The sequence below is a fragment of the Tabrizicola thermarum genome, assembly GCF_003574395.1.
Lineage (GTDB): Bacteria > Pseudomonadota > Alphaproteobacteria > Rhodobacterales > Rhodobacteraceae > Tabrizicola > Tabrizicola thermarum.
The window spans coordinates 1-110,196 of sequence record NZ_KZ984537.1 but is presented as its reverse complement, the minus strand read 5'-3'; the positions used below and the strand labels follow the sequence as shown (position 1 = coordinate 110,196).

108 protein-coding genes, 1 other RNA gene and 4 pseudogenes are annotated in these 110,196 nt (G+C 67.4%); 61 read left to right on the top strand and 52 right to left on the bottom strand.

The features are described 5' to 3' along the window. Positions 1 to 3 precede the first annotated feature (3 nt). Positions 4 to 1,245: an MFS transporter gene (locus D5084_RS02580; protein WP_128513946.1), complete on the top strand. Its 1,242-nt coding sequence runs from the start codon at positions 4 to 6 to the stop codon at positions 1,243 to 1,245. Between the two features lie 9 nt (positions 1,246 to 1,254). On the opposite strand, the gene D5084_RS02575 is transcribed toward D5084_RS02580, so the two are convergent. Further along, entirely contained in the window at positions 1,255 to 2,301 is a 1,047-nt protein-coding gene (locus D5084_RS02575; RefSeq protein ID WP_128513945.1) for a DUF4424 family protein, read from the bottom strand. 165 nt (positions 2,302 to 2,466) lie between these two features. On the opposite strand from D5084_RS02575, the gene D5084_RS02570 reads away from it, so the two are divergent. From D5084_RS02570 to D5084_RS02520, 11 genes are all read left to right on the top strand, one after another. Continuing rightward, a complete protein-coding gene (locus D5084_RS02570) occupies positions 2,467 to 3,636 on the top strand; it encodes an MFS transporter (protein WP_128513944.1) in 1,170 nt (389 codons plus the stop codon). A 90-nt stretch (positions 3,637 to 3,726) separates the two neighbouring features. After that, entirely contained in the window at positions 3,727 to 4,749 is a 1,023-nt protein-coding gene (locus D5084_RS02565) for an aspartate-semialdehyde dehydrogenase (RefSeq protein WP_128513943.1), read from the top strand. A gap of 253 nt (positions 4,750 to 5,002) precedes the next feature. Continuing rightward, positions 5,003 to 5,404: a MerR family transcriptional regulator gene (locus tag D5084_RS02560; RefSeq protein WP_128513942.1), complete on the top strand. Its 402-nt coding sequence runs from the start codon at positions 5,003 to 5,005 to the stop codon at positions 5,402 to 5,404. A 62-nt stretch (positions 5,405 to 5,466) separates the two neighbouring features. Continuing rightward, positions 5,467 to 7,242, top strand: coding sequence for an acyl-CoA dehydrogenase C-terminal domain-containing protein (locus D5084_RS02555; RefSeq protein ID WP_128513941.1), 1,776 nt, complete (start codon positions 5,467 to 5,469; stop codon positions 7,240 to 7,242). Positions 7,243 to 7,302: 60 nt separating this feature from the next. Next, a complete protein-coding gene (locus D5084_RS02550) occupies positions 7,303 to 7,926 on the top strand; it encodes a glutathione S-transferase family protein (RefSeq protein WP_128513940.1) in 624 nt (207 codons plus the stop codon). 9 nt (positions 7,927 to 7,935) lie between these two features. Continuing rightward, positions 7,936 to 9,147, top strand: a complete 1,212-nt coding sequence (locus D5084_RS02545; RefSeq protein ID WP_128513939.1) for an acetyl-CoA C-acetyltransferase — start codon at positions 7,936 to 7,938, stop codon at positions 9,145 to 9,147. Positions 9,148 to 9,303: 156 nt separating this feature from the next. Beyond that, positions 9,304 to 9,732, top strand: coding sequence for a hypothetical protein (locus tag D5084_RS02540; RefSeq protein WP_128513938.1), 429 nt, complete (start codon positions 9,304 to 9,306; stop codon positions 9,730 to 9,732). A 48-nt stretch (positions 9,733 to 9,780) separates the two neighbouring features. Next, entirely contained in the window at positions 9,781 to 10,251 is a 471-nt protein-coding gene (locus tag D5084_RS02535; protein WP_128513937.1) for a cupin domain-containing protein, read from the top strand. Then, a complete protein-coding gene (locus tag D5084_RS02530) occupies positions 10,248 to 10,709 on the top strand; it encodes a hypothetical protein (protein ID WP_128513936.1) in 462 nt (153 codons plus the stop codon). Before D5084_RS02535 ends, D5084_RS02530 begins: the two co-directional genes overlap by 4 nt. Beyond that, positions 10,706 to 11,674 carry a cupin domain-containing protein gene (locus tag D5084_RS02525; RefSeq protein WP_238382500.1) on the top strand — a complete coding sequence of 323 codons (969 nt, stop codon included), beginning with the start codon at positions 10,706 to 10,708 and terminating at the stop codon, positions 11,672 to 11,674. The genes D5084_RS02530 and D5084_RS02525 overlap by 4 nt, the downstream gene beginning before the upstream one ends. Next, positions 11,671 to 13,860: a 3-hydroxyacyl-CoA dehydrogenase NAD-binding domain-containing protein gene (locus D5084_RS02520; protein ID WP_128513935.1), complete on the top strand. Its 2,190-nt coding sequence runs from the start codon at positions 11,671 to 11,673 to the stop codon at positions 13,858 to 13,860. Before D5084_RS02525 ends, D5084_RS02520 begins: the two co-directional genes overlap by 4 nt. Before the next feature lie 33 nt (positions 13,861 to 13,893). Here the strand turns inward: D5084_RS02520 and D5084_RS02515 are convergent, their stop codons facing one another. The 3 genes from D5084_RS02515 to dapA all read right to left on the bottom strand — a co-directional run bounded on the left by D5084_RS02515 (position 13,894) and on the right by dapA (position 16,825). After that, a complete protein-coding gene (locus tag D5084_RS02515; protein WP_274378859.1) occupies positions 13,894 to 14,745 on the bottom strand; it encodes a DMT family transporter in 852 nt (283 codons plus the stop codon). Between the two features lie 70 nt (positions 14,746 to 14,815). Next, entirely contained in the window at positions 14,816 to 15,844 is a 1,029-nt protein-coding gene (locus tag D5084_RS02510) for a trans-3-hydroxy-L-proline dehydratase (protein WP_128513934.1), read from the bottom strand. 108 nt (positions 15,845 to 15,952) lie between these two features. Continuing rightward, entirely contained in the window at positions 15,953 to 16,825 is an 873-nt protein-coding gene (dapA, locus tag D5084_RS02505; protein ID WP_128513933.1) for a 4-hydroxy-tetrahydrodipicolinate synthase, read from the bottom strand. Positions 16,826 to 16,959: 134 nt separating this feature from the next. Between dapA and D5084_RS02500 the strand changes: the two genes are divergently transcribed. Beyond that, positions 16,960 to 18,894 carry a lytic transglycosylase domain-containing protein gene (locus tag D5084_RS02500; protein ID WP_128513932.1) on the top strand — a complete coding sequence of 645 codons (1,935 nt, stop codon included), beginning with the start codon at positions 16,960 to 16,962 and terminating at the stop codon, positions 18,892 to 18,894. Between the two features lie 6 nt (positions 18,895 to 18,900). Here D5084_RS02500 and D5084_RS02495 read toward each other — a convergent pair whose 3' ends face one another. Beyond that, complete coding sequence (locus D5084_RS02495) at positions 18,901 to 19,341, bottom strand: ion channel (protein ID WP_128513931.1); 441 nt, start codon at positions 19,339 to 19,341, stop codon at positions 18,901 to 18,903. A 49-nt stretch (positions 19,342 to 19,390) separates the two neighbouring features. On the opposite strand from D5084_RS02495, the gene smpB reads away from it, so the two are divergent. The 6 genes from smpB (at position 19,391) to D5084_RS02465 (ending at position 25,185) form a co-directional block, all read left to right on the top strand. Further along, positions 19,391 to 19,870, top strand: coding sequence for an SsrA-binding protein SmpB (smpB, locus tag D5084_RS02490; protein ID WP_128513930.1), 480 nt, complete (start codon positions 19,391 to 19,393; stop codon positions 19,868 to 19,870). A gap of 133 nt (positions 19,871 to 20,003) precedes the next feature. After that, positions 20,004 to 20,285 (top strand): hypothetical protein, encoded by a 282-nt coding sequence (locus D5084_RS02485; protein WP_128513929.1) that lies wholly within the window; start codon positions 20,004 to 20,006, stop codon positions 20,283 to 20,285. Between the two features lie 90 nt (positions 20,286 to 20,375). After that, entirely contained in the window at positions 20,376 to 21,239 is an 864-nt protein-coding gene (gene sseA, locus D5084_RS02480; RefSeq protein ID WP_128513928.1) for a 3-mercaptopyruvate sulfurtransferase, read from the top strand. Positions 21,240 to 21,302: 63 nt separating this feature from the next. After that, positions 21,303 to 22,478, top strand: coding sequence for an amino acid aminotransferase (locus tag D5084_RS02475; protein WP_128513927.1), 1,176 nt, complete (start codon positions 21,303 to 21,305; stop codon positions 22,476 to 22,478). 234 nt (positions 22,479 to 22,712) lie between these two features. Then, entirely contained in the window at positions 22,713 to 23,789 is a 1,077-nt protein-coding gene (locus D5084_RS02470) for a Hint domain-containing protein (protein WP_128513926.1), read from the top strand. 76 nt (positions 23,790 to 23,865) lie between these two features. Then, positions 23,866 to 25,185, top strand: a complete 1,320-nt coding sequence (locus tag D5084_RS02465; protein WP_128513925.1) for an acetyl-CoA hydrolase/transferase family protein — start codon at positions 23,866 to 23,868, stop codon at positions 25,183 to 25,185. Between the two features lie 613 nt (positions 25,186 to 25,798). Here D5084_RS02465 and D5084_RS02460 read toward each other — a convergent pair. Genes D5084_RS02460 through D5084_RS02450 form a run of 3 tightly spaced genes read right to left on the bottom strand, consistent with a single transcriptional unit; the run spans position 25,799 to position 28,024 of the window. After that, the gene (locus tag D5084_RS02460; protein WP_162302358.1) at positions 25,799 to 26,284 is read right to left on the bottom strand and encodes a CAP domain-containing protein; all 486 of its coding nucleotides are present in this window, start codon (positions 26,282 to 26,284) and stop codon (positions 25,799 to 25,801) included. Continuing rightward, a complete protein-coding gene (gene fghA / locus D5084_RS02455) occupies positions 26,262 to 27,092 on the bottom strand; it encodes an S-formylglutathione hydrolase (protein WP_128513923.1) in 831 nt (276 codons plus the stop codon). Before fghA ends, D5084_RS02460 begins: the two co-directional genes overlap by 23 nt. Then, complete coding sequence (locus D5084_RS02450; RefSeq protein ID WP_128513922.1) at positions 27,089 to 28,024, bottom strand: AEC family transporter; 936 nt, start codon at positions 28,022 to 28,024, stop codon at positions 27,089 to 27,091. Before D5084_RS02450 ends, fghA begins: the two co-directional genes overlap by 4 nt. A gap of 391 nt (positions 28,025 to 28,415) precedes the next feature. Between D5084_RS02450 and D5084_RS18515 the strand changes: the two genes are divergently transcribed. Genes D5084_RS18515 through D5084_RS02435 form a run of 3 tightly spaced genes read left to right on the top strand, consistent with a single transcriptional unit; the run spans position 28,416 to position 31,981 of the window. Then, positions 28,416 to 30,038 (top strand): serine/threonine protein kinase, encoded by a 1,623-nt coding sequence (locus D5084_RS18515; protein ID WP_238382499.1) that lies wholly within the window; start codon positions 28,416 to 28,418, stop codon positions 30,036 to 30,038. Positions 30,039 to 30,075: 37 nt separating this feature from the next. Next, positions 30,076 to 30,924 (top strand): FHA domain-containing protein, encoded by an 849-nt coding sequence (locus D5084_RS02440; protein WP_128513921.1) that lies wholly within the window; start codon positions 30,076 to 30,078, stop codon positions 30,922 to 30,924. Further along, entirely contained in the window at positions 30,905 to 31,981 is a 1,077-nt protein-coding gene (locus D5084_RS02435) for a PP2C family protein-serine/threonine phosphatase (protein WP_238382498.1), read from the top strand. The genes D5084_RS02440 and D5084_RS02435 overlap by 20 nt, the downstream gene beginning before the upstream one ends. Positions 31,982 to 32,037: 56 nt before the next feature. Here the strand turns inward: D5084_RS02435 and D5084_RS02430 are convergent, their stop codons facing one another. Continuing rightward, the gene (locus D5084_RS02430; RefSeq protein WP_128513920.1) at positions 32,038 to 32,733 is read right to left on the bottom strand and encodes a nitroreductase family protein; all 696 of its coding nucleotides are present in this window, start codon (positions 32,731 to 32,733) and stop codon (positions 32,038 to 32,040) included. Further along, positions 32,733 to 33,734 carry an iron exporter MbfA gene (gene mbfA / locus D5084_RS02425; protein ID WP_238382497.1) on the bottom strand — a complete coding sequence of 334 codons (1,002 nt, stop codon included), beginning with the start codon at positions 33,732 to 33,734 and terminating at the stop codon, positions 32,733 to 32,735. Before mbfA ends, D5084_RS02430 begins: the two co-directional genes overlap by 1 nt. Positions 33,735 to 33,864: 130 nt before the next feature. Between mbfA and D5084_RS18230 the strand changes: the two genes are divergently transcribed. Together D5084_RS18230 and D5084_RS02420 are read left to right on the top strand one after the other, a co-directional pair. Further along, positions 33,865 to 34,038 (top strand): hypothetical protein, encoded by a 174-nt coding sequence (locus D5084_RS18230; RefSeq protein ID WP_155523088.1) that lies wholly within the window; start codon positions 33,865 to 33,867, stop codon positions 34,036 to 34,038. A gap of 59 nt (positions 34,039 to 34,097) precedes the next feature. Continuing rightward, entirely contained in the window at positions 34,098 to 34,724 is a 627-nt protein-coding gene (locus tag D5084_RS02420; protein WP_128513918.1) for a TetR/AcrR family transcriptional regulator, read from the top strand. A 55-nt stretch (positions 34,725 to 34,779) separates the two neighbouring features. On the opposite strand, the gene D5084_RS02415 is transcribed toward D5084_RS02420, so the two are convergent. Beyond that, a complete protein-coding gene (locus D5084_RS02415) occupies positions 34,780 to 36,018 on the bottom strand; it encodes a bifunctional folylpolyglutamate synthase/dihydrofolate synthase (protein ID WP_435532655.1) in 1,239 nt (412 codons plus the stop codon). 29 nt (positions 36,019 to 36,047) lie between these two features. After that, entirely contained in the window at positions 36,048 to 36,968 is a 921-nt protein-coding gene (gene accD, locus D5084_RS02410) for an acetyl-CoA carboxylase, carboxyltransferase subunit beta (RefSeq protein WP_128513916.1), read from the bottom strand. Between the two features lie 140 nt (positions 36,969 to 37,108). Here accD and D5084_RS02405 point away from each other — a divergent pair, with 140 nt between their 5' ends. Together D5084_RS02405 and D5084_RS02400 are read left to right on the top strand one after the other, a co-directional pair. Then, positions 37,109 to 37,900 carry a cytochrome b/b6 domain-containing protein gene (locus tag D5084_RS02405; RefSeq protein ID WP_128513915.1) on the top strand — a complete coding sequence of 264 codons (792 nt, stop codon included), beginning with the start codon at positions 37,109 to 37,111 and terminating at the stop codon, positions 37,898 to 37,900. Continuing rightward, positions 37,893 to 38,657, top strand: a complete 765-nt coding sequence (locus tag D5084_RS02400; RefSeq protein WP_128513914.1) for a molybdopterin-dependent oxidoreductase — start codon at positions 37,893 to 37,895, stop codon at positions 38,655 to 38,657. The genes D5084_RS02405 and D5084_RS02400 overlap by 8 nt, the downstream gene beginning before the upstream one ends. A gap of 54 nt (positions 38,658 to 38,711) precedes the next feature. On the opposite strand, the gene map is transcribed toward D5084_RS02400, so the two are convergent. Then, positions 38,712 to 39,521 carry a type I methionyl aminopeptidase gene (gene map, locus D5084_RS02395; RefSeq protein WP_128513913.1) on the bottom strand — a complete coding sequence of 270 codons (810 nt, stop codon included), beginning with the start codon at positions 39,519 to 39,521 and terminating at the stop codon, positions 38,712 to 38,714. Between the two features lie 115 nt (positions 39,522 to 39,636). Here map and D5084_RS02390 point away from each other — a divergent pair, with 115 nt between their 5' ends. The 3 genes from D5084_RS02390 to D5084_RS02380 are packed head-to-tail and all read left to right on the top strand — an operon-like array spanning position 39,637 to position 42,039. After that, positions 39,637 to 40,356 carry a competence/damage-inducible protein A gene (locus tag D5084_RS02390; RefSeq protein WP_128513912.1) on the top strand — a complete coding sequence of 240 codons (720 nt, stop codon included), beginning with the start codon at positions 39,637 to 39,639 and terminating at the stop codon, positions 40,354 to 40,356. 11 nt (positions 40,357 to 40,367) lie between these two features. Then, the gene (locus D5084_RS02385; protein WP_435532654.1) at positions 40,368 to 41,063 is read left to right on the top strand and encodes a GNAT family N-acetyltransferase; all 696 of its coding nucleotides are present in this window, start codon (positions 40,368 to 40,370) and stop codon (positions 41,061 to 41,063) included. 19 nt (positions 41,064 to 41,082) lie between these two features. Then, positions 41,083 to 42,039, top strand: coding sequence for an OmpA family protein (locus D5084_RS02380; protein ID WP_128513910.1), 957 nt, complete (start codon positions 41,083 to 41,085; stop codon positions 42,037 to 42,039). Between the two features lie 54 nt (positions 42,040 to 42,093). On the opposite strand, the gene D5084_RS02375 is transcribed toward D5084_RS02380, so the two are convergent. Next, a complete protein-coding gene (locus D5084_RS02375; protein WP_128513909.1) occupies positions 42,094 to 42,999 on the bottom strand; it encodes a LysR family transcriptional regulator in 906 nt (301 codons plus the stop codon). A gap of 368 nt (positions 43,000 to 43,367) precedes the next feature. Here D5084_RS02375 and D5084_RS02370 point away from each other — a divergent pair, with 368 nt between their 5' ends. Continuing rightward, positions 43,368 to 43,628: an EF-hand domain-containing protein gene (locus tag D5084_RS02370; RefSeq protein ID WP_128513908.1), complete on the top strand. Its 261-nt coding sequence runs from the start codon at positions 43,368 to 43,370 to the stop codon at positions 43,626 to 43,628. A gap of 76 nt (positions 43,629 to 43,704) precedes the next feature. On the opposite strand, the gene D5084_RS02365 is transcribed toward D5084_RS02370, so the two are convergent. Together D5084_RS02365 and D5084_RS02360 are read right to left on the bottom strand one after the other, a co-directional pair. Continuing rightward, positions 43,705 to 45,729: an NADPH-dependent 2,4-dienoyl-CoA reductase gene (locus D5084_RS02365; RefSeq protein ID WP_128513907.1), complete on the bottom strand. Its 2,025-nt coding sequence runs from the start codon at positions 45,727 to 45,729 to the stop codon at positions 43,705 to 43,707. Positions 45,730 to 45,833: 104 nt separating this feature from the next. Next, positions 45,834 to 47,207 carry a M24 family metallopeptidase gene (locus tag D5084_RS02360; RefSeq protein WP_128513906.1) on the bottom strand — a complete coding sequence of 458 codons (1,374 nt, stop codon included), beginning with the start codon at positions 47,205 to 47,207 and terminating at the stop codon, positions 45,834 to 45,836. A 149-nt stretch (positions 47,208 to 47,356) separates the two neighbouring features. On the opposite strand from D5084_RS02360, the gene ffs reads away from it, so the two are divergent. Then, positions 47,357 to 47,453: signal recognition particle sRNA small type (gene ffs / locus D5084_RS02355), an RNA gene on the top strand. A 350-nt stretch (positions 47,454 to 47,803) separates the two neighbouring features. On the opposite strand, the gene D5084_RS02350 is transcribed toward ffs, so the two are convergent. From D5084_RS02350 to D5084_RS02340, 3 genes are read right to left on the bottom strand one after another with little or no spacing between them, the layout of a single operon-like run. Then, positions 47,804 to 48,973: an ABC transporter permease gene (locus D5084_RS02350; protein WP_128513905.1), complete on the bottom strand. Its 1,170-nt coding sequence runs from the start codon at positions 48,971 to 48,973 to the stop codon at positions 47,804 to 47,806. Then, positions 48,970 to 50,121, bottom strand: a complete 1,152-nt coding sequence (locus D5084_RS02345; RefSeq protein WP_128513904.1) for an ABC transporter permease — start codon at positions 50,119 to 50,121, stop codon at positions 48,970 to 48,972. Before D5084_RS02345 ends, D5084_RS02350 begins: the two co-directional genes overlap by 4 nt. Before the next feature lie 4 nt (positions 50,122 to 50,125). Beyond that, entirely contained in the window at positions 50,126 to 51,100 is a 975-nt protein-coding gene (locus tag D5084_RS02340; RefSeq protein ID WP_202910023.1) for an HlyD family secretion protein, read from the bottom strand. 564 nt (positions 51,101 to 51,664) lie between these two features. On the opposite strand from D5084_RS02340, the gene D5084_RS02335 reads away from it, so the two are divergent. After that, positions 51,665 to 52,222: a DinB family protein gene (locus D5084_RS02335; protein WP_128513902.1), complete on the top strand. Its 558-nt coding sequence runs from the start codon at positions 51,665 to 51,667 to the stop codon at positions 52,220 to 52,222. On the opposite strand, the gene D5084_RS02330 is transcribed toward D5084_RS02335, so the two are convergent. Next, positions 52,219 to 53,085 carry an alpha/beta hydrolase family protein gene (locus tag D5084_RS02330; RefSeq protein WP_128513901.1) on the bottom strand — a complete coding sequence of 289 codons (867 nt, stop codon included), beginning with the start codon at positions 53,083 to 53,085 and terminating at the stop codon, positions 52,219 to 52,221. The genes D5084_RS02335 and D5084_RS02330 overlap by 4 nt on opposite strands. 99 nt (positions 53,086 to 53,184) lie before the next feature. Here D5084_RS02330 and D5084_RS02325 point away from each other — a divergent pair, with 99 nt between their 5' ends. The 5 genes from D5084_RS02325 (at position 53,185) to recR (ending at position 57,042) form a co-directional block, all read left to right on the top strand. Next, complete coding sequence (locus D5084_RS02325; RefSeq protein WP_128513900.1) at positions 53,185 to 53,745, top strand: TetR/AcrR family transcriptional regulator; 561 nt, start codon at positions 53,185 to 53,187, stop codon at positions 53,743 to 53,745. Positions 53,746 to 53,810: 65 nt separating this feature from the next. Continuing rightward, positions 53,811 to 55,565: a DNA polymerase III subunit gamma/tau gene (locus tag D5084_RS02320; RefSeq protein ID WP_128513899.1), complete on the top strand. Its 1,755-nt coding sequence runs from the start codon at positions 53,811 to 53,813 to the stop codon at positions 55,563 to 55,565. Beyond that, positions 55,562 to 56,026: a GNAT family N-acetyltransferase gene (locus tag D5084_RS02315; RefSeq protein ID WP_128513898.1), complete on the top strand. Its 465-nt coding sequence runs from the start codon at positions 55,562 to 55,564 to the stop codon at positions 56,024 to 56,026. Before D5084_RS02320 ends, D5084_RS02315 begins: the two co-directional genes overlap by 4 nt. A 54-nt stretch (positions 56,027 to 56,080) precedes the next feature. Next, complete coding sequence (locus tag D5084_RS02310) at positions 56,081 to 56,434, top strand: YbaB/EbfC family nucleoid-associated protein (protein WP_128513897.1); 354 nt, start codon at positions 56,081 to 56,083, stop codon at positions 56,432 to 56,434. Then, positions 56,434 to 57,042, top strand: coding sequence for a recombination mediator RecR (gene recR, locus D5084_RS02305; RefSeq protein WP_128513896.1), 609 nt, complete (start codon positions 56,434 to 56,436; stop codon positions 57,040 to 57,042). The genes D5084_RS02310 and recR overlap by 1 nt, the downstream gene beginning before the upstream one ends. A 24-nt stretch (positions 57,043 to 57,066) precedes the next feature. Here the strand turns inward: recR and D5084_RS02300 are convergent, their stop codons facing one another. The 3 genes from D5084_RS02300 to D5084_RS02290 are packed head-to-tail and all read right to left on the bottom strand — an operon-like array spanning position 57,067 to position 59,479. Then, entirely contained in the window at positions 57,067 to 57,723 is a 657-nt protein-coding gene (locus tag D5084_RS02300; protein ID WP_128513895.1) for an HAD family hydrolase, read from the bottom strand. Next, the gene (rsmD, locus tag D5084_RS02295) at positions 57,720 to 58,280 is read right to left on the bottom strand and encodes a 16S rRNA (guanine(966)-N(2))-methyltransferase RsmD (protein WP_128513894.1); all 561 of its coding nucleotides are present in this window, start codon (positions 58,278 to 58,280) and stop codon (positions 57,720 to 57,722) included. Before rsmD ends, D5084_RS02300 begins: the two co-directional genes overlap by 4 nt. Continuing rightward, entirely contained in the window at positions 58,277 to 59,479 is a 1,203-nt protein-coding gene (locus tag D5084_RS02290) for an NAD(P)/FAD-dependent oxidoreductase (RefSeq protein WP_128513893.1), read from the bottom strand. The genes rsmD and D5084_RS02290 overlap by 4 nt, the downstream gene beginning before the upstream one ends. 87 nt (positions 59,480 to 59,566) lie before the next feature. Between D5084_RS02290 and D5084_RS02285 the strand changes: the two genes are divergently transcribed. Further along, positions 59,567 to 60,052: a peroxiredoxin gene (locus tag D5084_RS02285; RefSeq protein ID WP_128513892.1), complete on the top strand. Its 486-nt coding sequence runs from the start codon at positions 59,567 to 59,569 to the stop codon at positions 60,050 to 60,052. 79 nt (positions 60,053 to 60,131) lie between these two features. Here the strand turns inward: D5084_RS02285 and D5084_RS02280 are convergent, their stop codons facing one another. From D5084_RS02280 to D5084_RS02265, 4 genes are all read right to left on the bottom strand, one after another. Further along, complete coding sequence (locus D5084_RS02280; RefSeq protein ID WP_128513891.1) at positions 60,132 to 60,482, bottom strand: hypothetical protein; 351 nt, start codon at positions 60,480 to 60,482, stop codon at positions 60,132 to 60,134. 10 nt (positions 60,483 to 60,492) lie between these two features. Continuing rightward, positions 60,493 to 61,266 carry a DUF6478 family protein gene (locus D5084_RS02275; RefSeq protein WP_128513890.1) on the bottom strand — a complete coding sequence of 258 codons (774 nt, stop codon included), beginning with the start codon at positions 61,264 to 61,266 and terminating at the stop codon, positions 60,493 to 60,495. Between the two features lie 6 nt (positions 61,267 to 61,272). Beyond that, the gene (ilvD, locus tag D5084_RS02270; RefSeq protein ID WP_128513889.1) at positions 61,273 to 63,006 is read right to left on the bottom strand and encodes a dihydroxy-acid dehydratase; all 1,734 of its coding nucleotides are present in this window, start codon (positions 63,004 to 63,006) and stop codon (positions 61,273 to 61,275) included. Positions 63,007 to 63,091: 85 nt separating this feature from the next. Further along, positions 63,092 to 64,171 (bottom strand): zinc-ribbon domain-containing protein, encoded by a 1,080-nt coding sequence (locus D5084_RS02265; protein ID WP_128513888.1) that lies wholly within the window; start codon positions 64,169 to 64,171, stop codon positions 63,092 to 63,094. A gap of 176 nt (positions 64,172 to 64,347) precedes the next feature. Here D5084_RS02265 and D5084_RS02260 point away from each other — a divergent pair, with 176 nt between their 5' ends. The 3 genes from D5084_RS02260 to D5084_RS02250 are packed head-to-tail and all read left to right on the top strand — an operon-like array spanning position 64,348 to position 66,634. Further along, positions 64,348 to 65,019, top strand: coding sequence for a cell division ATP-binding protein FtsE (locus tag D5084_RS02260; RefSeq protein ID WP_128513887.1), 672 nt, complete (start codon positions 64,348 to 64,350; stop codon positions 65,017 to 65,019). Further along, positions 65,016 to 65,912, top strand: a complete 897-nt coding sequence (locus D5084_RS02255; RefSeq protein WP_128513886.1) for a cell division protein FtsX — start codon at positions 65,016 to 65,018, stop codon at positions 65,910 to 65,912. The genes D5084_RS02260 and D5084_RS02255 overlap by 4 nt, the downstream gene beginning before the upstream one ends. Next, positions 65,909 to 66,634: a lysophospholipid acyltransferase family protein gene (locus D5084_RS02250; protein ID WP_128513885.1), complete on the top strand. Its 726-nt coding sequence runs from the start codon at positions 65,909 to 65,911 to the stop codon at positions 66,632 to 66,634. The genes D5084_RS02255 and D5084_RS02250 overlap by 4 nt, the downstream gene beginning before the upstream one ends. Positions 66,635 to 66,875: 241 nt before the next feature. Here D5084_RS02250 and D5084_RS02245 read toward each other — a convergent pair whose 3' ends face one another. From D5084_RS02245 to D5084_RS02225, 5 genes are all read right to left on the bottom strand, one after another. Next, positions 66,876 to 67,367: a hypothetical protein gene (locus D5084_RS02245; RefSeq protein ID WP_128513884.1), complete on the bottom strand. Its 492-nt coding sequence runs from the start codon at positions 67,365 to 67,367 to the stop codon at positions 66,876 to 66,878. Further along, positions 67,364 to 68,323, bottom strand: coding sequence for an acetyl-CoA carboxylase carboxyltransferase subunit alpha (locus tag D5084_RS02240; protein ID WP_128513883.1), 960 nt, complete (start codon positions 68,321 to 68,323; stop codon positions 67,364 to 67,366). Before D5084_RS02240 ends, D5084_RS02245 begins: the two co-directional genes overlap by 4 nt. Positions 68,324 to 68,418: 95 nt before the next feature. Next, entirely contained in the window at positions 68,419 to 69,186 is a 768-nt protein-coding gene (locus tag D5084_RS02235; protein ID WP_128513882.1) for an FCD domain-containing protein, read from the bottom strand. Between the two features lie 106 nt (positions 69,187 to 69,292). Continuing rightward, positions 69,293 to 69,949 (bottom strand): YiaD family glycine zipper/OmpA-like lipoprotein, encoded by a 657-nt coding sequence (locus D5084_RS02230; protein ID WP_128513881.1) that lies wholly within the window; start codon positions 69,947 to 69,949, stop codon positions 69,293 to 69,295. A gap of 119 nt (positions 69,950 to 70,068) precedes the next feature. Further along, a complete protein-coding gene (locus D5084_RS02225) occupies positions 70,069 to 70,899 on the bottom strand; it encodes a methylated-DNA--[protein]-cysteine S-methyltransferase (protein WP_128513880.1) in 831 nt (276 codons plus the stop codon). 99 nt (positions 70,900 to 70,998) lie between these two features. Between D5084_RS02225 and nth the strand changes: the two genes are divergently transcribed. The 4 genes from nth to selD all read left to right on the top strand — a co-directional run bounded on the left by nth (position 70,999) and on the right by selD (position 78,363). Continuing rightward, on the top strand, positions 70,999 to 71,643 hold the full coding sequence (gene nth, locus D5084_RS02220) for an endonuclease III (RefSeq protein ID WP_128513879.1): 645 nt from the start codon (positions 70,999 to 71,001) through the stop codon (positions 71,641 to 71,643). Further along, the gene (locus D5084_RS02215) at positions 71,640 to 72,623 is read left to right on the top strand and encodes an adenosine kinase (RefSeq protein WP_128513878.1); all 984 of its coding nucleotides are present in this window, start codon (positions 71,640 to 71,642) and stop codon (positions 72,621 to 72,623) included. The genes nth and D5084_RS02215 overlap by 4 nt, the downstream gene beginning before the upstream one ends. 200 nt (positions 72,624 to 72,823) lie before the next feature. Next, positions 72,824 to 75,664 carry an error-prone DNA polymerase gene (locus D5084_RS02210; RefSeq protein WP_128513877.1) on the top strand — a complete coding sequence of 947 codons (2,841 nt, stop codon included), beginning with the start codon at positions 72,824 to 72,826 and terminating at the stop codon, positions 75,662 to 75,664. A gap of 518 nt (positions 75,665 to 76,182) precedes the next feature. Beyond that, entirely contained in the window at positions 76,183 to 78,363 is a 2,181-nt protein-coding gene (gene selD, locus D5084_RS02205) for a selenide, water dikinase SelD (protein ID WP_128513876.1), read from the top strand. On the opposite strand, the gene mnmH is transcribed toward selD, so the two are convergent. Continuing rightward, the gene (gene mnmH / locus D5084_RS02200) at positions 78,353 to 79,405 is read right to left on the bottom strand and encodes a tRNA 2-selenouridine(34) synthase MnmH (RefSeq protein WP_128513994.1); all 1,053 of its coding nucleotides are present in this window, start codon (positions 79,403 to 79,405) and stop codon (positions 78,353 to 78,355) included. The two genes, selD and mnmH, sit on opposite strands and share 11 nt — an antisense overlap. Before the next feature lie 88 nt (positions 79,406 to 79,493). On the opposite strand from mnmH, the gene D5084_RS02195 reads away from it, so the two are divergent. Next, positions 79,494 to 80,111: a DUF1287 domain-containing protein gene (locus tag D5084_RS02195; RefSeq protein ID WP_202910022.1), complete on the top strand. Its 618-nt coding sequence runs from the start codon at positions 79,494 to 79,496 to the stop codon at positions 80,109 to 80,111. An 86-nt stretch (positions 80,112 to 80,197) separates the two neighbouring features. Here D5084_RS02195 and D5084_RS02190 read toward each other — a convergent pair whose 3' ends face one another. Both D5084_RS02190 and argE read right to left on the bottom strand, forming a co-directional pair. Next, positions 80,198 to 80,608: a fasciclin domain-containing protein gene (locus D5084_RS02190; protein WP_128513875.1), complete on the bottom strand. Its 411-nt coding sequence runs from the start codon at positions 80,606 to 80,608 to the stop codon at positions 80,198 to 80,200. A 239-nt stretch (positions 80,609 to 80,847) separates the two neighbouring features. Further along, positions 80,848 to 81,996: an acetylornithine deacetylase gene (gene argE / locus D5084_RS02185; RefSeq protein ID WP_128513874.1), complete on the bottom strand. Its 1,149-nt coding sequence runs from the start codon at positions 81,994 to 81,996 to the stop codon at positions 80,848 to 80,850. A 108-nt stretch (positions 81,997 to 82,104) separates the two neighbouring features. On the opposite strand from argE, the gene D5084_RS02180 reads away from it, so the two are divergent. Next, on the top strand, positions 82,105 to 82,806 hold the full coding sequence (locus D5084_RS02180; RefSeq protein WP_128513873.1) for a hypothetical protein: 702 nt from the start codon (positions 82,105 to 82,107) through the stop codon (positions 82,804 to 82,806). Between the two features lie 105 nt (positions 82,807 to 82,911). Then, a complete protein-coding gene (locus D5084_RS02175; protein WP_128513872.1) occupies positions 82,912 to 83,736 on the top strand; it encodes a hypothetical protein in 825 nt (274 codons plus the stop codon). Between the two features lie 65 nt (positions 83,737 to 83,801). Here the strand turns inward: D5084_RS02175 and rbsK are convergent, their stop codons facing one another. Genes rbsK through D5084_RS02160 form a run of 3 tightly spaced genes read right to left on the bottom strand, consistent with a single transcriptional unit; the run spans position 83,802 to position 86,233 of the window. Further along, the gene (gene rbsK / locus D5084_RS02170; protein WP_128513871.1) at positions 83,802 to 84,719 is read right to left on the bottom strand and encodes a ribokinase; all 918 of its coding nucleotides are present in this window, start codon (positions 84,717 to 84,719) and stop codon (positions 83,802 to 83,804) included. 1 nt (position 84,720) lies between these two features. Next, positions 84,721 to 85,173: an RbsD/FucU family protein gene (locus D5084_RS02165; RefSeq protein WP_128513870.1), complete on the bottom strand. Its 453-nt coding sequence runs from the start codon at positions 85,171 to 85,173 to the stop codon at positions 84,721 to 84,723. 10 nt (positions 85,174 to 85,183) lie between these two features. Continuing rightward, positions 85,184 to 86,233, bottom strand: a complete 1,050-nt coding sequence (locus D5084_RS02160) for an ABC transporter ATP-binding protein (RefSeq protein WP_128513869.1) — start codon at positions 86,231 to 86,233, stop codon at positions 85,184 to 85,186. A gap of 288 nt (positions 86,234 to 86,521) precedes the next feature. Between D5084_RS02160 and D5084_RS02155 the strand changes: the two genes are divergently transcribed. The 4 genes from D5084_RS02155 (at position 86,522) to D5084_RS02140 (ending at position 90,846) form a co-directional block, all read left to right on the top strand. After that, positions 86,522 to 88,147, top strand: a complete 1,626-nt coding sequence (locus D5084_RS02155; RefSeq protein WP_128513868.1) for an extracellular solute-binding protein — start codon at positions 86,522 to 86,524, stop codon at positions 88,145 to 88,147. Between the two features lie 73 nt (positions 88,148 to 88,220). Next, on the top strand, positions 88,221 to 89,324 hold the full coding sequence (locus tag D5084_RS02150) for a carbohydrate ABC transporter permease (RefSeq protein WP_238382496.1): 1,104 nt from the start codon (positions 88,221 to 88,223) through the stop codon (positions 89,322 to 89,324). A 7-nt stretch (positions 89,325 to 89,331) separates the two neighbouring features. After that, positions 89,332 to 90,297, top strand: a complete 966-nt coding sequence (locus D5084_RS02145) for a carbohydrate ABC transporter permease (RefSeq protein WP_128513867.1) — start codon at positions 89,332 to 89,334, stop codon at positions 90,295 to 90,297. Between the two features lie 93 nt (positions 90,298 to 90,390). Further along, the gene (locus D5084_RS02140; protein ID WP_128513866.1) at positions 90,391 to 90,846 is read left to right on the top strand and encodes an RbsD/FucU family protein; all 456 of its coding nucleotides are present in this window, start codon (positions 90,391 to 90,393) and stop codon (positions 90,844 to 90,846) included. 85 nt (positions 90,847 to 90,931) lie between these two features. On the opposite strand, the gene D5084_RS02135 is transcribed toward D5084_RS02140, so the two are convergent. From D5084_RS02135 to D5084_RS02120, 4 genes are read right to left on the bottom strand one after another with little or no spacing between them, the layout of a single operon-like run. Beyond that, a complete protein-coding gene (locus tag D5084_RS02135) occupies positions 90,932 to 91,669 on the bottom strand; it encodes a creatininase family protein (protein WP_128513865.1) in 738 nt (245 codons plus the stop codon). After that, positions 91,666 to 93,141 (bottom strand): FGGY-family carbohydrate kinase, encoded by a 1,476-nt coding sequence (locus D5084_RS18825; protein ID WP_128513864.1) that lies wholly within the window; start codon positions 93,139 to 93,141, stop codon positions 91,666 to 91,668. The genes D5084_RS02135 and D5084_RS18825 overlap by 4 nt, the downstream gene beginning before the upstream one ends. Continuing rightward, positions 93,138 to 94,226: a M42 family metallopeptidase gene (locus D5084_RS02125; RefSeq protein WP_128513863.1), complete on the bottom strand. Its 1,089-nt coding sequence runs from the start codon at positions 94,224 to 94,226 to the stop codon at positions 93,138 to 93,140. The genes D5084_RS18825 and D5084_RS02125 overlap by 4 nt, the downstream gene beginning before the upstream one ends. Then, on the bottom strand, positions 94,223 to 95,035 hold the full coding sequence (locus tag D5084_RS02120; RefSeq protein WP_128513862.1) for a BtpA/SgcQ family protein: 813 nt from the start codon (positions 95,033 to 95,035) through the stop codon (positions 94,223 to 94,225). The genes D5084_RS02125 and D5084_RS02120 overlap by 4 nt, the downstream gene beginning before the upstream one ends. A 66-nt stretch (positions 95,036 to 95,101) precedes the next feature. Here D5084_RS02120 and D5084_RS02115 point away from each other — a divergent pair, with 66 nt between their 5' ends. Next, the gene (locus D5084_RS02115; protein ID WP_128513861.1) at positions 95,102 to 96,148 is read left to right on the top strand and encodes an aldo/keto reductase; all 1,047 of its coding nucleotides are present in this window, start codon (positions 95,102 to 95,104) and stop codon (positions 96,146 to 96,148) included. Positions 96,149 to 96,199: 51 nt separating this feature from the next. On the opposite strand, the gene D5084_RS02110 is transcribed toward D5084_RS02115, so the two are convergent. Continuing rightward, a complete protein-coding gene (locus D5084_RS02110; RefSeq protein WP_128513860.1) occupies positions 96,200 to 97,162 on the bottom strand; it encodes a sugar phosphate isomerase/epimerase family protein in 963 nt (320 codons plus the stop codon). Beyond that, positions 97,159 to 97,890 carry a GntR family transcriptional regulator gene (locus D5084_RS02105; protein WP_128513859.1) on the bottom strand — a complete coding sequence of 244 codons (732 nt, stop codon included), beginning with the start codon at positions 97,888 to 97,890 and terminating at the stop codon, positions 97,159 to 97,161. Before D5084_RS02105 ends, D5084_RS02110 begins: the two co-directional genes overlap by 4 nt. Before the next feature lie 63 nt (positions 97,891 to 97,953). Here D5084_RS02105 and D5084_RS02100 point away from each other — a divergent pair, with 63 nt between their 5' ends. Further along, entirely contained in the window at positions 97,954 to 99,465 is a 1,512-nt protein-coding gene (locus D5084_RS02100; protein ID WP_128513858.1) for a UxaA family hydrolase, read from the top strand. Between the two features lie 3 nt (positions 99,466 to 99,468). On the opposite strand, the gene D5084_RS02095 is transcribed toward D5084_RS02100, so the two are convergent. After that, positions 99,469 to 100,311, bottom strand: coding sequence for an amidohydrolase family protein (locus D5084_RS02095; RefSeq protein WP_128513857.1), 843 nt, complete (start codon positions 100,309 to 100,311; stop codon positions 99,469 to 99,471). Positions 100,312 to 100,384: 73 nt separating this feature from the next. Beyond that, a complete protein-coding gene (locus D5084_RS02090) occupies positions 100,385 to 101,281 on the bottom strand; it encodes a PfkB family carbohydrate kinase (protein ID WP_128513856.1) in 897 nt (298 codons plus the stop codon). Between the two features lie 396 nt (positions 101,282 to 101,677). Between D5084_RS02090 and D5084_RS02085 the strand changes: the two genes are divergently transcribed. Together D5084_RS02085 and D5084_RS02080 are read left to right on the top strand one after the other, a co-directional pair. Beyond that, on the top strand, positions 101,678 to 102,589 hold the full coding sequence (locus D5084_RS02085) for a DegT/DnrJ/EryC1/StrS family aminotransferase (RefSeq protein WP_128513855.1): 912 nt from the start codon (positions 101,678 to 101,680) through the stop codon (positions 102,587 to 102,589). Beyond that, positions 102,586 to 103,638 carry a glycosyltransferase 61 family protein gene (locus tag D5084_RS02080; protein WP_128513854.1) on the top strand — a complete coding sequence of 351 codons (1,053 nt, stop codon included), beginning with the start codon at positions 102,586 to 102,588 and terminating at the stop codon, positions 103,636 to 103,638. The genes D5084_RS02085 and D5084_RS02080 overlap by 4 nt, the downstream gene beginning before the upstream one ends. Before the next feature lie 184 nt (positions 103,639 to 103,822). Here the strand turns inward: D5084_RS02080 and D5084_RS02075 are convergent, their stop codons facing one another. Further along, on the bottom strand, positions 103,823 to 104,074 hold the full coding sequence (locus D5084_RS02075) for a hypothetical protein (RefSeq protein ID WP_128513853.1): 252 nt from the start codon (positions 104,072 to 104,074) through the stop codon (positions 103,823 to 103,825). 459 nt (positions 104,075 to 104,533) lie between these two features. Between D5084_RS02075 and D5084_RS02065 the strand changes: the two are divergent. The 4 genes and pseudogenes from D5084_RS02065 to gph all read left to right on the top strand — a co-directional run. Next, positions 104,534 to 104,804, top strand: a pseudogene (locus D5084_RS02065) (erythrose-4-phosphate dehydrogenase); the annotation flags it as partial. Between the two features lie 75 nt (positions 104,805 to 104,879). Further along, positions 104,880 to 105,548 carry an HAD-IA family hydrolase gene (locus D5084_RS02060; RefSeq protein WP_128513851.1) on the top strand — a complete coding sequence of 223 codons (669 nt, stop codon included), beginning with the start codon at positions 104,880 to 104,882 and terminating at the stop codon, positions 105,546 to 105,548. A 3-nt stretch (positions 105,549 to 105,551) separates the two neighbouring features. Continuing rightward, complete coding sequence (locus D5084_RS02055) at positions 105,552 to 106,106, top strand: thioredoxin family protein (protein ID WP_128513850.1); 555 nt, start codon at positions 105,552 to 105,554, stop codon at positions 106,104 to 106,106. After that, a complete protein-coding gene (gene gph, locus D5084_RS02050; RefSeq protein WP_128513849.1) occupies positions 106,106 to 106,750 on the top strand; it encodes a phosphoglycolate phosphatase in 645 nt (214 codons plus the stop codon). Before D5084_RS02055 ends, gph begins: the two co-directional genes overlap by 1 nt. A gap of 226 nt (positions 106,751 to 106,976) precedes the next feature. On the opposite strand, the pseudogene D5084_RS02045 reads toward gph, so the two are convergent. Further along, positions 106,977 to 107,270 (bottom strand): annotated as a pseudogene (locus D5084_RS02045) (DUF6441 family protein); the annotation flags it as partial. A gap of 5 nt (positions 107,271 to 107,275) precedes the next feature. Further along, positions 107,276 to 107,446: pseudogene (locus tag D5084_RS18820) on the bottom strand (head-tail joining protein); the annotation flags it as partial. A gap of 44 nt (positions 107,447 to 107,490) precedes the next feature. Between D5084_RS18820 and D5084_RS02040 the strand changes: the two are divergent. Next, complete coding sequence (locus D5084_RS02040) at positions 107,491 to 107,703, top strand: DUF3489 domain-containing protein (protein WP_128513848.1); 213 nt, start codon at positions 107,491 to 107,493, stop codon at positions 107,701 to 107,703. A 51-nt stretch (positions 107,704 to 107,754) separates the two neighbouring features. On the opposite strand, the gene D5084_RS02035 is transcribed toward D5084_RS02040, so the two are convergent. From D5084_RS02035 to istA, 3 genes and pseudogenes are all read right to left on the bottom strand, one after another. Continuing rightward, a complete protein-coding gene (locus D5084_RS02035; protein ID WP_202910021.1) occupies positions 107,755 to 108,237 on the bottom strand; it encodes a tyrosine-type recombinase/integrase in 483 nt (160 codons plus the stop codon). Between the two features lie 146 nt (positions 108,238 to 108,383). Then, on the bottom strand, positions 108,384 to 109,094 hold the full coding sequence (gene istB / locus D5084_RS02030; protein ID WP_354001210.1) for an IS21-like element helper ATPase IstB: 711 nt from the start codon (positions 109,092 to 109,094) through the stop codon (positions 108,384 to 108,386). Positions 109,095 to 109,096: 2 nt separating this feature from the next. Continuing rightward, a pseudogene (gene istA / locus D5084_RS02025) lies at positions 109,097 to 110,196 on the bottom strand (IS21 family transposase); the annotation flags it as partial.

Sequence of the window (110,196 nt, the reverse complement as noted above, 5' to 3'; positions counted from 1 at the left end):
AGGATGCAGTCAGCAAAAGCCCCCCTCGTCACTCCCGTCCTGATTGCCGGTTGCCTGGTCCTGATGATCTCATTCGCGATCCGGGCCAGTTTCGGGGTGTTCCAGATCCCGATCGCGACCGAGTTCGGCTGGCTGCGGGCGGATTTCTCTCTGGCCATCGCGATCCAGAACCTGGCCTGGGGTATCGGCCAGCCGCTGTTCGGGGCGATGGCGGAACGGTTCGGCGACCGGCGGGCGATCGTCACCGGGGCGATCCTGTATTCGGCGGGGCTGGTGCTCTCGGCCCATGCGGTGACGCCGGGACAGCATCAGTTTCTGGCGATCCTGGTCGGCTTCGGCATCGCCGGAACCGGGTTCGGGGTTATCCTGGCCATCGTCGGGCGCGCGGCAAGCGCCGAGAACCGGTCGATGGCGCTGGGGATCGCGACGGCGGCGGGATCGGCGGGGCAGGTCTTCGGCGCTCCGACGGCGGAGTGGCTGTTGCAGAGCTACAGCTGGCAGACGGTGTTCCTGATCTTCGCCATGGTGATCCTGACGACGCTGGCCGCGCTGCCGTTCCTGCGCAGCCCGCAGATGGCCACGAAGCAGGAGCTGGAGGAAAGCCTGGGCACCGTGCTGATCCGGGCCTTCAAGGACCCGTCCTACACGCTGATCTTCCTGGGCTTCTTTTCCTGCGGCTATCAGCTGGCCTTCATCACCGCGCATTTCCCGGCCTTCGTGACCGAGCTGTGCTCGCCCATCGACGCGGGGTCCATGCTGTCGAACATCGGCGTCACCACGACCTCGGCGCTGGGGGCGGTGTCGATTGCGGTGATTGGCCTCTTCAACATCGCGGGGACCTTGACGGCGGGGTGGCTGGGCAAGCGGTACACGAAGAAATACCTGTTGTTCGGGATCTATGTGGGCCGGACCATCGCGGCGGCGCTGTTCATCCTGCTGCCGATCACGCCGGTCAGCGTGCTGGTCTTCTCGGCGGTGATGGGGTCGCTGTGGCTGGCCACGGTTCCGCTGACCAGCGGCCTGGTCGCGCATATCTATGGCATCCGCTACATGGGCACGCTATACGGCGTGGTCTTCCTGAGCCACCAGATCGGAGGGTTCCTGGGGGTCTGGCTGGGTGGTCGGATGTATGACCTGAACGGCGATTACACGTTGGTCTGGTGGATCGGCGTGGGCGTGGGCGCGTTCAGCGCGCTGGTCCACCTGCCGATCCGGGAACGGCAGATGGTGGCGCAGGCGGCGTGACCGTCGGCCTTAATTCGGGTTCATCGGCTGGACGATCAGCACCTCGAGATCGCGGTCGGGGGTGTAGTCCTTCTTCTCGATGACAAAGGTGGTGGGGTCGGTCTTCCTGACCCCTTCGGCGCAGAGCGAGATCACGTTCCTCGGGTCGCCCTTGTCGAGCGTCAGGGTGAAGCGGCCGATGGGGCCGGCCCAGCTGTTCGCGGTCCGCAGGACGTAAGAGATGTTCCAAGCCGTGCCGTAATGGCCGAACTCGTCGCCTTCAGGGTTCTTCAGCGCCTTCGCCAGAGCTTTCGAAGTGCCCGGGTCGATGCAGTACTGGTTGACCAGATCGGTCTGGTACTCCTCGGGCGGATCGGACCAGTAGAACAGCCCCCCGGGCGGGCGGTTGGTATAGCTGTGACTGACCGACAGGGTCTTCCCGGCCGGGAAGGTCTGCGTCCAGTGGTAGCGGGTGACGATCGCCCAGGTCCCCCAGACATCGGGCGGGACATCCTGCGCGGGATCGCCGTCGTAATATTCGGCCAGACCAAGCGCCTCGACTTCCTTGCGCTTCTCCTCGGGCAACGACAGCAGCACCTTGCGCACCGCCATGTAATCCAGCGTCAGCGGGATGCCCAGCCGCTCCAGATCGGCGGTCACGTCGCGTCCGGGGTTGTCGTATTGCCTGGATGGCGGGTTCTCTTCGTCGAAGCCCTCCTCGACCACGGCGATGCGGTCGATCTCCACGCTGACGGGCTTGCCGTCCACCGTAGCGGTGAAACCGACGAGATCCTCCTGCGTCAGATCCTCGGGCAGGTTCATCATCGCCTCGTAGCCGGACCAGACGCCCACCGGCGGCAGCGGGAAGATGACCTCGCCGGTCACGTCCCGGTCGGTCAGGTTGCGAAAGACATAGTCGACGGCGACCCTGTCGATCGAGATGAACAGCCGCTCTTCCTCCATCGCGACGGCGTCGGTCTGGTCGAAGGTCAGGCCGGTGGCGGAGAGGCCGCCGAACCCGTCGTTGGCAAGGGCGGGCGCGGCAAGGAAAAGCAGGGGGACAAGGGTCAGGCGCATCGAAACCTCCGGGACGAATGACGGTATCTGACGCGCGAGACCGCGCTACCGCAAGGGGGCGGAGAGGGAGTCTGCGCAAACTTCCGACCGGGTTCTGCGCAGAAATCGGCCTTGCACCCGCCCGTGGCGCTTGCGACAAGGCGTCGGTTCCCGAAAGGCTCCGCCATGCGCGTCGGCATTGCCGCCCTGATCCTTGCCTATGTCCTGAGCCAGTTCTACCGCGCTTTCCTCGCGGTGCTGACGCCCGTGCTGAAAGCCGACCTGGGCCTGACGGCGGCCGACCTCGCCTCGGCCTCGGGCTGGTGGTTTCTGGCCTTTGCCGCGATGCAGGTCCCCATCGGGTCAAGCCTCGACCGGATCGGACCGCGGCTGACCTCGGGCGTCCTGCTGGCCGTCGGGGCCGGCGGAGCGCTTCTGTTCGCGCAGGCGACCGGGGCGTTCCAGATCAAGCTGGCGATGGCGCTGATCGGCATCGGCTGCGCGCCGGTGCTGATGGCCAGCTACTTCATCTTCGCCCGCCAGTTTTCGCCTGCGGTCTTCGGCACGTTGGCCGGGATCACCATCGGCGTGGGCTCGCTGGGCAACGTGGCCTCCTCGCTGCCCCTGTCGGCGGCAGTCGAGGCCTTCGGCTGGCGCGAGACGGTGCTGGGGCTGGCGGCGATCACCGGGGCGGTGGCTCTGGCGATCCTGATCCTCGTGCGCGATCCCGAACGGCTGGAGACGGCGCGGGATGGCTCGCTTCTGGACCTGTTGCGCATCCCGGCGATCTGGCCGATCCTGGCGATGATGGTGGTCTGCTACACCCCGATCGCCGGGCTGCGCGGGTTGTGGGTGGGACCGTATTTCGCGGATGTGCATGGGGCGGACCCGCTGGAGATCGGGCGGGTCGGTCTCTGGATCGGGCTGGCGATGGTGGCGGGCAACTTCGCCTACGGCCCGCTGGACCGCTGGCTTGGCACCCGGAAATGGGTGATCTTCGGCGGCAATGCGGTGACGCTGGCCTGTCTTGCGGGTCTTTGGTGGTTCGCCGCCGCAGCGCCCTGGGTGGCGACGGCGCTTCTGGTGGCGGCCGGGTTCTTCGGGGCGAGTTTTCCGATGGTCATCGCCCATGGCCGGGCGTTCTTCCCACCGCATCTCATGGGACGGGGCGTGACGCTGCTGAACCTTTTCGGCATTGCGCCCATCGGCATCGCCCAGATCCTGACCGGCCGCATCCACGCCGCGACCGCGCCCGTGCCACCCGCCGCGCCGTATCAGGCGGTGTTCCTGTTCTTTGCGATCACCACCGCCGTGGGTCTGGCCGTCTACCTGCTGTCACAGGACCGGACCGACTGAGGCCGACCCCGTCGAATCCGCTTCCCCCCGCGCGACCCATAGGCTAACAGCCACGCGTCCCACCTTCGGGACGGTCAGAGGAGAACCCCGATGGGCTACAAGGTCGTCGTCGCGGGTGCCACGGGCAACGTGGGCCGCGAAATGCTGAACATCCTCGCCGAGCGCGAGTTCCCGGTCGATGAGATCGCCGCGCTGGCGTCGCGCAAATCTCTGGGCACCGAAGTCAGCTTTGGCGACAAGACCCTGAAGACCAGGGACCTGGACACGTTCGACTTCACCGGCTGGGACATCGCGCTTTTCGCCGTGGGATCCGAGGCGACCAAGGTCTATGCGCCCAAGGCTGCGGCTGCGGGCTGCGTGGTGATCGACAACTCGTCGCTCTATCGCTACGACCCGGACATTCCGCTGATCGTGCCGGAAGTGAACGCCGACGCCATCCACGGCTACAAGAACCGGAACATCATCGCCAACCCCAACTGTTCCACCGCGCAGATGGTGGTGGCGCTGAAGCCGCTGCACGATCGCGCAAAGATCAAGCGCGTCGTGGTGGCGACCTATCAGTCCGTTTCCGGTGCCGGGAAGGAAGGGATGGACGAGCTGTGGAACCAGACCAAATCGATCTACAATCCGGTCGACGAGGTTCCGGCAAAGAAGTTCCAAAAGCAGATCGCCTTCAACGTGATCCCGCAGATCGACGTCTTCCTGGACTCGGGCGAGACCAAGGAAGAATGGAAGATGGTGGCCGAGACGAAGAAGATCCTCGATCCGAAGATCAAGGTCACCGCGACCTGCGTGCGGGTGCCGGTCTTCGTCGGCCATTCCGAGGCGATCAACATCGAGTTCGAGGAGTTCCTCGACTGGCAAGAGGCGCAGGACATCCTGCGCGAGGCGCCAGGCGTGATGCTGATCGACAAGCGCGAGCCCGGTGGCTACATCACGCCGATCGAATGCGTGGGCGAATATGCGACCTACGTCAGCCGGGTGCGGCAGGATTCGACCATCGACAACGGGCTGAGCCTGTGGTGCGTGTCCGACAACCTGCGCAAGGGCGCGGCGCTGAACGCGGTGCAGATCGCCGAACTGCTGGGATCGAAGGTCCTGAAGAAGGGCTGAGGGTTTCCCCACATGGCCTTGAAAGGGTCTCGGTCCAGGGCCGGGGCCCTTTTTCATTCTTCATTCGGCCTTCTCGGTCCGCCACCGAAGTTCCTGCGCTCTCAATCACAAGGTTGACCGCAGAGCGCTGACTTCACGTCATGTGCCGCTCTGACGTGACGTCACAGTGACGTTAACGTCAACTGCTCTGGTATTCATCGGTTCGGGTTTGCATCTGCCCCCGCAGCAATGCTTCCCAATGACGAGTGTGACCATGACGACCCAAGTTCCAAGTGACGTGATGACGATCCGGCAGACGTGCGAGGCCTACGGCGTGACCCCGCGCACGCTGCGGTTCTACGAGGCCAAGGAATTGCTGACCCCGATCCGCATCGGGACACGGCGGCTGTTCACCCGGCGCGACCGGGCTCGACTGGCGCTGATCCTGCGTGGCAAGCGGTTCGGTTTCAGCCTGGAGGACATCCGGCAGACGCTGGACCTCTACGACCGCGACAGCGGCAACACGGCGCAGAACCGGCGCGCCTGCGAGATCGCCCGCGAACGGCTGCGGGTGATGGAGGCCCAGCGCGCCGAGCTGGACGTGGCAATTGCCGAGCTGAAGGCCGAACTGGCCAAGGCCGAGGCGAAGGGGCTTGCGTCACCGCAGGCCGCCTGACGCGACACCGATCGACCCGCGCCCCCCGCGGCGCGGCACATGACAGGGAAGAGGAGAGAAGAATGCCCAGCTACACCGCACCCGTGAAGGACATGCAGTTCCTGCTGCACGACGTTCTGAAGGTCTCCGAAGCCGATATTCCCGGCTACGCCGATCTGGACAGAAGCTTCACCGAGGCTGTGTTCGACGAGGCCGCGAAAGTGGCCCAGGACATTCTGACGCCTCTGAACGTTGTGGGCGATGTCGAGGGCTGCGCGCTGGAGAACGGCATCGTCCGCACCCCCAAGGGTTTCAAGGAGGCGTTCAAGACGCTGCGCGAGGGCGGCTGGATGTCGCTGGACGCGGCCCCCGAATACGGCGGGCAGGGCCTGCCTTACCTCATGCACACGGCGGTGAACGAGACGTTTGTCTCGGCCAACATGGCCTTCAACATGTATCAGGGCCTGACCCATGGCGCCTATTCGGCGATCCTGGTCCACGGGACCGAGGAACAGAAGGCGAAATGGCTGCCGAAGCTTGTGACCTGCGAATGGACCGGCACGATGAACCTGACCGAGCCGCATTGCGGGACCGACCTTGGCCTGTTGCGCACCAGGGCCGAGCCGCAGGCGGACGGGTCCTACAAGATCACCGGGCAGAAGATCTTCATCTCGGCCGGGGATCACGACATGGCCGAGAACATCGTTCATCTGGTGCTGGCCAAGGCCCCGGGCGGCGGCGAGGGGACGAAGGGGATCAGCCTTTTCATCGTGCCGAAGTTTCTGGTGAACGAGGATGGCTCGCTGGGCGACCGGAACGCGGTGTCCGTGGGCAAGGTCGAGCACAAGATGGGCATCCACGGCAACGCGACCTGCGTGATGAACTACGACGGGGCGACGGGGTATTTGCTGGGTGAACTCCACAAGGGCATGCGCGCCATGTTCACGATGATGAACGAGGCGCGGCTGGGCGTGGCGCTGCAAGGCTATGCGGTGGCCGAGGCCGCCTATCAGAACGCGCTGGCCTATGCGAAGGACCGGCTGCAAGGCCGCGACGTGACGGGGGCGAAGAACCCGAACGGCCCGGCCGACCCTTTGATCGTGCATCCCGACATCCGCCGCAACCTGATGGAGCAGAAGAGCTTCATCGAGGGCGCCCGCGCGCTGACCTACTGGGGCGCGACGCTGATAGACCGCTATACCCGCACGGGCGACGCCGCGGTCGAAGGGCTGGTCAGCCTGATGATCCCGGTGCTGAAGGGGTTCCAGACCGACAAGGGCTTCGAGATGGCAGTGCAGGCCCAGCAGGTCTTTGGCGGGCATGGCTATATCGAGGAATGGGGCATGTCGCAGTTCGCCCGCGACGCCCGGATCGCCATGATCTACGAAGGCGCCAACGGCATCCAGGCGCTGGATCTGGTGGGCCGGAAGCTCGCGCAGGACGGCGGCAAGCATGTGATGGCCTTCTTTGAAATGGTGAAGGCCGAGTGCAAGGCGCATGAGGGCGACGAGCGGATGAAGGGCTTCGTGGAGGCCTTGAAGACCGCGTCGAAGCAGTTGCAGCAGGCGGGCATGTTCTTCATGCAGAACGGCATGAAGAACCCCAATGCGGCGCTGGCCGGGTCCTATGACTTCATGCACATGATGGGCCATGTCTGCCTGGGCCTGATGTGGACCCGGATGGCCAAGGCCGCGTACGACGCGCTGGACGCAGGGGCCGCCGACCGCGACTTCTACGAGGCGAAGATCGCCACCGGCCGCTTTTACATGGCCCGCCAGCTGCCCGCCTGTTCCATGCATCTTTCCCGCATCGAAAGCGGGGCCGATCCGGTGATGGCGCTGGCCGCCGAGGCGTTCTAGGCTTTTGCCCGAAGGGTGGGCCGCCAAGGCCCGCCCGACCTGTCACGGGAGAGACCGGCGATGAAGCTCTATTCCTTCGGCGAAAGCGGCAACGCCTACAAATGCGCCCTCGCGCTGGAGATGGCCGACCTTGAGTGGGAGCCGATCTTCGTCGACTTCTTCAAGGGTGAAGCGCGCAGCCCGGAGTTCAAGGCGATCAACGAGATGGGCGAGGTCCCGGTGCTGATCGACGGCGACCTGACGCTGACCCAGTCGGGGGTGATCCTTGACTACATCTCCTCCAAGACCGGCAAGCTGGGCGGGCGGTCTGCCGCCGAACGGCGCGAGGTGCTGCGCTGGCTGTTCTGGGACAACCACAAGCTTTCGACCCAGATCGGCACCACGCGCTTCCTGATGAACTTCCTGCCTCCCGAAAAGCGACCCGAGGCGGTGATCCCCTTCCTGCAAGGCCGCCTCAAGGCCGCCTATACGGTGCTGAACGACCACCTTGACAACCGCACCTGGATCGCCGGAGACGCCGTCACCATCGCCGACCTGTCGGCCTGCGGCTACCTCTATTACCCCGAGCCCTTCGGCTTTGACCGCAAGGACTGGCCGCACATCGACCGCTGGCTGGACCGCATCAGTGCGCTGCCCGGCTGGAAACACCCCTACGACCTGCTGACGCGGGCCTTCCCCGCATAGGAGACCACCATGACCGATGCCTTCATCTACGACGCCGTCCGCAGCCCCCGCGGCAAGGGCCGCCCCGACGGCAGCTTGCACGAACTGACCTCGGTCGCGCTGTCGGCCAAGGTGCTGAACGCAGTGAAGGAGCGGAACGGGCTGGAAGGCCACGCCGTCGAGGACGTGATCTGGGGCAACGTCACCCAGGTCGGCGAACAGGGCGGCTGCCTCGCACGGTCGGCGGTGCTGGCCTCGGATCTGGACGAGCGCATCCCGGGCCTGGCGATCAACCGCTTCTGCGCCAGCGGGATGGAGGCGGTGAACCTGGCGGCGAACCAGGTGAAGGGCGGGGCGGGTCATGCCTATATCGCCGGCGGGGTCGAGATGATGGGGCGCGTCCCCATGGGCTCGGACGGGGCGGCGATTGCCGTCGATCCGACGCTGGCCATGAAGACCTACTTTGTCCCTCAGGGCATCAGCGCCGACATCATCGCCACCGAATTCGGCTTTACCCGCGACCAGGCCGACGCCCTGGCGGTGGAATCGCAGCGCCGCGCGGCGCGGGCGTGGGAGGAAGGACGGTTCGCGAAATCCGTCCTGACGATCAAGGATCAGAACGGGCTGACCATCCTGGACCGCGACGAATACATGCGCCCCGGCACCGACATGCAGGCGCTTGGCGCGCTGAAACCGGCCTTCAAGGAGATGGGCGAGGTGATGCCCGGCTTCGACAAGGTCGCGATCATGAAGTATCCGCACCTCGAGAAGATCAACCACATCCACCACGCGGGCAACTCCAGCGGCATCGTGGACGGGGCGGCGGCCGTCCTGATCGGCAGCGCCGAGTTCGGCCGCGCGCATGGGCTGAAGCCGCGCGCCCGCATCCGCGCCACGGCGAAGGTCGGCACCGATCCCACGATCATGCTGACCGGCCCGGTTCCGGCGACGCAGAAGATCCTGAAGGACTCCGGCCTGCAGATCGGCGATATCGACCTGTTCGAGGTGAACGAGGCCTTCGCATCCGTGGTTTTGCGCTTTCAGCAGGCCTTCGACGTCGATCCGGCACTGGTCAACGTCAACGGTGGCTCGATCGCCATGGGGCACCCGCTGGGGGCGACCGGGGCCATCATCATCGGCACCCTCCTGGATGAGCTGGAGCGGCAGGACAAGGCGATTGGCCTTGCCACCTTGTGCATCGCAAGCGGAATGGGCGCAGCCACGATCATCGAGAGAGTCTGAGCGCCATGGGCGAAAGGGGTTACGGTGCCGGAATGCAGATAATGCGATGCTGCGTTGATGTCGCTTTCGGCCCGTCGCCTGTCGCCAACCTACGCCGCGGCAGAGGTGATTCTCCCATGATGAGTGCTTCTTCGCATTTTCCAGAAGGGACCTTCGATGGAGTATTCGGAACTGACCGCTCAGCTGCGCTCTCGCGGAGAGCTGCTGCTGAGCGGGCAGATCGAGGAACTGGTTGCCTCGTACATCTATCCCTTGCCGATCTACCTGCAATCACGGTGCATGGTGCTGAACACGCCGTTCGACGCCTATCTGGTCTTCGACTTTCTGCGAACCGCGCTGCTGGAGCGGGGCGTGGTGTCGCTGCGCCCGCAGGTGAACGCAGTCGAACTGCCGCGCGGCGGTCGTTTCCGGGTCTGGATCGACTGGCACGAACTGGCCTATCCGGTCGAAGAGACCCGCAAATCCTCGGTGATCTACTATTGCCGCCAGACCAGTCTCGGCCCGCGGGCCGAGATGGTAGACTACACGCTGATGTCGATGCCGGAACTCGATCAGCAGTTCGCGGCGCTTGCCATGTCCGCCTGACGCCGGGACGTCCCCGGCGGGGCGCAGCCCAACCGGACGGAGGACCCGATGCCCGTGATTGATCCTGCCAAAGTGCCGGTGAAAACCGGTTCGATCTATCCCGAACCCTACGCCAGCATGATGAAGGGCCGGTCATCGCTCCGGCTGGGCGATGCCGGGGGGCTGACCCAGTTCGGGGTGAACCTGGTAACCCTGGAACCCGGGGCGCTGTCGTCCTTGCGGCACTGGCACCTGAACGAAGACGAGTTCGTGATGGTGACCGAGGGCGAATGCACCCTGGTCCAGGACGCGGGCGAAACCGTGATGCGGCCGGGCGATTGTGCGGCCTTTCCGGCCGGGTCCACCGACGGGCACCATTTCATCAACCGCAGCGACAAGGTCGCGCGGTTCCTGGTTGTGGGCACCAAGGCCCCGCGCGAGGTGGCGACCTATTCGGATGTGGACCTGCGGGTCGAGATCGAGGGCGGAAAGGCCCGGTTCACCTACAAGGACGGCAGCGACTGGACGGGGCCGCGATGAACCCGCTGACGATCTACCAGACTGCCTTGAATGTGGTGTCTGACGCCGTTCTGACGGGCGATTTCGACCGCTATGCCGCGATGATCGACCTGCCCTATCTGGTGCACACCGCAACGGCCGATCTCCTGGTGTCGACCCGCGCCGAATTGCGTCCGACCTTCGACGCGCTGTCGCAGGGCCTGAAGGCGCGAGGGGTGACGCATTACGAACGGGTCGCACGGGCAGCCGATTATGTCTCCCGCGACCGGATCGAGGGCTGGCACCATACCCATATGCTGATCGACGGCGCACCGATTGCCTATCCGCACAGCTCCAGCCACACTCTGGTCCGTCGCGGAGAAGACTGGCTGTTTTCCGAGGCGCAGTATCCCGCCGTGACAGCGGGGCACTGGCCGATGACGGACGCGGATCTCTTTGGCCATGTCGAACGCGGGCTTCCGCTGCGGGTCGCGCAATGATTGTCGACCCCGCCCTTGCACCGATCAGCGGCGAACACGGTCTGCGCAGCCTGCGCCTGTCGGTCGCGGGCCGGTTGACCCAGTTCGGGGCCTATCTTGAGACGCTTGCTCCCGGGGTCTGGTCCAGCCAGCGGCACTGGCATTCGGCCGAGGACGAATTCCTCTATCTCCTTTCCGGGACGGCAACCCTGCACGACGACCACGGGATGCGCGACCTTTTCCCCGGCGATTCCTGCGCCTGGCGGCATGGCGATCCGAACGGCCATCACCTGACGAACCGGGGCGACGTGCCCGCGGTCTGGCTGATCGTCGGGTCGCGGTGCAAGGGCGACATCTGCACCTATCCCGACGACGGCCGCCGACAGATCAACGAAGCGACCACATGGCGGATCGAGGCGGCGGATGGCGCGGTCCTGAAATCCGGCGACCTGCCTGCCGAGCTGCTCAACCTTCCCAAGCCCTGGGGAACCGCCTTTGCCGGCTCCCCGCGTCCCAACGTCCTGCGCGCCAGCGAGAGCGCCTGGGCCACCGACAACCCGACCCACCCGATCACCGGCCCGGGCCCCGGCCCCTATGGCTATTGCCTGCTCTCTGACCCAGGCGGTCTGACCCAGTTCGGCGCGTTCCTGGAAGAGCTTCCCCCTGGCTCAAGCTCCGGTCACCGTCATTGGCACGAGGCCGAGGATGAGATGGTCTACATGCTGGAAGGCCAGGCCGTTCTGGTCGAGGATCGCGAGACCTCCATCGGCCCCGGCGATACGCTGTGCTGGCCTGCAAACCTTCCCATCGGCCACCGGATCGACAACCGCTCGGACAGCCGAGTGCGGTATCTGGTGATTGGCACGCGGCTGCAGCGCGATGTTGTCCACTACACAGACCACGATCTTGTCACCCACAAGGACGGCGCTACCAGGCGCTACCTGCGGCGTGACGGCACTGAATATCCTGTCAGGAGAGCACCATGACCGACTTCACCATGACCACAGACGCCGAGGGCGTCGCCACGATCACCTGGGATGTCAAATCCAAGTCGATGAACGTGATGTCGACCGAGGCTTTCGGTCTTCTGTCCGACCTGATCGACAAGGCTCTGGCCGATGCAGGCATCAAGGGGATCATCCTCACCAGCGGAAAGAAGGATTTTGCCGGGGGGATGGACCTGAACGTCATCGCCCGGATGCGGGCCGGGGGCGCGCAGGCGATCTTTGACGGCGTGATGCAGATGCACCAGGTCCTGCGCAAGATCGAACGCGCGGGGATGGACCCGAAGACATTGAAAGGCGGCAAGCCCATCGTCGCGGCTCTGCCCGGCACGGCGCTGGGGATCGGGCTGGAACTGCCGCTCGCCTGCCACCGCATCATCGCGGCTGACAACCCCAAGGCAAAGATCGGCCTGCCCGAGATCATGGTCGGCATCTTCCCCGGCGCGGGCGGCACCACCCGGCTGTCGCGCAAGCTGGGCGCGATGATGGCGGCCCCCTTCCTGCTGGAGGGCAAGCTCGTCTCGCCGAAAGAGGCCAAGGGCGCGGGTCTGATCGACGAGGTCGTGGCGCCCGAGGACCTGCTGGCGCGGGCAAAGGAATGGGTGCTCTCGGCCACGGATGCCGACCTTGTGAAACCCTGGGACGCCAAGGGCTACAAGATGCCCGGCGGCGCGCCCTATCACCCGGCGGGGTTCCAGACCTTTGTCGGAGCTTCTGCCATGGTCCACGCCAAGACGATGGGCGTCTATCCGGCGGCCAAGGCCTTGTTGGCGGCGGTCTATGAGGGTGCGCTGGTGCCCTTCGACACCGCCCTGAAGATCGAAGCGCGGCATTTCACATCCGTGCTGATGAACCCCTCCTCCTCGGCGATGATCCGCAGCCTGTTCATCAACAAGGAGGCGCTGGAGAAGGGCGCGAACCGGCCGAAGGTCGCGGATCAGTCCGTGAAGAAGCTGGGCGTGATCGGGGCGGGCATGATGGGCGCAGGGATCGCCTATGTCAGTGCCAATGCCGGGATCGAGGTCGTCCTGATCGACGCCACGCAAGAGGCGGCGGATCGGGGCCGCGCGCATTCCGAGGGGCTGCTGGACAAGGGCATGAAGCGCGGCAAGGTTACAGCAGAGAAGAAGGCCGAAGTGCTGGGCCGGATCACCGCCACCACCGATTACGCCGCGCTGGCAGGTGCCGATCTGGTCGTGGAAGCGGTCTTCGAGGACCCGAAGGTCAAGGCCGAGGTGACAGCGAAGGTCGAGGCCGCGGTGGGACCGGAGTGCATCTACGCCACCAACACCTCGACCCTGCCGATCACCGGCCTTGCGAAGGCCAGCGCGCGCCCGGAACAGTTCATCGGCATCCACTTCTTTAGCCCGGTGGACAAGATGAACCTGGTCGAGATCATCCGCGGCAAGGCGACCGGCGAGCGCGCCGTAGCCAAGGCGCTGGATTTCGTCCGCCAGATCCGCAAGACCCCCATCGTCGTCAACGACGCGCGGTTCTTCTACGCCAACCGCTGCATCATCCCCTACATCAACGAAGGCATCCGCATGGTGGCCGAAGGTGTGGAACCGGCGCTGATCGAGAATGCGGCAAAGCTGGTGGGGATGCCGCTGGGCCCGCTGCAACTGGTGGACGAGACCTCGATCGACCTTGGCGTGAAGATCGCCAAGGCGACCAAGGCCGCGATGGGCAAGGACTACCCGGACGAGGCGGTGGACCATGTGCTGTTCTGGATGGCCGACCAGGGCCGGCTGGGCAGGAAGGCCAATGCCGGGTTCTACGCCTATTCCGACAAGGGCGAGCGGCTGGGTCTGTGGGAGGGCCTTGCGCGCAAGTATCCGCTGGACAAGATGCAGCCCTCGCTGGCGGACGTGCAGCATCGGCTTCTGTTCGCCCAGGTGCTGGAGGCGGTGCGGGCGCTGGAGGACGGCGTCCTGACCGACATCCGTGAGGGCGATGTGGGCGCGATCCTCGGCTGGGGCTTTGCGCCCTGGTCGGGCGGACCGTTCTCGTGGCTGGACATGATCGGAGCGGGGCGGGCCGTAGAGATCTGCCGCGGCCTGACCGCCCAGTTCGGGCCGCGCTTCCACGCTCCGGCGCTGCTGCGCGAGATGGCCGAGACGGGTCAGACCTTCTACGGCCGCTTCGGCGGCGAAAGAGCCGCAGCCTAGGGACGTCGGGCAGGGTGGGCGATATCGCCCACCCTACTTTCGCGTCAGCGCAAAGAGACCCGAGCCCACGACAAGCCCGGCACCGATCCAGGTGGCAAGGTCGGGCCGTTCGCCGAACAGAACCATCGCCAGCACCATCGCGAAGACCAGCCGCGTATAGCGGAACGGCGTGACGGCCCCCACCTCTCCTGTCCGCATGGCATAGGTCAGCGCGTGGTAGCCCGACATGCCGAACACCGTGCCCCCCGTCAGACAGGCCCAGGCGGCACCCGAGGGCAACCGCGCCCCCCCGTTGATGACCAGCAGGATCGCCCCTGCCACCGCCAGCATCGCGAAGCCCAGCGCGCCGAGCTGCCGGTTCGACAGCCCCTTGGGTGCAGCCCGGGTCGCGAGGTCCCGGCCCGCAAAGCCCAGAAGACCCACGACGGCCAGCAACGACAGCGCCGAGAAATCCGACCCTGGTCGCAGGATCACAAGCACGCCCAAGAAGCCCGCCAGCACGGCCAGCCAGCGGCCCAGGCTGACTCTTTCGCCAAAGACCAGCGCGGCCCCGGCGACGACGACAAGGGGCGTCGCCTGTAGAATGGCCGAGGTCGTGGACAGCGCCGTCAGGGTGATCGCGAGGCCATAGAACAGCCGCCCGGTGATCTCGAACCCGCAGCGGATCAGCATGGGTCGCGACAGGAAGGCAGGGGGCAGCGGGGTCTCGCCCTGCCGGACGGCCATTGCGGCAAAGACGAGCATCCCGCTCAGCCCGATGGTCATCAGGACCTGACCCAGCGGCAAGGTCTGTGCGGCGGCTTTCACGAAGACATCCTCGACTGCAAAGCCTGCCATCGACGCTGTCATGTAAAGCGCGCCGCGCTGGTTTTGGGTCAAGGCCAAGCTGCCCTCCCCAGGCCCTTCGGGCACGCGTCGGCTGGCTTCAAGGACGGACCGAAGGGGCAGACGAACATCATCGCGCACCCCAGGTGTCGGACAGCCGATAGCCCTCGGGCCAGGGATCGGCGGGGTCCAGCATGTGCTGATGAGTCCCGGTGATCCAGGCGCGGCCCGAGATTTCGGGCAGGATCGCAGCAAGATCGCCCACCTTTGCGGCCCCGACGATCCGCCCTTCGAACTGGCCGCCGATCAGAGAGCGCGCCCGCAGCACCTCACCCGGTGCCATCTGCCCCCGTGCCGCCAGGATCGCCAGCCGGGCGGAAACCGCCGTCCCGGTGGGCGAGCGGTCGATCTTGCCGGGGCGGATCGAGACGGCGTGCTGCGTCTCCCATCCATCCGCGACGCGGACCAGCGGACCGGCGAAAAGACAGAAGGAGAAATGCCGCCAATCCGGGTTTTCAGGATGGTGGAAGCCGAGCTGCTCATCGGCGGCCCTCGTGATCTGCACGCCCAGCTTGGCCATCGCATGGGCCTCCTCGGGCGCGTGGCGGAATCCCAGCCCCCGGGCGTCCACCACGACGAAACTGTCGGCCCCATAGGCCGTGTCCACCGTCAGGCGGCCCACCCCCGGCACGTCCAGCGGCACGCCCAGCCGGTCGACAAAGGACGGCAGGTTTCGGACGTGGATGCGCTGCGCCTTGCCGTCGCGGCAATCGGCGCGGACAGTGACAAGGCCGCCGGGGGCCTCCAGCGTGATCTCGGTCACGGGTTCGGTCATGGGCAGGATCCCGCTGTCCAGCAGCACGGTCGCCACGCAAATCGAGTTGGACCCCGACATCGGCGGGTTGTCCTCGGGCTCCATGATGATGAAACCCATCTGCGCGCGGGGGTTCTTGGGCGGGACCAGCAGGTTCACATGCCGGAACACTCCGCCGCGCGGTTCGTTCAGGACGAAGTTCCGCAGGGTCTGGTCGCGCCAGAGCGACTCGCGCATTTCCCACAGCGTCGCGCCGGGCGGAGGGGCGACGCCACCGACGATCACGTCACCGACCTCGCCCTCGGCATGGGCAGAGATGACATGGATGCTCCTGGTGCTGCGCATGGGCGGACCTTGCTCGGGCTGCGCGGAAATGACAAGCGCCCCGCCGGTCGGACGGGGCGCAAATCTTTTCGAAAAGATTTGCAAATTCCTTCGAAGGAATTTGGCGCCTCAGATCAGCCCGGCGTGCTTCATCGCGGCCTTGATCCGGGCCTTGGTGCCGTCGGTCAGGCCTACCAATGGCAGGCGGACCTCTTCCGAACAGAGACCGAGCAGCGACAGGCCATACTTCGCCCCCACAAGACCGGGCTCGATGAAGATCGCCTCGTGCAGCGGCATCAGCTTGTCCTGATACTCCAGCGCCTTGGCGTAATCGCCGCGCAGGGTCGCCTCCTGAAACTCCGCGCACAGACGCGGGGCGACGTTGGCGGTGACGCTGATGCAGCCCACCCCGCCATGCGCGTTGAAGCCCAGCGCGGTCGCATCCTCGCCCGAAAGCTGGATGAAATCCGCCCCGCAGGCGGCACGCTGCTGGCTCACGCGTTCGATCTTGCCTGTGGCGTCCTTGACGCCGATGATCCGGGGCAGTTTCGCAAGCTGACCCATCGTTTCGGGCGTCATGTCGATCACCGACCGGCCGGGAATGTTGTAGATGATGATCGGCAGCTGGCAGCAATCGTGCAGCGCGGTGTAATGCGCGATCAGGCCGGCCTGCGTCGGCTTGTTGTAATAGGGTGTCACCACCAGAGCCGCATCCGCCCCGACCTTCTCGGCATGGCGGATCAGGCTGATGCCTTCCACGGTGTTGTTCGACCCGGCGCCCGCGATCACCGGGACGCGGCCTGCGACGGCCGCCACGACCTCTTCGATCACCCTCTGGTGTTCCGCGTGGCTCAGCGTCGGGCTTTCGCCCGTCGTCCCCACCGGCACGATCCCGTGGCTGCCCTCGGCGATGTGCCAGTCCACGAGTTTCTTCAGCGTCACCAGATCCAGCTCGCCGTTCTTGAACGGCGTCACCAGGGCAGGAAGGGACCCTCTGATCATGACGCTTCTCCTCTCATGGGCGGGATTGCCCGAAATCGGGTTCCTCTTAGCGGCTGGCAGACCCAAAGCCAAGTCTTGCGCGCTGACGCAAGTGTGGGTTGTCCACCGGCGCCGCGTCAGGCAGATTCGGCGGCATGAGCAGCAGAACAATGATCCGGGCGCTGGTCCTGGCCCTTGGCCTCCAGACGCTTCCGGCGACAGCAGATACGACAGAGGCGATGCGGACGGCCTTGCAGCTGGCCGCTGGCAAGGATTGGAACGGCGCGCTGGCCGTGGCACCCTCGGGCGTCGGACGGGACGTGATCGACTGGCAGCGTCTGCGGGCAGGAGACGGGCGGCTGGGAGAGTACGAGGATTTCCTCGCCCGTCGCCCGGACTGGCCGGGCCTGCCGCTCTTGCGCGAAAAGGGCGAAGAGGCCGTCGCGCGCTCGACCGATCCGGCCCGCATCATCGCCTGGTTCGAGGCCGGTCTGCCCGTGACCGGGCGCGGTGCCATCGCCTATGTCCGCGCGCTTCAGGCACAGGGCCGGGCGGCAGAGGCCGAGACCGAGGCGATGCGGGCCTGGTCCAGGCTTGCCTTCTCGCCCGAGCAGGAAGCCGAGATGATCGGCCTTGCGCCCGAAGCGGTGGGTTTCGTCCATGAACTGCGCCTGGACACTCTCCTGTGGGAGGGCCGGACGAAAGAGGCGACGCGGATGCTGTCGCGCGTGCCCGAGGATCTTCAGGCCCTGGCCCGCGCGCGGATCGCGCTGCAAGAACAGGGCAAGGGTGTCACCGGCCTGATCGAGGCGGTGCCGAAAAAACGCGCGGGCGATCCGGGCCTGGCCTATGACCGGTTCATCTGGCGAATGAAGAAGGATCTGTACGACGAGGCGACCGAGCTGATCCTCGAGCGTTCGAAATCCGCTGAAAGCCTCGGCCGCCCGCAGGCCTGGGCCGAACGCCGGGCGCTTCTGGCGCGCTGGCTGATGCGGCAGGGCCGCGCGAAAGAGGCGTACCGGGTCGCCGCGAACCACCATTTGCCAACCGACAGCGGTGCCTCGGCCTATGCCGATCTGGAGTTTCTGGCGGGCTTCATTGCGCTGCGGCGGCTGAACGATCCGGCGACAGCCGAAAGGCATTTCCAGCATCTCCTCGCCGGGGTTTCGACGCCGATCAGCGTGGCGCGGGCGCACTACTGGATCGGCCGCGCAGAAGAGGCGGCGGGGCGGGACGGCAGCGCCAGCTACCGGGCGGCGGCAAGGCATCAGACGGCCTTCTACGGGCTTCTGGCTGCCGAACGGCTGGGGCTGTCGCTGGACGCAAGCCTTCTCGCCCGGCCTGCCACCCCGGACTGGCGCAGCGCCGGGTTCGCCCGGTCCTCCGTTCTGGCCGCGGCCGAGCTTCTGCGCAAGGCCGGCGACCGCAGCCTGGCCAGGCGCTTCCTTCTGCACCTTGGCGAAAGCCAGGACGCGACGGGACTTGCCCAGATGGCCGACATGGCGCTGGCCTGGGGCGACCCGAACATGGCACTCCTGATCGCAAAGCAGGCCGCCGAACGCGGGCTGATCCTGCCGCATGCCTATTACCCGGTCCCCGAATTCGTGCCGGACGAGTTGAAGATCAGCCGCGCGCTGGCCCTGTCCATCGCCCGGCGGGAAAGCGAATTCGACCCCACCGCCCGGTCCTCGGCCGATGCGCGCGGGCTGATGCAGGTCCTGCCGGGGACCGCGAAGCACATGGCCGAAAAGCTCGGCAAGACGTTCGACGCAGGCAAGCTGACCTCGGACCCGGCCTACAACGTGACGATGGGCTCGGCCTATCTGGCCGAAATGGCGGCCGAGTTCGGCCCCTCGATCGCGCTGATCGCCTCGGGCTACAATGCCGGGCCGGGCCGCCCGCGCCGCTGGATCACCGAATTCGGCGACCCGAGGCGTCCCGACGTGGATGTCGTGGACTGGGTCGAGACGATCCCCTTCGCCGAAACGCGGACCTATGTGATGCGGGTGGCCGAAGGCGTGGTGATCTACCGCGCCAAGCTGAAGGGCGCGGCCGGGCCGGTTCGGATCACCAGCGAGTTGAAAGGGTAAGGCGGATCAGTCCTTGTGCCGCGCCTCAAGCTGCGTCAACCGGACCTGGCGCAGCGCCTCGACCAGAAGCGCGGTCAGCAGGCCAAAGCTGAGAAACCCGTTCACCGCAGCCATGGCCGCAAGAATGCGCCAGTCCTCCGGCGGCACCACATCGCCGAGGCCCAGCGTGGTAAATGCGACCAGCGCGAAATAGGTGGCCTCCTCCAGGCTGGCGAAGGCCCCCAGCGTGAACATCGCAAAGGCCCAGATCCAGACACCCGCCGTCACCACCACCAGCACCCATAGACCGACCGCGACCAGCATCGCCAACAGCTTCAGTCGCTGCGGCGGCCGCAGCAGCCAGGGATGGACCCGGCGGAACCCGACTTCCAGGATCAGGGCCGCGCTGGCCATGACCAGGATGTTGAGGATCAGCAGAACCGACCCCAAGGCAATCTGTCCGAACATGTCGCCCCTTCTGGACTAAGCCTGCGCCAAGGCTTATCTCACCGCGATCATGGTGGCAAAGTCCGATCCGAACTCCAAGCTGATCGCCGAGAACCGGCGCGCGCGTTTCGATTACCATATCGAAAGCGACCTCGAGGCCGGCATCGTGCTTTTGGGCTCCGAGGTGAAAAGCCTGCGCCAGGGCGGCGCGAACATCGCGGAAAGCTATGCCTCGGTCGAGGGCGGCGAGCTGTGGCTGATCAACAGCTACATCGCCCCCTATCTTCAGGCCAGGACCTTCGGGCACGAGGAACGGCGGCGGCGCAAGCTTCTGGTTTCGAAGAAGGAACTGTCGCGGCTTTGGTCTGCGGTGGGGCGTGAGGGCATGACCATCGTGCCGATGAAGATGTATTTCAACGACCGCGGCATCGTGAAACTGAAACTGGGGATCGCCAAGGGCAAGAAGCTGGCCGACAAGCGCGAGACCAGCGCCAGGCGCGACTGGGAACGCGACAAGGCCCGGCTGCTGAAACAGAACAGCCGCGGCTGAACTTGCACTTTTACGACATTTCTTGCCCGACCTGCGTCAGTCTGTCAGACTTTCCCATGCCGGACAGCAAGTCCGGGGGATAGGCCGGGCAAACCCGGTCACGGGAACCGGCGGAAAGTGGGAGTTACGGGTAATGGAACTTGTCATCCAGATCATCGCGGGTCTGATCGGCGGCAACGCAGCCGGCGCGGGGGCGAAGAACCTCAGCCTCGGCACGGCGGGCAACTCGGTCGTGGGCGGTGTCGGCGGCCTTCTCGGCGGTCTTCTGACCAACATGATGGCCGGCGGCGGCGCGGGGATTGACCTGTCGAACCTCGACATCGGCGCGCTGGCCCAGGCCATCGGCGGCGGCGGTATCGGCGGCGCGATCCTCACCGTGATCGCAGGAATGGTGAAGAAGGCTCTGGTCAAGTAACAGCCAAAGGCGCGGGGGCGCTCTGTCCCCGCGCCGCTTGCAAGGGTCCCGCAGCGATGCATATATCCGGGTCAACCCCGGGAGGCCCAAATGACCCCATCGCCGCAGGATGACCCCAGGACGCTGGTCTCGACCGACTGGCTGGCCAGACACCTGCGCGACCCCGACCTGCGTGTGCTGGACGCCAGCTGGTACCTGCCGGCCCAGAACCGGGACGCCAAGGCCGAATATGCCGCCGCCCATATCCCCGGCGCGCGGTTCTTCGACATCGACGAGATTTCCGACCAGCGCTCCTCTCTCCCCCACATGGCCCCCCCGCCCGAGAAGTTCATCTCCCGGATGCGGGCGATGGGCGTGGGCGACGGGCATCAGGTGGTGGTCTACGACGGCGCGGGGATCTTCTCCGCCGCGCGGGTCTGGTGGACCTTCCGCCTGATGGGCAAGACGGATGTGGCCGTTCTCGACGGCGGTTTCCCCAAATGGCAGGCCGAGGGGCGCGAGGTCGAGGACATGCCCCCGGTGATCCGCGACCGGCACATGACTGTCAGCCGGCAGAACCATCTGGTGAAGGACGTGACGCAAGTTGCCCATGCCGCCAAGCTGGGCGAGGCCGAGATCATCGACGCCCGCTCTGCCCCCCGCTTCCGCGGTGAGGCACCAGAGCCGCGTGCGGGCCTGCGGTCCGGGCATATCCCGGGATCGAAGAACCTGCCCTTCCCGGAGGTGCTGAACCCCGACGGCACGATGAAATCCCCCGACGCGCTGCGCGGGGTCTTCGAGGCTGCGGGGATCGACCTGAAGAAGCCCGCGATCACCACCTGCGGGTCCGGCGTGACGGCGGCGATCCTGTCGCTCGCGCTGGAACGGATCGGCCACCGGAACCATGCGCTTTATGACGGGTCCTGGGCCGAATGGGGCATGTATGAGGATCTGCGGGTGGCCACCGGCCCCTGACGGTCCTTGCCGAGCGTTCCGGCTTGTGGCACTGGGCTGGCGTCCAGAACCCCGGGAAATCCCATGCTTGAAACCCTGAACCCCCAGCCGCAGGACAAGATCCTGCAACTCATCGCCATGTTCCGCGAGGACCCGCGGACCACGAAGATCGACCTTGGCGTCGGCGTCTACAAGGACGCAAACGGCCTGACCCCGGTGATGCGCGCGGTGAAGGCGGCGGAAAGGCAGCTGTGGGAGACGGAGACCACCAAGACCTACACCGGCCTTGCGGGCGAACCGGCCTACAACGCAGCCCTGGTGAACATGATCCTGGGTGACGGCCACGCTGACCGGGCGGCGTCCGTGGCGACCCCCGGCGGCACCGGCGCGATCCGGCAGGCGCTGGAGCTGATCCGCATGGCCAATCCCAAGGCCCGCGTCTGGATGTCGGCGCCGACCTGGCCGAACCATCCCTCGATCGTGAAATACCTCGGGATGACCGGGGTCGAGTATCGCTATTTCGACTCCGCCACCTCGGGCATCGACTTTGCGGGCCTGATGGCCGACCTCGAAGGCGTGGCTGCGGGCGATGCGGTGCTGCTGCACGGCTGCTGCCACAACCCGACGGGCGCGAACCTTGATGCGGGACAGTGGGATCAGGTGATCGCGCTTTTGCAACGGAAAGGGGCCGTGCCCTTCGTCGATCTGGCCTATCAGGGCTTCGGCGACGGGCTTGAGGAAGATGCGGCGGCGACGCGCAAGATCGCGGCGGCCTTTCCCGAAGTGCTGATTGCCGCCAGTTGTTCCAAGAACTTCGGCATCTACCGCGAACGGACCGGCATCCTGATCGCCCTCACTTCGCCTGACCGCAAAGCCGTGGTGCAAGGCAACCTGAACTTCCTGAACCGGCAGAACTACAGCTTCCCCCCCGACCACGGCGCGCGGCTGGTGACGATGATCCTGGAGGACGCGGGCCTGACCGCCGCGTGGAAGCAGGAACTGGAGGAAGTCCGCCAGAACATGCTGGGCCTGCGCAAGCAGCTGGCCGATGAACTCCGCCGCGCCACCAACTCGGACCGCTTCGACTTTGTCGCATCGCACCGCGGCATGTTCAGCCGGCTGGGCCTGACCGAGGCCCAGGTGAACCGGCTGCGCGAGGAACACGGCATCTACATGGTCGGCGACAGCCGCATCAACATCGCGGGGCTGAACGCGCAGACGGTCCCGGTTCTGGCCGCCGCCATCGCGCAGGTGATCTGACCGGGCCGCCGACCATTGGCCCCCGGGATCAGTCCCCCGCTTGACTGGGCCCCGGGCCGACCAGACCGACGTCACCGTTTCACCTCGGTCGCCCGGCCCGAGGTTTCGCCCCTTTGGCCCCGACACCAACCAGCGCGTTCTTTCGCGTGCAGTCCAAGTCTTTCCTTTTTTCAACCAGAAATTTACGTCACAGTCACAGGGTAACAGTGACAGCTTGGTGCGGGGCAGGTTCAAATGCCGACAACTTTCAACGTCTTTCAGTTGGGCGTGCGCCCCTCCATCGACCCGACGGAAGGCAATCAGGTCGCGGAAAATGCCTCGGCGCTGGTCGGGCTGACCTTCGGCGCGCCCGGAACCCCGCTGCTGAACACCGCTGCCGTCCTGACCCCGGGGGCGTTCAACGGCGGCACGGCCAATGTCTACGACATGAACAATTCGCTGTCGAACGACACGTTCCGCATCAACGGCGGGCCGCTGCAGACCTTCGACGGCACGGCGATCTACAACGCGACCATCACCTATCTGGATGGCACCACGGCAACGATCACGGCCGTCATCTTCCAGGATACGGCGGGCAATACCTACTGGGCACCGGAATTCTCTCTGAATGCCGACCAGACGGCGATGGAGGCCAAGCCGATCCGCTCGCTGACGCTGGACAGCCTGAACGGCAACACCTTCACCGGCATGAACGCCATCCGCGAGACGTGGAACTACCTGATCTGCTACGTCCGCGGCACGCACATCCTTACCCCGGACGGCGAAAGGCCGATCGAGGATCTGCGCCCGGGCGACCTTGTGACCACGCGGGACAACGGCGCCCAACCCATTCGCTGGATCGGGTGCAGCCGGGCTGCGGCGCGGGGCACGCTGGCACCCGTGCGCCTTGCGCGGGGGGCGCTTGGCCGGGGTCTGCCGCGGCGCGACCTCCTGGTGTCGCGCCAGCACCGCATGCTGCTTTGCAGCCCGGTGGTCGAACGGATGTTCGGCACGAAAGAGGTTCTGGTGCCCGCCATCAAGCTCCTGGGCCTGACCGGGGCCTCGGTCGAGGATACCGGCAGATCGGTGGACTATTTTCACCTGCTGACCGACCGGCACGAGATCATCTTTGCCGAAGGCGCACCCAGCGAGACGCTGCTGACCGGACCGGAGGCGCGTCATGCCATGGGTCCGGAAGCTCTGGACGAGATAGAGACGCTGTTCCCCGGCCTGATCGACGCGGTGGCCCGTCCGGCCTGCAAGGTGGTGCGCGATACCCGCGTCGCGCGCCTGATCGCCCGCCACGACAAGAACCGGATGAGCTTTGTCTAGCCTCGGCCCCCAATTGCGCCGATAACCTCAGAAAGAATGCAGAGTCCTGATACGGCTCGGGACCAGGGGGGAGACGATGGCCAAGGCAGCAAGGCGGATCACGGCCGAAGAGGCGGCGGGGCTGGTCCGGTCGGGCATGTGGCTGGACTACGGCGCGGTGCTGGGCCAGCCCGATGTCTTCGACGAGGCCTTGGCGGCGCGGCTGGGCGAGGTGACGAACCTGCGGTTCCGCTCCGTCCTCACCGCCCGCCCCCGCGCGGTGCTGGAAGCGGACCCCGAGGCGCGACATGTCCACTGGTTCTCGACCCACTTCTCCGGCTACGACCGCCGCAAGCATGATGCCGGGATGGCGCATTACCTGCCGGTGAACCTGGGCGAGGTCCCCGACTACTACCGCCGCTTCATCGACCCGCCGGACATCGTGGTCTTCAAGACCGCGCCGATGGATGCGCAAGGCTTCTTCAACTTCGGCCCGAATACGCTGTGGATGCGGGCCCTGGTCGAACGCGGGCGCGTGGTGATCGTCGAGGAGACCCCGACGCTGCCCTATGTGATGGGCGAAGGGACCGGGGCGCATGTGTCTGAGGTGGACTACATCATCCAAGGCTATGACCGCCCGATGGCCGAGTTGCCGAAGGCCCCCGCGACCGAGGTCGACAAGGCCGTCGCCCGGCTGATCGCGGCGGAGGTGGAGGATGGGTCCTGTCTTCAGATCGGGATCGGGGGGATGCCGAACGCGGTGTGTTCCCTGTTGGCGGAGAGCCCGGTTTCGGACCTTGGCATCCACACCGAGATGATGACGGACGGGATCGTGGACCTTTACCGGGCCGGGCGGGTCACCGGGGCGCGGAAGCAGCTGAATCCGGGGAAGATGGTCTGCACCTTCGCGCTGGGGGCGCAGTATCTGTACGACTTCATCGACCGCAACCCGGAAGTGGAGTTTCACCCGGTCGACTATACGAACCTTCCCCACAACATCATGCGGAACGACAAGGTGGTGTCGATCAACAATACGACCCAGATCGACCTGCAAGGCCAGGCGGCATCAGAGACGGACGGGTTCCGGCATATCTCGGGCACGGGGGGGCAGTTGCAGTTCGTGCGGGGGGCCTATGGGTCGCGGGGCGGGAAAAGCTTCATGTGCCTCGCCTCGACCTACGAGAAGAAGGGGGAGCGGCGGAGCCGGATCGTGACGGCGCTGACCCGGGGCAACGTGGTGACGACGCCCCGGACGGACATGATGTATGTGGTCACCGAATACGGGATGGTGAACCTGAAGGGGCGGTCGATCGCAGAGAGGGCGCGGGCCTTGATTTCGATCGCGCACCCGGATTTCCGGGAGGAGCTGGAGCGGGACGCCTGGGAGCACCGGCTGATCCCGCGGGGGTTCTTCTGAGGGCTGCGCCGCGCGTGGTCAGTTTCCTCGGGCGTTTGGAATCAAGGGCTTGGCTGTGGGCGTTAGGGTTTGGTCAACCAAAGTTCCAACTGCAACGCATCCTGACAATTTCCTTGGCGAAGGCTTCGGCGGGGGTCTGTAGCCGAATGCCTTTCCGGGCCTGTCGTTCAGGAGCCCGGCGATGTGGTCGGGGTCGCGCCGGGAACGGGCCGACAGGCCCGCGCCCCAGGGCAGGAACTGGCGCAAGAGGCCCGTTGGTGGTCTCGTTCGCCCCGCGCTGCCGGAAGGCGTGGGGGTCGCAAGACCAGATGTCGAGCTTCGGGCGCCGGGCCGGTTCGGGGCAGGAGGCCGTCGAGAGGCCGCTGGCGGCAGCCCCGACGTCAGAGCCCTGCGATGCGCTTCCGCGGGCTCGCCCCGCGCCGATGCCCGGCAAAGGGGAAAGTCCGCCCTGCACGGACCGGATGAGGACCCCCCGTGGAACGCAGTCCTGTGCAAAGCCCGGATCCACGATGGTCCGCTTCGGGCCGGAGTTTGCCAATGCCGGAAGTCCGCAGCCAAGTCATGGAAAAGACGACGGTCGCAGATATGTCCCTGCGCGGACAGCCCGATCTGCCTAGCCGGGTGCGGCGAAGATCTGAACCCAGTAGTAGCGCAAGGGGGCCCGCTGGCCGCGCAGGGGGCGGTCGTCGGGCTGATGGACAAGGGCGATTCCGGTCTCCTGCATCGTGCAGTCCAGCATGTTGCGGCGATGCCCGGGGCTTTTCAGCCAGCTCCGCACCACCTCGCCCGCCGATGTCTGCCCCGCCGCGATGTTTTCCGCCGCCGCGCGGTAGTCGTAACCCTGCCGCCTGATCCGGCTGGAGAAGCGGCTGCCATCCTTGCCGGCATGAGCGAAGAAATCCTGCTCGGCCATCGCCCTTGCATGGGACCGCGCCGCCGCCATTAGCTTCGGGTTGGGCCTGAGCGGCCCGCAGCCCGCCCTGGCCCGCGCCGCATTGACCGCCGACAGGACCGAGTCGGCCGGCCCTGCCGCAAGCGGCGGTGCCAGCGCGACCGACAGCGCGATCAGGACGGCGCTAGCCCAGGAAGGCCTGGGCATGGAAGGACACATGGTCCTCCATGAAGGTCGAGACGAAGAAATAGCTGTGGTCATAGCCCTTCTGCATCCGGAACGTCCCCCCCTGCCGCGCCGAGACCATCGCTTCGGCCAGCGCCTCGGGGCGGAGCTTGTCGAGGAACTGGTCGGACGTCCCCTGATCGACCAGCAGCGGCCCGTCGAATCCCCGGCGCCGCATCAGCAAGGTGGCATCATGCGCCGCCCAGGACGACTCGTCGGGTCCGAGATAGGCAGAAAACTGCGGACGGCCCCAGTCGCTGACCGTCGGGTGGCAGATCGGCGCGAAGGCCGAGGCGGATCTGAAACGGCCCGGAAAGCTCATGGCGATGGTCAGCGCACCGTGGCCGCCCATGGAATGGCCGGTGATCCCCTGCACCTCTTCGGCCAGCGGGAAGGCGTTGAAGAGAAGGCGCGGCAGTTCGTCGGTCACATAGTCCCACATGCGGAAATGCGGGGCCCAGGGTTTCCGGGTGGCGTTGACGTAGAAGCCCGCACCCTGCCCCAGCGCGAAGTCCGGGTCGTTCGCCACCCCTTCGCCGCGCGGGGAGGTGTCGGGAAAGACCAGCGCGATGCCTGCCTCGGCCGCCCAGCGCTGTGCGCCGGCCTTCACCATCGCGTTTTCATGCGTGCAGGTCAGGCCAGAGAGGAACCAGAGCAGCGGCACAGGGCCATCCTCGGCCTGGGCGGGCAGGAAGAGGCCGAAGGTCATGTCGCAGGCGCAGGCGATCGAGGCATGGGTATAGACGCCCTGGACGCCGCCGAAGGCCCGGTTCTCGGACACGGTTTTCATATGTAGCCCCCCTGACTGAGCAGCGCGATCACGGCTGTCACCGTCAGCACCGAGGCGGCGGTCGATAGCAGGATCGCGGTGGAAACCCGTTGCGGCGCAACGCGGTAGTGCTGCGCCAGGATGAAGACGTTGCCGGCGACGGGCAAGGCTGCGGCGGCGATCATCACCCCCGCCGGATAGCCGGTGACGCCGAACAGCCAGCAGGCCCCGGCCACGGCGGCGGGGTGCAGGACCAGCTTGGCGAAGGACAGCCAGGCCGCGACTTCCAGCCGTTCCGCAGACCGGCCCGACAGCGAGGCGCCGATGGCGAACAGCGCGCAGGGGGTGGCGGCGGCACCAAGCAGCGTCATGAACTCGGCCACCGGGCCCGGCAGAGCCAGCCCCGTCGCGCCCCAGGCGATGCCGAGCACGACCGAGACGATCATCGGGTTCTTCGCCAGCCCGATGGCAAGGACGCCGAAGGTCTGCATGCTGACCCGCCCTGCGCGAAGGCCGGTGATGACCATGGTCAGGATCGAGGAGAAGACGATCAGGTCGACCGCCAGGACCAGGAGCACCGGCCCCACCGCCTGCGGCCCGAGGAGAAGCGCCAGCATCGGGATGCCAAGGAAGCCCACGTTGCCGATCACCCCGGTATGCGCCTCGAACACCGCTTCTTCGGCGCTGGTGCGGCGGGCCAGGGCGACGGTGGCGACGATCAGCCAGACGACGGTCGTTGCAAGAAGGTAGGCAAAGACGAAGGGCCAGGAGAAGATGGCGGCAAGGTCGAGGTTGGCGGCAAAGCCGAACAGCATCGCGGAAAGCGCGAAGTAGAAGACGAAACGGGTCAGATAGGCCGTCGCCTCTTCCGAGAAGAACCGGGTGCGCCCGGCAATGTAGCCGACCCCGATCACGGCGAAGAACGGCAGGGTCTTCAGAAGTATCGACAGCATGGCTGCACTGGTGTCATGCAGGGGCGGAAAGGGCAAGCCCGACCGTCGGGAATCGGCCGCCGCAAGGCCGTTGCCAGGGCGCATCCGGCCGGTCGCATCTCCGGCCTGACCCCGGGCGCGATGTGGCAAAAGCGGGGCAGCTGCACCGAAGGTCATTGTTGCGCCCTGCGGACCACGGGATGCGCCCGGCGTGGTTAACTGCGCAACTTATGGGGGAAAATGCCGATGCAAGTGGTTTCATCATCGTATTTTATGCATCGTTTGGTTGATCGATTGTGGCGAAAAACGAACGAAACGGCTTCACGTTTTGGCCCAAGTCCTTGGCTAGACCTGAGGGATGCCGCGATGCGTTTCCAGGGGGGGGAATGCGGGGTTCGGCAGAACAGGTAGGATGATGACTGCTGCCGCGCGAAAGTTCGAGTCAGGCGACGCAGGACCCAGCAGTGACGAGCTGGCGGTTGGCACCCGGCTGATGTCCGGTCAGTACACCATCACCTCCTTCGTCAACAGCGGCGGGTTCGGGTTCGTCTATCTCGCCACCGACTCGCTGGATCGCACGGTTGTCATCAAGGAATGCTTTCCCAGCGCCTACTGCCGCCGGATCGGCAATGCGGTCGGGGCGCGGTCGCGGGCGCACACCGACGATTTCCGTGCGGCCGTCCGCCACTTCGTCCAGGAAGCGGTGACGCTGTCGCAGCTGAATCATCCGAACATCGTCAAGGTCCATCAGGTCTTCGAATGCAACGAGACCGCCTATATGGCGATGGACTACATCAAGGGCTACGACCTATTGCAGACGGTCGAGGGCAGCGCGCCTCCGCTGACCCCGAAAGAGATCATCGCCCATCTGCACACCATGCTGGACGCGGTCGGCCATGTGCATGGGCACGGACTGCTGCACCGCGACATCTCGCCCGACAACATGATCGTCGATGTGGCGAAGGGTCAGCCGGTGCTGATCGACTTCGGCGCCTCGCGCAAGGAAGTGACCCGGAAAAGCCGGGCGGTTTCGGGCCTGCGCGTGGTGAAGGACGGCTATTCGCCGCAGGAATTCTACGTCAGCGGCAGCAAGCAGGCCCCGTGCAGCGATCTGTATGCCCTGGGCGCCAGCTTCTATCATCTCATCACCGGCGAGACGCCCAAGACCTCGCAGGAGCGCCTGTCGGCGATCGCCGGGCGCGAAGGCGATCCACTGCGCCCGCTGGCAGGCCGGTTCCGGGGCTACCCGGTCGAGTTCCTGCGCGCGATCGACAAGGCGATGGCGATCTTCCCGCGCGACCGGCTGCAATCGGTCGAGGAATGGCGTGCGATGCTGGGCGGAACCCTGCCCGCGGCCAGGCCCGCGGCCGTGATCCCGCTGGCTGCAAAGGCCGCACCGGCCGACCTCGCCCCCGCGGTGGCCGCGCCCGCAACGGCTGCACCTGCCGCAACGGCCTTTGCCCCGGCCGACGACGCGCCGGTTGCGACCGCGCCGGACCTGCCCGAAGCGCCTGCCGTGGCACCTTCGGAACCCGCCGTCGCCGCCGCGATCCCGGCCCCGACAGAACGACCCGGCGGTGCGCTGCAAAGCCCGAAGGACATGCTGACCATGGCCGCCGCTGCAACCCTGCTTCTGGTCGGTCTTCTGGCGCTGCCGGCATTGGTGAGCAAGTCCGACGACAGAGCGGGCCAGGCGGAGGCCCGTGTCGCGGCGGCCGACGCGCCTTTGGGCGGAGAGCAGCTTCCCGTGGTCAACGTGGTGCGGCTGCCGAACGGGCTGGCCTTCGAGTCGATCCAGACTGCCACCGGCACGATGACGGTGGTGGCGACGGTCCCCGATGGTGCCGACACCACGCTGCAGGTTGGGGACGTGCTGCTGGTCTATGCGGCCTCGGGTGAGCCGATTGGCACCGAATCGGCGCTTGGTGATATACTCAGGCGCGAGTCTGCGCGCGGAGTTTCAACCTACGGTTTTGTCGTCCGGCGTGGTACGAGTACAATCGATGCGGGGTTCCGGCTGGGGGTTGCCGGATAATCCGCGAAAGCGAAAATTCTGACTGGGAGAGATCATCGTGAAGTTCCTTCGCTCTATCTTCGGCGAGAAAGACGAGGCGGGTACGGCGGCTGGCACGATCGAAGCTGGTCCCGATCCGGTCCTTGCCGCCCTGGCAGAACTGGAAGTGAAACGCCTGCGCGAGGCTCTGGCAGCAGCTGCCCCTGCCCCGGCGCCCGAGCCCGAGCCCGAGGTTCGGCAAGAGGTGCAGGTCCCCCGCCCCAGCCGTGTGGTCAAGGCCAAGGCGCCGCTGCCGGAAGGCGTACCCCCCCCGGCGCGCAGCATCTGGGACCTTGAGGAGCAAGCCCCGAAGGCCGCTGTCGGCCCGGCCGACGAAGGCTCGGTCGGGGCCTCTCCGCGCCGCGCGACCCGGACCAAGACCCGTGTGCTTGGCTTCGAGGCACAGCCTGCCGCCGTCGTTCCGCTTTTCGAAGGCGCCGAGACCCTGCCCGTCGCCGCGCCCCCGGCACAGGGGAAGGGCTATGTGATGTTCCCGGCCGGGTGGCTGATCGTGAAGGACGGCCCCGGAAAAGGCGCCTCTTTCGCCCTGTCGCAGGGAGTCTCGCAGATCGGGCGCGGCTTGGACCAGACCATATCGCTGGACTATGGCGACATGGCGATTTCGCGCCATAACCACGCGGCGATCGCCTACGACCCGCAGACCCACGAATTCCATATCGGCCATGGTGGCAAGTCGAACCTTGTCCGTCTGAATGGCCGCCCGCTTCTGTCGACCGAACCCGCCAAGGACGGCGACGAGATCCAGATTGGCGAGACCACCCTGATCCTGAAAGTGCTGTGTACACCGGAGTTCAACTGGTCGTCGTACGAGGCGGAGGGAGACGGGCATGATATGGCGATCGCGTGAACCGCGTTACGACGTCGCCTCCGGGATCAGCCAGGGCGCGCGCGACTACCAGGAAGACGCGATCACCGCGGATTTTCCTGTCGGCGCCGAAGCGGGTTTCGTGGTGCTGGCCGATGGCATGGGGGGCCATGCCGCCGGGGATGTCGCCTCGAAGATCGTCCTGACCGAAGTCTATTCCGAGCTGAAGTTTCAATTCGCCGATGTCGAGGCGTTCGAGCGCCGCGCCCCCGAGATCCTTCGCAATGTGGCGGAATTCGCCAACCAGACGTTGCGCAACCACACCATGAACCACCCCGAGACCGAGGGCATGGGGGCAACGCTGGTGGTCCCGGCCCTGGTCGAGAACCGGCTGTGGTGGGTCTCGATCGGCGATTCGCCCCTGTTCCTGTTCCGGGACGGCAAGCTGACGCAGCTGAACCAGGACCATTCGATGGGGCCGCAGATCGACTTCATGGTGCAGTCCGGTCTGCTGGACGCGGAGACGGCTGCGAACCATCCCGACCGGAATTGCCTCGTCTCGGTGCTGATGGGCGCGAAGATCGCCAAGATCGACTGCCCGACCCAGCCGGTCGATCTGAAGGCCGGGGACATCGTCATCTGTTCGTCCGACGGGCTTCAGTTCCTGACCGACGCGCAGATCACGAAGGTGCTGACAAAGTACCGCAAGTCGCGATCGACCGAGATCGCCGAGCGGCTGCTGGAAGAGGTCCACAAGCTGGACGATCCGGATCAGGACAACATCAGCTTCACGATCATCAAGGTGAACGACGCCTCGGTGCGCGCCAAACCGGCCCGCGAGGGCGGGACTTCGGTGGCGGTGGCCCGGCCACGCGGTCTGACCAAGGTGGTGAGCGAGCCCGATCTGATCGCGGTCCCGCCCGAGGAAAAGACCCCGGCCCTGGTCGTCGACGAGGTCGCGGCGACGGTCGGCCTGCCGGCGTCCGGCTCAGACGCGTTCGACGCCCCGCTGCCCGAGGCCGCGCCAGACCCGGACCAGGCCGCGGAGGCTGCGCCCCAGGTGACCGTCACGCCCCGGCGCTTTGCGGCGCTTGCCTGAGACGGGGAAGGCACGGGAAACGCACGGGAAACGCACGGGGCCGCGCCGGGCCCGGGTCAGGCGCGGAATACCGTGAGAATCTGATCCAGAGGCTTTTTCCGCTTGGCGACTTCCGGCACGGTGGCGGTCTCTGCGGGATAGCCGACCGGCAGGATCATCACCGGCTTTTCATGGTCTGGTCGCCCGCACAGCGGCCCGAGGAACTTCATCGGGTTCGGCGTGTGTTCCAGGCAGACCAGCCCGGCGTGGTGGATCGCGGTAATCAGCATGCCCGTGGCGATGCCGACGCTTTCCGGGACATAGTAGTTCTTGTAGCGCGTCCCGTCCGTCGTCATCCCGTAGCGCTGTGCAAAGACCACGATCAGCCAGGGCGCATCGGTCAGGTGCGGCTTCGACACGCCGGTGCCGATCGGCTCCAGCGCGGCCAGCCATTCGTCGCCCGCGCCGCCGGAATAGAAGGCGCGCTCTTCCTCCTCGGCGCCTTCACGGATGCGGGCCTTCATCGCCGGGTCGCTGATCGCCACGAAATGCCAAGGCTGATGGTTCGCCCCCGAGGGCGCCGTGCCCGCCGCTGCGATGCAGGCCGCGATCACCGCTTCGGGCACCGGACGGGTGGAATAGTCGCGCACGGAATGGCGCTTCTTCATGTAGGCCAGGAACTCGGTCGCTGCCGCCAGCGCGCCGGCATCGTCCCGCTGGACGCGGTCCGGCAGTGGCAGCGCCTGATACCGGACCTCACCCTTGCGATACATCAGCCGCCCCCGATCAGCACCCCTGCGGCAAACACCAGAGCACCGCCAAGCACGACCTGCAAGGCCGCGCGGACGAACGGGGTTTCCATGTAGCGGTTCTGGATCCAGGCGATGGCCCAGAGCTCGACGAAGACGACGATCATCGCGATTGTCGTGGCGGTCCAGAAATCGGGGATCAGGTAGGGCAGCGCGTGGCCAAGGCCGCCGATCGTCGTCATCACGCCCGAGGCGATGCCGCGCTTCAAAGGCGACCCCCGGCCCGAGAGGACGCCATCGTCATGCGCGGCCTCGGTGAAGCCCATCGAGATCCCGGCACCGACCGATGCGGCCGAGCCGACGAGGAAAGTCGTCCAGGTGTTCTGCGTCGCAAAGGCGGTCGCGAAGATCGGCGCGAGGGTGGAGACCGAGCCGTCCATCAGGCCCGCAAGGCCCGGCTGGACCCAGGTCAGGATGAACTGACGCTTGGCGGTCTGGTCCTCGTCGCTGCGGGCATCCGGCGAAAGGTGCTTTTCCTCCAGCCGCTGGGCATGGCGTTCATGCCCGGCTTCGGCGGCTGCCAGATCGCCCAGAAGCTTGCGTGTCGCGGCATCCTGGGTGCGGGCGGCAGCGCGGACGTAGAAGTCATGCGCCGTCTTCTCCATCGTCGCCGCCTCGCCGCGCATCGTCTCCAGCGAAAGGTTCTGCGACAGCCAGACGGGACGGCGCGCGTAGAAGCCTGCAACGTGTTCGCGCCGGATAAGGGGGATCACCTCACCGAACCGCGCCCGGTGCAGGTCGATCAGGCGCTGACGGTGGCCGTCTTCCTCGACCGCCATGCCGTCGAAGACCGCCGCCGAGGCCGGAAAGTCCTTGCGCAGGCGTTCGGCAAAGCTGCGATAGATGCGGGCGTCGTCCTCTTCCGAGGAAATCGCCAGCGCCAGAACCTCTTGTTCGGACAGGTCGGCAAAGCGGCGGCGGAAGGTCAGGGAGGATAGCAAGGCGGGCCTCGTTTCTGGAATCATTCTAATCTAGCAGCGGTAACGGCCTGCGCAATGCGATAAACTGAACTGACAAGTTCAAAATTGGCTTGCAAAACTGAACCGCGAAGTTTAGATGAAAATCTGAACCGAGCGGTTCAGAATGGAGATCGGAATGAAACGCATCACCCTTGTTCTTGTCGCCTCTCTGTCGCTTGCGGCGCCCGTTGCCGCGCAGTCGCTGAGCATCCTGTTGCCGACGCTGACCTTCCCGTCCGACCCGGTCACAAGTTCGACCAAAGGCTGCGTCGCCCCTGTGACCAGCACCACCTGCCAGCCGGCCGAGTGACCTTCGCTTTGCTTGCCGCGCCCGACCGCGATGATCTATGGTCCGGTCCGGGGGGACCGATGAACGCAATCCACGATCACGGGGTCAGGCGCGGCAGGAAGTTCGACCAGGTGCTGGAAGGCGCCAGGAAGATCTTCATGCGCGACGGGTTCGAGCGCGCCTCGGTCGATGACATCGCGCGCGAGGCGGGCGTGTCGAAGGCGACGATCTATGCCTATTTCCCCGACAAGCAGCTTCTGTTCCTGGAAGTCGCGCGCTGCGAATGCCACCGCCAGACCGAAGAGGCCGAGGCGATGGTGGAAGGCGACGTCCCGGTGCGGGTGGCGCTGACCATCGCGGCGGAACGGATCGTCGCCTTCCTGCTGTCGGACTTCGGGCAAAGGATGTTCCGCATCGTGGTCGGAGAAGGCGAACGGTTTCCGGGGCTTGGACGGCAGTTCTACGACTTCGGGCCGGGGCTGATCCATCAGCGGCTGGTCCATCACCTGGGCTGCCATGTGCAGTCGGGCGCCTTGCGGATCGACGACCTGGACCTTGCCGCCGACCAGTTCGCGCAGCTGTGCAAGGCGACGATCCACGAGAAGCTGATCTTCGGCATGGCCGAGACGATCACGCCGGACCTGGCGCATCGCACTGTGCACGGCGCGGTGGACATGTTCCTGGCGCGCTATGGGGTGAACGGCTGAGGTTGGGCGCAAAAGTTTTCGAAAACTTTTGCAAAATCCTTCGAAGGATTTTGGGCTACCCGTTCTCGCGGAGAACGGTCCCCGCCAAATAGAGCGAGCCGCAGATCAGCACCCGTGCCTCGGGCGTGCGGGCGGCAATGTCGGCCAGAGCCTCGGCCACGGACCCCGCAGCGACCGCCTCGATCCCGACCGCGCGGGCGGCATCGCGGGTGGCTTCGGCGGGCAGCGTGTTCTTCTCGCCCGGGATCGACACGGCGTGCAGCTGCGTCACCTGCGGGGCCAGCGGGCGCATGTATCCGGTCACGTCCTTGGTGTTCAGCATCCCGCAGATCAGATGCGTCTCGCGCCGCGGCATCCGGGCCAGCGTTGCGGCCACCGCCTCGCCCCCCGCCGGGTTGTGGCCGCCGTCAAGCCAGAGTTCCACCCGAGGGGCAAGGTCCACCAGCGGCCCCTGCCGCAGGCGCTGCATCCGGGCAGGCCAGAAGGCGCGGGTCACCGCCGCCTCGCAAGCCGCCTCGTCCCGGCCCAGAAGCCGCAGGGCCGCGATGGCTGCGCCGGCGTTCTGCACCTGATGCGGGCCGGGCAGGTTCGGCAGGGGCAGGTCGAGAAGCCCGTTCTCGTCCTGATAGACCAGCCGCCCGCGTTCCTCCCAGACGGTCCAGTGCTGGCCGAAAACCCGGAGCGGAGCGCCCATCGCGGCCGCCTTCGCCTCGATCACCGCCAGCCCGTCGGGATGCTGCGGCCCGACGATGACCGGCACGCCACGCTTGATGATCCCGGCCTTTTCACCGGCGATCTTGGCGATGGTGTCGCCGAGATAGGCTTCGTGGTCCATGCTGACCGGGGTGATGATCGTCAGCCGGGGCCTTTCCACCACATTCGTCGCGTCCAGCCGGCCGCCCAGACCAACCTCCAGCAGCGTCCAGTCGGCGGGAACGCGGGCAAAGGCCAGGAAGGCCGCGCAGGTGGTGATTTCGAAGAAGGTGATCTCGTCCGGCCCGTTCGCCGTGACGCATTCGTCCAGAAGCGCGGTCAGCGCGGGTTCCGAGATGAGTTCGCCCGCCAGCCGGATGCGTTCGTGAAAGCGCGCAAGATGCGGCGAGGTGTAGGCGTGGACGCGGTCGCCGCCCGCTTCAAGCCCCGCGCGGATCATCGCCTGGGTCGAGCCCTTGCCATTCGTTCCGGCGATGTGGACGACCGGCGGAAGCGAGCGTTCCGGGTTGCCAAGGGCCGCCAGCAGCCGCTCGACGCGCGCCAGGGTCAGGTCGATGACCTTGGGATGCAGCGTCATCATCCGGTCGAGGATGACGTCAGACGGTGTCGTCACGCTTTGGGTTCCGCGGGCCTCGGCGCCTTCGGCTCGGCCGGCGAGGGCAGGTCGCCCTTGATCGCCGGGGGCTGGCCGGTCAGCATGCGGATCAACGTCACCAGCTCTTCCTTCATCGCCTTGCGGTGCACGACGCGGTCAAGCATCCCGTGGTCCAGCAGGTATTCGGCGCGCTGAAAGCCTTCGGGGAGCTTTTCGCGGATGGTCTGTTCGATGACACGCGCGCCCGCAAAGCCGATCTGGGCGTTGGGTTCGGCGATCTGGATATCGCCCAGCATGGCATAGCTGGCCGTGACCCCGCCCGTCGTCGGGTGGGTCAGGACGACGATATAGGGCTGCCCCGCCTCTTTCAGCATCTGCACCGCCACGGTCGTGCGCGGCATCTGCATCAGGGACAGCATCCCCTCCTGCATCCGCGCCCCGCCGCTGGCCGAAAAGAGCACCAGCGGGCGCTTCAGTTTCACTGCCCGTTCGGCCGCCGCGATGATGGCGTTGCCGACATACATGCCCATGGACCCGGCCATGAAGCTGAAGTCCTGCGCGGCGGCGACGATGGGGGTGCGGTTGATCTCGCCCTCGGCCACCAGCATCGCGTCCTTCTGGCCACTGGCCTTCTGGGCGGCCTTGAGGCGGTCGGTGTATTTCTTCTGGTCGCGGAAATTCAGCGGATCGACCAGGGCCTCGGGCACCTTCACCTCGGTATAGATGCCGCCGTCGAACAGCGCGTCAAAGCGTTCGCGCGGGCTGATCGTCATGTGATGATCGCAGGTGCCGCAGACGTTCAGGTTCGCCGCCAGCTCGCGGTGGAACAGCATCGTCCCGCATTCGGGGCACTTCGTCCAAAGGTTCTCGGGCACCTCGCGGCGCGAGAACAGCGAGTTGATCTTCGGGCGGACGTAGTTGGTGATCCAGTTCATGCCGTGCCATTAGCCCCTTCGGTCAGCTTCCCGAGATAAGCCCCACCGGGCGGAAATGCAATCAGCGCAGGATCGCACGCCCGGGTGAAACTTCTGCGTCGGCGGCCCGTTGCTTCCGGGCAGAGAGAAGAGGGATCGCCATGCCGCAAGGACCGCTTGTCTACCGCCAGCGCCTTCCGACCCGGATCACGCATTGGCTCTGGGCCGTCAGCCTGTTCTTCCTGATGCTGACCGGGTTGCAGATTTTCAACGCGCATCCCAGCCTGCATATCGGCAAGGAGGCGGGGTTCGACTATGACAACGCCATCCTGACGATCGACGCGGTCGAGAAGGACGGGGCCTTGCGTGGCGTGACGCGGGTTTTCGGGGCCGAGTTCGACACCACGGGGTTTCTGGGCGCATCGAACGGCGAGGCGCGGGCCTTCCTGGCGGCGCTGACGATCCCGTCGAAGCCGAGCCTTGCGACGGGCCGGGTGATCCATTTCTTCTTTGCCTGGGTGCTGGTGGGCACGATGGCGGTCTGGCTGGCGGCGTCGGCGCTGAACGGGCACCTGCGCCAGCTGCTCCCGACCCGGGCCGACCTGCGCGCCCTGCCCCGCGACATCGCCGACCACGCGCGCCTGCGGTTTCATCTCTCGGCCGAGTACACCGTGCTGCAAAAGCTGGCCTATGCCTCGGTCCTGTTCGTGGCGCTGCCGCTGATGATCCTGACCGGGCTTTCCATGTCCCCCGGCTTCAACGCCGCCGCGCCCTGGCTTCCGGACCTGTTCCAGGGCCGCCAGACCGCGCGGACGATCCATTTCCTGACCATGGTCGCGCTGGTGGGCTTCTTCGCCGTCCACATGGCGATGATCCTGCTGGCGGGCCCCCTGAACGAGATGCGGTCGATCCTGACCGGCTGGTATCGCACGGAGGAAGGCAAGGATGCTTGACCGCCGCAAACTGCTCCTCGGCTCTGCCGCCCTCGCCCTGTCCGGCTGCAAGGTGTTCGACAGCGCGACCGACCGCGACAGCGCCTTGCGCAATCTGTTCGCCAGCCACGAGGGCCTGACCCGCGCCGCCCAGCGCGCGGTAATCGGCGACCGGCTTGCGCCCGAGTTCTCGGAGGCCGACATCCGCCAGGGGCAGCGCCCGAACGGGTCGGTGAACCCGGACGGGGCGGAGTATCGGCGCATGGCGGGCACGGGATTCCGGGACTACCGGCTGACCGTGACCGGACTGGTCGACCGCCCGCAAAGCCTGTCGCTGGCGAACCTGACCGCGCTGCCCTCGCGCACGCAGATCACCCGGCACGATTGCGTCGAGGGCTGGAGTTGCATCGCCAAATGGCAGGGCGTTCCGCTGGGCACGGTGCTGAAGCTGGCACAGCCGAGGCTGGCCGCACGTTATGCCGTGTTCCAGTGCTTCGATGCCATCGAACGCAGCCTGTCGGGAGAGGTGTTCTATTACGAAAGCATCGACCTGATCGACGCCTTCCATCCCCAGACGATCCTCGCCTACGGCATGAACGGGGCACCCCTGCCGGTGGCCAACGGCGCGCCATTGCGGCTGCGGGTGGAACGTCAGCTGGGCTACAAGATGGCGAAATATGTCCATACCATCGAACTGGTGGACAATCTTGCCGCGCTGGGTTCGGGCAACGGCAGCTATTGGGCCGACCGAGGCTATGAGTGGTACGCGGGGATCTGAGGTCCCAAATTTCTTCGAAGAAATTTGCAAAATCCTTCGAAGGATTTTGGCCCCTTACCCCCAGGTCGGGTGGAACTTGCCGGCGGGCGACAAGGTGAAGATCTCGCAGCCCGTGGCCGTGACGCCCACCGAATGTTCGAACTGCGCCGACAGCGACTTGTCCCGCGTCACCGCCGTCCAGTCGTCGGCAAGCACCTTCGTCTCGGGCCGGCCCAGGTTCACCATCGGCTCGATGGTGAAGAACATGCCTTCCTCCAGCACCGGACCCGAGCCCGCGCGGCCATAGTGCAGCACGTTCGGGGGCGCATGGAACACCCGGCCGAGGCCGTGGCCGCAGAAGTCGCGCACCACGCTCATCCGCTGCGCCTCGACATAGGACTGGATCGCATGACCGATGTCGCCGAAGGTATTGCCCGGCTTCACCGCCGCAATCCCGCGCATCAGGCCCTCATGCGTGACCTCGATCAGCCGCTCCGCCTTGCGTGCCAGCTGGCCTGCCACATACATGCGGCTGGTGTCGCCATACCAGCCGTCCACGATCACCGTGACATCGACGTTCAGGATATCGCCGTCCATGAGCACCTTCGGCCCCGGAATCCCGTGGCAGACGACATGGTTCACGCTGATGCAGGAGGCGTGCTTGTAGCCCTTGTAGCCGATGGTGGCCGAGGTCACGCCACGCCGCCGGATTTCCTCGGTGATGAAGTCGTCGATGGCAGCCGTCGTCGTGCCCGGAACCACCAGAGGCGCCACGGCGTCGAGGATCTCGGCCGCGACTCGACCGGCCTTGCGCATGCCCGCAAAGTCCGCATCCTCGTAGATGCGGATACCGTCCTTGGTGATGCGGGCGCGGATGTGGTCCAATTCGGCTCTCCTGCGATCTACATAATAATCCTGTGCGGAAATGGCCAGAGGCCGGGGTTTGAAACGGCGCGCCCGGGGGCTATACCCGACCCATCAACCCCGTGCGGAGACCGCCATGTCCAACCCGACAGCCGCAATTCTGGTGATCGGCGACGAAATCCTGTCAGGCCGCACCCGTGATTCGAACCTGCATTTCCTGGCCCAGGAGCTGACCCGCATCGGCATCGCCCTGCGCGAGGCCCGCATCGTCGGCGATGTCCACGCCGAGATCGTCGAGGCCGTCCGCGCCCTGTCCGGCAAGTACACCCATGTCTTCACCTCCGGCGGGATCGGTCCGACCCATGACGACATCACCGCCGATGCCGTCGCCGAAGCGATGGGCGCCGCGATCGGCCACCGCGCCGATGCGATGGCGCTGCTTCAGGCGCATTACGACCGGGCGGGCCTGCCCTTCAACGAGGCGCGGCAGCGCATGGCCCGCATCCCGGAGGGCGCGACGCTGATCGACAATCCGGTCTCGACCGCTCCGGGCTTTACCATCGGCAATGTGCATGTGATGGCGGGCGTCCCGAAGATCTTCGAGGCGATGGTCGCCAGCGTCCTGCCCAAGCTGACCGGAGGCCCGCCGCTTCTGTCGCAGTCCTTGCGCGTGAACCGGGGCGAAGGCGAGATCGCCGCCGAGTTCGGCGCGCTGGCGGCAGAGTTTCCCGACCTGTCGATGGGGTCCTACCCCTTCATCCAGAACGGCGCGCATGGGACCAACCTGGTGATCCGCGGCACGGATCCCGGTCGTCTTGACGCAGCCATGGTCCGACTGACGCGGCTCTTCGGATGATCCCCGAGTCGCTGGCCCCGGCTCTTCTGGCTGAAGTGATGGAGGCGACCTGGCCCCCGGCCGGCACGCGCCGTCTTGGCCCCTTCACACTGCGCGAGGGCGCGGGGGGCGGCAAGCGGGTCTCGGCCGCCAGTTGCGACGGCCCCTTTGCCGAGGCCGAACTGGACGCCGCCGAGGCCGCGATGGCCGAGCCGCTGATGCTGGTGCGCGAGGCCGACGCGGCGCTGGACGCCGCCCTTGGCCGTCGCGGCTGGCGCGTGATCGACCCGGTGGTGGCCTATGCCGCGCCGGTCGCGGCGTTGACCGCCGATCTGCCCCCGCTTGCCGCCTTTCCGCACTGGCCGCCGCTGGAGATCGCCCGCGCGATCTGGGCCGAGGGCGGCATCGGGCCGGCCCGGATCGCGGTGATGGATCGGGTGCAGGGGCCGAAGGCCGTGCTTCTGGCCCGGACGGGCGACCGCCCCGCCGGGGTGGCCTTTGTCGCCTGCCACGGGTCCGAGGCGATGCTCCACGCGCTTGAGGTCCGCCCCGAACAGCGCCGCAGGGGCGCGGGGCGGACGCTGCTGCACGCGGCGGCCAACTGGGCCGCCTCCGAAGGCGCCACCCGGCTGTCGCTGGTCGTCACCCGGCAGAACGCCGCTGCCCGTGCGCTGTATGATCGCCTTGGCATGCGGGTTGTGGGACAGTATCACTATCGAATGAAATGATCGCGGAAAGCGACGGGCAGTGCCGAAGGCCATCTTCCTTGTTCTGATGCAGATGCTGGCGACGCCGGTCGTCGCGCTGACGCTGGACCTTCCGGCCCAAGTGCTGGGCGAGGAGAGCCGCCGCGAGGTGCCGGGCAGCTATGCCCTGCCGGTCGCCGCCTTCGACGGCTCGACCGTGCCCTCGCGCGTGGTCGAAGGGGCGCTGGACCAGCGCGCCTACCGGCTTGGCAGTGAGGGCGCGACGACGCTGGCCCTGCTTGCCCCCCTGCGTGACCAGGTGACGGCGGCGGGCTACGAGATCGTGTTCGAATGCGACTCCCGCAATTGCGGCGGCTTTGACTTCCGCTTCGGCACCGAGGTGATGCCCGAGCCGGACATGCATGTCGATCTGTCCGATTACCGCTTTCTGTCCGCCGTCAAGGGCAAGGAGGCCGTCTCGATCCTGGTCAGCCGCAGCCGAAGTGCAGGCTATGTCCAGATCACCCGGGTCACAGAGGCCCCGCTGACCACCGCGCCGACCGCCGGCACACCCGCGACCGAGATCGACCTTCCCGACGAAGTCGTCGCCCCGATCGCCGCCGCCACTGTGCCAGGGGCCAGCGGGATCGGGCAGGCGCTGGATCAGGTCGGCGTCGCGGTGCTGGACGATCTGGTCTTTGCCAGTGGCTCGGCCAGCCTGGCCGAGGGCGACTATGCCTCGCTTGCCGCCGTGGCGGCCTGGCTGAAGGCCAATCCCGACGGCACCGTGGCGCTGGTCGGACATACCGATGCTTCGGGCAGCCTGGCCGGGAACATCGCCCTGTCGCAACGCCGCGCCGAAGCAGTGGCCGAGGCGCTGATCAAGACCCACGGTGCGGACCCCGCCCGGGTGATCGCAAAGGGCGTGGGCTTTCTGGCACCGCGCGCCACGAACCGGACCGAAGAGGGTCGGCAGAAAAACAGGCGGGTCGAAGTGGTTGTCACTTCGACCCGTTGACGACCGAGAGGGGGACAATTGGCCGTCAGCAGTTCCGGAACCTGACGGAGCGGATCACCAGTTGTCGGGACCCTTGTCGGCATAGCGCCGCGCGAGGAAGTCGATGAAGGCGCGGACCTTCGGCTGGGTGAACCGGCCCGGCGGATAGACCGCATAGATCCCCAGCACTTCGGTCGGCAGCCCGGGAATCGCCTCTTCGACCAGGCCCTGACGCATGGCGTCGGCATAAAGGAACGACGGCAGATAGGCGATGCCAAGGCCCGAGATCGCCGCGTTCAGCAGGCTTTGCCCGTCGTTCACCGTCAGCCATCCGACCGAGCGCACCTGCCGCTTTTCACCCGAGGGCGCGGTGATCTTCCAGACATTGCCGTTGGCCTGATTCGAATAGTGCAGCAGCTTGTGGTCGTTCAGATCGTCGATCTTCTGCGGCCGCCCGAACCGCTGGAAATACGAGGGCGAGCCGATCATCCGCTTGGTCGTCTCGGTCAGCTTGCGGGCGCGCAGCGACGAATCCTCCAGCTCGCCCACGCGAATCGCCATGTCGAAGCCTTCGGAGATCAGTTCGACATAGCGGTTGTTCAGGACCATGTTCACCGTGATGTCGGGATATTCCAGCAGGAAATCCCCGAGAATTGGCGAGAGCAGATTCACCCCGAAATCGGTGGCCACCGACACGCGCAACAGGCCCGAAGGCGCGGACTGCATCGACGTCACAAGCGCATCGGCCTCGCCCGCGTCGTTCAGCACGCGACGGGCCCGATCGTAATAGGCAAGACCGATCTCGGTCGGGCTGACGCGGCGGGTGGTGCGGTTCAACAGGCGCGCGCCCAGCCGGGCCTCAAGCGCCGAGACATGTTTCGAGACGGCAGACTTGGAAATCCCCATCTTCTTGGCTGCATCGGTGAAGCCGCCCTGGTCCACCACCGTGGCAAAGGCCTCCATCTCTGTCAGTCGATCCATAGTGTCCTCTTGGGAACAATCACGCCGTTTGTGACAGACAGGTTTCACAAGGAAATCGGGCAGGATGGCGGCAATCGCGCGACCGATCCGGGGTATTGTGGGGGATCGTTCAAGGCGGGGAAACGACTTGCGGCCCCCTTGCATCGGCAAGCCTTCGCCTGAAAGGTGCATTTCCCTGCGCAAGGAAAGGGACGGCCTGCCTGCATCGGCGGGAAAATGTTCGCCAACATACCGTTGAACGGCAACAAAGCGTTATCGAAAAGCCAGATTCGCCCTCGTCTATGGAACATTCTTCCAGAACCGCCTAGCTACTCCTCGGGGCGGGAAAACCCGCACCATGCACTCTGAAGTAGAAGAAGGAGACTTCCATGAAACGCATCGCAATCCTGCTTGCCCCCATGGCCCTTGCAACCGCCGCCCTGGCCCAGGCCACGCTTCCCGAGGTCGCCGACGCGGATGGCAACGGCAGCTGGTCGCTGGTCGAGCTTCAGGCGGTCTGGACGGACCTTTCCGAAGACGGGTTCAAGGCCATCGACACGAACGCTGACGGCGGCGTGGACCAGACCGAACTGCAGACCGCGCTGGACAATGGCGTGATTGCCCTGCCCAAGGCGTCGTCGGGCGGCTGACGCGAAACCTCGCCGGTGACTTCGTCTCCTCCTCGCCCCCCCGGCGAGGAGGGGCGAAGTCACCGACGAGCCGTGACTACAGCCTGGCTGCCAGGCGCGCGGCCTGATCGATCGCGCGCTTGGCATCCAGTTCCGCCGCCACATCGGCCCCGCCGATCCGATGGTGGGGGATGCCGCGCCGGTCCAGTTCCGTGCCGAGCCCGCGTTCCGGCTCTTGCCCCGCGCACAGCACCACGGCATCGACCGCAAGAAGCTCCGGCTGCGTGCGGTCCGGCCCGTGGCTGATCCACAGCCCTTCGGGCGTGATGCGTTCGTAGTTCACCCCGCCCTGCATCCGGACCCGTTTCATGGCAAGGCTCGCCCGGTGGATCCAGCCCGTGGTCTTGCCCAGGCCCCGGCCCGGCTTTTCCGCCTTGCGCTGCAACAGATACACCTCGCGCGCGGGCGGGTGCGGTTTCGGCCCCTCGGGGCTCAGCCCGCCGCGATCCTGCCATGGCGCCGACACGCCCCATTCCGCGCGCCAGAGACCGGGGTCAAGCGTCGGGCTGACGCCTTCGTGCACCAAGGTCTCGGCCACGTCGAAGCCGATCCCGCCCGCACCGACCACGGCCACCCGTCGCCCCACCGGGGCGCCGGTCAGCACGTCGATATAGGACAGGACCTTCGCCCCCGGCTCGACCGGAATCCCCGGATCGCGCGGGGTGACGCCGGTGGCGATGACCACCTCGTCAAAGCCCGCCACGTCGTCGGCCGTGGCCTCGTGCCCCAGCCGCAAGGTGATCCGCGGAGCGGTCAGCATGGTCGCGAACCAGTCCACAAGCCCATGGAATTCCTCTTTCCCCGGCACCTGTTTCGCCAGGTTCAACTGACCGCCCACCCGACCGGCCTTGTCGAACAGCGTCACCTCGTGACCCCGCCCCGCCGCCACGATGGCCGCCATCATGCCCGCCGGCCCCGCACCCACGACCGCCACGCGCTTCGGCGTCTCGGCGGGCGCATAGACCAGCTCGGTCTCATGGCAGGCGCGCGGGTTGACGAGGCACGAGGTCAGCTTGCCGCTGAACGTATGGTCCAGGCAGGCCTGGTTGCAGGCGATGCAGGGCGCGATCTCGCGCGCGCGCCCGCTGGCCGCCTTCGCGATGAAATCGGCATCCGCCAGCCAGGGCCGCGCCATCGACACCATGTCCGCCGCCCCCATCGCCAGCAGCCTTTCCGCCACCTCGGGCGCGTTGATCCGGTTCGAGGTGATGACCGGAATCCCCACCTCGGGCCGCAGCCGCGCGGTCAGATCGGCAAATCCTGCGCGGGGGACCGAGGTCGCAATCGTCGGCACCCGCGCCTCGTGCCAGCCGATCCCGGTGTTGAGGCAGGACGCCCCCGCCGCCTCCACCGCCCTGGCCAGCGTGACCACCTCGTCCCAGGTCGAGCCGTCCGGCACCAGGTCGATCAGCGAGATGCGGTAGATCAGCACCGCCCCCGGCCCCATCGCCGCGCGCACCCGGCGCACCACCTCGACCGGCAGGCGCATCCGGTTCTCGTAGGACCCGCCCCAGCCGTCGGTCCGGCGGTTGGTGTGGGTGACCAGGAACTGGTTCAAGAAATACCCCTCGGACCCCATCACCTCGACGCCGTCATAGCCTGCCTCGATGGCGCGCGCGGCGGCTGTAGCGATGTCGCTGATCTGCTTCTCGATCCCCTCCTCATCCAGTTCGCGCGGCGGGAAGGGGGAAATCGGCGACTTGATGGCCGAGGGCGCCACGCAGTCCTTGCCGTAGGCATAGCGCCCGGCGTGCAGGATCTGCATGGCGATCCGCCCGCCCTCGGCATGGACGGCATCGGTCACGCGCCGGTGGTTGGCGATGTCGGTGGCGGAAAACAGCCCCGCCGCGCCGGGGAACACCCCGCCCTCGCGGTTGGGCGCCATGCCGCCGGTGACGATCAGCCCCGCCCCGCCGCGCGCCCGCGCCGCATAGAAGGCCGCGACGCGGCCCCAGTCGCCCGTCTCCTCCAGCCCCGTGTGCATCGAGCCCATCAGGCTGCGGTTTCGCAGCGTCACCCCCGACAGCGTGATTGGCGACAGCAGATGCGGATAGTGGGTCATGCGGGCCTCCCTTGCGGGGCGCAGAATGGCGAAGCGCGGGCGCGGCGTCACCCGGAACGCAACGTAACATCGGGTGCTCCCCCCGGTGGGACGGGTCGGCTGGCCTAAAGCACCACGACCTGCGCCGGGTCCAGCAGCCAGGGCGCGATGATCCCGCAGGTGTCGGCAAGCGGCAACAGGCTGTCGGGCACGTCCATGCCGATCACCCGGGTCATGAACGCAGCCCGCGCCGCGCAACGGCGGACGAGATTGGGATGCCGCCGCGCCAGCTCCTCGCGCAGGGCGTCGTCGGCGATGACATAGCCGTCCTCCATCCGGGTCGAGCCCCAGGCCGGATGCGCCGGGATCACGTCCATCTGCATCGCCATGCCCGAGGCAAGCGGGATCCCCGACCCCGGCATGATCGGCGAGGACATCCATTCGTCCAGCCCGATCAGATGGCCGGGGTTCAGCGTGATGCCGAAATGGGCCGGCAGGCGGTCGTGGATCATCGCCCAGACCGCGCCCCCCGCCACGCCGGGCCGCATCATCGCGCACCAGTCCGACATGGCCTGCGCATAGGGAAACACGAACTCTTCCAGATAGCCCGCCGCGCCGGGGGGCAGGTCGTCCGGCCCCCGCGCCATCCAGCCCGCCCGGCAGATGTTCGACCCCCAATGCGCGATGTTGAAACTGGCGGGCACTCCGCGCCGGATCCGGTCCCCCACCGGCCCCGACAGCCCCGGCGTGTCGCCCATCGCAAAGGTGACATGACAGCCCAGCGGCAGCCCGCCGATCCGCGCGGCCTCGACCGCGGCGAAATCGGTCATGCCCTCCTGCAGGGCAAACACCATCCGCTTCAGCGCCGAGGCGGCCATGTGGTTCGAAAACTCCAAACGGGCGATGTCGTCCGCGCCGACCCGGGCGCGCAGGCCATGGGCGGGATGCATGAAAAGTGCAGTCGCGTTTTCCACCCGCCCCGCCCGGTCGCGCAGCGGGTCGGCCAGAAATGCCGGGACGTCCAGCGCCAGGGCAGGGTCGGCACCCGGCGGCAGTTCGTCGGCCCCGTACCACTTCCACCCCACCGCGCCCACGGTCGCGCCGGGGGGAATGACCTCGTCCAGCCAGTCCCACAGCCGCCTTGACCCGCGCGGCTGGCTGGGCAGCGACAGGGACGCGCAAAGCCCGGTCCGCACCCGCCCCGCCGCGACCAGCGGCGAGACGGCGGCATAGGCCAGGCACTCGTTCCCCGCGAGCAAGAGCGCATCGCCCGCCGTCACGACCAGCACCGCCTCTTCGAAGCGCGGATCGAAGCCGGTCAGCCAGTGCAGGTTGGCCGCATGTTCCCGGTCGCCATAGATCACCAGCGCCGCATATCCCGCCCGCAGCATCGCCTCCCGGACGACCGCCAGCCGCGCCTCGGCCTCCTGTGGCGCAAAGGCGGGCGGCAGGTCGGGCGTTCCGTTGTCCGGCCAGTCCAGGCGTTGCAGTCTGGTCATGTCATCCCCTCCGCTGCGCCGCGCGCGTCGCGCCCTGTATGGCTTCACGCGACCGCCCCCCGAGGAGGCCACGAAGTGAACGACGAGGCAAGCCTTGCGCGAAGAGCGAGTTCCTTGCGAATCCCGTCGCCCCCGCCTATATGACCTGCGAGAGGTTGGCGCGGGCAGGCGCCTCGCCAACCCGGTCAGGTCCGGAAGGAAGCAGCCGTAACGAGCCCCGCTTGGGTCGTTGTCCAGCCTCTCACCCCCCTCTTTTGGCGTGCCTGCCACTCTCGGTCCGTGGTTCAGCATGGTCTGCGCATGTGGTGCAGGCCGCAGGTTTCGCCGCACCTGTTGTGCGACGTGCAGCGGTCCTCATGGTCGCTCAGCTCGGTCGGTCAGGTTCGGGTCATGCAGAGGCAGGCGGCCGGCAAGCGAAGGAGGACTTCGCCAGGCGAAGATATTGCTCTCGGGGTCGTGGTTCAGAAGATACTTGAGGCTCTCCCGGGCCAAAGCGCCTCGTTGTCCTGGTTGATTTCTACCATGTCTGGGCTGCGAGAGCCCTGCTTTGCATCTTGTGCGCCGCGCAAAGCACGCGGCTCATGCAAGATGCCGCTTCATCGGGACGAGTTGCCACTTGCGGCGGGCTCCTCACAGGCAGTGGGCGTATGTTGTGCCGCGCTGCGGGTCTCGACTGCAAGGACGATGAGGCCCAGCCCGCCCGCGAGCGCCCAGAGGTGCCACAGGACGGGCGCGATCTGGGGCAAGGTCGCGCCCATTTGCGTCACCCGCACCAGCCCGTCGATCGCCGGTGTGGACGGGATCAGTTGCGCCAGAGCGTTCAGATGCGCCGGGATCGCCTCAACCGGCCAGGCAAAGCCGGACAGGAAGAAGAAGGGCAGGCCCGTCGCCAGCAGCACGACCTGCACGACCTCGCTGCGTCGGAACAGCGCAGCCACCAGCTGCGCCAGAAAACCGGCAGCCAGCACGAAGGGCAGGCCCAGCATTGTCAGCGTCCCGGGCCCGCCCAGGATCGGCAGGCCGTAGAGCACCGGCAGCACGATCAGATAGAGCGGCAGCAGCCCTGCCCATATCGTCAGCCATGCCGCCGCTCGTCCCAGCAGGCGCCAGACCGGATGCCCAGGCAGCGGCCTTCGCCGCGTCGCGGCCAGGGCCAGGCCCATCATCATGGTCTGCTGCAGGATCAGCACGAAAGCCGCGGGCAGCACATAGGTTGCATAGCCTGCGGCGGGGTTGAACAGCGGCACCTCGATCTGGTTGGCCGGGCTGACCTGCGCAAGGGCGACCGCGCGAGGCGTGCCGTGGGCGATGAGGCGGCCAGCCTCGATTTCGGCGCCCAGCTGGCGCAGGGGAACGGCAGCGCCCTGCATCACCCGCTGATACATCAGAAAATAACTGGCATCGGCATACAGCGCGACGGGGCTTTGATCGCCGCGCAGCAGGGCGCGTTCGAACCCGTCGGGAATCAGCATCACGCCAAAGGCGCGGCGTTCATGGACCAGCCGTGTGGCCTCGACCATGTCGGGGGCGTCATGGGTCAGGGCGACGGCCTCGGAGGCGTCCACCCGGCGTGCCAATTCGGCCGAGGCGGTGGTGCGATCCTGATCGACAAGCACCACGGGCACGTCGCGCAGCAGTTCGGCCCGATAGGGGAGCGGATAGATCAGCGCGTAGATGACCAGCGCCAGAAGAACGATCGACCGCACCTGCCTGTCGCCGAGGACCGCATGCAGCTCGGCCCGGAAGGCGGTGGAAAGCTCGCTCATGCTTGGGCCTCCAGCCGGGACAGGCGCGAGAGCTGCGTCAGGACCAGCGCGGCCAGCACCCCTGCGATCACGGCCAGCCACAGGACCGACACCGCAGATATGTCCAGAGGTGTCGCCCGCAGCGACTGGTCGATGCGCAGTTGCACATACCAGGTGCCGGGAATCGCCGCGCCCCAGGCCTGTGCCAGGGGGGACATCGCCTCGCGCGGGAAACCCAGCCCCATGAAGCCGAAGGCTGGCGCTGTGATGATCGCGATCAGGCTGGCGGCCCGCCCCATGTCGCGGCCGAGAATGAAGGCCAGCGCACCGATCATCTGTGAGGCCAGCACGAACAGGACCGCGCCCGATGCCATCAGCCACAACGATCCGCGCAGGGGCACTGCCAGCCAGCCATAAAGCGCCACATCCGACAGTCCCAGGATCAGCAGGAAGATGATCGTGTAGGGCAGAACCTTGCCCAGCATCGCCGGCAGAATGCCCCCAGCCATGCGCATCAGCACGCGCTGATGCCGACCGGTCCCGAAATCCAGCGAGACCGCATAGGCTGTCGCGGCGGCGGCGATGATCTGCAACACCGTGGGGATCAGCGCGGCCAGCAGGAAATGCACATAGTCGAAGGCCGGGTTGAACAGCGCATGCGCCTGCAACGGAATGGGCTGCAGGCTGACCGTGGCCTGCACAGGGGACTCACCCTGGCTTTGGCGCACCGACAGGCGCAGCCCGGTCAGCGCCGCGTCGATGGCGTTGCGGGCGCCTCGCGCGACCATCGTCCCGGCGCTCATGTGCTGGTTGTCGTAGAAGGTGACGATCTCGGGGCGCTCGCCCCGGATGATGTCGCGCTCCAGGTCCGGCGGCATCAGCACCGCACCACGCACCGCACCCGAGACGATCAGCGACCGCGCCTCTGACAGATCGGAAGCGCGATGGGTCACGGTCAGCTCGGGGGCGGCGTCCAGCATCCGCGTTACGGCGCGCGAAAGGTCCGAGCGGTCGAGGTCGATCACCGCCACCGCCATGCCGGTGGCAATCCCCGCGCGAAAGATTCCCCCCAGCACCAGCAGCATCACCAGCGGCAGCACCACGACAAGCCCCGCCAGCGCAGGGCGGCGCGGCAGCAGGCGGAACTCGCGCGCCATGACGGCCAACATGGCCCTAGCGGTCCAGTTGGATGAGAGCGGACATGCCGGGGCGCAGGTCCTTCAAGGGCCGGACCGGGCGGGCGCGCAGTTCGAAGCTGCGCAAGTCGAAATCGCCCGTCGCGCGAGTGGCGCGCCAGCTGGCGAACTGGCCTTGGACATTGATCAAGGTGATCTCGGCCTCGGTCTCGACATCCAGCGCGGGGACGCGGACGGTCAGCCGGTCGCCCACGGCCAGCCCCGGCAGCAGATCCTCGCGCAGGTTGAAGGTGAACCAGGCCTGATCCAGATCGACGATGGTGAAGATCGGCGTGCCGGGGCCGATATTCTCGCCCAGCTCGATGTTGCGGCCCGAAATCTCTCCCGTCATCGGCGCGAATATCTCCAGCTCGTCCAGATCGGCCTGGCGTTGCGCCAATGTGGCCTCTGCCTGGGCGACCTGTGCGTTGGCGACCTCGCGCTCCTCTGGAGAGGCGCCGGCACGGGCAAGGTCCAGTTGCGCCTGGGCAGCCGCGACACGGCTGGCGGCGGCGTCGAGGTTGCGCTTCGACTGATCCAGCGCTGCCTGCGCACGCACGCCCTGTTCCGACAGGCCTCTGTCGCGCGCCAGCTGTTCCTCGGCCAAGCGCAGATCGGCTTGGGCTGCGGCCAGCTCCGCTTCGCGGGCGCGGATCAGCTCGGGCCGAGTGGCGATCATGGCGGCCGCGGAGGCGCGCGCGACGCGGAGGCCGGAGGCGGCGGCCGCATGGGCAGCGACCAGCTGCGGGTTCGACAACTTCGCAAGGCTCTGGCCCTCTTCGACGCGCTGGCCAAGATCGGCCTCGATCCTCATGACGCGACCCGAGATTCGGGCCGAGACATCGACACGCGGCGCCGCGACCTCACCCTGGATCAGCAAGGGCCCCGGGCGGGTCGCCCACCAGACCGCGGCGATTACCAGCGCCACCAGAAGGGCCAAGACCGCAAAGGGTAAGAAAGGTTTGCGGGACATCTCTGTAGACTTCATGAATGCGGTCCCTGATGGTCAACTGGCTGCACGATACGCTGCGAGCGCGAAGAGAACAATTTCATTATGCCCCTGAACTTGGGGATGGCTGCGCGGCTGACGGCGACGGGTGTCCCGCCAGGCAGATGCTGCCTCATCAGTCCAGATACGCATGACACTATGGATAAAAGCACAGCTTCAGTGCCAGGAAAGCCGGGCTGCGGCGCTTTTCCTCGTGTGACTCTCCGCTTTGATAGATCGCTCTCTCAGCGATGGGAGCGGAGGATTCGACCATCCCCGACCGGCTGGGGCTGAAAGTACCTCTTTCATGTTCGGCTTGGGTATCGAGGACATCGGTCGATCACGAGGTCCCAAGGTTCAACGCACAAGTCCCACCCGACCTCTCTGATACCACCACGCTCAGGGTCAGCATCGCTTTGGAGCCACATGCGTTTCTTCCGGCACCCCTTGCAGGCTCCTATTCCGGCATACAGCCTTTCGGAGTGCGTGGTTCTTCTGCCGGGCCCGGGATACCAGGCTCTGCTACAATGCTCGGAAATGGGGCTGCGCATGACCGATTCCCTTCGCATCTTCCGCAAACTGGCCCAGGCCAATCTGCTGGCCAATGCGCGGCTGCACCGGGCCTGCGCTGCGCTGGACCCGGCCGAGCTGACCGCCGCGCGCCCGTCCTTCTTCGGCTCGATCCAGAAAACGCTGAACCATATCCTGATGGTGGATCGCTTCTACCTGAACGCGCTTCTGGGCCGCCCGCTGGACACCGCCTGGCTCGACGCAGCGGATTCCTGTCCCGACCTGCCCACCCTGGCCGCATGGCAGACCGACAGCGATCGCGCCCTCTTGGCGCATGTCGAAAGCCTGACACCCGATGCTCTTGTCGAGATCGTCGCCATCGACCGGGCCGCGCGGGTTCAGCACGACCGCCGCGACGACATCCTGTCGCATCTCTTTCAGCACCAGACCCATCACCGCGGACAGGTGCACGGGATGCTGTCGGCAACCCCGGTCAAGCCGCCGCAGCTGGACGAATTCATCGTGGGCGACGACCACCCGGCCCGGGCCGAGGACATGCACCTTGTCGGCTGGTCCGAAGCCGAGCTGATGCGCTAATCCAGGATCGCGGGCCACAGCACCGCGTTGCGGCGGCTGAAGGGTGGGATGTGGCCGATGCTCGCCAGCCCGAAATCGGCGGGGCGCAGGACCTTCTGCTCCTTCATCGCCTCGGGATACAGCGCCCTTGCCCGCCAAACGGCCTCGGGCGGGACCAGATCGTCATCCGCCACCGCGATCATCCGCAGCCGCGCCGTCACGCGCGCGGGATCGGGCAGGGGCAGGGTGCGGCCGACGTCGCTCAGATGCCAGCCGCGCGTGGTGCACCAGCGCCGCCAGTCTTCATACACCCCGCGCGGCAGGTCGGCGCCAAGCCCGATCATGCGGCCCGGCAGATAGCCCGCCACCGCCGCCAGGGCACGCACCGGCGGCGACCAGAAGGCCCGCGCCTTCCACTGATAGCGCCAGGGATGGTCGCTGACATGCGTCAACCCGGCGCCGATGGCGATCGCGCGGCTGACCCGCTCCATCGCCGGATGCCAGCCCAGCCACAGCCCGCCGACGGAATGTCCCAGCACCCACAGGGGCGTATCAGGATACATCCGCGCCAGGGCCGCCAGCGCCGCCGCCTGATCCAGCCGCCCCCAGTCGGCCAGCGTGGCCTTCGACCCCCGCATCGGACGGCGCAGCGAGGCACCGAAATCGCGGTAGTCGTAGGTCAGGACGGCAAGGTGCCGCTCGGCCGCCGCCCATTCCGCAAAGCCGCGATAGAACCGCGCCGGGGCGCCGGTTGCGCCATGCAGCACCAGGGCCGCGCGCGGCGTGCCCTTCGGTCGGGTGATCCGCCCCCGCAACACCGCGCCATCGCTGCGGATGTCCAGGTCTTCCGCGTCAATGTCTGCCTGCCTGGTTGCGTCCAGCATCTCCCGCCCTCGCCAGCATTAGACCGATTGGTCTAGTAGCATGACTGGACCGATCGGTCTAGCCTTTTCCCGCGCCCCGCGACTGCCTATGTTGACGCGATGAACGACGAACTCTCCACCCGCGACCGCCTGATCCAGGCCGCCACGCGCCTTTTTCGCCAGCGCGGCTATGACGGCACCGGGCTGTCCGAAATCCTGGCCGAGGCCGGGGTGCCCAAGGGCTCGCTTTACCACCATTTCCCGGATGGCAAGGCCGACCTCGCCTGCGCCGCCGCCGACTGGACGGCTTCGGAAATCATCCGGGTCATCGACGACAGCTTTCGCGCAGCGCCCGACTGGCGGCACGGGGTGACGACCTTCTGCTACAAGATGGCCAAGCTCTTCGACATCCTGAACAGCGCCGATGCCTGCCCGATCTTCGGACTTCTGTTCGAAGGCCCCGACCAGGACCGCTTCCGCGCCCAGGCTGAACAGTCCTTCGACCGCATCATCGCCGCCGCCGCCCGCCATGGCGAAGCCTTGGGACTGTCCCCCGAAGCCGCCCATGACGCCGCCGAGACCTTCATCATCGGCTTTCAGGGCAGCTGGACCCTGGCCCGCACCCGCCGCAAGTCCGACGTGCTGCGCGGCCTGCCTGCGCGGCTATACGGCCCCGCCTGAGCGCCTTCCCGGTGGACCTTCCGCCCCCCGCGCCCTAATCTGACGGCTGACTCACCGGGGGTTCCATGTCCGAAGAGAAAGCCTACCAGGTCCTTGCCCGCAAGTACCGACCCGAGACCTTTGCCGACCTCGTCGGGCAAGAGGCGATGGTGCGCACGCTGAAGAACGCCTTCGCGGCGGACCGGATCGCGCATGCCTTCATCATGACCGGCATCCGGGGGACGGGGAAGACCACCACCGCCCGGATCATCGCCAAGGGCCTGAACTGCGTCGGCCCCGACGGCACCGGCGGCCCCACGACCGAGCCCTGCGGCCGGTGCGAACCCTGCCGCGCCATCGCCGAAGGCCGCCATGTCGATGTGCTGGAAATGGACGCGGCCTCCCGCACCGGGGTCGGCGACATCCGCGAGATCATCGACAGCGTGCACTACCGGGCGGCCTCGGCGCGCTTCAAGGTCTATATCATCGACGAAGTGCACATGCTGTCCACCGCCGCCTTCAACGCACTGCTGAAGACGCTGGAGGAACCCCCCGCGCATGTGAAGTTCATCTTCGCCACCACCGAGATCCGCAAGGTTCCGGTCACCGTCCTGTCGCGCTGCCAGCGGTTCGACCTGAAACGGATCGAACCCGAGGTGATGATGGCGCTGCTGCGTCGGATCGCCACGGCGGAAGGGGCGTCGATCACCGACGATGCGCTTGCCCTCATCACCCGCGCCGCCGAAGGCTCGGCCCGCGATGCGACCAGCCTTCTGGACCAGGCGATCAGCCATGGCGCGGGCGAGACGACCGCCGAACAGGTCCGCGCGATGCTGGGCCTGGCCGACCGGGGCCGGACGCTGGACCTGTTCGATCTGGTGATGAAGGGCGATGCGGCCTCGGCTCTGGCGGAACTTTCGGCGCAATACGCCGATGGCGCCGATCCGATGGCCGTCCTGCGCGATCTGGCCGAGATCACGCACTGGATTTCGGTCATCAAGATCAACCCCGCCGCCGCCGAGGACCCGACGACCCCGCCCGACGAACAGGCGCGCGGCACCGACATGGCAGCCCGCCTGCCGATGCGCGCGCTGACGCGGATGTGGCAGATGCTGCTGAAGGCTCTCGAAGAGGTGGCCCTTGCCCCGAACGCGATGATGGCCGCCGAAATGGCGGTGATCCGGCTGACCCATGTGGCCGACCTTCCCGACCCGGAGACGCTGGTGCGAAAGTTGCAGGACAGCCCGCGTCCCCCGCCGATGCCCGGTGGCGCTTCTGCCGGTGGCGGGCCTTCCGGTGGCACGGTCCATGCCCCGCGCCCTGGCCCGTTGCACTCTGCCCCGACCCGAGGCCCGACGATGACCGCCGCCGCCCCGGTGCTGGCCGAAAGCCAGGTGCAGGTCTACGCCAGCTTTGCCCAGGTGATCGAGCTGATCCGGCAGAAGCGCGACATCCTGCTTCTGAACGAGGTGGAGACCGGCCTCCGTCTGGCCCGCTATGCCCCCGGCCGGATCGAGTTCGAACCCGCCCCGGGCGCAAGGCCCGACCTTGCCGCCCGCCTCGGCCAGCGTCTGCAAGGCTGGACCGGCGCGCGCTGGGCTGTCTCGGTCGTCGGCTCGGGCGGTGCGCCGACCATCGCCGAACAACGTGAACGCCAACTGGCCGAGATCCGGTCCGAAGCCGAAGGCAACCCGCTGGTGCAGGCCGTGTTCAGCGCCTTCCCCGGCGCGCGGATCGTCGAGGTCCGCTCGCCCGAAGCCATGACCGCCGCCGCCGCCGAAGCCGCCCTGCCCACCGCCGAGCCCGAAGCCGACGACGACTGGGACCCGTTCGAGGAATGACGCCTCGCCGGGCCAGCCTGAGCGATGCGGCAACGCTTGCACGGCTGAACGCCCATGTGCAGGGCTGGCATGCCGCCCATTACCCCGAGGCTTTCTTTCCCGACCCCGATCCTTCCGCCCTGACCGCCTGGTTCGCCGACCGCCTCGCCGATCCCGCCTGCACCGCCTTTCTGGCCGGAGACCCGGCGACCGGCTATGCCCTCTGCCAGCTTCAGCAGCGCGAAGGCTCGATCTTCTCTCCCGGCTATCGCCGCCTGATGGTCGAGCACATCGCCGTCGCCCCCGAGGCCCGCCGCCAGGGCCAGGGCCGCGCTCTTCTGTCCGCCGCGCGACAGCTTGCGCGCGACCTGAACGCCGACGAGATCCTGCTCGACACCTGGGCAGCGAACACCGAAGCCCATGCCTTCTTCCGCGCCGAGGGCTTCGAACCCCGCCGAATGCTGTTCCGCGCCCTTCCCTGAGCTTGCGCCACCACGCATAGCACCGTATCTCGGACCAAACGGACGGAGAACGACATGCTGAAAGGACTCGGGGGATTGGGCGGCCTGGGCGACATGGCCAAGATGGTCAAGGCCGCGCAGGAAATGCAGGGCAAACTTGCCGAACTGCAAGAGGAACTGGCGCGCACCACCGTCACCGGCGAAGCCGGGGCCGGGCTGGTCAAGGTGACGGCCACCGCCAAGGGCGATATCACCGGGCTCGACATCGACCCGCTGATCCTGGTGCCGTCGGAAAAGGAAGTGGCCGAGGACCTGATCCTTGCCGCCGTCCGCGACGCGCTTCACCAGGGCAGGCTGCGGACGGAACAGGAGATGACCCGGCTTGCCACCGAACTGGGCATCCCGCCCGGAACCAAACTGCCGTTCTGATGCCCGCCGCCCCGGCAGACGAAACCGGCATCGAGGCGCTGATCGATCTGATGGCCCGGCTGCCGGGCCTTGGTCCCCGCTCGGCCCGCCGGGCGGTCCTGACCCTGCTGAAGAAACGTGCACAGCTGATGGCCCCCCTCGCCCAGTCCCTGGCCGAGGTCGCGCTGGCCGCCAAGGACTGCCGGATCTGCGGCAACATCTCGACCACCGAGGTCTGCGGCATCTGCGCCGATCCGGCCCGCGCGACCGGAGAGATCTGTGTGGTCGAGGACGTGGCCGACCTCTGGGCCATGGAGCGCGGCAAGGTCTTCAAGGGCCGCTATCATGTCCTGGGCGGCACGCTCTCGGCGCTGGACGCCATCGGGCCGGAGGAGCTCGGCATCCCCCGCCTCGTCGCCCGTGTGGCCGATGAAGCAATCCGGGAGGTGATCCTGGCGCTGAACGCCACCGTCGACGGCCAGACCACCGCGCATTACATCGCCGACGCTCTGGCAGGGACCGAGGCCCAGATCACCACGCTGGCCCAGGGCGTGCCCATCGGCGGCGAACTCGACTATCTCGACGACGGCACGATCGGGGCAGCACTGCGCGCGCGACGCCGCCTGTAGGGTGGGCAATCTGCCCACCATCCGTCAGAGCCCGATCAGCCCCGGCAAATCCGCCATCCGGTGAAACAGCGGCACGCCCAGCGCGGTCAGTTGCCGCGCCGTCGGCGTCCCCACCCCGTGTTCGGCATAGCCCAGCACCCGCATCCCCGCTGCCAGCCCCGCCCTGGCCCCATTGGCGCTGTCCTCGATCACGACGCAGGCCCCCGGATCGACCCCGCAGGCTGCCGCCGCCTGCAGATAGACATCCGGCGCGGGCTTCGGGTTGCCGATCGCCTGGCCCGACACCACTGCCCGGAACCGGCCCATCAGCCCATGCTGCCCCAGCGTGATCTGCATCTTCTGCATCGACCCGTTCGAGCCCACGGCATAGGGCACCCCCGCCGCATCCAGCCGGTCCAGCACGCCGGTCACGCCCTCGACCAGCGGCACCCCGTCGGTCAGCATCGCATACATCCGGTCATAGAACCGCGCGACCCAATCCTCCGGCAACCGCGCCCCCGCCGCCCGGGCGCGCTCCGCGACCATCTCGACCGTGCCGCCGACAAAGCGCGTCTCGAATTCTTCCGGCGTCAGGGGAAGACCATGCACAGCCAGCTCTTCCAGGAACAGCAGGAAGCTCGGGCCTTCGCTGTCGACGATGACCCCGTCACAGTCGAAAAGAACCGCGGCAGGACGGGTCATGCCAAGGCCCGCAGCAGCGTGACGACCGTATCCCCGTATCTGCGCTGATCCACCAGATCGAACCCTTCGGGCACCGCCGGGGCCGTGCCTTCCTCCCAGACCACCATCGCGCCCGGGGCCAGCCAGCCGCCCTTCAGCGCGGCGACCAGGGCCTGCTCGCCCAGACCCTTCCCGTAGGGCGGGTCCAGGAACACCAGCCCGCATGGCGCGCCCGCATGCGCCCCCAGCTTCCGCGCGTCCTGCCGGATCACCCGCGTCTGCCCCTCTGCCCGCATCTTCGCGATATTCGCCCGGACCAGCGCCAGCGCCTTGGCCCCGTCATCGACAAAGATCGCCTCGGCCGCCCCCCGGCTGAGAGCCTCCAGCCCCAGAGCGCCCGTCCCCGCGAACAGGTCCAGCACCCGCGCGCCCGTGACGGGGTCGCCCTGCGCGTTGACCAGCAGGTTGAAGATCGCCTCGCGCACCCGGTCCGAGGTCGGGCGCAGGTGCGCCGCCGCATCGCCCTCGCCCACATCGGCCAGCTTCAGGCCCCGGCGCGCGCCGCCGATGATCCTCATGCCTTGAGCAGGGCCTTCAGGTCCCCGGTCCCGGCGATGACGTCAGGCGCGGGCGACTTGCCCGTCTCGATCAGCCGCTTGCCGACCATGTAGGCCCGGCTGTCGTTCATCGCATCCACCGCCAGAAGCTCCGCCCCCCGATAGTACCAGAAGCTGACCGCCGCGCCCTCGCCCTTGCGGGTGACGATCCGGTCATAGCCCGTGTTCAGCCCCGCGATCTGCAGCTTCAGGTCGAACTGGTCCGACCAGAACCAGGGTTTCGCATGATAGGGCTGCCCGGCCCCCAGGATGTTCGCCGCCACCGCCTCGGCCTGGTCGATGGCATTGCCGACCGACTCCAGCCGGATGCGCCCGCCCTGCCACGGGAAGGACGCACAATCCCCCGCCGCCCAGATGAACGGGTCCGAGGTCCGCCCCATCTCGTCCGTCGCGATCCCGTTGTCGATCACCAGCCCCGCCGCCTCGGCAAGCCCCGTGTTCGGCGTGATCCCGACGCCCACGATCACGAAATCCGCCGGCAGCACCCGCCCGTCCTTCAGCACCGCCCCGGTGACCCGGGTCTCGCCCTCCAGCCGCTCCAGCCCCGTGGACTCCAGCACCTTCACGCCATGCGCCTTGTGCAGCGCCCGCACGAAATCCGAAGTCTCGGGCGCGGCCACCCGTTGCAGGATGCGCGGCGCCATTTCCAGCACCGTCACGTCCAGCCCCAGCTTCGAGGCGACCGCCGCCGCCTCCAGCCCGATATAGCCGCCGCCGACGATGATGACGCGGCGGCCCGCCACGAACTCGCCCCGCATCGCATCGACATCGGCAAGGGTGCGTACAGTGTAGACGCCCGCCAGAGCCCCACCAACCGCCGCAGGCAACCGCCGCGGCGTCGATCCGGTGGTCAGCGCCAGGTGGTCATAGGCCATCGGCGCGCCCGCGACCGTGACCGTCTTTCCGACCGGGTCGATCGCGCTGACCGACTGCCCCAGCCGCAGCTCCACCCGGTTCTCGGCCCAGAACTCCGGCGCACGCAGCCAGAGCCGGTCCTCGCCCATCTCGCCCAGAAGATAGGCCTTCGACAGGGGCGGTCGCTGGTAGGGCGGCGCAGGCTCATCGCCCAGCATCACGATCTCGCCGTCATGCCCCAGCGCCCGCAACCTTGCGGCCAGGGCCGCCCCGGCCTGTCCGGCCCCGACGATCACCACGCGCATCGCACTCCCCCCTCTGGCAGGTTCCGCGCCGGACCCTATAACCCAAGGCGCAACAGGCGCAACGCGCCGCGACCAGAAGGATGCAAAATGACGATTGCCGAAGGTATGAGCCTGCCCGACGCCACGCTCTTGCGCATGGGCGACACCGGGGCCGAGGCGGTAAGGCTGTCCGACAGGCTGAAAGGCCGCAAGGTGGTGATCTTCGGGCTGCCCGGCGCCTATACCGGCACCTGCTCGACCGCGCATGTGCCCAGCTTCATCCGCACCGCAAAGCAGTTCGCCGAAAAGGGAGTGGACGAGATCATCTGCATCGCGGTCAACGACCCCTTCGTGATGAAGGCCTGGGGCGAGGCGACAGGCGCGACCGCTGCCGGAATCACCATGCTGGGGGATGCGGACGCGAGCTTCACCAGGGCCATCGGCATGACCTTCGACGTCCCGCAACTGGGCTTCTTCAACCGGTCCAAACGCTATTCGCTTCTGGCCGAGAACGGGGTGGTGACGAAGTTCAACCCGGAAACCGGCACTGGTTGCGAGATTTCGGCGGGCGAGCACCTTCTGTCGCAACTCTGACGGACGGCTCGTCGTTCGCCTTCGGCGCTCTTCGCTGGGGCAGCCCCTCCGAGGAGAAGCCGAAGGCGCACGACGAGGCTTAACTCTCGCGGACGTGGCGCTGGAAGGCGCGCTTCAGCAAATCCAGTTCCGCCCGCAAGAGGCTCACTTCCGCCCGGATATCCTCATCCAGCGGCTGACCTGCGATCAGGGTGAACGCGGCGATCCTCTCGCCCCCCGCCTGCACGACAAATGTCTGCACGCCCTCGTTCAGCGCCCAGACCGGGATCGGGACCGCCACACCGAACTGGCCGGACCTGCCCGCCACAGGCCGGACCTCGACCCCCTCGATCGCCCGCCCCATGTGCAGCGCCTCGACGACCGGGGCCGTCTCGGCCTCGACCACGCCCTCCCAGACCCCGCCCGCGATCCTGCCCTGCACCAGCTTCATCCTGCCCCCGTCACAGCTCGGCCCGAGGCCGGCGGCTGACCACCACGTCGCGGATCACGACCCGCGTCATCGCCGCGTCGTTCAGGATCAGGTCCAGCCAGGCACGCTCGATGCGCCGGTCGTTGAGATCGACATGGGCCAGGTCGAACTCGGCCAGCTTGTCGCGCCCCTGTTCGGGCAGGCTGCTGACCGGCTGCGCCAGGTTCGGCCCGTGCTTCACGTTCAGCCGCGCATAGGCCTTCACCGGGCGGTCGCAGTCGATCACCATCTCGGCCCGGACCAGATGCCGCGCCTTCAGACCCTCGATGCACGCCGGGGGCAACGTCAGCGCCAGCGACAGGAAGCTGCCGTGAAAGCCGAACACGTCGATGGCCAGCCCATAGGGCGCGCGGTCCTCGGGGGCCTGGTTGCGGACCTGCCGCACCACCACTTCACCCAGCGGGCAGTCGTGATACAGCGCGACGCCCTCGTCCAGCGCCGTGCGGTCGCCTGCGGCCACCTGGCCCGGCCCCGACAAGGCCCCGCGCCAGAGGTCCGGCCGCCAGACCCAGTCGGTCCCCAGCGGCATCTGCGGCAGTCCCGCGCCGAGGCCCGGCACCGCCAGCCGCGCATCGGCCGCCTGCAACGCCCGGTCAAGATGCCGCCGCAGGCCGCGCGCCTCGGCCCGCAGCGCACGGGCCTCGATGCTGTCCATCGTCTCGACCTCGGCCGCGATCCGCGCCCACCGGCTTTCGACCCGGCGCTGGTGCCAGGCCTCCAGACGCTGTGCAAGGCGACCGGCCATGCTGTCTTACTGGTCCATGTAGACGTGGGTTTCCGCCTTGGCCCCCGGATGCGTCACCGCCCCCCAGCGCGCACCGCCGCAGAGCTTGGCGAACTTGTAGATCGCGCCCGTCGCATAGTCGGTCTTGCGCGGCCCGGGCCAGGCGGCCCTGCGCGCGGCCAGTTCCTCATCCGTCAGCGCCACCGACAATTCGCCCGTGGTCGCGTCGATGGTGATGATGTCGCCGTTGCGGATCAGCGCGATCGGCCCGCCATGCGCGGCCTCCGGTCCCACATGGCCGACGCAGAACCCCCGCGTCGCGCCACTGAACCGGCCATCGGTGATCAGCGCCACCTTCTTGCCCATGCCCTGCCCGGACAGCGCCGCCGTGGTCGCCAGCATCTCGCGCATCCCGGGCCCGCCCGCCGGCCCCTCATAGCGGATGACGATGACCTCGCCTTCCTTGTACTCGCGTGCCTTCACCGCGGCAAAGCAGTCTTCCTCGCAGTCGAAGACCCGCGCCGGGCCGACAAAGCGCTGGAACTGGGTCTCGATGCCCGCGACCTTCACGATGGCCCCGTCGGGCGCAAGATTCCCCTTCAGGCTGACCACGCCCCCGGTCTTGGTGATGGGCGAGCCGATGTTCCAGATCACCTTGCCATCCGCCTCGCCGCGGATTTCCTCCAGGCTTTCGCCCAGCGTCTTGCCGCTGGCGGTGATGCAGTCCAGATGCAGCAGTCCCGCCTTCGCAAGCTCCTTCATCACCACGGCGATGCCGCCGACCTCGTGCAGATCCTTGGCGACATAGCGGCCGCCCGGGCGCAGATCGACGAAATAGGGCGTGTCGCGCATGATGTCGGCCACGTCGAACAGATCGAAGTCGATCCCGGCCTCGTTCGCGATGGCCGGCAGGTGCAGCGCGGCGTTGGTCGAGCCGCCCGTGCAGCCCACCACCCGCGCCGCGTTCTCCAGTGCCTTCCGCGTCACGATGTCCCGCGCGCGGATGTTCTTCTCGATCAGGTTCATCACCGCGACGCCCGAGGCCTCGCAGAACTGGTCGCGGGATTCGTAGGGCGCCGGGGCGGACGACGAATTCAGCAGCGCCAGCCCGATCGCCTCGCTCACGCAGGCCATGGTGTTCGCGGTATACTGCGCCCCGCAAGCGCCCGAGGACGGGCAGGCCACCCGCTCCATGATCTCCAGCTCGGCATCCGACAGGTTCCCGGCCTGGTGCTTGCCCACGGCCTCGAACATGTCCTGCACGGTGATGTCCTGGCCCTGATAGCGGCCCGGCAGGATCGACCCGCCATAGATGAAGACTGAAGGCACGTTCAGCCGCACCATCGCCATCATCATCCCCGGCAGCGACTTGTCGCAGCCTGCCAGACCCACCAGCGCGTCATAGCAATGCCCGCGCATCGTCAGTTCCACGGTATCCGCAATGGCATCGCGGCTGGCGAGCGAAGAGCGCATCCCCTCATGCCCCATGGCAATCCCGTCGGTCACGGTGATCGTGGCAAACTCGCGCGGGGTGCCGCCGCCCTTTTTCACGCCCTGCTTGACCACCTGCGCCTGACGGTTCAGCGCGATGTTGCAAGGCGCCGCCTCGTTCCAGCAGGTCGCCACGCCCACCCAGGGCTGGTGGATCTCTTCCTCGGTGATCCCCATCGCGTAGAAATAGCTGCGGTGCGGGGCGCGCGCCGGACCTTCGGTCACATGGCGGCTGGGAAGCTTCGACTTGTCGAAACGCTGGTTGGTCATGACGGCTCCTTGCGGCACTCGGGCGGGAATTGGCTCGCCGCAACGGATAATGGCCCGCCCCGCCCGGGGCAAGCCGATTTGGGCCTCAGCCGCCGCTGCCGTTGATCGCGACAGTCGCGCTTTGCATCAGCCCGTCAAGCTGAAGCCGCAGGTTGTCGACAAAGCCGACATAGCTTTTCAGCACTCCCGCCAGCGCCGGGACCGCCTGGGCCAGAGCGTCGGCGCTGATGTACAGCGCAGCCCCGAGGATCGCGATGACCATGACCAGCAGAAAGCCGCTGCGGAAACTGCTGCCGCCCTCGGCGACGGGCGCGGGAGCCTCGTCCTCGCTCTCTTCGGCCAGCTGTCCGACCGGGCGCAGGGTCGAGTTGATCTCCTCGACATCCGGCAGCCGGGCCTTGCGCAGGCCGAGACGGTCGTCGCTCTCGGCGGCGGCGGCGGCCGGCACGGGTTCATCGACGCTGATGACCTCGACCGGCTTCTTCGGCGCTGCGACCTCCACGAGGCCGAGATCGGGCTGCACTTCCAGGGGCCTTGCCGCCTCGGCCTTGCGGGCCTGGGCCTCGCGCTCGGCCTCTTCCCGCAGGATCGCCAGGACCGACTCGTCCACCGCAAAGGCAGCCGGGGCTGCCGCACCGGCCTCGGCCAGCGGGGCGGGCGCCTCGGCCTCCGTCTCGTCCTCGTCCGTGGCGTCCGGCGCGCTGGTGGCGACCGGATCGGCCGCAGCGGCTTCCGGCGCAGCGGGCGCTGCGGGTTCTGCGGTCCCCGGATCAGCCACCGCCACGGCGGCAGTCACCGGATCGGGCACCGGCTCGGGCACCGGCTCGGCGGTGTCCTCGACAGGCGCGGCAGGCACCGGATCGACGGGCGCTTCGGGGGCCGCCACGACGTCGGGCGCAACCGGCGGATCGGATTCAACCGGCGCGCGCTCGGGCTGCGGCTGCGGGCCAAGTTCGGGCGCAGGCGCAGGCGCAGGCTCTGGGGCCGACACGCTCGGCGGAGGAACCACCGGCGCCACCGCCACGGGTTCGGCAACCGCAGCCCGGGGGCGCATCTGGTACCAGGCGTGGCCGCAATTGGCGCATTGCACGTCACGGCCCGTTTCCGGAATCGCGTCCTCGGGCACCTCGTACTTGGCCTCGCAGTTCGGGCAAACCAACCGCATTCCTGTCCCTCAACGCCTGTTTTTCCGGTCGCCTCGGGACGTTGTAGACCTTAATTCCTGTCGTTCCAAGGCCTTGTCGCGTGCTCTTGTGCAATCGTTTGCGCCTGTGCGATGGAAAGCGCACTGACAGGGGCGGGCACAGGGCCGACATCCCGGAACTGCGGCAGGGGAACAACGTGATCACTTTCGAGAACGTGGCCTACACTTACGGCGGGGGAGACCTGCTGTCGGACGTCTCGCTGAAGCTGGCACCGGGATCGTTCCACTTCCTGACCGGCCCGTCCGGGGCAGGCAAATCGACCTTCCTGAAGCTCGCCTATGCCGAACTTACGGCAACCTCGGGCCGCGTCATCCTGTTCGACCGCGACGTGAAAAGCCTGTCGCGCGACGATGTTGCCCGCACCCGCCGCCGCATCGGCATCGTGCATCAGGACTGCAAGTTCCTCGACCACATGACGCTGGCCGCCAACATGGCGCTGCCCTTCACCGTGTCCGACCGCGAAAGCTCGCCCCAGGACCTTGACGACCTTCTCGCCTGGGTCGGGCTGAAGCACCTTGCCGATGCGCTGCCCCCGCAGCTGTCGGGCGGCGAACGCCAGCGCGCAGCCCTGGCCCGCGCCGTGATCGTCGACCCCGACGTGATCCTTGCGGACGAACCCACCGGCAACGTGGATTGGGAGATGTCGCTCCGCATCCTCACCCTGCTGGTGGAGTTGAACAAGATGGGCAAGACCATCCTCGTGGCCACCCACGACCTCAACCTCATCCGCCAGGCCAAGGCGCAGATCCAGGCCCGCGTGCTGCGCATCGCCAGGCACCGCGTCCAGCTTGCGGGGGCCGACCTGTGAGACCCCCCGCCGCCAAACCCGCCAGTCCCGCGACCCGGGCGCTGGAGGTTGTCCCCCCCTCCGGCCCCACCGCCTGGCTGACAACCTTCACCGCAGGGGCGATGACCTTCCTCTGCGTCTTCGCCCTGGCCCTCTCGCTCGCCTCCGGCCGCCTGGCCAACCGCTGGTCCGAGGCGCTGGCAAGGACCTCGACCATCCGCCTCTCGGCTCCGGTCGAACAGGTGCAGATCCAGACCGACGCGATCCTGGCCGCGCTGGCCACCACCCCGGGCATCGCCAGTTACCGGCTGATCGACGATGCCGAGATGCGGGCCCTGCTCGAACCCTGGTTCGGCCCGGGCCTCCCGGTCGAGACCCTGCCGATCCCCCGCCTGATCGAGGTTGTCGAGGCCGACCCGCCCTACGATGCCGAGGGCCTGAAACAGCGCCTTGCCGCCGAAGCCCCCGGAGCGATCCTGGACGACCACACCCGCTGGCGCCGCCCCCTGGCCGAGGCCGCAAGCCGCATCCGTCTGCTCGGGGCCCTCTCCATCGTGCTGATCGGTGCAGCCATGGCCGCGATGATCACGCTCGCCGCCCGCGCGGCCCTTGCCACCAATGCCGAGGTGATCCGCGTCCTCCGCCTCGTCGGCGCCAAGGACAGCTACATCGCCCGCGCCTTCGTCCGCCGCTTCACGCTGCGCACCCTCGCCGGGGCTGCGGTGGGCGCTGCGGCCGGTCTGCTGGGCGTCGCCGCCCTGCCCGCCGCCGATGCCGCCGGGGGCTTTCTCACCGGCCTCGGCTTTTCCGGCACGGGCTGGCTCTTGCCCTTTGCGCTGCCTCCCGTGGCGGCTATGGTGGCCTTCCTCGCCACCCGCCGCGCCGCCTTCCAGAAACTGCGGGAACTGACATGACCCCGATCCGCTGGCTCCTGTCCCTGATCTTCATCGTCCAGATGTATCTGGCGATGGCCGTGCTGGCGGTCCTCTTCGCCCCCTGGGCGCTGTTCTCGCGGCGCGGCGCGCGGGTCGCCTGCAAGACCTTCTGCCGCTGGGTTATCGTCTCGCTCCGCGTTCTCTGCGGCCTGAGATCCGAGGTGCGCGGCACGCCCCCCACCGGAGAATGCATCATCGCCGCCAAGCATCAGAGCTTTCTCGACATCATCCTGATCTTCAACGCGGTCCCCGCCGCCAAGTTCATCATGAAGCGCGAACTGATGTATGCGCCCTTCCTTGGCCAATACGCGCTGCGCATCGGCTGCGTCCCCGTGGACCGCGGCAAGCGAGGCGCGGCCATCGGCAGGATGAAGGCCGATGTCGCGAAAGGCGCCGCCGAGCCCGGCCAGCTCATCATCTACCCGCAAGGCACCCGCGTCGCCCCGGGCACGAGCAAGCCCTACAAGGTCGGCACCGGACTGCTTTACGAACAACTCGGACAGCCGTGCTATCCCGTCGCCACCAATGTGGGCATCTTCTGGCCCAAGCGCGGCATCCTGCGCAAACCGGGGCTGGCCGTGGTGGAGTTCCTGCCCCCCATCGCTCCCGGCCTCAAGGTGCAGGACTTCATGGCCCGCCTTGAAGCCGAAGTCGAAACCAACTCGAACCGCCTGATGGCCGAGGCCGGGTTCCGCACCTGACGCACAAAGGCGCAAGAGCCGGGGCCTGATGGCCGCAAAGCGACCTGCATTTCCCTTCTGCCAGTATCCCGGGCGAGGTTCGGAGGGTATGAATTCCTCCCTGACGGCAGGCGCTTCGCATCGCCAGTCGCGCCACGCCCGCCCGACTCCGGCCCGCAGGATGTGGTGGAACCGCTTCCGGGGGGCGTCGTCCCGCATCGCTGCCTGCCCCGCGACAGGAAGCCCGGCCCGAAACGACGCCTCAGCTCAACGGGCAGTCCGCGACCTCGACATCCAGCGCCAGCCTCGCCTTCGGCCCATAGCCCAGACCCGACACGTTGATATACAGCGCGCCGGTCTCGGCCCAGACCTCGGTGACCTTCATCGTCGTCCCCGCCGGGTCCACCGCCACCCTCTGAAACAGCGCGCAATCGGTCTCGAACCGCAGCACATAGCCGTTGAACCGGGCCTCATGGAACCGCCCGATCCCCTTGGGATAGCTCAGCTCGATCCGGTTCGGCGCGATCTCCACCGCGACCGGCACCACGTCAAGCCCGCCGGTGAACCCCTCGGGCCCCAGCCCGAACTCGGTGCCCTGACCGACGACCACCGTCCGGCCACGCGCGACCAACAGAGGGGCCGCCCGGTCGTCCCAGGTCTCGACCGTGAAGGTCACCAGACGCCCCTCCAGGGTGCCCGCCGTCGCTGCGGTGGACAGAACCCCCGCGACGACAGCCAGCAGCCAGCGCTTCAAGCCGCCAGCCCCTTCGACCCCATGTCCAGGAATTTCTGCCGCCGCTCCCGGATCAGCGTCTCGGGCTTCTTGCCGGACAGCTCGCCCAGCATCGCCTCGATCGCCTTGCCGACCGCCTCGATCGCCTCTTTCGGCGCGCGCTGCGCCCCGCCGACGGGCTCTTTCACGATCCGGTCGATGATGCCCAGCTTTTGCAGGTCCTGCGCCGTCAGCCGCAATGCCTCGGCCGCCTCGCGCATCTTTTCGGCATCCTTCCACAGGATGCTGGCACAGCCCTCGGGCGAGATGACGGAATAGATCGAATGTTCCAGCATCGCCACCCGGTTCGCCGTGGCCAGGGCCACCGCGCCGCCCGAGCCGCCCTCGCCGATCACCACGCTGACCAGCGGCACGCCGATCGACAGGCATTTCTCGGTGGACCGCGCGATGGCCTCGGCCTGACCACGTTCTTCGGCACCCTTGCCGGGATAGGCCCCTGCGGTGTCGATCAGCGTGATGACGGGCAGGCGAAAGCGGTCGGCCAGGTCCATCAGCCGGATCGCCTTGCGATAGCCTTCCGGCCGCGCCATGCCGAAATTGCGCTGGATGCGGCTTTTGGTGTCGTTGCCCTTCTCGTGGCCGATCACCATGACCGGCCGGTCGTTGAACCGGGCAAGGCCCCCGACCACCGCATGGTCATCGGCAAAGGCCCGGTCGCCGGCCAGCAAGGTGAACTCGGTGAACAGCTGATTGACATAGTCCAGGCAATGCGGCCGCTCCGGGTGACGGGCCACCTGGCATTTCTGCCAGGGGGTCAGCGACTTGTAGAGATCGCGCAGCGCCGCTTCGGCCTTGCGGTCCAGCGCCTCGGCCTCTTTCGACATGTCCACGCCGCCGCCCGTCTTGGCCATCGCGCGAAGCTCTTCTGCCTTGCCTTCGATATCGGCGAGCGGCTTTTCGAATTCGAGATACTGCATGGCGCTTCCTTTTCGGATCACGCCCTATATGCCCTTGGGCATGGGCTGATGCAACTCGGCCGGAAAAGGATGGCAGAAGGCTGCTGCGGGCCGCCCTACCGGCTCGACTCGTGCTCCAGGCGCTGGCGCGCGATGCGTTCGTGCTTCTCGGCGCGCATCTGGTCGTGGTAGGCCTGCTCCACATAGTCCATATGCGCCGCGACCGCCGCCCGCGCCGCCACCGCATCACGCGACTGGATCGCCGTGTTGATCGCCCGGTGCTGGTCCATAAGCTGGTCCCGCGTCATCCGGTTCCTGAACATCATCTGCCGATTGTAGAACACCCCCTGCCGCAGCAGGTCGAACATCGACCGCAGCATGTGCAGCATGACGACGTTGTGGCTCGCCTCGATGATCGCCATGTGGAACTCGGCATCCAGCTGCGCCTCGTCCGAGGGGTCGCGCTTCTGATGCGCCGCCTCCATCTTGCCGAAGATCGTGTCGATCAGCCTCAGATCGGTCTCGGTGCCGAAGGTCGCCGCCCGTTCCGCGGCCAGCCCCTCGATGTCGCGGCGAAAGCCGATGTAGTCGAACACCGCCTCGTCATGCGTCGCAAACAACTCGACCAGAGCGGGCGAAAAGGCCGACCCCAGCACATCGGCCACGAATATCCCGGACCCCGCCCGGCTGACCAGAAGCCCCCGCTGGGCCAGATCGGCAATGGCTTCGCGCAGGCTGGGGCGCGAGACATCCATCCTCTCTGCCAGGTCGCGTTCCGAGGGCAGCCGTTCCCCCGGGCGCAGGATACCTCGCAGGATCAGCTGTTCGATCTGGCGAACGACCGTGCTGGACAGCTTTTCGGGAGTGACTTTCTGGAACGGCATGGCGGGCCCTGTCTATTGGTCCGAAAATATGACCGATTTTGCCAGGATCACAACGAAAAAGGGGCCAGCCCGGGCTGACCCCTTTCTGACGTCTGCGCAGAAGCGATCAGCGCGTCGGGCGGATGATGATCTCGACCCGGCGGTTCTGGGCGCGGCCCTCCGGCGTCAGGTTCGACGCGATCGGCTGATCCTCGCCGCGACCGTAGGCCGCGATGCGGCTGCCCGGCACACCGCTTTCGCGCAGGATCGAAGCCACCGACACGGCGCGACGCTGCGACAGGTCCTGGTTGTAGGCGGCCGAGCCGGTGTTGTCGGTGTGGCCGATCACCTCGATCCGGCTGTTGGGATATTTCAGCAGGCTGGAGGCGACCGTGTTCAGGTCGCGGCGCAGGTCCGGGCGGACCGAAGCGCTGTCCACGGCGAACAGCAGGTCCTGCGGCATGTTCACGATCAGGTATTCGCCCGTGTTCGTCACCGAGATGTTGGAGTTCAGCGAACCCCGCAACTCGGCCGCCTGCCGGTCAAGGTCGGCGCCGATGATCGCTCCCGTGCCCGCGCCCAGCACGCCGCCGATCAGGGCACCCTTCAGCTTGTCGTCCCCCGAGGACACCGCCGCACCCGCGACGGCGCCGGTGAGGCCGCCGATGATCGCGCCGCTGCGCTGGCGGGCGTTCGGGTCATCGGGATAGGCGTTGGGATCGACGCAGGCAGTCAGGGTCAGCGCGCCGGCCACGGCCAGGAAAAGGGGGGTCTTCATCATCATGTTTGCTCTCGCCTCGATAGTGCGCCCATTGGTGGGCCTGCTCTCAGACCCGTGCCACAATACATCAACGCCGTCGAGAGGCTGCCGGTTCCCTGCGCCGTCGGCAGGGTTCCGCGCATTCACAACTCTGTGCGCGCGGCCTCCCAGGCCAGCATGGCGCGCTTGCGCGGCAGGCCCCAGTGATAGCCGCCCAGCCCCCCGTCGCGCCGCAGCGCCCGGTGGCAGGGGATCAGGAACGAGATCGGGTTCCGCCCCACCGCCGTCCCCACCGCCCGATGCGCCTGCGGGTGGCCGATCGCGCTGGCGATGTCGGCATAGGTGGTGACATGGCCCGTGGGGATCGCCAGCAGCGCCTCCCACACCTTGATCTGGAACGGAGCGCCGATCAGGTGCAGGGGCGTCGCCCGCCCGCCGAAGGCTGCCTCGACCAGGGGAAGGATCGCCGCGCGGTCCTCCAGGTAGTCCGCCCTCGGCCAGCGCCGGGCCAGATCCTGCCACGCCGCCTCGGCTCCCACCTCATCGGCAAAGCCCATCCCGCAGATGCCCTTCTCGGTGGCCATCACCAGCGCGGGACCGAAGGGGCTTTCGAACCAGCCCCAGCGGATCGTCAGCCCCGCGCCGCCCCTGGCATAGTCGCCGGGGCTCATCGCCTCCCAGGTCAGGAACAGGTCATGCAAACGCCCCGTGCCCGACAGCCCCGTCTCCAGCGCGGTGCCAAGCAGCGTGTGGCGCTCGGCCAGCAGCCGCCGCGCATGGCCCAGCGTCAGGTATTGCTGATACCGTTTCGGGCTCACCCCGACCCACTGGCTGAAGACGCGCTGAAAATGCGCGGGGCTCATGTTCATCCGCCGGGCCAGCGCCTCCAGCGTCAGCGCGGGGCCTTCCGCGTCGATCACCTGCAACGCGCGGCCGATCACCTGATAGTGGTAGGAAGGGGATTGGTCCGTCATGGCGTTCTCCTTGGCCTGGCAATCTAGTCGCACCCCGCCGGCCCCGCGACCCGTTTCCTGCGGCTTGTCGTGGCCCGCCTTTCGTGCTGCATAGGGCCCATGACCCCGCAGCTTCCCTACGCCACGCTGAAGGCGATCTTCGCCCGCTTCGCCGAGATCGAGCCCGAACCGAAGGGCGAACTTGAGCATGTGAACGCCTTCACTCTCCTCGTCGCCGTGGCGCTTTCGGCCCAGGCGACCGATGTCGGCGTGAACAAGGCCACGCGCAGGCTGTTCCAGATCGCCGACACGCCGGAAAAGATGCTTGCCCTGGGCGAGGACGGCCTCATCGAACACATCAGGACCATCGGCCTTTACCGCAACAAGGCCAGGAACGTCATCAAGCTCTCCCGCCTCCTGATCGAGACCTTCGGCGGCGAGGTCCCCTCCTCCCGCGCGGCGCTGATGACCCTGCCGGGGGTGGGGCGCAAGACCGCCAATGTCGTCCTGAACATGTGGTTTCACCACCCCGCCCAGGCCGTCGATACCCATATCTTCCGGGTCGGCAACCGCACCGGCATCTGCCCCGGCCGTGACGAACTGTCCGTCGAGCGCGCGATCGAGGACAACGTGCCGGTGGAATACCAGGCCCATGCCCACCACTGGCTTATCCTGCACGGCCGGTATATCTGCACCGCGCGCAAACCCGGATGCGGCATCTGCCCGATCCGGGACTGGTGCCTTTACGAGGAAAAAACCGCATGAAGTCCTATCAGGTCGTCGGCATCGGCAATGCCATCGTCGATGTCTTCTCCACCGCCGATGACTCGTTCCTGGACCTGATGGGCATCCAGAAGGGCATCATGCAACTCGTCGAACGCGAACGCGGGGAACTCCTCTACGGCGCAATGCAGAACCGCCAGCAGGCCCCCGGCGGGTCGGTGGCGAACACGCTGGCGGGCCTTGGCAACCTCGGCCTCACCACCGCCTTCATCGGCCGCGTCCACGATGACGCGCTCGGCCGCTTCTATGCCCGCAGCATGACCGAGGAAGGCACCGATTTCGTCAACCCCCCCGTCCCCGGCGGCGAACTCCCGACCTCGCGCTCGATGATCTTCGTCTCCCCCGATGGCGAGCGGTCGATGAACACCTACCTCGGCATCTCCTCCGAACTCGGCCCCGACGACGTGTCCGACAGCGTGGCAGGCAACGCCGAGATCCTGTTCCTCGAAGGCTACCTCTACGACAAGCCCAAGGGCAAACAGGCCTTCGAACGCGCGGTGGAGCTTTGCCACAAGGCCGGAGGCAAGGCCGGCATCGCGCTCTCCGACCCCTTCTGCGTCGATCGCCACAGGGGCGACTTCCGCCGCCTGGTCAAGTCGCTCGACTACGTCATCGGCAACGAACACGAATGGTGCTCGCTCTACCAGACCGACCTCTCCGCCGCCCTCGAACAGGCCGCCGCCGACGCGGGCCTCGTGGTCTGCACCCGCTCCGGCCATGACGTGATCGTCGTGCGCGGCGAGGAACAGGCCGTGGTCCCCGTCCACCGCGTCGTCCCCGTGGATGCCACCGGCGCAGGCGACCAGTTCGCCGCCGGTTTCCTCTACGGCCTCGCCACCGGCCAGTCGCTCGCCACGGCAGGCCGCATGGGCTGCGTCGCCGCCGCCGAGGTGATCTCCCACTTCGGCGCCCGCCCCGAGACCGACCTCAAGGCCCTCTTCCGCAAGGAAGGCCTGATCTAACCCCGTCACGCTTTCATCTGTCCGCAAATATCCCCGCCGGAGGCACGTCCGAGCCGGTTGGCGCCTGCGCCAGAGGCGAGACAAAGGCTTGCGCCGCAAGGCGCTCAATTTCCAAACCGCCCCACCCCGCGAAGCCGCTGGCCAGCCGGGCGCGCCCATGGCAAAATGTTCCCCATTTGTTCACGCCATGCGAGTCGCCCGTGCCCTTCGTCGAACTCTCCGCGCTGTCGAACTTCACCTTCCTCACCGGGGCCTCCCACCCCGAGGAGATGATCCTGCGCGCCGCCGAGATGGACATGCCCGCCCTCGCCATCGCCGACGTGAACTCCGTCGCCGGCATCGTCCGCGCCCACACCAGGGCACGCGAACTCGCCCGCGACGGCGGCCCGAAGATCCGCCTGATCCCCGCCGCCCGCATCGTCCTGACCGATGGCGTCCAGGTCACGACCCTTCCCCGCGACCGCGCCGCCTGGGGCCGCCTCTGCCGCCTCCTCAGCCAGGGCCGCCTCCGCGCCGCCAAGGGCGACTGCACGCTTCACCTCACAGACCTCCTCGACTGGGGCGAGGGGATGGAGATGCTCCTCCTCCCCCCCGACCAGCGCCTGACGCTGGCCGAAACCGGCACCACCGCCGACCCGAAACTCTGGCAGGCCCAGGCCCGAAGCCTCGCCCAACGCTTCCCCGGCCAGGTCTCCCTCGCCATGGCCCCGCGCTACGACGGCCAGGACGCGACCCGCTTCCAGCACCTCGCCCGCCTCGCCGAAACGCTGAACATCCCCACCGTGGCCACCGGCCTGCCCTTCCTGCACCACGGCAGACGCCGCCGCCTCGCCGATGTCCTGACCGCGATCCGCCTCGGCGTCCCCGTCGACAAGCTCGGCCGCCGCGCGCTCCCGAACAACGAAGGCCGCCTGCGGTCCGAACCGGAAATGCTCCGCCTCTTCGCCGGGCACGAGGCGGCGGTCCACCGCGCCGGGGAAGTTGCCGCCCGCGCCGCCTTCTCGCTGGACGAACTGCAATACCAATACCCCTCCGAGGTCACCGGCGGCGAAACCGCCGCCCAGCGCCTCGCCCGCCTGGCCGAGGCGGGCCTGAACTGGCGCTACCCCGAAGGCCCGCCCGACAGGGTCCGTGCCCAGATGGCCCACGAACTCGCCCTCATCGCCAAGCTGCGGTACGAGCCCTACTTCCTCACCGTCCACGACATCGTGGACTTCGCCCGCAAACGCGGCATCCTCTGCCAGGGCCGCGGCTCGGCCGCCAATTCCGTCGTCTGCTACGCGCTTGGCGTCACCTCCGTCTCCCCCGAGATCGGCACCATGGTCTTCGAACGCTTCATCTCCGAGGCGCGGAACGAACCTCCCGACATCGACGTCGATTTCGAACACGAACGCCGGGAAGAGGTGATCCAGCACATCTACGAAAAATACGGCCGCCACCGCGCGGGCCTTTGCGCCACGGTCATCCACTACCGCGGCAAACGCGCCGTGCGCGAGGTCGGCCGCGCCATGGGCCTCAGCGAGGACACCCTCGCCGCCATGTCCAGCCAGATCTGGGGCTGGGGCGGCCCCGGTGCCGTGACCGAGACGCGGCTCAGGGAAATCGGCCTCGACCCCGCCGACCGCCGCCTCCGCCAGGCCATGCAGCTCATCGACGAAATCCAGGGCTTCCCCCGGCACCTGAGCCAGCACGTCGGCGGCTTCATCATCACCGAAGGCCGCCTCGACGAACTGTGTCCGGTGGAAAACGCCACGATGGAGGACCGCACCGTCATCCCCTGGGACAAGGACGACATCGACACGCTGAAGATCCTGAAGGTCGACATCCTGGCGCTCGGGATGCTGTCCTGCATCCGCAAGGCCTTCGACCTCCTCCAGCAACACCATCACCAGCACTTCACCCTGGCAACCCTGCCCCCGGAAGACCCGGAGACCTACCGGATGCTCTGCCGGGCCGACTCGCTTGGCGTCTTTCAGGTGGAATCCCGCGCCCAGATGAACTTCCTGCCCCGGATGCGCCCGAAATGCTTCTACGACCTCGTGATCCAGGTCGCGATCATCCGCCCGGGGCCCATCCAGGGCGACATGGTCCACCCCTTCCTGCGCCGCCGGAACGGGCAGGAACAGGTCAGCTTCCCCTCGGACGAACTGGGCCGCGTGCTGGGGAAAACCCTCGGCGTGCCGCTCTTTCAGGAACAAGCCATGCAGATCGCCATCGTCGGCGCGGGCTTCACGCCCGAGGAAGCCGACCGCCTGCGCCGCTCGCTTGCCACGTTCAAGAAACACGGATCGGTCAGCGAATTCCACGACCGTTTCATCGGCGGGATGCTGGCCCGCGGCTATGACGAGGATTTCGCGAAACGCTGCTTTGCCCAGATCGAAGGCTTCGGCAGCTACGGCTTCCCCGAAAGCCATGCGGCGAGCTTCGCGCTCCTCGTCTATGCCAGCGCCTGGATCAAGCGCCACCACCCCGGCATCTTCGCCTGCGCCCTCCTCAACTCGCAACCGATGGGCTTCTACGCCCCCGCCCAGATCGTCCGCGATGCGCGCGAACACGGCGTGACCGTCCTGCCGCCCTGCATCAACGCCAGCCACTGGGACAACCGGATGGAATGGCTCGACCGGCCCGGCCAGCCGCCCGAACTGGCGCTGCGCCTTGGGTTCCGGCAGATCAAGGGCATCGCGGAAGAGGACGCCCGCTGGATCACCGGCGCGCGCGGCAACGGCTATCAGACCGTGCAGGACGTCTGGCGCCGCGCCGGGGTCAGCCGCGCCACCCTGACGCGCCTCGCCGAAGCCGACGCCTTCGCCGCCCTGGGCCTTGCCCGCCGCGACGCGCTCTGGGCCGCCGAGGCGCTCGCCGAAGGGTCGCCCCTCCCCCTCTTCGCCGCCGACATGGACGGCGAGGGGATCACCGAACCCGCCGTGCAGTTCCGTGAAATGACCATGGGCGAAGCCGTGGTCGAGGACTACGTCGCCATGCGCCTGACACTCCGCGCGCATCCCATGGCGCTTCTCCGGCCCTGGCTGGAGGCTGCCTGAAAAGGGGGGCCACCTCGGGGCCCGTCGAGGGCCCGCTCGGCGGCGCATCCGCGGATCCCTCCTGACGCGCCAGCGCCAGGTGGCCGATGTCGGCGCCTCCGGCGGGAGTATTTGGAAAAAGAGCAAATCCAGGGCGATGCGGGGCAAGCAATGCACCCCGGCGGTCGGCACCACTACAGTGCGAAGGGAGAGCTTCCCACGCCGCCGGGGCGACTTGCCCTTTTGCGGTCATCGGGACTCCTCCCTGTACCGCCCCGAAAGAAGATCGGAAAAAGGTAAAGAAAAAGGAAACGCAGCTTGCTCTTTTCAACAAATACTCCCGCCGGAGGCTCCCACGACCTCCACCCGCACAGGGGTCGGGAAAGCCGCCGAACCGCTCCCCCAGCACCGCGGAGACCAGCGGCGACGGCAGCGCAGGCGACCCAAGAGACTTGCCGCGACTGCGGCGCCGCTTGATGGGCGCTGGCCCGGACGCGCGCCTTCCGCTATGCCTCGCCCAGCACGACCGCGAGAGCCCGATGACCCCAGCCTTCCCCCAGATCAAAGACCTCGTCCTCATCGGCGGAGGGCACACCCATGCGCTGGTCCTGCGGATGTGGGCGATGAACCCGCTCCCCGGCACCCGCCTCACGCTCATCAACCCCGACCCCGCCGCGCCCTATACGGGAATGCTCCCCGGCCTCATCGCCGGGCACTACCGGCGGGAGGAGCTGATGATCGACCTCGTCCGCCTCGCCCGGTTCGCTGGTGCCCGCCTGATCCTCGACCGCGCGACGGGCATCGACCGCGACGCCCGGCTGATCCACCTCGCCAGCCGCCCGCCCCTGCCTTACGACCTTGCAGCCATCGACATCGGCATCACCTCCGACCTGCCGTCGCTGCCGGGGGCCGCCGAGCACGCCGTCGCCGCCAAGCCCCTTGGCCGCTATGCCCAGGCCTGGGAGGCCTTCGTTGCCCGGCACCCCGACGCCCCGCGCATCACTGTTCTCGGCGCGGGCCTCGGCGGGGTGGAACTTGCCCTCGCCTCTGCCCACCGTCTTGGACAAGGCGCCCGGGTCACCCTGATCGACCGCGCTGCGGACTTCCTGCCCACGTTCTCCCCCACCGCGCGCAATACCCTGCGCCGCCGCCTCGCGCAGGCCGGCATCACCCTCCGCCTCGCCACCGAGGTCACCGCGATCACCCGCTCCGCCGTCACCCTTGCCACCGGCGAGACGCTCCCCTCCGACTTCACCCTGACCGCGACCGGAGCCCGCCCGCACCCCTGGCTTGCCCGGACCGGTCTCGACCACCGGAACGGCTTCCTGGTCACCGACGCCACCCTGCGCAGCTCCGATCCGCTGATCTTTGCCGTCGGCGACTGCGCCACCCTTGCCGCAAACCCCCGCCCCAAGGCCGGGGTCTTCGCCGTCCGCGCCGCGCCGGTGCTGTTCCACAACCTCCGCGCCGCGCTGACCGGCAGACCGCTGAAACCCTTCCGCCCGCAGACCGACTACCTGAAGCTCGTGTCTCTCGGGCAGCAGTCGGCCATCGCGGAAAAATGGGGCCTGACGGCCAGCGGCCCGCGCTTCTGGCGCCTGAAGGACCGGATCGACCGCCGGTTCATGGACCGCTTCGGCCCCTACCCCGCGATGCCCGCACCCGCGACCCCGGCCGAGGCCACCGAGGGCCTCGCCGCCCTCCTCGCCCGGCGCCCGCTCTGTGGCGGCTGCGGCGCGAAACTCGGCCCCGGCGTCCTGGCGCAGGCCCTCGCCACCCTTCCCGCCCCCGCGCGCCCCGAGGTCCGCTCCGGCCCCGGCGACGACGCTGCTGTCCTGGCCACTCCGACCGGAGCGCAGGTGCTCACCACCGACCACCTCCGCGCCTTCAGCCACGATCCGCGCCTCATGGCCCGCATCGCCGCCCTGCACGCGATGGGAGACGTCTGGGCGATGGGGGCCGACCCTCAGGTCGCCCTCGCCCAGATCACCCTCCCGCCGCTAGGCCCCGATCTCCAGACCCGGACGCTTGCCGAGATCATGGACGAAGCCGCCGCCACTTTCCGCGAAGCCGGGGCCGACATCGTGGGCGGCCATTCCACCGAAGGAGCCGAGCTGACCATCGGCTTCACCGTCACCGGCACCGCGACCCGCACCATCGGCAAGGGCGGCGCGAACCCCGGCGACGCGCTGATCCTGACGAAGCCCCTCGGCTCCGGCACCATCCTCGCCGCCGAGATGGCCCTCGCCCGGCCGCCCGGCCGGCTGATGGGAGAAGTCTGGGCCGCCTGCATCGGGCAGATGACCCGCGCGCAAGGGTCGGCCGCCGCGATCCTGACGCCCCACGCCACGGCCATGACCGATGTCACCGGCTTCGGCCTTGCCGGGCACCTTCTGGAACTGCTCGACGCCTCGCAGACCGCCGCCACCCTCCGGCTGACAGACATCCCCCTCATGCCCGGCGTGCTGGAGCTTGCGCGTCAGGGCCATGGATCCTCCTTGCAACCGGCGAACCTTGCCGCCGTCTCCTGGCGGATGACCGCCCCGCAGGACCCGCGCGTGGACCTCCTGAGCGATCCGCAGACCGCCGGGGGCCTGCTTGCCGCCGTGCCGTCCGATCAGGCCGAAACGCTTCTGGTCGCCCTCAAGGCCGCTGGCCATGACGCCGCGCTCATCGGCACCGTCACTGCGGGGCCGCCGCACCTGACCGTCAGCGCGTAAGGCCCCGCACCGCCTCGGCCACCCGGGCCGCCAGCCCCGGCAAGGCCTCGGGCCGCAGGTCATCGGCTGCCACCTCGGCCACCGGCACCGCCATCCGCGCCCGGTGCTTGCCGTAGCGGGGGTCGTAATGCCGTTCCATCAGGCTCTCGGCCAGCGCCGCATGCTGCCCTGTCGCCGCCAGCGCCAGCCAGCCCTCGATCACCTCGCCCGGATGCACGGGCCGCAGCAGACCCAGCGTCCCGGCCAGCCGCACGGGGTCCGCCGTCAGATCGGCATAGGCCCGCGCCAGATACTCCGCCCGCACAGGCCGCGGGGCCGCAATCGCCACCCGCGGGGCCGCGACCATCGCCTTCCAGATCTCCGGCGGCAGACGACAATTGCCGATCTTCGAACTTTCCGCCTCCACCACCACGGGCCGCGACGGGTCCAGACCGGCCAGGGCCAGCGCCAGCGCCGACTCGAAGGCCTTCTGCGACGGCTGCTCCCCCAGCGCCCCGAACAGCGACCCCCGATGCCGTGCCAGCCCCTCGAGGTCGATCACCTGCACCCCGAAGCCGGGCAACAGGTTCAGCACCTCCGTCTTGGCCGAGCCTGTGTTCCCGTCCAGCACCACCACCGGCGCGCGGACCGGCGTGTCATAGACCTCGCGCACCACCAGCCCGCGCCAGGCCTTGTAGCCGCCCAACAGCGTCTCGACCCGCCAGCCGATCTGGGACAGGATCGTCGCAAACGACCCCGACCGCTGCCCGCCGCGCCAGCAATAGACCAGCGGGCGCCAGCCCCCCGGCTTGTCGGCCAGAGGCCCCTGAAGATGCGCGGAGGCATTCTTCGCCACCAGCGCCGCGCCGATCTTGCGCGCGGTGAAGGGAGAGACCTGCTTGTAGATCGTCCCCACCCGCGCGCGCTCCTCGTCGTCCAGCACGGGCAGAGAGATCGCGCCGGGCAGATGATCCTCGGCATATTCCGCGGGCGCGCGGACGTCGATGATGTCATCGAAGCCATGCGCCGCCAGATCGGCAAGAGAGGTGAGTGTAACGGCCATCACGAAACTCTTACCGACCCCGGCGGAAAGGTGCCAGCCCGCGCGGATCACGGAAAATCCTGACTACCCACGGGGCTGTGAACAGGGCATGATTCGCGCCATGCGGTTCCTGTGCCTCATCCTGTCGCTTCTGGTTGCCGCCCCTGCCTTTGCGGGGTCCGAACCCTCGCGCCTGACCGCCGCCGCGCGGGATCAGGTGGGGGTGACGCTGACCTACGACCCGGCCTATGCCGCGCTGGAGTTTCCGGGCGGCGACATCCCGCGCGACCGGGGCGTCTGCACCGATGTCGTGATCCGCGCGTTGCGCGACGGCTGGGGAATCGACCTGCAACTGGCGGTGAACCGCGACATGAAGGCGGCGTTCTCGGCCTATCCCGCGCTTTGGGGCCTTGCCGGGCCCGATCGCAACATCGACCATCGGCGGGTGCCGAACCTCCAGACGCTGTTCGACCGGATCGGGGCAGGGCTGCCGCTGGACGAAGGCCCAAGGCCCTACCTGCCCGGCGACATCGTGACATGGAAGCTGCCCGGCAACCTCGACCATATCGGCATCGTCTCGGATCGTCGCACCGCGACGGGCATTCCCCTGATCCTGCACAATATCGGCGCGGGCGTGAAGGAAGAGGACATCCTCTTCGCCTATCCGATCACCGGCCACTACCGGATCGGCCAGGCGCAGGCCGACCGGCTTAAGGCGCTGATGTAGGTCGGGCTTCGGCCCGACTCTTCCTGCGAACCGCATGAAAAAAGGGGCCACCGGCCCCCGAACTCGTTACCTTCGCTGTCCGCTGGTCAGGCGGGCATCATCACGGTGTCGATGACGTGGATGACCCCGTTCGAGGCCCCCAGATCGGCCGAGCTGACCTTGGCCTTGCCGACGTGGACGGACCCGTCCTTGCCGGTCACGGTGACTTTCTCTCCGCCCAGCGTGGCGATGTCGGCGGTCTTGCCGGTGAACTCCGACGCCATGTGCTTGCCGGACACGACGTGCAGCTTCAGGATCGCCACCAGCTTGTCCTTGTTCGCGGGCAGGACCAGGTCTTCGACGGTGCCCTTGGGCAACTTGGCGAAGGCGTCGTTCGACGGGGCGAAGACCGTGAAGGGTCCGGTGCTGCCCAGGGCAGAGGTCAGGTTGGCCGCCGTCAGCGCGGTCACAAGCGTCGAGAAAGCCGGGTTGCCGGCAGCCGTTTCAACAATGTTCATGAAAGTCCTTTTATGCGGACGGATGGCCCGCTTCCTTAAAGATGGGGCGCCGCCGGCGGATTGTAAGGCGCGCGCCGGATATATCTGCTGCGGCGCAGAGAAACCGGCGCTTTCCCGCCGGATCGGGCCTGCGGTGTGGGACGGATGGCGCTTGGGCATCGGTAAACAAATGCCTAACGCCCACAGCCAACCCATTGATTTTCAACACTCGAAAAACCGCACCACGCGCGGCGCGGCACTCAGAACCCCGACTCCAGCCGCTCCACCAGCGCCGCCAGCATCCCCCGGCACCGCTCCACCTGCTCGACCGAGACCCACTCGTCCGGCTTGTGCCCCTGGGCCATCGACCCCGGCCCGCAGATCACGGTGGGCACCCCCAGCCGCTGATCGAACAGCCCGCCTTCCGTCCCGAAGGCGACCTTCATCGTCCCGTTCGCCCCCGTCAGCCCCTTCACGAACCGCACCACCTCGGCATCCGTCGGCGTCCCGAGGCCGGGATAGTCCCACAGCCGCTCCACCACGATGGCCGCCTCCGGGAACTCCCCCCGCAAGGGTGCCACGATCGCCTCCGCCTCGGCCTCCAGCCGCCGGATCAGCCCCGCCACATCCTCCCCGGCCAGCGACCGGATCTCGAAATCCAGCGTCGCATGGTTCGGCACGATGTTGACCTGCACGCCCCCCTGCATCTTCCCCACATGCAGCGTCGAGTAAGGCACATCATAGTCCCCATCCCGCTGCCCGGTTGCCGCCACCTCGGCCTGCACCCGCCGCACCGCCGCCAGGAAATCCCCGGCCAGATGCAGCGCGTTCAGCGCCAGCGGGGCCAGCGCCGAATGTCCCTCCCGCCCCCGGCAGGTCGCCCGCAGCGCGACCTTTCCCTTGTGCCCGGTGGCGACCTGCATCCCTGTCGGTTCCCCCACGATGCAGAACCGAGGCTTCACCGGGGCCGCCGCGAGAAGGTCGATCAGCGACCGCACCCCCATGCAGCCGATCTCCTCGTCATAGGACAGCGCGAGATGCAGCGGCACCGTCAGCGGACGGCGGGCGGCCAGCAGCATCGCCTCGACGGCGCAGGCGACGAACCCCTTCATGTCCGCCGCCCCGCGCCCGTAATAGCGCCCGTCTGCCTCGGTCAGAGCGAAGGGCGGCACCGTCCAGGCCTGCCCTTCGACCGGCACCACATCGGTATGCCCCGACAGCATCACCCCCGGAACGCCCTCGGGGCCGGTCGAGGCGAAGAGGTTGGCCTTCCCCCCTGCCGCATCCGGCACCAGAGTCACGGTCATCCCCGCCGCCTCCAGCAAGCCCCGGACATGGTCCATCAGGGCCATGTTCGGCCGGTGGCTGACCGTGTCGAAGGCCAGAAGCCGGTCCAGTATCTCGCGCATGTCGGTCTCTCCTCCTGTCCCTGCTAGCGCGAAATCGAAGGCCCGGAAAGCACCCGTTGACGGCGTTGCGCCCTTGTCGCCGGACGCAGGCTTTGCAAGACTCCGCCCATGCCCGCCGAACACCGCCCCATGCGCCTTGCCGCCCCGATCCTGGCCGCCCTTCTTGCAACCGCGAGCCCTTCCGCGGCCGACCCGGCCAATGTGGCGCCGACCCGATCGGGGACCGACGGGGCAGCCGGGCGGATCGTGCTGGCGCAGCAGACCTATCAGGCGGCCATGCAGCAAGGCGACACCATCCTGCTGCTTGCCGCGATCCGTCTGGCCCGCTCGGTCACGGTGCGACAGCCGACCGGCTGGGCGAAGACGACCGAGGGCAAGCCCGCCGCCGATCAGGTCGTCGGACGGGCCGCAGCCCCCGACCCCGCCTCGCCGCAGGTGCTGGCCATCGCCCAGGCCCTTGCCGGAGAGGATTACGCCCTGCAGGACATCGTCTACGACCTCGACGCGCAGCGGCCCCACGGACGACTGCCCACCGCGATAAAAGCGATGTCCGATCTTGCCGGAGGACAGGCCGACACCTGGCGTATCGCCCTGTTCGGCGACGTCGCGGCCGAGCTTGGCCTGATCGGCGACGGCGACACGACGCTGGACCTGACGGTCACGGATGACAGCGGCAACATCGTCTGCGCCCTGCCGCCCGGGACCACCCCGGCGCTGTGCCGGTTCACCCCCGCGCGCAACGGCTTTTTCAGCGTCAGGATCCGCAACCATGGCGAGGTGCTGAACAGCTACCAGCTGGTCGGAAGCTGAGGTGACGGCATTTGTCACATCAAGACATCTTCTCAACCCGGGAAAGGTCTGCAAGGATCGGCCCGTCACGTTCTATGCCGGGACGGTGAAACCCCAGGATTCGCCATGACACCCAGGACATTTGCCCTTCTGATTGCCACGACCGCGATTGCCGCGTTGACCCTGCCTGCCGTCGCACAGGACAAGACCGGCCCGAACCTGGGCTCCCCTGCGGCTGATGCTGCGATGGGCGGGGCCGCGACCATGGGGCTTTCACAGGACCTTTACGCCTTTGGTGCAGCGCAGGGCGATGCGCTGACGGTGCTGGCCGCGGCCAAGCTGGCGGCCTCGGTCGAACTGAAACCGGCCGAGCCTGCCGCTCTCGACCCCGCGAAGATCGCCTTCGCCGAAGGGGATCAGGCAACCTTCGCGAAGAAGGCAGCCCCCGCTGCAGCCCCCGCCGCCCCCGCGCCGATGATGAACGACGGCACCCCGCGCGCGGTGGCCAAGGCCACCTTCTTCTCCGCCACCTCGGATGACGAGGGTGCCGCCGAAGCGCCCGTCACCGCCGAGACGATGTTCGCCAAGGCCAAGGAGCTTGCCGCCGATGACGAGGCGGTGCTGGGCCTGATCGAGGACGCGATGGCCGAGGGCTCGCGCGGGCGGATCGGTGGGGCGGTCGAATGGCTGTCGCGCCTGCCTGCCGGCCAGACCGATGTCTGGGAAATTCCCTACTACGGCAATTCCTATGCCGAGGTGGCCGTGGTCGGCGACGGCGATGCCAACCTGGACGTTGCGGTGACGGACGAGAACGGCAACGTCATCTGCTACGATGTCAGCTGGTCGGACAAGCTCTACTGCGACTGGACTCCGGCCTGGGACGGCTATTTCTACGTCACGGTGCAGAACACGGGCGGGTCGCGGAACAGCTATTACCTGCTGACCAACTGACCCCCTTCCGCTGATGAAGACGGCCCGGGGGCTTCACCCTCCGGGCCATTTGCTTGCCCGGCCGATCACCGCGTCAGGAGCGCGTCGATTTCCGCCCGAGCGGGCATCGAGGGCGCGGTGCCCGGCCGGGTGACGGAAATCCCTGCCGTCGCGCAGCCAAAGCGCACCGCGTCGATCACATCCTTCCCCTCGGCCAGCGCCACGGCAAAGCCGCCGTTGAAGGCATCGCCCGCGCCCGTGGTTTCCACCACAGGCCCGGCCGAGATCACCGGGACATGCACGGTGCGGGCTGCGTCATGATACAGCGCGCCCTTGTCGCCCAGCGTGATGACCACCGCGCCCACGCCCCGCGCCAGCAGCGCCGCCGCTGCCGCCTTCGCCTCGTCGACCGAGGTCACCGGCAGACCTGTCAGCGCCTCGGCTTCGGATTCGTTCGGGGTGACATAGTCGCAAAGCGCCAGCATCTCGTCCGGCAGGCTGGCCGCAGGGGCCGGGTTCAGGATCGTGGTCACGCCCGCCGCGCGCGCGATCTGCAACGCGCGCAATGCTGCCGGGATCGGCTGTTCCAGCTGGGTGACGAAGATCGCGGCGGACCGGATCAGATCGGCCTCCTCCTCGACATCCTCGACCGAAACCCGCCCCGCCGCCCCGGGCGAGACGATGATCGCATTGTTGCCAGTGGCGTTCTCGATGAAGATATAGGCGGCACCCGTATAGCTTTCGGCATCCACCTTGACCTCGGGCACGACGCCAGCCCTGGCCCAGGTCGCCCGCGCGATGTCGGCAAAGGCATCGTCGCCCAGGCGCGTGATGAAATGCACGCGGCCCCCCGCCATCGCCGCCGCGACGGACTGGTTCGAGCCCTTGCCCCCCGGCCCCAGGACGAAGGACGTACCGAGGATGGTCTCGCCCATCTTCGGCTGACGTTCGGCGCGATAGGCGGTGTCGGCGACGAAGATGCCAAGGATCACGATGGGTTTCATGTCACGCCTCCGGTGGGATCACGCCCTTGCGGAACATGAAGCAGCCGTAGAAGCGGCGCTCGCCGGTCTGGATCACGGCATAGGATTTGCGCGCCATGTCGTAGAAGGCAAAGCGTTCGATCCCGATCATCGGGCGCGGACGGCCCTCGGCGCGGTCGATCTCGGCCTGGACCTCCCTTTGCACGGGCGGAATCTCGTCCGGCGCGCCGACGACCTCCATCCGGCCCGCGAAATCCGCGACGAAGGTGTCAAGCGGCAGGACCGACAGGATCGCGTTCACCGCCTCGGCGCAGGTCAGGTTCTCCATCCGCAGAAGCTTGCCCGTCACCGTGGCCCGCGCAACCGAATCCGACGGAAAATTGGTGTCCGCAACGATCAGCACGTCGCCGTGGCCCATCGCGCGCAAGGTGGCCAGCACCTCGGCGTTCAGCCGGTTGTCTATTCCTTTCAGCATCTCTCCCCCCTTACAGCCGCCGGCCCGAGGCCCTGTCGAATAGATGCGCCACGGCGGCGTCGGGCGCCAGTGTGATCGTGGCCCCCGGCCCGAAACTTACCCGGTTCCGGAAAACCGCCGTGACCTCGCGGCCCGGAAGGCGGACGACGACATGGGTTTCCGACCCCGTCGGTTCGACCACGGCCACCGTGCCGGTCAGGCCCTGCGCCGCCTCGGCCAGATGCTCGGGCCGGATGCCGTAGACCACCTCGCGGCCCTCCTCGGCGGCCACCCCCGGAGGCAGGGGCAGGCTGGCCCCTGCAACCTCCACCCGCCCGCCCGCAATTCGGCCGTCCAGCAGGTTCATCGACGGGCTGCCGATGAAGGCCGCGACGAAGGTGTTCGCCGGGCGGTCGTACAGTTCCAGCGGCGCGCCGACCTGCTCGATCCGGCCGCCCTGCATCACGACGATCCGGTCGGCCATCGTCATCGCCTCGATCTGGTCGTGCGTGACATAGACCGTGGTCGTCTTCAGCCGCTGGTGCAGCTCCTTGATCTCGGTGCGCATCTGGACGCGCAGCTTGGCGTCGAGGTTCGACAGCGGTTCGTCGAACAGGAACACCTGCGGGTCGCGCACGATGGCCCGGCCCATCGCCACGCGCTGGCGCTGACCGCCAGACAGCGCGCGGGGATAACGGTCGAGGTAGGGGGTCAGCCCCAGAATCTCGGCCGCGCGTTCGACCTTTGCCCGAATCGCCGCCTTGTCCATTCCGCGCATCTTCAGCGCAAAGCCCATGTTCGCGCCCACGGTCTTGTGCGGGTAAAGCGCGTAGTTCTGGAACACCATGGCGATGTCACGCTCGGACGGGGGCAGGTTGTTCACCCGTCGCGCGCCGATCAGGATGTCGCCCGCCGTGACTTCCTCCAGCCCCGCGATCATCCGCAACAGGGTGGACTTTCCGCAGCCCGACGGCCCGACCAGCACGACAAAGGCCCCGTCCGGTATGTCCAGATCCAGCCCGTGGATGACCTGCAAGCCGCCATAAGTCTTGCGCAACGCGCGGATCGTCACCTCGGCCAAGCGCGCCCTCCCCTGTTTCCCGCGACAAGTGGTAACCCAGTCATGCCGGGTCTGTCCATCCGCTGACCATACTAACATGTTAGAATCTTGACAGGTCCCTGTCGCCTTGCGAAGCTGCCAGTTGTCCGCTGCGAAACTGGGGAGAGGGAGACCCCGACCGTTCAGTGGCCGCTGCGCGGTTCCGGGGGGAGCCGGGCCGCAGGCGGGCTGATGCTGCACCAACGACAACCAGACACCAGGCCGCGACCGGATACCGGCAGCGGGCACGTTCCAGAGGGAGGAGCTACCTTGAAGGTCGAACTTTACGAGATGATGTCCCGGTCGCGGCTCAGCCGTCGCCGGATGTTGCAGGGCTCGGCGGCGTTGGGCGCGATGGCGGCGATGCCGCTGACCGCGCGCATGGCCAGCGCCCAGGACAACCTGCGCGCCGAGATCCTGAAGATCCCGGGCGTAGGCATGGGCTCGCCCACCGATGCCGACTGGCAGAAGGTCGGCGAGATGTGCCTCGGCGCCACCAAGGCCAGCGTGGCCCAAGGCGAATTCGCGGGGGTGGAGCTGACGTTCCTTGGCCTGAACAACCAGAACCTGCACAATTTCCTGTTCCGCGGCTTCCTGAAACCCTGGGAGGCCTATACCGGCGCCAAGATCAACTGGATCGACCTGGCGCAGGCCGACTACAACAGCCGCCTCCAGCAGTCGATCGCCACAGGCACCGTCGATTTCGACATCATCGAGATGGGCGCGCCCTTCGAGGGCGACACTGCGTCGAAGGGCCTTCTGGACGAGATGCCCGATTGGGTGAAGACCCAGATCGAGGCGGACGACCTTGTGGGCTACCTGCAACCCCCCGTGGGGACCTGGGAGGGCAAGACCTACCGCGTCACCATCGACGGCGACTGCCACACCTTCGCCTACCGCAAGGATTATTTCGGCGAGGGTGCCATCGGCGGGGCCGAGGTGCCGAAGACCTGGCAAGAGGTCAACGAGGTCTCGAAGGCGCTGATCGGCAAGACCGATCCGCTGACCGGGCTGCCGGCCTATGGCTATCTTGACCCGCTGAAGGGCTGGGGAGGATTCGGTTTCTACTTCGTCTGCAACCGTGCTGCGGCCTATGTGAAACATCCCGACGACCGGGCCTGGCTGTTCGACCCCGAGACGATGAAGCCGCGCGTCAACAACCCCGGCTGGGTGCAGGCCTTCCAGGACGTGATGGACCTGATCGCCGCCAACGCCTATCCGGCGGACCAGATCAATGCCGACCCCGGCACCACGGCCTTCAGCCAGTTCCTTGCGGGCACGGGCTCGATGCTGATGTGGTGGGGCGACGTGGGGTCATCGGCCCGGACCTCGGACACCTCGGTCGTGGGCGACGTGGTGGGCTTCGGGATCAACCCCGGCTCGACCCGCCGCTACAACTCGGCCGCCGGCGCCTGGGAGGAAACCGCGAACGAAGCGCCTGTCATGGCCTACATCGGCTGGGGCATCTATGTGACCAGCCGCGTCTCCGGCGACGAGAAGAAGCGCAAGGCCGCCTGGTCGGCTGCGGCGCATCTGGGCGGCAAGGACATCTCGCTGTGGACGGCGGCCTATCCGTCCGGCTTCCAGCCCTACCGCAACTCGCACTTCAACTTCGACGAATGGGAAGCGGCGGGCTATGACCGGGCCTTCATCGAGGATTACCTCGGGTCGAACGCCGACAGCTACAACCACCCGAACGCCGCGATCGAGCCGCGGATCCCGGGGATCTTCCAGTACTACTCGGTGGCCGAGGACGAGTTGGCCAAGGGCTTTGCCGGGCAGTACAAGTCGGCGCAGGAAACCGCGGACGCCATCGCCGCCGCATGGGAAAAGATCACCGACCAGATCGGCCGCGAGAACCAGATCAAGCTCTACAAGGCCAGTCTGGGAATGTGATCCCGACCCGTGAACACCGGGGCGCGCGGGGCGAACCCGCGCGCCTTTCATCGCCAGGGGCAGAGGCAGGCAGGTGAGCGGCAACGATCAACTTCACGTCGTGACCAGCGACGACATCTCGGACAGCCGCCGACGCCTGGGCCGGATGCTTGTCTGGGGGTCGGCGGGCCTCATGGCGCTTGTGGCGCTGGCGCAGACCGCGCAGCAGATGGGCTGGAGCGACTTCGGTTTCACCAACTGGCGCCCGACGCTTTACGCCTATTGCCTCTGGGCCACCGCGCTCTGCTGGGCGCAGGTCATCACGCGCGGCGAACAGGGCAAGCGCACGCTCTTCGTCCTGCCCGCGGCACTGTTCGTCGTCTCGCTGACCGTTTTCCCGCTGTTGTTCGGGCTGGTCATCGCCTTTTCCAACTGGAACCTCTCCAGCCTTTCCGGCCGCCAGTTCAACGGCACCGCGAATCTGGTGCAGATGTGGCACGACCCGTTCTACTGGAATGCACTGGGCAACATGGTGATCTATGTGCTGGCGATCGTGGTGGAATATGCCATTGCCTTCGGCCTGGCGCTTATCCTTGCGGGCCAGATCCGCGCGCGCAAGTTCTGGCGCGTGGCCTTCCTGATGCCGCTGATGCTGTCGCCGGTCGCGGTGTCCTGGATGATCGGCAAGTCGATGCTGGAACCCCGCTTCGGCCCGCTGGCGCGCCTCGCCCGCAGCCTCGGCGTCGAGAACCCGAGTTTCTTCGAGTCCCCCTGGATGGCCAAGCTGACCATCATGGTGCTGGACGCCTGGACCTTCATCCCCTTCATGATGATCATGCTGCTGGCGGGCCTGCAGGCCATCCCGAAGGAACTGCAGGAAGCCAGCAAGGTCGACGGCGCGACGGGCTGGAAAAGTTTCTGGGAGATCACCTTCCCGCTGATGCTGCCGGTGTCCGTGACCGCGATCCTGATCCGCATCATCTTCAAGCTGAAGCTGGCCGACATCGTCATCACGGTCACTTCGGGCGGGCCGGGGGGCGCGACGGACACTGTCACCAGCTTCATCTTCCGCGAATACCGGGAACGGTCGAACGTGGGCTACGGCACCATGCTGGCGATGGTCTATCTGGTGCTGATCGTCATCGCGATGACGGTGCTGATGAAGCTCGCCAACCGCCTGACGAAACCCCGGACCTGAGGGACAGATGACCGACACCCCCGTCCAGATCTTCCGCGACAGCGACACCGACCGCGGCTTCCGCATGAAGTGGTGGGCCAGCCGGGTCGCGATCTACGGCGTTCTTGTCTTCTGGGCGGTGATCTGCCTGTTCCCGATCTACTGGACCGCGACGACCAGCTTCAAGCTGGCCGCGAACGTGATGCAGGGCCAGATGATCCCCTGGCCCGCCGACTGGACGCCCGAGGGCGACTGGGCAAAGAAGCTGTTCTACGCGCCGAAATGGAAGGGCTGGGAATCCATCGGCCTGTCGCCCCAGACCCTGCAACAGGAAAGCACCGTCCGGGCCGAGTTCCTGAAGCGGTTCGGCAATTCGGCCATCGTCTCGCTGACGGCCTCGACGCTGGCGGTCGTGCTGGGGACGATGGCGGCCTATGGGTTGTCGCGGTTCCGCTACAGGTTCGGCTGGATGAAAAACGACGACATCCTGTTCTTCTTCCTGTCGCAGCTGATCCTGCCGCCCGTCGTGCTCGCCCTGCCCTTCCTGGTCCTTTACAAGGAGCTGGCGCTTCTCGACACCCGGATCGGGCTGATCCTTCTCTACACCCTCTCGGTCCTGCCCATCGTCATCTGGATCATGAAGGACCAGTTCGAGACCATCCCGACCGAGCTGGAGGAAGCCGCGCTGGTGGACGGGCTGTCGATCTGGGGGGCGTTCCTGACGATCATCGTGCCCATCGCCCTGCCCGGCATGGTGGCGGCCTTCATCCTGTCGCTGGTGCTCACCTGGAACGAGTATTTCTTCGCCGCCCTCCTGACCTCGACCCACGCCAATACCCTGCCGGTGATGGTGGCCAGCCAGACCGGGTCGCAGGGGATCAACTGGTGGTCGATGGCGGCGCTGTCCTTCGCGGCGATCCTGCCCCTGATCGTGATCGGAGTCGTGCTGGAGCGGTTCATCATCAAGGGCATGGCGGCGGGGGCCGTGAAGTAGAACCGCGCGCGGCGCGTTTCTGGGCGTCAATGAAATCAAGGGTTTGGCTGTGGGCATTCATGATTTGGTAACACTCTGCGGGCCCGTGCAGACATGCTGAAAGGGATCGACCAGAGACTGTCGGCCGAGGTGGTGCATGTCCTGATGCTGATGGGGCATGGCGATGATCTGGTGATCTGCGATGTCAACCACCCGGCGGCGACCATTGCGGCAGAGACGACCTATGGGCGCCTGATCGACATGGCGGGATGCGACATCCCCACGGCCGCAAGGGCGATCCTGACGCTGATGCCGCTGGATACCTTCGTCCCGGCCCCGGTCCAGCGGATGCAGGTGGTGGGCAACCCGGACGGGCAGGTGCCGATCTTCGCCCGGATGCAGGCGGTCGTCGATCAGGCCGAGGGGCGCCCGGTGCGCATCGCGGCGCTGGAGCGGTTCGAGTTCTACGCCGCCGCCAAGCAAGCCTTCGCGATCATCCGCACCTCGGACTCCGGCCCCTATGGCTGCTTCATCCTGAAGAAGGGCGTGGTGGAGTTGCCCGAGTTGTGATGCCCCGGGGATGCCTCCTCGTGCGCCTTCGGCTTACCGTCGGAGGGTCAGCGAGGAGGGACGAAGTCCACCGACGAGCGGGTTTTCAGGCGAGACCCAGCACCTGCCGCAGATGGGTCAGTGCGATCTGCACGCCCGCTTCTCCCAGTGTGCGGGAGGCCTGATCGGCATCCTCGGTATACCAGTGCCCCCCCTCCAGCGCGCGGTCCATGTCCACCGTGTCGGGGGCAAGCGCCTGCATCAGGGCGGTCTCGCCCTGCCCTGCGTGATCGAAGGGGAAGTCGGCACCCTTGGGAAACAGCGGGTGGATGCGGATCCAGTTGAACGGGTCGGCCCCCTCTGCCTGCCGGGCGTAATAGTCCTGCATCCCCCGGTCGCCCCACCAGCCGGGGCCGCGCGTGCCTTCCAGGAACCGCATGATCGCAGTGCGACCGGCAAGGCGGAAGGCAAGGTCGGTCGGCATCCCCTGATCGAAGCCTTCGGTCTGGTGGTGGATCACGCCACGGATGTTGCGGAAGCCTGCCTTCAAAAGTGCAGTGAACAGCCCCTCGGCCAGTGGCAGGATAGCGCCCGCGTCGATGTGGATCGTGCCGGTCCCTTCCGGCCCCGCGACAGCATGACTTGCCGCGCCATAGGCGAAGGGCGGCAGAGTGATGACGGCATCGCCGAGGCGGTCGAGGACCTCGGTCACCGCCAGAAGGTCCACCCCGGCGGGCAGATGCTGGCCGTGATACTCCAGCACGCCGATGGGCAGGACGACGGGGGTATTCGCCGCGATGGCCTCTTGCAGCTGGTGCGGGCGGAGGCGGGCGAAGTCGGTCACGGCAGGGCCTGCATCAGGTCGCGGGTCTGGGTGTAGAGCCGCTTCCACAGCGGGTATTGCGTGGCATAGGCGGGGACGGCTTCGGGCTGGACCGTGGTCGCGTTCGGGTTCCAGGCCAGGATGTCCTGCGGCTGCGCCGCCCCGATGGCGCAGGCGGCGAGGAAGGCGTCGCCGTAGCTGGCACCGATGGTCTTTTCGCAGACGTGCTGCGGAACGCCGCCGAAGTCGGAGGTGGCTTGCAGCCAGAGCGGGTTCTTCGTGCCGCCGCCGACGGCGAGGACACGGGCGGGGGAGGCGCCGACCTCGGCATAGGTTTCCAGCACATGCGCGGTGCCTGCGGCGATGCCTTCGCAGACGGCGCGGAACAGGTCGGCGCGGGTGTGGGTGAGGTTCAGGCCGAAGAACACGCCGCGGGCGTGCGGGTCGTGGATCGGCGTGCGCTCACCGGAGAAATAGGGCAGGCAGAGGAGGCCCTTGGCGCCCTTGGGGCTTTGGGCGGCCTCGGTGACGAGGGCGGCAAAGTCGGTGTCGCGGGCCAGCTGGTCGCGGAACCAGTGGGTCAGCGTGCCAGAGGTGGCAAGGCCCGCCATCGAGGCATGGGTGCCGGGGAAGAGCCAGGGCGCATACCACAGGCGCGGGTCGCGGACGGGTTCGCCCGTGACCTGGATGATGAAGATGGTCGAGCCATACATCAGCATCATCTCGCCCGGGTTCTGGACGCCGACGCTGACCGCCTCGGCGGCGGCGTCGATGGTGCCGCAGGTGACGGGGGTGCCTTCGGCAAGGCCGGTCTCGGCTGCGGCGGCGGCGGTGATGTGGCCGGCGATCTCGGTGGACCACATGAGGCGCGGGAGTTTGTCGAGGGGGATGATCTCGGGGGCGAGGTCGGCGGTCCAGTCCTGGGTGGTGACGTCGTAAAGGGGCGAGAAGTTGGCGGCGGTGTAGTGGTCGATGACGTATGCGCCGGTCAGCTTCCAGGTGAGGTAGCTGGTCGAGGTCAGGACCTTGGCCGTGCGGGCGTAAAGGTCGGGGTGGGTTTCCTTGAGCCAGAGGATCTTGGGCCCGACGGATTGCGAGGTCAGCGCGTTGCCGCAGCGTTGGTGGATGGTGGCCTCTCCGATCCGGGCGTTCAGGGCGGCGATCTGGTCGGTGGCGCGGGTATCGACGCCGTAGAGGACGCCATTCATCAGGGGTTTGCCTGCGGCGTCCACGGGCAGCATGCAGGGGCCGATGGCAGAGGTGGCGACGGCCTTGATGTCGCTGGGGTTCAGGCCGGACTGGCTGAGGAGGTCGCGGGTGATGTGGACGAAATCGCCCCACCAGTCCTCGTCCGCGCGGTGCTCGGCCCATCCGGCGCGGGGGACGAGCATCCGGTGCGGGCGGGAGGCCTGGGCGGTGATGCGGCCCTTGGCGTCGACGAGGACGCCTTTGGATTCGAAGGTGCCGATGTCGATACCGAGGGTGTGGGTCATCGGGTGAGTTTCAGGTCCGGGGTGATGGCGGAAAGCGCGGTGTCGAGGAGGGTCACGAGGCCTTGCAGGTCTGCCGGGTCCACCACTTCGAGGGCGGAGTGCGAGTAGCGCATCGGGAAGCCGACATCGAGACAGGCGACGCCCTCGGGCCCCGTGAACTGGATGTAGGAAAGGTCGGTGAGGGCTCCGGTATGGGCGGAGCGTTGCAGGGGGAGGTTGGCGGTGGCGGCGGCGGTTTCCAACAGGCGGACGAGGGCGGGGTGGGGGATGACGCCGTTCAGGGTGCCGCGACCGTGGAAGGAGTAGAGCGAGATGCCGGGGCCGCCGCCGAGGGTGACGTCGCCTCGGGCCGTCATGTCGGGGGTGTCGCAGGCGAGGAGGAGGTCGATCTGAAGCGCGATGGCGGGTTGGAGCGCGGTGGCGGCGGGGAGGACGCCGCGGAGGTTGTATTCCTCTTGCACCGACCAGACGAGGTGAAGGATGGGGCCGGGTTTGTGCTGGCGGGCCTCGGCGAGTTTGAGGAGGGCGGCGCAGCCTGCGCGGTCGTCGACCGAGGTGCCGGCGATGCGGCCGTTGGCGAGGGTCAGCGCGCGGGGGAGGTAGGTGACGGGGGTCCCGATGCGGACGCCTGCGGCCTCGGCTTCGGCTTTCGAGGTGAAGCCCGCATCGACGTAGAGCTCGGCGTAGGGGAGGACCTTGTATTTCTCCTCCGGCGAGGTGGCGTGGTGGCTTTTGTTGGCGATGAGGGCGGGGAGGTCCCCGTGGTCGGTGCAGAGGAGGACCGCTTGCGCGGGAAGTGCACGTTCGGGGACGCCGCCGAGGCGTTCGAGGCGGATCAGGCCCGAGGCTTCGATCTTGCGGACGATGAAGCCGAGCTGGTCCATGTGGGTGAAGACCATGACCGGCGGCAGGGCCGAGTCGCCGGGAATCGTGCAGGTCAGGTTGCCGAGGCGGTCGGAGGTGTGCGGCAGGCCGAGGGTGTCGAGGTGTGCTGCGATGGCGGCGGCGACGCGGGTCTCATAACCCGCGAGACCGGGGATCAGCATGAGTTGGGTGGTCAGTTCGGCGACGGAGGGGAGAGTCATTTCCCGCCTCGTGCCGCGCGGGCGCGGGCCATGAAATCGGCGGCGCGGTCGGGGTCGACGGCGGCCCAGGTGTCTCCGCCAACCTTCAGCGCGGAGCCGACGATGCAGCCGTCGGCCACGGCCAGGACATCGGCGATCGTGGCGTGTTTCACCCCGGTGTTGGCGAGGACGGGGGTGGTGGGCAGGACGCGCTTGACGGCTTCGAGGTCCTCCATCCGCGCGGCCTCGCCGGTGATCGCGCCCGAGACGAGGACGGCGTCGGGGATCGAGGAGAAGACGGCGGACCGCGCCCGATCCGGCAGGGGGCGGCGGTCGAGGCTGTCGGCGAATTCGGCCGAGACGTTGTAGAGGCGGGCGACGTCTCCGGCCCCCAGCCGCTGGGCATAGCGGACGGCGGCGCCGGCGTCGGGGGCCCAGATGCCCATGTCAGAGGCATAGGTGCCGGTGAAGATCTCGCGCACGAAGGCGGCACCCGTGGCGGCGGCGACGGCAAGGCTGGCCATCGGGTCCCAAAGCACGTTGACGCCGAAGGGCACGGTGATCTCGTCCCGCAGGCGGCCGATGATGTAGGCCATGGTGGCGGAGGTGGCGGCATCGACGCGCAGCTCGTAGGGCCGGTCGTTTTCGTTGCCGAACATCACCGCGTCGAAGCCTGCGGCTTGCAGCGCGCGCAGGTCGGCGCGGGCGGCGGCGAGGATGCCCTCGACCCCGGCGGCGGCGTCATGCAACGGCGCCCCCGGCGAGGCGCCGAGATGAACCATGGCGATGACGGGCTTGCGGTCGCCGAAAACGGCCTTGAAGCGTGACATTCTCATCCTCCCACGGGGGTCACGCTAACGCGAAAGGCGTTGGACGGGAAGCCGGATCATACTAGCATGTCAGCAGAAACGGAGGCGGGGATGCTGGCCACAAGACACTGGGATCGCCTTGGAAACGGCGGGTTGACCTTTACCGAACTGGGCTTCGGCACGGCGCCTCTGGGCAACCTGTTCCGGGCGATCAGCGACGATGAGGCCCATGCGGTGCTGGAGGCGGCCTGGGAGGGCGGGGTGCGTTATTTCGACACCGCGCCCCTGTATGGGCTGGGGCTGGCCGAGACGCGGCTGAACCGGTTCCTGCGGGGCAAGCCGCGCGACGAATACGTCCTGTCCTCCAAGGTCGGGCGGCTTTTGCGAGCCGTGCCGCCGGGACAGGGCGACGGGGCGGGGAAATGGGTCGATGTGCCCTCGCGCAAGGAGGTCTATGACTACAGCTATGACGGCACCATGCGCAGCCTGGAGTTTTCGCTGGAGCGGCTGGGGCTGGACCGGATCGACATCCTCTATGCGCATGATCTGGACATCTTCAACCACGGCTCGCAGGCGGCCTTGCAGGAACGGCTGGAGGCCTTCATGGCGGGGGGCTACCGCGCACTGGTCGCCTTGCGCGATCAGGGGGTGATCCGGGCCTTCGGCGGCGGGATCAACGAATGGGAGCCCTGCCAGTGGCTGCTGGAGCGCGGCGATTTCGACCTGTTCCTGCTGGCGGGGCGCTATACGCTGCTGGAGCAGGAGGCGCTGGAGAGTTTCCTGCCGCTGTGTCAGGCGCGCGGGGTGGGGATCGTCGTCGGCGGGCCCTACAATTCGGGCGTGCTGGCCGTCGGGCCGAAACCCGGGGTGCATTACAACTATGCGCCCGCGCCGGACTGGGTGCTGGACAAGGCGGCACGTCTGCAAGACGTCTGCGCGGCGCATGGGGTGCGGCTGGTCGATGCGGCGTTCCGGTTCCCCTTGCGGCATCCGGCGGTGGTCTCGGTGATTCCCGGCGGGCAAGGGCTGTCGGAGATGGCGTCGAATTTGCAGGCCGCGCAGGCGGTGATCCCGCAGGCGTTGTGGCAGGCATTGCGGGACGAGGGGCTGATCCGGGCCGATGCGCCGGTCTGAGGGTGGCTCCTGCACCGGCTGCCCCGTCGCACGGGGCAACGACGAGCGGTCTCAGGCGCCGTAAAGCGCGGTCATCACGATGCGGGTGGCGGCGGCGGCGTCCTGACGGGCCTGGGCTGCGGCCAGATCGGCGTTGCCCGCAAGGTCCCGCGCGATGGCGCGCAGGCGGTCGGTCGCGGCGATGTTCGCCCGCGCCTCGCCGACCGGATCGGTGCCGCCATGGTCGGGGAAGGTGTCGAAGTAGATCACCCCGTCATAAGCAAGACGGTCCAGCGCCACGAAGAGTTCGACGGTCTGGACTGGATGCACCGAGCCCGCGATGAGGCCATCGTCGCGCTTGCCGTAGCCGTCGTTCAGGTGGACGCCGAGGATGCGGCTGTGACGGCCCGCAAGCATCGCCGCACGGGCGGGCATCTCCTGGGCAAAGAGCATGTGGCAGAAGTCGAGCGTGACCCCGGTGTTGGGCCGGGCGACCTGCGCCAGGGCCAGCAGCGTCGTCGCCATGTCGGGCATGACCACATGGGCGCGGGGTTCGTTGGGCTTGTATTCCACGGCGATGTCGATGGCGGGGTTGTGGTCGGCGACCTCGGCGATGGCCGAAATGCTGTCGTCCCACATCCGGGCGTAATCGGCCTGGAAGGAATAGTCGAAGCCGTCCTGCCCGAGCCAGAGCGTCATCAGCCGCCCGCCCATCGCCGCCAGCGCGTCGATCCCGCGTTTCGTGAGGTCGATGGCGGCGCGGCGCACCGAGGGATCGGGGTGGCTGAAGGCCCCGAGGCGGAAGCCCGGATCGGTGTAATAGCGCATGGCAAGGCCGTTCAGCGCCATTCCGTGGTCGGAAAGAATGCGGGACAGTTCGGCCGGGGCATGATGGTCGAAATGATCGGGGAAGTTCAGGTCGGCGGCATCGAGGCCCCCGACCTGCGCGGCGGCAGCGATCATCTGGGCCACCGTGTCGCCCTTCCGCTTGAAGGCGTTCAGGCGGGTGGCATAGCGGGGCTTGTTCGGGATCATGGGGCTGCGAAAAGCTCGGGGTGGGCGCGTTCGAGGGGCGCGAGGTAGGTCAGAAGCTGGCGCAGATGGTGCTGGACGGCAAGGCGGGCGGCGGGCGGGTCATGCGCCTCGAAAGCGGCAAGGATCGCGCGGTGTTCGTCGAGCGTGGCCTGAAGGCGGCCCTCCACCGGCAGGATCAGCTGGCGCGCGCGGTGCACCGACAGCCAGGCGGTCTGCGCGACCTGCGGCAGGTGGGGAAAGCCGGTGAAGGACAGCATCATCTCGTGCATCTGGCCGTCCAGCGCCATGAAGCCCTGCCGGTCGCCATCGGCCACCAGGGCCTCTTGCAGGCGCAGGGTGCGGCGCAGGTCGCGCAGCTGGTCCTCGGTGATCCGTTCGGCCACGAGTTCGGCGGCGGCGACCTCGATCGCCTCGCGGATGAAGGCGCCTTCGCGGATGTCGGTCATCGACAGGCGGGTGACGAAGGTGCCGGCCTGGGGGATGACGTCGACAAGGCCATCCGCCGCCAGCCGTGCCACCGCATCGGCCACGGGGCTGCGCGAAACCCCCAGACGCTCGCAGATCTCGGGCTTGCGGATGCTGTCGCCGGGGCGGAAGGCCAGCGTGAGGATCGCCTCTTTCAGGCTTTGATAGACCCGCTGGCCGAGAGAGCCCTGAAATCGGTCGAGAGGCGTCAGCAGGGCCGCGCCATTCTGGTCTTGTGGTCCGGTCGGGGGCCCTTGTAGCATGCTAACATGTTAGACTCAGGCAGGCCACTGTCAACGGAAAGTGGCCGCCCCAGGGGTGATGCGATGGCCGATGTGACGATCCGACTGCACGCGACGGACAACTTGGTGATTGCGCTGGCGAACCTTGCCGGGGGGGCGGAGGTGCCGGGGGTGCCGGTGCCGCTGCCGGGTCCGGTGCCGCGCGGGCACAAGGTGGCGACGCGGGACATCGCAAGGGGCGAGATCGTCCTGCGCTATGGCCAGTCGATCGGCCAGGCGACCGAGGACATCCCGGCGGGCGCGCATATCCACAGCCACAATCTGGGGATGGGGCCGCACAGCACGGATTATGCGATCGGGCAAGGCGTGGTGCCCCTCGAACCCCTGCCGATGCGGGAGTTCATGGGGTATCACCGCGCCGACGGGCAGGTGGGGACGCGGAACTACATCGGCATCCTGACCTCGGTCAACTGTTCGGGGTCCGTCGCGCGCTTCATCGCCGAGGCAGCGGAGAAGGACCCGGTCCTGTCGTCCATGCCGAACATCGACGGTTTCGTGCCCATCGTCCACAACACCGGCTGCGGCATGTCGGGGGTGAACGAGGGCTATGACACGCTGATGCGCACGCTGAAGGGCTATGCGCGGAACGCGAATTTCGGCGGCATCCTGCTGGTGGGTCTGGGCTGCGAGGTGATGCAGGTGCCGGACCTCGTCGGGCAGGGGCGCCTGCGGCCTGACGGCAATTTCCGCTACATGACGATTCAGGGCACGGGCGGCACCCGCGCGACGATTGCCAAGGGGCTGGAGGTGCTGCGCGAGATGGCGGAGGTGGCCTCCTGGGTCGCCCGCGCACCGGCGCCGGTGTCGAAGCTGGTGATCGGGCTGCAATGCGGCGGGTCGGACGGATACAGCGGCATCACGGCCAACCCCGCACTAGGCCATGCCAGCGATCTGCTGGTGCGGATGGGCGGCACGACGATCCTGTCCGAGACGCCGGAAATCTATGGGGCAGAGCATCTTCTGACCCGCCGCGCGGTCAGCCGCGAGGTCGGGGAAAAGCTGATCGAGCGCATCCGGTGGTGGGAGAACTACACCGCGATCAACGGCGGCGAGATGGACAACAACCCCTCGCCCGGCAACAAGCGCGGCGGCCTGACGACGATCCTGGAAAAGTCGCTGGGCGCCGTGGCCAAGGGCGGCACCGCGCCGCTGGCCGGGGTCTACAAGTTCGCCGAGCCGATCACCACGCCCGGTTTCGTCTACATGGACAGCCCCGGCTACGACCCGTGCAGCGTCACCGGCCAGATCGCCAGCGGGGCCACGCTGATCGTGTTCACCACCGGGCGCGGGTCGGTGTCCGGCTACAAGCCCAGCCCCTGCATCAAGCTGGCGACGAACAACGAGATGTATCAGCGGATGGCCGAGGACATGGACATCAACTGCGGCGACATCATCGACGGGGTCAGCATCGCGGCGAAGGGCGCCGAGATCCTGGAGAAGATCATCGCCGTCGCCTCGGGCGAGCGGACGCTGTCCGAACAGCTGGGCTTCGGCGGGGCGGAGTTCGTGCCCTGGCAGATCGGCGCGGTGATGTAGGGGCTAAAGCCGGTAGAAGGCCCGTGCCGTCTCGGCGTAAATCTGCCGCTGTTCGGTTTCTGACAGGTCGCGGATCAGGTCATCGACCAGCGCGACCCAGGCGGGATAGGTCAGCCGCAGGGTCGAGACCGGCCAGTCGCCGCCGAACATGATCCGGGACGGCCCGAAAGCCTCGAGCGCGACATCCATGTAGGGGCGCAGGGTTTCGGGCGTCCAGTCCGCGCCTGCCTCGGTTGCGACGCCGGAGAGCTTGCAGACCACGTTCTCGCGCCTTGCCAGGTCGCGCATCTGGTCGGCCCAGGGCTGCATCAGCCCCGCCGCGATGCCGGGTTTGGCGATGTGGTCCAGCACCATCGGAACGTTCGGGCAGGCATCGGCCAGACCGATCGTCGCCTGCAACTGCGGGTGCTTGAGGCAGAGGTCGAACGTCAGCCCATAGTCGGCCAGCGCCCGCACGCCCGCCACGAAATCGGGGCGCAGGCACCAGGCGGGGTCGGGCTGGTCCTGATAGATGCGCCGGACACCGCGCACCTTTTCGATCCCCGCCAGCCGCTCCAGATCGGCGCGGACCGCGTCGCCCCGCTCCAGCGCCGCATTGCAGACCATCGCGGCGATGCGCGGTTCTTCCTGTGCCCAGGCCAGCACGGCTTGCGCCTCGGCAAAGGCCTGATCGATGGCGGCATCGCATTCCAGAAAGACCAGCGCCTCGATGTCGATCCCCGCACTTGCCGCCTGGAAATCTGCGGGCAGGAAGGGCCGGTCGAGCGGCGGAAACAGCCAGGGATAGGTCAGCCGCTGCGGGTCCCACAGATGCAGGTGGCTGTCGATGATCGGGAAGCGGGGCATCCTGGCCTCGTGTGATCGGGTCTTGCCGGATGCTACACCGGCAGCGCCCGTCGGGGAAAGCTCTGTCGCGGGATCAGGTTCGGTCCGGCGGCGCTGAGGCGGCCTTGCCGGACACATGCAGGGCTGCGGCGTCCGAGGCCGCGTGACAGGCGTCGACCAGCGACTGGCCAAGCGCCAGTCTGGCGGCCAGAGTGCCGGTGAAGCAATCGCCGGCACCGTGTGTGCTGACGACCGCGACCTTGCGCGCCGGGATGGCGATGGGTTCGCCCCCCGCCGTGCAGAGCGCCAGACCCTGCGCCCCCGCAGTGACGACGACGTTGCGGTAGGCCCCGGCCAGAGTGGTCGCGGCCGCCACCGCCGAGGCAAGGTCGGTGACCGTCGCGGCGCCGGACATCTCTGCCTCGACCGCGTTGACGACCAGCACGTCGACCAGCTTGCGCAATTCGTCCGGCACCGCGCGCGCCGGGGCCGCGTTGAGGATGACCGTCACATCCCGCCCCCGCGCCGCCCGGGCTGCGGCCAGATTCACCGCCTCGGGGATTTCGTTCTGAAGCACGAGGGCCCGCACGTCCGTCCACAGCGCCGGATCGGCCAGAGCCGCCGGATCGATCCGCAGGTTGGCCCCCGAGACGATGATCGCGGCGTAGTCCCCGCTGCGATCCTGGATCGCCACGCTCATCCCCGAGCCTGTGCCGTCGATCTGCCGGACAAAGCGGCGGTCGACCTGCGCTGCGTCCAGAGCGTCGAGGAGAAACGCCCCGAACCCGTCGCACCCCACCGCGCCGACCATGCGGGACCGCGCTCCGGCCTGCCCGGCGGCGACGGCCTGGTTGCCGCCCTTGCCGCCGAACTTCGGATACCAGCGCGTCCCGACCGCCGTCTCGTCAACCCTGGGCAGGTGATCGGACTCGACCATGATGTCGTGGTGCAGCGATCCGACGACCAGAACCACGGGCAGGTGCGGCGACATGAGCTCTCCCTCTCAGTCCGGGCCATCGGAAGACGAGGGGGCTGACGATCCCCCCCGCTGCGCGGTTTTGCCCAGTGCAGGCCGCAACCATGCACCGGACAGCCGGACGGCGCCAAGAGCCAGCTTCGGGGACCGGACGGACCGGGGGCCGGATGCGTCCAGCCCCCGCGCCATCGCAAATCACGCCGGAGCTGGGGATTTTCGTGTAAACTTGAATATGTGGGCGCTGCCCATGAATAGCCTTCTGACTTTTTTTCGAGTTGATAAGCAGATGAAACGCCCGCAAGTCTTTGTCACGCGGCCGATTTTGCCGCCCTTCTCGGATCTATGGCCCTTGCGGCATACCTTGGGGTCGAGCACATCTCGATCGTGAACAATGGCTCGATTTGACTTCTTTTGTCGCTTCGGCATTTTGGAATTGCCGGAGAAATAATCACACCGCCCTTTTCGTTCGTGGCGACCAGCCATGCGATCCGCTGGGCGGGCGCCACGCCGGTCTTCGCCGACATCGACCCGGTGACGCTGAACCTGGACCCCGCGGCGGTGGAAGCCGCGATCACCGACCGCACCGAGGCGATCCTGGCGGTGCATTGTTACGGGGTGCCCTGCAACACGGCGGCTCTTGCGGCCATCGCCAGCCGCCATGGGCTGAAGCTGATCTACGATGCCGCACATGCCTTCGGGGTGCGGCGCGGCGGGCGGCCGATTGTCGCCGAGGGCGATCTGTCGGTTCTCAGCTTTCACGCCACCAAGGTCTTCAACACCTTCGAGGGCGGCGCGATCATCTCGCCGGATCGCGAAACCAAGGTCGCGCTTGATCGCCTGGGCAACTATGGGATCCTTGACGAAGTCACGGTGCTTGAAACCGGGCTCAACACCAAGATGAGCGAGCTGAACGCCGCCGTCGGCCTGGCGCTTCTGCCGCATATGGATGCCGCCTTTGCCGCGCGCGACAGGGTTGCAACACGCTATTGGGAGGCGCTGTCGCAAGTCGAGGGCGTGACCTGCCTGTGCCCCCCGGGACAGAAGGGGCACAATTCCTACGCCTTTCCGGTCCTGGTCGGCGAGGCCTATCCGATGACCCGCGACGGTCTGTACCAAAGGCTGCGGGAGCACGACCTGTTCGCGCGGCGCTACTTCTACCCGCTGATTTCCGACATGCCGATGTATCACCATCTTCCCTCGGCCGCGCCAGATGCCCTGACCGTTGCGCGCCGCGCCGCCGACCGGATCCTCTGCCTGCCGCTTTATCCCGATCTGGATCCGGTCGACCTGGATCGGGTCATCGAGGTCATCCGTCGGCCATGACCCTGAATACTGCCCTGCTTCAGAGAGGCTTGCGCCGTCTGATCGGGGGCAGGCTTGCGGATTTTCACGCCCTTGCTGTCGAAAGCTGGGACCTTTGTCCCGAGGAAGACGCCGAGGGGCGTCCGGCCATCTTCCCCCCCGGGGCGATCGAACGGGTCAGCCGCCTGTCGCCGTGGCGCGACTGGGACGTTGAACAGTCGCTGATCGCAGGTGCGCCCGGGCGTCATTCCGCGACCCGCGCCCATGTGTTCACGAATGCGGTCCTTGCGGGTGCCTACCTTTACTGCGGTCGGGGCACCCTTCGCATCGGCCACGGACCGCAGCGGATCCTCGATCCCGACCTGCCCCGGCGACAGCGGATTGCCGAGGCGCATCTTGTGGCCTCATGGACCGGGGCGGACTTCTTCGGGAACTTCCTGCTTGACACCTTTCCGCTGGAGATGATCCCGCCGGAAGGCGCCGTCCGGCTGGGCGCCAGGTCGAAAGCCTTTGGCCATGCCGCAGGCTACCGAGCGCTTCTGGACCTGCCCGCGCCCGATCTTCCCGATCACGCCCGGGTGGATCGTCTGATCCTCTACAGCGACTTCGCGCAGAATTCCTTCAAGGCGGCCCGCTACCGGACCCTCCGAGCCCGTCTGCGGCAGGCGGTCGGGTCGGCCCGGGCACCGGCCGGGGTCTTCCTGCGCCGCGGCAGCGATGGCGAGCGTCGGGAGCTGGTCAACGAGGCGGCGCTGATCGACCTTCTCACCACGCAGGGCTTCGACATTCTCGACCTGAACCGCCTGGATGCTTCCGAGATCGCGCGCCGGTCGCTGGACGCAAGGATCGTGGTCGGCGTCGAGGGCAGCCATCTTTCCCATGCGATCTATTCGATGGCGGACGCTGGCGCCTTCCTGGTGATCCAGCCCCCCGACCGTTTCGCGCTGCCCTACAAGGAATTCGCCGACCGGATGGGCATGACCTTCGGCTTTGTCGTCGCCCATCCCGCCGAGGGCGGCTTTTCCGTCGATCCTGACGAGATTCGCCTGATGCTGGACCGGCTTTCCTGATCGGGGGTTCGAATGTGCACACCGAATTGATCCTGTTGCCTTCCCTCTCTGCCAGCCGCGGACCACGGGGCGGGCTGGAGTTGACACGGAAATACATGACCGGGGCCGCCGAGTATGCGCGGCACTGGCCCGGCCCGGTCACCAGTCTGGTCCGCCTGTCCGAAACCCGGACGACCGACATGGATCATGCCGAGCATTTCCCGGGGGAGAGCGAGACCGGCCTTGAGGTCCGCCCGCAGGATCCCGAGGAAATGGCCCGGCGGTTGTCCTCGGCCGCGGCGGTGGTCGCACTCTTGTCGCGCCCGGAACGCGCGACGGCGAAGCTCTGCCACAAGCTTGGCGTGCCGGTGATCTTCGTCAGCGAATACTCGCCCTGGACCGAGCGGCAGATCATGGCGGCCGAGGTGTCGAACCCGGTGATCCGGTTACGGCGCAACCTGGCTCTGGCGGACCGAGCGTATGCGCCGCAACGAGCTTTTGCCGATCGCCGCCGGGTTGCAGTGCAGCGGAACCCCGACCTACGACACCTATGCGGGGCTTTGCCGCGACACGCTTCTGTTCTTCGACAACCGTGTCCGGCAGGAAGCCATCATCGACGACGCGGCACTTGCCGCCAAGGTGACGGCGCTTCGGCAGGGTCGCCCGCTGCGGCTGGTCTTCGGTGGACGCTTCGTGGCGATGAAGGGGGTGCTGGAACTGCCGCGCGTGGCCGCCGAACTGGCGCGCAAGGGGGTTCCGTTCAGCCTCGATGTCTACGGATCGGGCCCCCTGGCCGAAGCGCTCGACGCCCGCATCCGCGCCGAGGGCTTGAACGACCGCATGGCCCTGCGCGGGGTGCTTGATTTCGAGACCGGCTGGATCCCCTATCTGCGCGAGAACGCCGACATTTTCGTCNGTTCATCGCCAAGCGCGCGACCAGCGTGGAAGAGGTGAACGCGGCGATCAAGGCGGCTGCCGATGGTCCGCTGAAGGGGATCCTGGGCTATACCAACGAGAAGCTGGTGAGCAGCGACTTCAACCACGACCCGCATTCCAGCGTCTTCCACATGGATCAGACCAAGGTGATGGACGGGACCTTCGTGTCGATCCTGTCCTGGTATGACAACGAATGGGGCTTCTCCAACCGCATGGCTGATACGGCCGTGGCGATGGGGAGGCTCCTGTGATCCGCGCCGTCTCTGATATCGACGTGGCCGGCAAGCGGCTGGTGGTGCGCGCCGATATCAACGTGCCCATGGCCGATGCGGCCTGACGCGCTGATCTTCGACGTGGACGGCACGCTTGCCGAGACCGAGGAGCTGCACCGCCGCGCCTTCAACGAGACCTTCGCCGAGGCGGGCCTGACCTGGCGATGGAGCCGCGCGGACTATCGCATCCTGCTGCGCACCACCGGCGGCAAGGAACGCATCGCGGCCTTTCTGACGCGCGAGGGGCTTGATCCCAGGGCGGTGGACATCCCGGCGCTGCACTATGCCAAGACCGCCCGCTATGGTGCGTTGATGGCGGCGGGCGCGATCGGCCTGCGCCCCGGCGTGGCCGAACTGATCGACCGGGCGCGGCGGGCGGGCCTGCGGCTGGCGGTGGCCACCACCACCTCGCGCCCGAATGTTGAGGCGCTGACGCTGGCCGTCTGGAAAAGGCCCGCCGCCGAGGTCTTCGACGTGCTGGCCTGCGGCGACGAGGTGGCGGCCAAGAAGCCCGACCCCGAGATCTACCGTCTTGCGCTGGTGCGCCTTGGCCTGTCGCCCGCTTCCTGCCTCGCCTTCGAGGACAGCCGCAACGGGCTTCTGTCGGCGCTCGGTGCGGGGCTTGCATGCATCGTCACCCCGTCGGCCTATACCGAAGGCGAGGATTTCCGCGGCGCCCGCGCCGTGCTGCCCGATCTTTCATCGTTCACGCTGGAGACCTGAGCCATGGCCGTATCTCCTCCCGTCTGCGATTTCGGCTGGAAGGCCCCCGACTTCGCCCTGCCCGGCACCGACGGGCGCATCTGGCGGCTGGCCGACATCGCCGGGCCGAACGGCACGCTCGTCATGTTCCTCTGCAACCACTGCTCCTATGTGCTGGCGGTGCTTTTCGGGATCCTGCGCAATGCGCGCGACCTTCAGGCCCTCGGCATCGGCGTGGCGGCGATCTGTTCGAACGATGCCGCGCAGTATCCCTGGGACGGGTTCGAGGCGATGCAGCGCATGGCGCAGGAGAAGGGCGTCCCCTTCCCCTATCTTCACGACGAAAGCCAGGAGGTTGCCCGCGCCTGGGGGGCGTCCTGCACGCCGGACTTCTTCGGCTTCAACGCGGCGGGGGAACTTCAGTATCGCGGGCGGCTCGATGCCTCGGGTCGGAACCCCGCCCCACCCGATGCCCGGCGCGAGCTTTACGAGGCGATGCGGCAGATTGCAGAAACCGGAAGTGGGCAGCGCGACCAGCTTCCTGCGAGGGGCTGCTCGATCAAGTGGAAGGCCGCGTGATGGGGGCGATCGTCTTCGACCTCGACGGCACGCTGGTGGACAGCGCCCCCGACATCGCCGCCGCCGCCAACCGGATGCTGGCCGATTTCGGCCTTGCCCCTCTGCCCGAGCCGCAGCTCCGTGGCTTCATCGGCCATGGCATCCCCAGTCTCGTCGGCAAGGTGATCGCGGCCTGCGGCCTTGACCCGGCGCTGCTGCCCGAGATGAACGCCCGGATGGTCGCGCAGTACGCGGCGCGCCCTGCCACGCTTACACGGCCCTATCCGGGGGTGGTCGAATGTCTCCAGACCCTGACCGGGCAGGGCCACCGGCTGGGCCTTTGCACCAACAAGGATCGCGCTATCGCCGTGCAGATCCTTCACGCGCTGGACATTGCCCGATTCTTCGCCGCTGTGGTCGGTGGCGACAGCCTTCCGCAACGCAAGCCCGACCCGGCGCCCCTGCACCACACCTTTGCCCTGCTGGGCGCCGAGCCGCTTCTCTACGTCGGTGACAACGAGGTGGATGTCGAAGCGGCCGAAGCCGCGGGGCTGGACCTTGCCATCTACACCGGGGGCTACCGCAAGACCCCGGTCAACGAGCTGCCACACCGCTTCGCCTTCGATGATCACAGTCTGTTGCCGTCGGTCGTCTCCGGGATGTGAGCGGGTCAGGCTCAGGCGTTTGGGGAGGATGTCCGTGGCCCCCGGTGGGAAACCTGCGGCGATCATGGTTGATGCATCCCCGCGCCCCTGCTCGGCGCGAGCGAGACCGGGGTGGTGGTCTTCATCCGGACCCGGCTCCGTCGCACAAATCGGCTGAGGGGATTCATGTTGTGACTCCAGCATGATAGCCGGGGTAAATGAGCAGACCCACATCCCCCTCAGACAACCCGTCCTTCGACCGGATCAGCGGGCCGGTGTCGTGCGCTCCGACGATGACCGGGGCGTTGGACCAGACCACGGCCGCCGCGTTCAGGCTGGGCATGGCCTTGGGGAACTGCTCCGACCGGATGGTGCGGGCGAGCCGGGGCCCGAGGCCCGCGCCGGTGATCTGCAGCCGCCAGGCGGCCTTCAGCCCGGTTCCGGCCTCGCGGATCGCAGCCGACACTGCGCGTTCCCCAGCGGCGACCCTGGCCGCCATCATTGCGGCGATGTCGGGATCGATGTCGAGCATGAGCTTCATCGCGGTCACGCCGGACGCAGGTCGACAGTCCAGACCAGCCGCTCGCGGTCGCGGACGGGCTCGCCCTGGATGAGGAAGGCGTCGCCGTCGATCTCGATCCGGTCGCCGGGGCGCGGGGCGCGCACCTCGGCGACGCGCATATCGATCCGGGTGGTCTCGGACCAGAGCAGGGCGTCTCGCCGTCATCTGCATCGAGCCCGAGGACGCGAACACCGCGCCCATGGGCGCCAACGACGCGCCGAGCGACACGCCCGTGCCGGATACATCCACCGAACCCCAAGCCGCGCCCAAGGCGCGCAGGCCGCGCGAGGGCACCAAGCAGGCCACCCTGATCGCCATGCTGCGCACGCCGGACGGCGCGACCATCGAGGAGATCATGGCCGCTGCGGGCTGGCAGTCGCATTATGCCGATTTTCGGATTATGCCGATGTAGGGCTGCAAGCCATTGTTTCTGGTGGGGATCGCTGTGGAGGGATCGGCATAATCAGAGGGCTTCTAGGAAGGCGAGGAGTTTGTCGTTCGGTCGGGAGTGGCCGGGTTTGGTCGTGATCGGGGCTGTTATTGCCAAGGCGCGCTCCTTGATCTGCAGATCCGCGTGCAGGTAGATTTGGGTTGTTTCGATCTGTTCGTGGCCGAGCCAGAGCGCGATCACGGATGTATCGATGCCGGCCTGCAGCAATCGCATCGAGGCGGAATGGCGCAGGACATGCATGGTCACGGACTTTTGCGCCAGCGACGGACAGGCGTCGATGGCCTTCTGGACGTATTTTGCCAGCCTGTGTCCAAGGGCATCACGGCTGAGGGCGCGGCCGGTCTGCGTGGGGAACAGCGGGGCCGCCCGCTGACCGGCGCGCTCGGCCAGCCAGACGCGCAGATGGGCGATGGTGCCCGAGGTCAGCGGCGTGATCCGCTGCTTTCGCCCCTTGCCGTGGCAACTCACATGCGCGCCAGCGCCGAGATGTGTCAATCGGCATCCAATCGGGACCCCTGATCGGCGTCCAGAAGGGCCCCCTCTTTCGGAGCGGGAGCTGGCCCGAGGCGGCGTAGCTTTCCAGCTTGCGCAGCCGTCTCGGGCCAGCGTTTCAGCCGGGCTCAGACGCGGGTTTTGAGGCGTCAGCTTTCGTTGCCGGTTTCGACGATGTCGCAGTGATGGGTGAGGCGGTCGAGCAGCGCGGTCGTCATCTTGGCGTCGCCGAAGACCGTCGGCCATTCGCCGAAGGCAAGGTTGGTGGTGACGATGACCGACGTCTGTTCGTAGAGCTTGCTGATCAGGTGGAACAGGAGCTGCCCGCCGGATTGGGCAAAGGGGAGATAGCCCAGTTCGTCCAGGACGACGAAGTCGAGGCGCATCAGGTGTTCGGCCAGCCGCCCGGCGCGCCCGGCGCGGGCTTCGGCTTCCAGCTTGTTGACCAGATCCACGACGTTGAAGAAGCGGCCGCGGGCTCCGTTGCGGATGACGGCCCGCGCGATGGCGACGGAGATGTGGGTCTTGCCCGTGCCGGTCCCGCCGACCAGCACGACATTGCGCTGCTGGTTCAGGAACTCCCCTCGGGCCAGATCACGCACCAGCGTCTCGTTGATCGGCGTCCCGTCGAAGGTGAACTCCTCGATCTCGCGGGCGAAGGGCAGCTTGGCGACGGTGATCTGGTATTTGACCGAGCGCGCCTTCTTCTCGTTGATCTCGGCGGCCAGCAGGTCGCTGACCACCCTCTGGGGTTCGTGCTGCCGCCGGACGGCCGTGGCCATCAGTTCGTCGTAGGCCGCCCGCATGCCGAAGAGCTTGAGGTCGGCCATCGCGGCAAGGATCTCGGCACGCTCCATCATCCAGCCCTCCGCAGCAGGTCATAGCGGGCGCAGTCCGCGACGGGTTCATGGACAAGGCGCAGCGCGGGTGATGTCAGCAGCAAGGGCGGCGGCGCTGGATCGCGACGGCGTGCCAGGATGTTGAGGATGACATCGGCGGAATGGACGCCCTGCGCGATGGCTTCGGCACAGGCGGCCTCTACTGCGGGCAGGCCTTCGGTCAGCACGGCGGCAAGAATGTCGACCATCTGCCGATCGCCGTCATCGACGCCATTCAGCTTGCGGCGCACCTTCTCCAGGGCGCCGGGCAACACCCAGTCCTTGAAGGGCGCGCCGTTGCGCAGCGCACCGGGCTTGCGCACCAGAACCGGCACATAGTGCCACGGATCGTAGATGGTCCGACCCCGGCCAAAGCAGCGGGGGTGATCCCCGACAAGACGGCCGTCCTGCCGGATCTCGATGCGTTCGGCATAGGCCCGGATCCCGACCGGCCGCCCCACCGCGCTGGCCATCACCGAGTATTCGTTGTTGTCGAACCGCACGAGGCAGGTCTTGGACACGGCCGCAGGCACGGAATGGAAGCCGTCAAAGCGACCGGCACAGGGCACGAGCTGCGCGCGTTCCGCCTCAAACACCTCCCACACGGTCCTGTCTGTCATCTCCGGGTGCGGATTGGCCCTGGCCCAGGCGATGCACTTGTCGATCAGAAGCGCGTTCAGCTCCTCGAAGCTCTTCACCCGCAGGCGAGGAGAGAAGAAGCGCTGGCGGACGGTGCCGACCTGGCTCTCGACCTGTCCCTTCTCCCAGCCCGACGCCGGGGTGCAGGCGACCGGATCCACAAGATAATGGCCACATATCTGCAGGACGCGGCGGTTGTAGGCCCGGTTCTTGCCTGTGAATATCGCATCCACAGCCGTCTTCATGTTGTCGTAGATTCCGCGCGTGCAGGTGCCCTTGAAGAAGGCGAAGGCCCTGTCATGGGCGTCGAACACCATCTCTTGCGTCTCGCGCGGGTAGGCACGGACGAAGAACATCCGGCTGCGGCAGAGCCGGACATGGGCTACCTTCACCGTCACGGTGACGCCGTCGATCAGCACCACCTCATGGCTCCAGTCGAACTGGT

What these genes read in the sequence shown, in the direction of transcription:
- fghA (WP_128513923.1), bottom strand. Translation starts at nt 27,092, where the DNA reads ATGAAAACCGTGTCCGAGAACCGGGCCTTCGGCGGCGTCCAGGGCGTC.
- D5084_RS02095 (WP_128513857.1), bottom strand. Translation starts at nt 100,311, where the DNA reads ATGCCCCGCTTCCCGATCATCGACAGCCACCTGCATCTGTGGGACCCG.
- D5084_RS02250 (WP_128513885.1), top strand. Translation starts at nt 65,909, where the DNA reads ATGACCCCGATCCGCTGGCTCCTGTCCCTGATCTTCATCGTCCAGATG.
- D5084_RS02475 (WP_128513927.1), top strand. Translation starts at nt 21,303, where the DNA reads ATGCTTGAAACCCTGAACCCCCAGCCGCAGGACAAGATCCTGCAACTC.
- D5084_RS02430 (WP_128513920.1), bottom strand. Translation starts at nt 32,733, where the DNA reads ATGTATCGCAAGGGTGAGGTCCGGTATCAGGCGCTGCCACTGCCGGAC.
- D5084_RS02350 (WP_128513905.1), bottom strand. Translation starts at nt 48,973, where the DNA reads ATGAGCGAGCTTTCCACCGCCTTCCGGGCCGAGCTGCATGCGGTCCTC.
- D5084_RS02485 (WP_128513929.1), top strand. Translation starts at nt 20,004, where the DNA reads ATGGAACTTGTCATCCAGATCATCGCGGGTCTGATCGGCGGCAACGCA.
- D5084_RS02230 (WP_128513881.1), bottom strand. Translation starts at nt 69,949, where the DNA reads ATGATGATGAAGACCCCCCTTTTCCTGGCCGTGGCCGGCGCGCTGACC.
- D5084_RS02330 (WP_128513901.1), bottom strand. Translation starts at nt 53,085, where the DNA reads ATGCTGGACGCAACCAGGCAGGCAGACATTGACGCGGAAGACCTGGAC.
- D5084_RS02435 (WP_238382498.1), top strand. Translation starts at nt 30,905, where the DNA reads ATGATATGGCGATCGCGTGAACCGCGTTACGACGTCGCCTCCGGGATC.
- D5084_RS02115 (WP_128513861.1), top strand. Translation starts at nt 95,102, where the DNA reads ATGTCAGCAGAAACGGAGGCGGGGATGCTGGCCACAAGACACTGGGAT.
- D5084_RS02290 (WP_128513893.1), bottom strand. Translation starts at nt 59,479, where the DNA reads ATGCGCGTGGTGATCGTCGGGGCCGGACAGGCCGGGGCGGCCCTGGCC.
- gph (WP_128513849.1), top strand. Translation starts at nt 106,106, where the DNA reads ATGGGGGCGATCGTCTTCGACCTCGACGGCACGCTGGTGGACAGCGCC.
- D5084_RS02545 (WP_128513939.1), top strand. Translation starts at nt 7,936, where the DNA reads ATGACCGATGCCTTCATCTACGACGCCGTCCGCAGCCCCCGCGGCAAG.
- D5084_RS02510 (WP_128513934.1), bottom strand. Translation starts at nt 15,844, where the DNA reads ATGCGCAGCACCAGGAGCATCCATGTCATCTCTGCCCATGCCGAGGGC.
- D5084_RS02390 (WP_128513912.1), top strand. Translation starts at nt 39,637, where the DNA reads ATGTCCAACCCGACAGCCGCAATTCTGGTGATCGGCGACGAAATCCTG.
- D5084_RS02555 (WP_128513941.1), top strand. Translation starts at nt 5,467, where the DNA reads ATGCCCAGCTACACCGCACCCGTGAAGGACATGCAGTTCCTGCTGCAC.
- smpB (WP_128513930.1), top strand. Translation starts at nt 19,391, where the DNA reads ATGGTGGCAAAGTCCGATCCGAACTCCAAGCTGATCGCCGAGAACCGG.
- D5084_RS02125 (WP_128513863.1), bottom strand. Translation starts at nt 94,226, where the DNA reads ATGACTCTCCCCTCCGTCGCCGAACTGACCACCCAACTCATGCTGATC.
- D5084_RS02055 (WP_128513850.1), top strand. Translation starts at nt 105,552, where the DNA reads ATGGCCGTATCTCCTCCCGTCTGCGATTTCGGCTGGAAGGCCCCCGAC.
- D5084_RS02325 (WP_128513900.1), top strand. Translation starts at nt 53,185, where the DNA reads ATGAACGACGAACTCTCCACCCGCGACCGCCTGATCCAGGCCGCCACG.
- D5084_RS02370 (WP_128513908.1), top strand. Translation starts at nt 43,368, where the DNA reads ATGAAACGCATCGCAATCCTGCTTGCCCCCATGGCCCTTGCAACCGCC.
- D5084_RS02280 (WP_128513891.1), bottom strand. Translation starts at nt 60,482, where the DNA reads ATGAAGCTGGTGCAGGGCAGGATCGCGGGCGGGGTCTGGGAGGGCGTG.
- D5084_RS02320 (WP_128513899.1), top strand. Translation starts at nt 53,811, where the DNA reads ATGTCCGAAGAGAAAGCCTACCAGGTCCTTGCCCGCAAGTACCGACCC.
- D5084_RS02275 (WP_128513890.1), bottom strand. Translation starts at nt 61,266, where the DNA reads ATGGCCGGTCGCCTTGCACAGCGTCTGGAGGCCTGGCACCAGCGCCGG.
- D5084_RS02315 (WP_128513898.1), top strand. Translation starts at nt 55,562, where the DNA reads ATGACGCCTCGCCGGGCCAGCCTGAGCGATGCGGCAACGCTTGCACGG.
- D5084_RS02520 (WP_128513935.1), top strand. Translation starts at nt 11,671, where the DNA reads ATGACCGACTTCACCATGACCACAGACGCCGAGGGCGTCGCCACGATC.
- D5084_RS02120 (WP_128513862.1), bottom strand. Translation starts at nt 95,035, where the DNA reads ATGTCACGCTTCAAGGCCGTTTTCGGCGACCGCAAGCCCGTCATCGCC.
- dapA (WP_128513933.1), bottom strand. Translation starts at nt 16,825, where the DNA reads ATGATCAGAGGGTCCCTTCCTGCCCTGGTGACGCCGTTCAAGAACGGC.
- D5084_RS02365 (WP_128513907.1), bottom strand. Translation starts at nt 45,729, where the DNA reads ATGACCCACTATCCGCATCTGCTGTCGCCAATCACGCTGTCGGGGGTG.
- D5084_RS02540 (WP_128513938.1), top strand. Translation starts at nt 9,304, where the DNA reads ATGGAGTATTCGGAACTGACCGCTCAGCTGCGCTCTCGCGGAGAGCTG.
- D5084_RS02525 (WP_238382500.1), top strand. Translation starts at nt 10,706, where the DNA reads ATGATTGTCGACCCCGCCCTTGCACCGATCAGCGGCGAACACGGTCTG.
- D5084_RS02570 (WP_128513944.1), top strand. Translation starts at nt 2,467, where the DNA reads ATGCGCGTCGGCATTGCCGCCCTGATCCTTGCCTATGTCCTGAGCCAG.
- rsmD (WP_128513894.1), bottom strand. Translation starts at nt 58,280, where the DNA reads ATGAGGATCATCGGCGGCGCGCGCCGGGGCCTGAAGCTGGCCGATGTG.
- D5084_RS02495 (WP_128513931.1), bottom strand. Translation starts at nt 19,341, where the DNA reads ATGTTCGGACAGATTGCCTTGGGGTCGGTTCTGCTGATCCTCAACATC.
- D5084_RS02080 (WP_128513854.1), top strand. Translation starts at nt 102,586, where the DNA reads ATGACCCTGAATACTGCCCTGCTTCAGAGAGGCTTGCGCCGTCTGATC.
- D5084_RS02450 (WP_128513922.1), bottom strand. Translation starts at nt 28,024, where the DNA reads ATGCTGTCGATACTTCTGAAGACCCTGCCGTTCTTCGCCGTGATCGGG.
- D5084_RS02300 (WP_128513895.1), bottom strand. Translation starts at nt 57,723, where the DNA reads ATGACCCGTCCTGCCGCGGTTCTTTTCGACTGTGACGGGGTCATCGTC.
- D5084_RS02575 (WP_128513945.1), bottom strand. Translation starts at nt 2,301, where the DNA reads ATGCGCCTGACCCTTGTCCCCCTGCTTTTCCTTGCCGCGCCCGCCCTT.
- D5084_RS02415 (WP_435532655.1), bottom strand. Translation starts at nt 36,018, where the DNA reads ATGATGACGCTGCATCCCAAGGTCATCGACCTGACCCTGGCGCGCGTC.
- D5084_RS02110 (WP_128513860.1), bottom strand. Translation starts at nt 97,162, where the DNA reads ATGATCCCGAACAAGCCCCGCTATGCCACCCGCCTGAACGCCTTCAAG.
- D5084_RS02165 (WP_128513870.1), bottom strand. Translation starts at nt 85,173, where the DNA reads ATGCTGAAAGGAATAGACAACCGGCTGAACGCCGAGGTGCTGGCCACC.
- D5084_RS02090 (WP_128513856.1), bottom strand. Translation starts at nt 101,281, where the DNA reads ATGTCGCCGCACCTGCCCGTGGTTCTGGTCGTCGGATCGCTGCACCAC.
- recR (WP_128513896.1), top strand. Translation starts at nt 56,434, where the DNA reads ATGCCCGCCGCCCCGGCAGACGAAACCGGCATCGAGGCGCTGATCGAT.
- D5084_RS02465 (WP_128513925.1), top strand. Translation starts at nt 23,866, where the DNA reads ATGGCCAAGGCAGCAAGGCGGATCACGGCCGAAGAGGCGGCGGGGCTG.
- nth (WP_128513879.1), top strand. Translation starts at nt 70,999, where the DNA reads ATGACCCCGCAGCTTCCCTACGCCACGCTGAAGGCGATCTTCGCCCGC.
- D5084_RS02535 (WP_128513937.1), top strand. Translation starts at nt 9,781, where the DNA reads ATGCCCGTGATTGATCCTGCCAAAGTGCCGGTGAAAACCGGTTCGATC.
- D5084_RS02225 (WP_128513880.1), bottom strand. Translation starts at nt 70,899, where the DNA reads ATGACGGACCAATCCCCTTCCTACCACTATCAGGTGATCGGCCGCGCG.
- selD (WP_128513876.1), top strand. Translation starts at nt 76,183, where the DNA reads ATGACCCCAGCCTTCCCCCAGATCAAAGACCTCGTCCTCATCGGCGGA.
- D5084_RS18230 (WP_155523088.1), top strand. Translation starts at nt 33,865, where the DNA reads ATGAAACGCATCACCCTTGTTCTTGTCGCCTCTCTGTCGCTTGCGGCG.
- D5084_RS02105 (WP_128513859.1), bottom strand. Translation starts at nt 97,890, where the DNA reads ATGCTACAAGGGCCCCCGACCGGACCACAAGACCAGAATGGCGCGGCC.
- D5084_RS02190 (WP_128513875.1), bottom strand. Translation starts at nt 80,608, where the DNA reads ATGAACATTGTTGAAACGGCTGCCGGCAACCCGGCTTTCTCGACGCTT.
- D5084_RS02100 (WP_128513858.1), top strand. Translation starts at nt 97,954, where the DNA reads ATGGCCGATGTGACGATCCGACTGCACGCGACGGACAACTTGGTGATT.
- D5084_RS02400 (WP_128513914.1), top strand. Translation starts at nt 37,893, where the DNA reads ATGCTTGACCGCCGCAAACTGCTCCTCGGCTCTGCCGCCCTCGCCCTG.
- D5084_RS02140 (WP_128513866.1), top strand. Translation starts at nt 90,391, where the DNA reads ATGCTGAAAGGGATCGACCAGAGACTGTCGGCCGAGGTGGTGCATGTC.
- D5084_RS02215 (WP_128513878.1), top strand. Translation starts at nt 71,640, where the DNA reads ATGAAGTCCTATCAGGTCGTCGGCATCGGCAATGCCATCGTCGATGTC.
- accD (WP_128513916.1), bottom strand. Translation starts at nt 36,968, where the DNA reads ATGAACTGGATCACCAACTACGTCCGCCCGAAGATCAACTCGCTGTTC.
- D5084_RS02565 (WP_128513943.1), top strand. Translation starts at nt 3,727, where the DNA reads ATGGGCTACAAGGTCGTCGTCGCGGGTGCCACGGGCAACGTGGGCCGC.
- sseA (WP_128513928.1), top strand. Translation starts at nt 20,376, where the DNA reads ATGACCCCATCGCCGCAGGATGACCCCAGGACGCTGGTCTCGACCGAC.
- D5084_RS02285 (WP_128513892.1), top strand. Translation starts at nt 59,567, where the DNA reads ATGACGATTGCCGAAGGTATGAGCCTGCCCGACGCCACGCTCTTGCGC.
- D5084_RS02530 (WP_128513936.1), top strand. Translation starts at nt 10,248, where the DNA reads ATGAACCCGCTGACGATCTACCAGACTGCCTTGAATGTGGTGTCTGAC.
- D5084_RS18825 (WP_128513864.1), bottom strand. Translation starts at nt 93,141, where the DNA reads ATGACCCACACCCTCGGTATCGACATCGGCACCTTCGAATCCAAAGGC.
- D5084_RS02580 (WP_128513946.1), top strand. Translation starts at nt 4, where the DNA reads ATGCAGTCAGCAAAAGCCCCCCTCGTCACTCCCGTCCTGATTGCCGGT.
- D5084_RS02195 (WP_202910022.1), top strand. Translation starts at nt 79,494, where the DNA reads ATGATTCGCGCCATGCGGTTCCTGTGCCTCATCCTGTCGCTTCTGGTT.
- D5084_RS02500 (WP_128513932.1), top strand. Translation starts at nt 16,960, where the DNA reads ATGAGCAGCAGAACAATGATCCGGGCGCTGGTCCTGGCCCTTGGCCTC.
- D5084_RS02360 (WP_128513906.1), bottom strand. Translation starts at nt 47,207, where the DNA reads ATGACCAGACTGCAACGCCTGGACTGGCCGGACAACGGAACGCCCGAC.
- D5084_RS02310 (WP_128513897.1), top strand. Translation starts at nt 56,081, where the DNA reads ATGCTGAAAGGACTCGGGGGATTGGGCGGCCTGGGCGACATGGCCAAG.
- D5084_RS02240 (WP_128513883.1), bottom strand. Translation starts at nt 68,323, where the DNA reads ATGCAGTATCTCGAATTCGAAAAGCCGCTCGCCGATATCGAAGGCAAG.
- D5084_RS02335 (WP_128513902.1), top strand. Translation starts at nt 51,665, where the DNA reads ATGACCGATTCCCTTCGCATCTTCCGCAAACTGGCCCAGGCCAATCTG.
- ilvD (WP_128513889.1), bottom strand. Translation starts at nt 63,006, where the DNA reads ATGACCAACCAGCGTTTCGACAAGTCGAAGCTTCCCAGCCGCCATGTG.
- D5084_RS02420 (WP_128513918.1), top strand. Translation starts at nt 34,098, where the DNA reads ATGAACGCAATCCACGATCACGGGGTCAGGCGCGGCAGGAAGTTCGAC.
- argE (WP_128513874.1), bottom strand. Translation starts at nt 81,996, where the DNA reads ATGCGCGAGATACTGGACCGGCTTCTGGCCTTCGACACGGTCAGCCAC.
- D5084_RS02405 (WP_128513915.1), top strand. Translation starts at nt 37,109, where the DNA reads ATGCCGCAAGGACCGCTTGTCTACCGCCAGCGCCTTCCGACCCGGATC.
- D5084_RS02470 (WP_128513926.1), top strand. Translation starts at nt 22,713, where the DNA reads ATGCCGACAACTTTCAACGTCTTTCAGTTGGGCGTGCGCCCCTCCATC.
- mbfA (WP_238382497.1), bottom strand. Translation starts at nt 33,734, where the DNA reads ATGATTCCAGAAACGAGGCCCGCCTTGCTATCCTCCCTGACCTTCCGC.
- D5084_RS02235 (WP_128513882.1), bottom strand. Translation starts at nt 69,186, where the DNA reads ATGCCGTTCCAGAAAGTCACTCCCGAAAAGCTGTCCAGCACGGTCGTT.
- D5084_RS02550 (WP_128513940.1), top strand. Translation starts at nt 7,303, where the DNA reads ATGAAGCTCTATTCCTTCGGCGAAAGCGGCAACGCCTACAAATGCGCC.
- D5084_RS02060 (WP_128513851.1), top strand. Translation starts at nt 104,880, where the DNA reads ATGCGGCCTGACGCGCTGATCTTCGACGTGGACGGCACGCTTGCCGAG.
- istB (WP_354001210.1), bottom strand. Translation starts at nt 109,094, where the DNA reads ATGATGGAGCGTGCCGAGATCCTTGCCGCGATGGCCGACCTCAAGCTC.
- D5084_RS02175 (WP_128513872.1), top strand. Translation starts at nt 82,912, where the DNA reads ATGACACCCAGGACATTTGCCCTTCTGATTGCCACGACCGCGATTGCC.
- D5084_RS02180 (WP_128513873.1), top strand. Translation starts at nt 82,105, where the DNA reads ATGCCCGCCGAACACCGCCCCATGCGCCTTGCCGCCCCGATCCTGGCC.
- D5084_RS02345 (WP_128513904.1), bottom strand. Translation starts at nt 50,121, where the DNA reads ATGTTGGCCGTCATGGCGCGCGAGTTCCGCCTGCTGCCGCGCCGCCCT.
- D5084_RS02340 (WP_202910023.1), bottom strand. Translation starts at nt 51,100, where the DNA reads ATGTCCCGCAAACCTTTCTTACCCTTTGCGGTCTTGGCCCTTCTGGTG.
- D5084_RS02040 (WP_128513848.1), top strand. Translation starts at nt 107,491, where the DNA reads ATGGGCGCCAACGACGCGCCGAGCGACACGCCCGTGCCGGATACATCC.
- D5084_RS02265 (WP_128513888.1), bottom strand. Translation starts at nt 64,171, where the DNA reads ATGCGGTTGGTTTGCCCGAACTGCGAGGCCAAGTACGAGGTGCCCGAG.
- D5084_RS18515 (WP_238382499.1), top strand. Translation starts at nt 28,416, where the DNA reads ATGATGACTGCTGCCGCGCGAAAGTTCGAGTCAGGCGACGCAGGACCC.
- D5084_RS02460 (WP_162302358.1), bottom strand. Translation starts at nt 26,284, where the DNA reads ATGCCCAGGCCTTCCTGGGCTAGCGCCGTCCTGATCGCGCTGTCGGTC.
- mnmH (WP_128513994.1), bottom strand. Translation starts at nt 79,405, where the DNA reads ATGGCCGTTACACTCACCTCTCTTGCCGATCTGGCGGCGCATGGCTTC.
- D5084_RS02560 (WP_128513942.1), top strand. Translation starts at nt 5,003, where the DNA reads ATGACGACCCAAGTTCCAAGTGACGTGATGACGATCCGGCAGACGTGC.
- D5084_RS02145 (WP_128513867.1), top strand. Translation starts at nt 89,332, where the DNA reads ATGACCGACACCCCCGTCCAGATCTTCCGCGACAGCGACACCGACCGC.
- D5084_RS02375 (WP_128513909.1), bottom strand. Translation starts at nt 42,999, where the DNA reads ATGGATCGACTGACAGAGATGGAGGCCTTTGCCACGGTGGTGGACCAG.
- rbsK (WP_128513871.1), bottom strand. Translation starts at nt 84,719, where the DNA reads ATGAAACCCATCGTGATCCTTGGCATCTTCGTCGCCGACACCGCCTAT.